Source organism: Laceyella sacchari (genome assembly GCF_004343255.1).
In the GTDB taxonomy this organism is placed as follows: domain Bacteria; phylum Bacillota; class Bacilli; order Thermoactinomycetales; family Thermoactinomycetaceae; genus Laceyella; species Laceyella sacchari.
On the sequence record NZ_SMDD01000001.1, the window covers coordinates 858,052 to 947,277 of the forward strand.

General features: G+C 48.0%; 98 protein-coding genes, 1 pseudogene and 1 riboswitch (1 of these 100 only partly in view). Of the genes and pseudogenes, 80 read left to right on the forward strand and 19 right to left on the reverse strand.

All coding sequences use genetic code 11. From position 1 onward, the window contains the following. From dxs to EDC32_RS04145, 8 genes are all read left to right on the forward strand, one after another. On the forward strand, positions 1–1,372 hold the 3' portion of the coding sequence (gene dxs / locus EDC32_RS04110; RefSeq protein WP_132220114.1) for a 1-deoxy-D-xylulose-5-phosphate synthase. It extends 515 nt beyond the left edge of the window; only the last 1,372 of its 1,887 coding nucleotides appear in the window; its start codon lies beyond the left edge, outside the window; the stop codon is at positions 1,370–1,372. A 3-nt stretch (positions 1,373–1,375) separates the two neighbouring features. Next, entirely contained in the window at positions 1,376–2,188 is an 813-nt protein-coding gene (locus EDC32_RS04115) for a TlyA family RNA methyltransferase (RefSeq protein WP_132220115.1), read from the forward strand. Positions 2,189–2,295: 107 nt separating this feature from the next. Continuing rightward, complete coding sequence (locus EDC32_RS04120) at positions 2,296–2,823, forward strand: hypothetical protein (RefSeq protein WP_132220116.1); 528 nt, start codon at positions 2,296–2,298, stop codon at positions 2,821–2,823. A 27-nt stretch (positions 2,824–2,850) separates the two neighbouring features. After that, positions 2,851–3,729 (forward strand): NAD(+)/NADH kinase, encoded by an 879-nt coding sequence (locus EDC32_RS04125; RefSeq protein ID WP_132220950.1) that lies wholly within the window; start codon positions 2,851–2,853, stop codon positions 3,727–3,729. Then, positions 3,726–4,178: a transcriptional regulator AhrC/ArgR gene (gene ahrC / locus EDC32_RS04130; RefSeq protein WP_029071792.1), complete on the forward strand. Its 453-nt coding sequence runs from the start codon at positions 3,726–3,728 to the stop codon at positions 4,176–4,178. Before EDC32_RS04125 ends, ahrC begins: the two co-directional genes overlap by 4 nt. A 16-nt stretch (positions 4,179–4,194) precedes the next feature. Next, positions 4,195–5,895, forward strand: coding sequence for a DNA repair protein RecN (gene recN, locus EDC32_RS04135; RefSeq protein ID WP_132220117.1), 1,701 nt, complete (start codon positions 4,195–4,197; stop codon positions 5,893–5,895). Between the two features lie 175 nt (positions 5,896–6,070). Then, positions 6,071–7,417: a SpoIVB peptidase gene (spoIVB, locus tag EDC32_RS04140; protein ID WP_425460164.1), complete on the forward strand. Its 1,347-nt coding sequence runs from the start codon at positions 6,071–6,073 to the stop codon at positions 7,415–7,417. Positions 7,418–7,447: 30 nt separating this feature from the next. Then, a complete protein-coding gene (locus EDC32_RS04145; protein WP_132220119.1) occupies positions 7,448–8,185 on the forward strand; it encodes an NAD-dependent deacylase in 738 nt (245 codons plus the stop codon). Between the two features lie 27 nt (positions 8,186–8,212). Here the strand turns inward: EDC32_RS04145 and gltP are convergent, their stop codons facing one another. Next, positions 8,213–9,478, reverse strand: coding sequence for a glutamate/aspartate:proton symporter GltP (gene gltP / locus EDC32_RS04150; protein WP_132220952.1), 1,266 nt, complete (start codon positions 9,476–9,478; stop codon positions 8,213–8,215). Between the two features lie 235 nt (positions 9,479–9,713). Then, the gene (locus tag EDC32_RS16235) at positions 9,714–9,857 is read right to left on the reverse strand and encodes a hypothetical protein (protein WP_022736180.1); all 144 of its coding nucleotides are present in this window, start codon (positions 9,855–9,857) and stop codon (positions 9,714–9,716) included. A 204-nt stretch (positions 9,858–10,061) separates the two neighbouring features. Here EDC32_RS16235 and spo0A point away from each other — a divergent pair, with 204 nt between their 5' ends. Beyond that, positions 10,062–10,847 (forward strand): sporulation transcription factor Spo0A, encoded by a 786-nt coding sequence (gene spo0A / locus EDC32_RS04155; protein ID WP_022736181.1) that lies wholly within the window; start codon positions 10,062–10,064, stop codon positions 10,845–10,847. Between the two features lie 271 nt (positions 10,848–11,118). Here the strand turns inward: spo0A and EDC32_RS04160 are convergent, their stop codons facing one another. From EDC32_RS04160 to EDC32_RS04170, 3 genes are all read right to left on the reverse strand, one after another. Then, the gene (locus EDC32_RS04160; protein WP_132220120.1) at positions 11,119–11,358 is read right to left on the reverse strand and encodes a hypothetical protein; all 240 of its coding nucleotides are present in this window, start codon (positions 11,356–11,358) and stop codon (positions 11,119–11,121) included. Positions 11,359–11,380: 22 nt separating this feature from the next. Further along, positions 11,381–12,346, reverse strand: a complete 966-nt coding sequence (locus EDC32_RS04165; RefSeq protein ID WP_132220121.1) for a superoxide dismutase — start codon at positions 12,344–12,346, stop codon at positions 11,381–11,383. Between the two features lie 134 nt (positions 12,347–12,480). Continuing rightward, the gene (locus EDC32_RS04170; protein ID WP_132220122.1) at positions 12,481–12,762 is read right to left on the reverse strand and encodes a DUF2627 domain-containing protein; all 282 of its coding nucleotides are present in this window, start codon (positions 12,760–12,762) and stop codon (positions 12,481–12,483) included. 150 nt (positions 12,763–12,912) lie between these two features. Between EDC32_RS04170 and EDC32_RS04175 the strand changes: the two genes are divergently transcribed. From EDC32_RS04175 to lipB, 9 genes are all read left to right on the forward strand, one after another. Then, complete coding sequence (locus tag EDC32_RS04175; protein ID WP_132220123.1) at positions 12,913–14,952, forward strand: sigma-54 interaction domain-containing protein; 2,040 nt, start codon at positions 12,913–12,915, stop codon at positions 14,950–14,952. A 227-nt stretch (positions 14,953–15,179) separates the two neighbouring features. Beyond that, the gene (gene ptb / locus EDC32_RS04180) at positions 15,180–16,094 is read left to right on the forward strand and encodes a phosphate butyryltransferase (RefSeq protein ID WP_022736187.1); all 915 of its coding nucleotides are present in this window, start codon (positions 15,180–15,182) and stop codon (positions 16,092–16,094) included. A 17-nt stretch (positions 16,095–16,111) separates the two neighbouring features. Then, positions 16,112–17,206, forward strand: a complete 1,095-nt coding sequence (locus EDC32_RS04185; RefSeq protein WP_054095392.1) for a Glu/Leu/Phe/Val family dehydrogenase — start codon at positions 16,112–16,114, stop codon at positions 17,204–17,206. 24 nt (positions 17,207–17,230) lie between these two features. Then, a complete protein-coding gene (gene buk / locus EDC32_RS04190; RefSeq protein WP_132220954.1) occupies positions 17,231–18,340 on the forward strand; it encodes a butyrate kinase in 1,110 nt (369 codons plus the stop codon). Continuing rightward, positions 18,333–19,757 (forward strand): dihydrolipoyl dehydrogenase, encoded by a 1,425-nt coding sequence (gene lpdA, locus EDC32_RS04195; RefSeq protein ID WP_132220124.1) that lies wholly within the window; start codon positions 18,333–18,335, stop codon positions 19,755–19,757. The genes buk and lpdA overlap by 8 nt, the downstream gene beginning before the upstream one ends. Before the next feature lie 17 nt (positions 19,758–19,774). After that, the gene (locus EDC32_RS04200; protein ID WP_022736191.1) at positions 19,775–20,764 is read left to right on the forward strand and encodes a thiamine pyrophosphate-dependent dehydrogenase E1 component subunit alpha; all 990 of its coding nucleotides are present in this window, start codon (positions 19,775–19,777) and stop codon (positions 20,762–20,764) included. A gap of 17 nt (positions 20,765–20,781) precedes the next feature. Beyond that, the gene (locus tag EDC32_RS04205; protein WP_132220125.1) at positions 20,782–21,765 is read left to right on the forward strand and encodes an alpha-ketoacid dehydrogenase subunit beta; all 984 of its coding nucleotides are present in this window, start codon (positions 20,782–20,784) and stop codon (positions 21,763–21,765) included. Between the two features lie 23 nt (positions 21,766–21,788). Further along, positions 21,789–23,111, forward strand: a complete 1,323-nt coding sequence (locus EDC32_RS04210; protein ID WP_132220126.1) for a dihydrolipoamide acetyltransferase family protein — start codon at positions 21,789–21,791, stop codon at positions 23,109–23,111. Between the two features lie 107 nt (positions 23,112–23,218). Next, the gene (lipB, locus tag EDC32_RS04215) at positions 23,219–23,896 is read left to right on the forward strand and encodes a lipoyl(octanoyl) transferase LipB (protein WP_246026843.1); all 678 of its coding nucleotides are present in this window, start codon (positions 23,219–23,221) and stop codon (positions 23,894–23,896) included. Positions 23,897–23,954: 58 nt separating this feature from the next. Here lipB and EDC32_RS04220 read toward each other — a convergent pair whose 3' ends face one another. From EDC32_RS04220 to prli42, 3 genes are all read right to left on the reverse strand, one after another. Next, positions 23,955–25,100 carry a hypothetical protein gene (locus EDC32_RS04220; protein ID WP_132220127.1) on the reverse strand — a complete coding sequence of 382 codons (1,146 nt, stop codon included), beginning with the start codon at positions 25,098–25,100 and terminating at the stop codon, positions 23,955–23,957. A 410-nt stretch (positions 25,101–25,510) separates the two neighbouring features. Then, on the reverse strand, positions 25,511–25,687 hold the full coding sequence (locus tag EDC32_RS16240) for a hypothetical protein (protein WP_022736197.1): 177 nt from the start codon (positions 25,685–25,687) through the stop codon (positions 25,511–25,513). 103 nt (positions 25,688–25,790) lie between these two features. Next, complete coding sequence (prli42, locus tag EDC32_RS16245; RefSeq protein WP_154987287.1) at positions 25,791–25,883, reverse strand: stressosome-associated protein Prli42; 93 nt, start codon at positions 25,881–25,883, stop codon at positions 25,791–25,793. Positions 25,884–26,035: 152 nt separating this feature from the next. Here prli42 and EDC32_RS04225 point away from each other — a divergent pair, with 152 nt between their 5' ends. From EDC32_RS04225 to EDC32_RS04245, 5 genes are all read left to right on the forward strand, one after another. Next, positions 26,036–27,661, forward strand: a complete 1,626-nt coding sequence (locus tag EDC32_RS04225; protein ID WP_132220128.1) for an acyl-CoA mutase large subunit family protein — start codon at positions 26,036–26,038, stop codon at positions 27,659–27,661. A 12-nt stretch (positions 27,662–27,673) separates the two neighbouring features. Next, positions 27,674–28,084, forward strand: coding sequence for a cobalamin B12-binding domain-containing protein (locus EDC32_RS04230; protein WP_029071794.1), 411 nt, complete (start codon positions 27,674–27,676; stop codon positions 28,082–28,084). Beyond that, positions 28,081–28,503, forward strand: a complete 423-nt coding sequence (gene mce / locus EDC32_RS04235; protein WP_132220129.1) for a methylmalonyl-CoA epimerase — start codon at positions 28,081–28,083, stop codon at positions 28,501–28,503. Before EDC32_RS04230 ends, mce begins: the two co-directional genes overlap by 4 nt. 19 nt (positions 28,504–28,522) lie before the next feature. After that, entirely contained in the window at positions 28,523–30,067 is a 1,545-nt protein-coding gene (locus tag EDC32_RS04240) for an acyl-CoA carboxylase subunit beta (RefSeq protein ID WP_211341901.1), read from the forward strand. Positions 30,068–30,468: 401 nt separating this feature from the next. Continuing rightward, positions 30,469–31,626 (forward strand): M20/M25/M40 family metallo-hydrolase, encoded by a 1,158-nt coding sequence (locus EDC32_RS04245; RefSeq protein WP_132220131.1) that lies wholly within the window; start codon positions 30,469–30,471, stop codon positions 31,624–31,626. A gap of 149 nt (positions 31,627–31,775) precedes the next feature. On the opposite strand, the gene EDC32_RS04250 is transcribed toward EDC32_RS04245, so the two are convergent. Continuing rightward, positions 31,776–32,606: an EcsC family protein gene (locus EDC32_RS04250; RefSeq protein WP_132220132.1), complete on the reverse strand. Its 831-nt coding sequence runs from the start codon at positions 32,604–32,606 to the stop codon at positions 31,776–31,778. Positions 32,607–32,637: 31 nt separating this feature from the next. Beyond that, a complete protein-coding gene (locus EDC32_RS04255) occupies positions 32,638–33,180 on the reverse strand; it encodes a hypothetical protein (RefSeq protein WP_132220133.1) in 543 nt (180 codons plus the stop codon). Between the two features lie 480 nt (positions 33,181–33,660). Here EDC32_RS04255 and EDC32_RS04260 point away from each other — a divergent pair, with 480 nt between their 5' ends. From EDC32_RS04260 to EDC32_RS04270, 3 genes are read left to right on the forward strand one after another with little or no spacing between them, the layout of a single operon-like run. Beyond that, positions 33,661–36,222, forward strand: a complete 2,562-nt coding sequence (locus EDC32_RS04260; RefSeq protein ID WP_132220134.1) for a hypothetical protein — start codon at positions 33,661–33,663, stop codon at positions 36,220–36,222. Positions 36,223–36,244: 22 nt separating this feature from the next. Then, on the forward strand, positions 36,245–37,879 hold the full coding sequence (locus EDC32_RS04265; protein WP_054095387.1) for an SWIM zinc finger family protein: 1,635 nt from the start codon (positions 36,245–36,247) through the stop codon (positions 37,877–37,879). A 21-nt stretch (positions 37,880–37,900) separates the two neighbouring features. Continuing rightward, the gene (locus tag EDC32_RS04270) at positions 37,901–39,355 is read left to right on the forward strand and encodes a reverse transcriptase family protein (RefSeq protein ID WP_022736206.1); all 1,455 of its coding nucleotides are present in this window, start codon (positions 37,901–37,903) and stop codon (positions 39,353–39,355) included. A gap of 20 nt (positions 39,356–39,375) precedes the next feature. Here EDC32_RS04270 and EDC32_RS04275 read toward each other — a convergent pair whose 3' ends face one another. Continuing rightward, entirely contained in the window at positions 39,376–39,576 is a 201-nt protein-coding gene (locus tag EDC32_RS04275) for a hypothetical protein (RefSeq protein ID WP_022736207.1), read from the reverse strand. A 151-nt stretch (positions 39,577–39,727) separates the two neighbouring features. Between EDC32_RS04275 and EDC32_RS04280 the strand changes: the two genes are divergently transcribed. Together EDC32_RS04280 and EDC32_RS04285 are read left to right on the forward strand one after the other, a co-directional pair. After that, positions 39,728–40,273, forward strand: coding sequence for an NUDIX domain-containing protein (locus EDC32_RS04280; protein WP_132220135.1), 546 nt, complete (start codon positions 39,728–39,730; stop codon positions 40,271–40,273). Next, positions 40,243–41,448 carry an endonuclease Q family protein gene (locus EDC32_RS04285; RefSeq protein ID WP_246026844.1) on the forward strand — a complete coding sequence of 402 codons (1,206 nt, stop codon included), beginning with the start codon at positions 40,243–40,245 and terminating at the stop codon, positions 41,446–41,448. Before EDC32_RS04280 ends, EDC32_RS04285 begins: the two co-directional genes overlap by 31 nt. A gap of 21 nt (positions 41,449–41,469) precedes the next feature. On the opposite strand, the gene EDC32_RS04290 is transcribed toward EDC32_RS04285, so the two are convergent. After that, positions 41,470–41,850 (reverse strand): hypothetical protein, encoded by a 381-nt coding sequence (locus EDC32_RS04290; protein WP_132220136.1) that lies wholly within the window; start codon positions 41,848–41,850, stop codon positions 41,470–41,472. A 437-nt stretch (positions 41,851–42,287) separates the two neighbouring features. Continuing rightward, a complete protein-coding gene (locus EDC32_RS04295) occupies positions 42,288–42,476 on the reverse strand; it encodes a hypothetical protein (protein ID WP_158283223.1) in 189 nt (62 codons plus the stop codon). Positions 42,477–42,617: 141 nt separating this feature from the next. Here EDC32_RS04295 and EDC32_RS04300 point away from each other — a divergent pair, with 141 nt between their 5' ends. The 8 genes from EDC32_RS04300 to EDC32_RS04335 all read left to right on the forward strand — a co-directional run bounded on the left by EDC32_RS04300 (position 42,618) and on the right by EDC32_RS04335 (position 49,215). Then, entirely contained in the window at positions 42,618–43,094 is a 477-nt protein-coding gene (locus EDC32_RS04300; protein ID WP_022736212.1) for a hypothetical protein, read from the forward strand. 89 nt (positions 43,095–43,183) lie between these two features. Beyond that, entirely contained in the window at positions 43,184–43,846 is a 663-nt protein-coding gene (gene spoIIM / locus EDC32_RS04305; RefSeq protein ID WP_022736213.1) for a stage II sporulation protein M, read from the forward strand. Between the two features lie 73 nt (positions 43,847–43,919). After that, on the forward strand, positions 43,920–44,429 hold the full coding sequence (gene fur, locus EDC32_RS04310) for a ferric iron uptake transcriptional regulator (RefSeq protein ID WP_022736214.1): 510 nt from the start codon (positions 43,920–43,922) through the stop codon (positions 44,427–44,429). 102 nt (positions 44,430–44,531) lie between these two features. Beyond that, positions 44,532–45,662 (forward strand): alanine dehydrogenase, encoded by a 1,131-nt coding sequence (gene ald, locus EDC32_RS04315; protein ID WP_132220138.1) that lies wholly within the window; start codon positions 44,532–44,534, stop codon positions 45,660–45,662. Between the two features lie 64 nt (positions 45,663–45,726). Beyond that, a complete protein-coding gene (locus EDC32_RS04320; protein ID WP_022736216.1) occupies positions 45,727–45,975 on the forward strand; it encodes a DUF4227 family protein in 249 nt (82 codons plus the stop codon). 384 nt (positions 45,976–46,359) lie between these two features. Continuing rightward, positions 46,360–47,541: a phosphopentomutase gene (deoB, locus tag EDC32_RS04325; RefSeq protein WP_132220139.1), complete on the forward strand. Its 1,182-nt coding sequence runs from the start codon at positions 46,360–46,362 to the stop codon at positions 47,539–47,541. A gap of 10 nt (positions 47,542–47,551) precedes the next feature. Continuing rightward, positions 47,552–48,376 carry a purine-nucleoside phosphorylase gene (locus EDC32_RS04330; RefSeq protein ID WP_022736218.1) on the forward strand — a complete coding sequence of 275 codons (825 nt, stop codon included), beginning with the start codon at positions 47,552–47,554 and terminating at the stop codon, positions 48,374–48,376. A 14-nt stretch (positions 48,377–48,390) separates the two neighbouring features. Further along, the gene (locus EDC32_RS04335) at positions 48,391–49,215 is read left to right on the forward strand and encodes a purine-nucleoside phosphorylase (protein WP_132220140.1); all 825 of its coding nucleotides are present in this window, start codon (positions 48,391–48,393) and stop codon (positions 49,213–49,215) included. An 86-nt stretch (positions 49,216–49,301) separates the two neighbouring features. Here EDC32_RS04335 and EDC32_RS04340 read toward each other — a convergent pair whose 3' ends face one another. Continuing rightward, positions 49,302–49,835, reverse strand: a complete 534-nt coding sequence (locus EDC32_RS04340; protein WP_158283224.1) for an NADPH-dependent FMN reductase — start codon at positions 49,833–49,835, stop codon at positions 49,302–49,304. Between the two features lie 265 nt (positions 49,836–50,100). On the opposite strand from EDC32_RS04340, the gene EDC32_RS04345 reads away from it, so the two are divergent. The 12 genes from EDC32_RS04345 (at position 50,101) to EDC32_RS04400 (ending at position 59,331) form a co-directional block, all read left to right on the forward strand. Next, a complete protein-coding gene (locus tag EDC32_RS04345; protein ID WP_132220142.1) occupies positions 50,101–52,386 on the forward strand; it encodes an immune inhibitor A domain-containing protein in 2,286 nt (761 codons plus the stop codon). A 118-nt stretch (positions 52,387–52,504) separates the two neighbouring features. Then, positions 52,505–53,695, forward strand: a complete 1,191-nt coding sequence (locus EDC32_RS04350) for a D-alanyl-D-alanine carboxypeptidase family protein (RefSeq protein WP_132220143.1) — start codon at positions 52,505–52,507, stop codon at positions 53,693–53,695. Positions 53,696–53,819: 124 nt separating this feature from the next. After that, a complete protein-coding gene (gene spoIIAA / locus EDC32_RS04355) occupies positions 53,820–54,173 on the forward strand; it encodes an anti-sigma F factor antagonist (protein WP_132220144.1) in 354 nt (117 codons plus the stop codon). After that, the gene (gene spoIIAB / locus EDC32_RS04360) at positions 54,170–54,625 is read left to right on the forward strand and encodes an anti-sigma F factor (protein WP_022736224.1); all 456 of its coding nucleotides are present in this window, start codon (positions 54,170–54,172) and stop codon (positions 54,623–54,625) included. The genes spoIIAA and spoIIAB overlap by 4 nt, the downstream gene beginning before the upstream one ends. A gap of 9 nt (positions 54,626–54,634) precedes the next feature. Continuing rightward, on the forward strand, positions 54,635–55,402 hold the full coding sequence (gene sigF / locus EDC32_RS04365; protein WP_102992185.1) for an RNA polymerase sporulation sigma factor SigF: 768 nt from the start codon (positions 54,635–54,637) through the stop codon (positions 55,400–55,402). 127 nt (positions 55,403–55,529) lie between these two features. After that, complete coding sequence (locus EDC32_RS04370) at positions 55,530–56,135, forward strand: stage V sporulation protein AA (protein ID WP_022736226.1); 606 nt, start codon at positions 55,530–55,532, stop codon at positions 56,133–56,135. Next, on the forward strand, positions 56,132–56,548 hold the full coding sequence (locus EDC32_RS04375; protein WP_022736227.1) for a stage V sporulation protein AB: 417 nt from the start codon (positions 56,132–56,134) through the stop codon (positions 56,546–56,548). Before EDC32_RS04370 ends, EDC32_RS04375 begins: the two co-directional genes overlap by 4 nt. Before the next feature lie 71 nt (positions 56,549–56,619). After that, positions 56,620–56,811 carry a hypothetical protein gene (locus EDC32_RS04380; RefSeq protein ID WP_102992186.1) on the forward strand — a complete coding sequence of 64 codons (192 nt, stop codon included), beginning with the start codon at positions 56,620–56,622 and terminating at the stop codon, positions 56,809–56,811. 5 nt (positions 56,812–56,816) lie between these two features. Next, positions 56,817–57,389: a stage V sporulation protein SpoVABEA gene (gene spoVAEA / locus EDC32_RS04385; protein WP_022736229.1), complete on the forward strand. Its 573-nt coding sequence runs from the start codon at positions 56,817–56,819 to the stop codon at positions 57,387–57,389. Positions 57,390–57,539: 150 nt separating this feature from the next. Next, a complete protein-coding gene (locus EDC32_RS04390) occupies positions 57,540–58,178 on the forward strand; it encodes a TetR/AcrR family transcriptional regulator (protein ID WP_054095380.1) in 639 nt (212 codons plus the stop codon). A 149-nt stretch (positions 58,179–58,327) separates the two neighbouring features. Next, positions 58,328–59,035: an AzlC family ABC transporter permease gene (locus EDC32_RS04395; protein WP_246026845.1), complete on the forward strand. Its 708-nt coding sequence runs from the start codon at positions 58,328–58,330 to the stop codon at positions 59,033–59,035. Next, a complete protein-coding gene (locus EDC32_RS04400; protein WP_083464793.1) occupies positions 59,032–59,331 on the forward strand; it encodes an AzlD domain-containing protein in 300 nt (99 codons plus the stop codon). The genes EDC32_RS04395 and EDC32_RS04400 overlap by 4 nt, the downstream gene beginning before the upstream one ends. 40 nt (positions 59,332–59,371) lie before the next feature. On the opposite strand, the gene EDC32_RS04405 is transcribed toward EDC32_RS04400, so the two are convergent. Next, positions 59,372–59,734, reverse strand: coding sequence for a VOC family protein (locus tag EDC32_RS04405; RefSeq protein WP_054095378.1), 363 nt, complete (start codon positions 59,732–59,734; stop codon positions 59,372–59,374). A gap of 163 nt (positions 59,735–59,897) precedes the next feature. On the opposite strand from EDC32_RS04405, the gene EDC32_RS04410 reads away from it, so the two are divergent. The 16 genes and pseudogenes from EDC32_RS04410 to EDC32_RS04485 all read left to right on the forward strand — a co-directional run bounded on the left by EDC32_RS04410 (position 59,898) and on the right by EDC32_RS04485 (position 74,558). After that, positions 59,898–60,749 (forward strand): macro domain-containing protein, encoded by an 852-nt coding sequence (locus EDC32_RS04410; protein ID WP_132220146.1) that lies wholly within the window; start codon positions 59,898–59,900, stop codon positions 60,747–60,749. A 219-nt stretch (positions 60,750–60,968) separates the two neighbouring features. Next, positions 60,969–61,886 (forward strand): class I SAM-dependent methyltransferase, encoded by a 918-nt coding sequence (locus tag EDC32_RS04415; protein WP_132220147.1) that lies wholly within the window; start codon positions 60,969–60,971, stop codon positions 61,884–61,886. Positions 61,887–62,075: 189 nt separating this feature from the next. Then, positions 62,076–63,038: a COX15/CtaA family protein gene (locus EDC32_RS04420; protein ID WP_158283225.1), complete on the forward strand. Its 963-nt coding sequence runs from the start codon at positions 62,076–62,078 to the stop codon at positions 63,036–63,038. Between the two features lie 214 nt (positions 63,039–63,252). Beyond that, a riboswitch (FMN riboswitch) is annotated at positions 63,253–63,391 on the forward strand. Between the two features lie 169 nt (positions 63,392–63,560). Then, a complete protein-coding gene (gene ribD / locus EDC32_RS04425) occupies positions 63,561–64,652 on the forward strand; it encodes a bifunctional diaminohydroxyphosphoribosylaminopyrimidine deaminase/5-amino-6-(5-phosphoribosylamino)uracil reductase RibD (protein WP_132220149.1) in 1,092 nt (363 codons plus the stop codon). Positions 64,653–64,670: 18 nt separating this feature from the next. Next, positions 64,671–65,324, forward strand: coding sequence for a riboflavin synthase (ribE, locus tag EDC32_RS04430; RefSeq protein ID WP_054095375.1), 654 nt, complete (start codon positions 64,671–64,673; stop codon positions 65,322–65,324). A gap of 17 nt (positions 65,325–65,341) precedes the next feature. Continuing rightward, positions 65,342–66,535, forward strand: coding sequence for a bifunctional 3,4-dihydroxy-2-butanone-4-phosphate synthase/GTP cyclohydrolase II (locus tag EDC32_RS04435; protein WP_054095374.1), 1,194 nt, complete (start codon positions 65,342–65,344; stop codon positions 66,533–66,535). A gap of 21 nt (positions 66,536–66,556) precedes the next feature. Then, positions 66,557–67,027 (forward strand): 6,7-dimethyl-8-ribityllumazine synthase, encoded by a 471-nt coding sequence (gene ribH, locus EDC32_RS04440; protein ID WP_022736240.1) that lies wholly within the window; start codon positions 66,557–66,559, stop codon positions 67,025–67,027. A gap of 17 nt (positions 67,028–67,044) precedes the next feature. Then, the gene (locus tag EDC32_RS04445; RefSeq protein WP_054095372.1) at positions 67,045–67,809 is read left to right on the forward strand and encodes a segregation and condensation protein A; all 765 of its coding nucleotides are present in this window, start codon (positions 67,045–67,047) and stop codon (positions 67,807–67,809) included. Positions 67,810–67,817: 8 nt separating this feature from the next. Beyond that, positions 67,818–68,450 (forward strand): SMC-Scp complex subunit ScpB, encoded by a 633-nt coding sequence (gene scpB, locus EDC32_RS04450; protein ID WP_054095492.1) that lies wholly within the window; start codon positions 67,818–67,820, stop codon positions 68,448–68,450. A gap of 423 nt (positions 68,451–68,873) precedes the next feature. Then, a complete protein-coding gene (locus EDC32_RS04455) occupies positions 68,874–69,359 on the forward strand; it encodes a PTS sugar transporter subunit IIA (RefSeq protein ID WP_022736243.1) in 486 nt (161 codons plus the stop codon). 99 nt (positions 69,360–69,458) lie between these two features. Then, on the forward strand, positions 69,459–70,115 hold the full coding sequence (locus tag EDC32_RS04460; RefSeq protein WP_022736244.1) for a DUF2953 domain-containing protein: 657 nt from the start codon (positions 69,459–69,461) through the stop codon (positions 70,113–70,115). Continuing rightward, a pseudogene (locus EDC32_RS04465) lies at positions 70,116–70,223 on the forward strand (sporulation protein YtfJ); the annotation flags it as partial. Positions 70,224–70,312: 89 nt separating this feature from the next. Further along, positions 70,313–71,011: a hypothetical protein gene (locus tag EDC32_RS04470; RefSeq protein WP_132220150.1), complete on the forward strand. Its 699-nt coding sequence runs from the start codon at positions 70,313–70,315 to the stop codon at positions 71,009–71,011. Positions 71,012–71,200: 189 nt separating this feature from the next. Then, the gene (locus tag EDC32_RS04475; protein WP_022736247.1) at positions 71,201–72,562 is read left to right on the forward strand and encodes a DUF3238 domain-containing protein; all 1,362 of its coding nucleotides are present in this window, start codon (positions 71,201–71,203) and stop codon (positions 72,560–72,562) included. Between the two features lie 16 nt (positions 72,563–72,578). Next, the gene (locus tag EDC32_RS04480) at positions 72,579–74,114 is read left to right on the forward strand and encodes a cell wall-binding repeat-containing protein (RefSeq protein WP_158283226.1); all 1,536 of its coding nucleotides are present in this window, start codon (positions 72,579–72,581) and stop codon (positions 74,112–74,114) included. A 45-nt stretch (positions 74,115–74,159) separates the two neighbouring features. Beyond that, positions 74,160–74,558, forward strand: coding sequence for a hypothetical protein (locus EDC32_RS04485; RefSeq protein WP_022736249.1), 399 nt, complete (start codon positions 74,160–74,162; stop codon positions 74,556–74,558). 325 nt (positions 74,559–74,883) lie between these two features. Here the strand turns inward: EDC32_RS04485 and EDC32_RS04490 are convergent, their stop codons facing one another. Beyond that, entirely contained in the window at positions 74,884–75,144 is a 261-nt protein-coding gene (locus EDC32_RS04490) for a hypothetical protein (RefSeq protein ID WP_054095368.1), read from the reverse strand. A 39-nt stretch (positions 75,145–75,183) separates the two neighbouring features. Here EDC32_RS04490 and EDC32_RS04495 point away from each other — a divergent pair, with 39 nt between their 5' ends. From EDC32_RS04495 to EDC32_RS04550, 12 genes are all read left to right on the forward strand, one after another. After that, positions 75,184–75,636 carry a hypothetical protein gene (locus EDC32_RS04495; protein ID WP_132220151.1) on the forward strand — a complete coding sequence of 151 codons (453 nt, stop codon included), beginning with the start codon at positions 75,184–75,186 and terminating at the stop codon, positions 75,634–75,636. Between the two features lie 235 nt (positions 75,637–75,871). Then, positions 75,872–76,159, forward strand: a complete 288-nt coding sequence (locus EDC32_RS04500) for a helix-turn-helix domain-containing protein (protein WP_106342816.1) — start codon at positions 75,872–75,874, stop codon at positions 76,157–76,159. Between the two features lie 143 nt (positions 76,160–76,302). Then, positions 76,303–77,571, forward strand: coding sequence for a ParM/StbA family protein (locus tag EDC32_RS04505; protein ID WP_054096050.1), 1,269 nt, complete (start codon positions 76,303–76,305; stop codon positions 77,569–77,571). Between the two features lie 74 nt (positions 77,572–77,645). After that, a complete protein-coding gene (locus tag EDC32_RS04510) occupies positions 77,646–78,116 on the forward strand; it encodes a hypothetical protein (RefSeq protein ID WP_022736254.1) in 471 nt (156 codons plus the stop codon). 272 nt (positions 78,117–78,388) lie between these two features. Then, positions 78,389–79,759 carry a CdiA family toxin C-terminal domain-containing protein gene (locus EDC32_RS04515; RefSeq protein WP_132220152.1) on the forward strand — a complete coding sequence of 457 codons (1,371 nt, stop codon included), beginning with the start codon at positions 78,389–78,391 and terminating at the stop codon, positions 79,757–79,759. 39 nt (positions 79,760–79,798) lie between these two features. Beyond that, positions 79,799–80,197: a ribonuclease toxin immunity protein CdiI gene (gene cdiI, locus EDC32_RS04520; protein ID WP_132220153.1), complete on the forward strand. Its 399-nt coding sequence runs from the start codon at positions 79,799–79,801 to the stop codon at positions 80,195–80,197. Between the two features lie 399 nt (positions 80,198–80,596). After that, positions 80,597–81,037, forward strand: coding sequence for an SMI1/KNR4 family protein (locus EDC32_RS04525; protein ID WP_132220154.1), 441 nt, complete (start codon positions 80,597–80,599; stop codon positions 81,035–81,037). Between the two features lie 289 nt (positions 81,038–81,326). Further along, positions 81,327–81,791 (forward strand): signal peptidase I, encoded by a 465-nt coding sequence (lepB, locus tag EDC32_RS04530; RefSeq protein ID WP_158283227.1) that lies wholly within the window; start codon positions 81,327–81,329, stop codon positions 81,789–81,791. 16 nt (positions 81,792–81,807) lie between these two features. Continuing rightward, positions 81,808–82,419 (forward strand): YIP1 family protein, encoded by a 612-nt coding sequence (locus EDC32_RS04535; RefSeq protein ID WP_158283228.1) that lies wholly within the window; start codon positions 81,808–81,810, stop codon positions 82,417–82,419. Between the two features lie 17 nt (positions 82,420–82,436). Continuing rightward, the gene (locus tag EDC32_RS04540) at positions 82,437–83,663 is read left to right on the forward strand and encodes a DUF4244 domain-containing protein (RefSeq protein WP_132220156.1); all 1,227 of its coding nucleotides are present in this window, start codon (positions 82,437–82,439) and stop codon (positions 83,661–83,663) included. Positions 83,664–83,680: 17 nt separating this feature from the next. Beyond that, positions 83,681–84,121 carry an SMI1/KNR4 family protein gene (locus EDC32_RS04545; RefSeq protein ID WP_132220157.1) on the forward strand — a complete coding sequence of 147 codons (441 nt, stop codon included), beginning with the start codon at positions 83,681–83,683 and terminating at the stop codon, positions 84,119–84,121. Between the two features lie 187 nt (positions 84,122–84,308). Next, positions 84,309–84,725, forward strand: coding sequence for an SMI1/KNR4 family protein (locus EDC32_RS04550; RefSeq protein ID WP_281275213.1), 417 nt, complete (start codon positions 84,309–84,311; stop codon positions 84,723–84,725). Here EDC32_RS04550 and EDC32_RS04555 read toward each other — a convergent pair. Genes EDC32_RS04555 through EDC32_RS04565 form a run of 3 tightly spaced genes read right to left on the reverse strand, consistent with a single transcriptional unit; the run spans position 84,693 to position 86,441 of the window. Continuing rightward, the gene (locus EDC32_RS04555; RefSeq protein WP_132220159.1) at positions 84,693–85,109 is read right to left on the reverse strand and encodes a hypothetical protein; all 417 of its coding nucleotides are present in this window, start codon (positions 85,107–85,109) and stop codon (positions 84,693–84,695) included. The genes EDC32_RS04550 and EDC32_RS04555 overlap by 33 nt on opposite strands. Before the next feature lie 58 nt (positions 85,110–85,167). After that, entirely contained in the window at positions 85,168–85,956 is a 789-nt protein-coding gene (locus EDC32_RS04560; protein ID WP_132220160.1) for a GntR family transcriptional regulator, read from the reverse strand. 14 nt (positions 85,957–85,970) lie between these two features. Beyond that, positions 85,971–86,441, reverse strand: a complete 471-nt coding sequence (locus tag EDC32_RS04565; RefSeq protein ID WP_132220161.1) for an NUDIX domain-containing protein — start codon at positions 86,439–86,441, stop codon at positions 85,971–85,973. Positions 86,442–86,585: 144 nt separating this feature from the next. Between EDC32_RS04565 and EDC32_RS04570 the strand changes: the two genes are divergently transcribed. From EDC32_RS04570 to EDC32_RS16250, 4 genes are all read left to right on the forward strand, one after another. Next, positions 86,586–86,960: a hypothetical protein gene (locus EDC32_RS04570; protein WP_106342494.1), complete on the forward strand. Its 375-nt coding sequence runs from the start codon at positions 86,586–86,588 to the stop codon at positions 86,958–86,960. A gap of 80 nt (positions 86,961–87,040) precedes the next feature. After that, entirely contained in the window at positions 87,041–87,862 is an 822-nt protein-coding gene (locus tag EDC32_RS04575; RefSeq protein WP_132220162.1) for a replication-relaxation family protein, read from the forward strand. A 188-nt stretch (positions 87,863–88,050) separates the two neighbouring features. Further along, positions 88,051–88,479: a hypothetical protein gene (locus EDC32_RS04580; RefSeq protein ID WP_132220163.1), complete on the forward strand. Its 429-nt coding sequence runs from the start codon at positions 88,051–88,053 to the stop codon at positions 88,477–88,479. 45 nt (positions 88,480–88,524) lie between these two features. Beyond that, positions 88,525–88,680, forward strand: a complete 156-nt coding sequence (locus tag EDC32_RS16250; protein WP_158283231.1) for a hypothetical protein — start codon at positions 88,525–88,527, stop codon at positions 88,678–88,680. Positions 88,681–89,226: the final 546 nt, after the last annotated feature.

An 89,226-nucleotide genomic window follows, 5' to 3' on the forward strand; every position in this document is an offset into this window, starting at 1 on the left:
CAACGAGATGTCGATCAGTCCTAACGTGGGCGCGTTGCACAACCATTTGGCGCGCTTGCGGACCAACAAAAGTTACAACAAAATCAAAGAAGAAGTAGAACAGCTGCTTATGAAGATCCCCACGGTAGGCGCACCTTTTGCCAAAACGGTGGAGCGGATCAAAGATAGCTTGAAATATCTAGTCGTCTCCGGTGTCCTGTTTGAAACTCTCGGATTTACTTATATCGGTCCTGTGAATGGCCACAAGCTGGACGAATTGATGGAGAGCTTGCGATTGGCCGGCAAAACAAAAGGGCCGGTGTTGGTTCACGTCGTGACCAAAAAAGGATATGGCTACAAACCCGCTGAAAATGATTCTGTTGTGTATCACGGCGTCGGCACATACAAAATCGAATCGGGCGCGTTCCAGAAAAAAGCGGGCGGGGCGCCTGCGTACCCAGCGGTGTTTGGAGACACTTTGGTTCGTTTGGCAGCGAACGATGAGCGAATTGTGGCTGTGACGCCCGCGATGTTGACGGGCTCCAAATTGGAGAAGTTTCAAGCGGCTTATCCTGATCGGTGTTTCGATGTGGGAATTGCTGAACAACATGCGGTCACTTTTGCCGCCGGTTTGGCAACACAAGGGATCAAGCCGGTGTTGGCCATTTATTCTACTTTCTTGCAGCGTGGCTACGACCAAGTGGTGCATGACGTGTGCCGCCAGAACTTACCTGTGGTCTTTGCCATTGACCGGGCCGGCTTTGTCGGCGAGGATGGTGAGACGCACCAAGGGATCTACGACATCAGCTTCTTGCGAAACCAACCGAACTTGGTCATCATGATGCCGAAAGACGAAAATGAATTGCAGCACATGTTGTATACGGCGTTAAACCATGATGGCCCCATTGCTGTCCGCTATTCCAAAGAAGCTGGGGTAGGCGTGCCTATGGATGAGGAATTCCGCACCATTCCGATCGGCAAGTCAGAATGTGTGCGGGAAGGGAATGATGTGGCGATTCTGGCGTTCGGCAACATGGTGCCCATCGCTTTGGCCGCAAGTGAGCGCTTGGCGGCTGACGGCATTGAAGCTCGCGTGATCAACGCTCGGTTTGCAAAACCGCTCGACACGGAGTGCCTGGATGAGTTGGCGCGGGAGCAGATTCCGGTGTTTACGGTGGAAGAGGCTTGCATCGCGGGTGGATTTGGTAGCGCCGTATTGGAATACTACGCCGCTCAGGAACAAGTTGGGATGGTTGTAAAAGTGTTGGGTGTGCCAGATTATTATGTAGAACACGGCAGCATTGCCGAGCAACGCGCCGAGGTGGGGCTTACACCTGACGCAATCGCCGAAGAAGTGCGGCGACACGTTGCGCAAAAAATCCAGAAAGCATGAGGGTTGCAAGTGGAAAAAGAACGTCTTGACATATTGCTTGTGAATAAAGGCCATTTTGCAAGTCGTGAACAAGCGAAACGCTCCATTATGGCCGGCCTTGTATTGGTGAATAATGAACGGGTGGACAAAGCGGGGATGAAAATCCCCGTTGATGCCGTGATTGAGGTGAAAGGCGAGCTTCATCCTTATGTTTCTCGCGGTGGGTTGAAGCTGGAAGAAGCCCTGCGGGTTTTTCCGATTCAAATGGAGCAACGCGTAGTGCTAGACATCGGGGCATCCACGGGTGGTTTCACTGATTGTGCGTTGCAAAATGGGGCGAAACAAGTGTACGCCATCGATGTCGGATATGGACAATTGGCTTGGAAATTGCGCCAAGACGAACGTGTGATCGTGATGGAGCGCACCAATTTCCGATACCTTGAACCAGAAGACCTCAAAGGAGCGACTCCTGACTTTGCGGTGATCGATGTGTCTTTCATTTCCCTTAAACACATCTTGCCGACACTGAAAAAGCTGTTGCAACCACAAGGGGAAGTGATTGCGCTGATCAAGCCGCAATTTGAAGCCGGCAAAGAACAAGTGGGCAAAAAGGGAATCGTCAAGGACCCAGCCGTTCACCGACAGGTATTAAGCCGTTTTGTGCAGATGGCCACTGAGCTTGGCTTTGATGTGCGGGGGTTGGCCCCTTCTCCGATCAAAGGAGGCGAAGGGAACATCGAGTTTCTCGGTTACTTGGTTTTGGAAGAGGCCATGACGCCAGGCGACTTGTCCGAAGATATCGCGCAAGTTGTAATGGCGGCCCATAACAGATTCTAAAGGAAGCACGAGGCGCCCATAAGCTGGGTGGCAGATCCCGCTAATCTCTCATTGGTGGCAGGGTTCTCCGCCCTTGATGCGAATAATTAGGAAAAGGGGGGAGGGGAATGGCCCAACAACCTGGAGATACCCTCGTTCTTTTTCTGATATTGGGCGCCATCTTGTATTTAATCGCCACCCAATTCATACCGCGCTTCAGGGGCAATCCTCCCTCGGAGCCAAAGGAGGAATTCCGGGGAGAAGTGCCTGATCTGTTGAGGGAAAACGGGTATGAAGTCATAGGCGGCAAAGAGAGAATCCCTCTTTCGATCGAGATGGATGACAAGGAATATGAGAGTCGCCTGTACATTGATTATATCGCCAGACAAGACGAGGAATGTTATATTGTAATCGTGGCGAGGCAACGAAAGCCTCTGCGGTTGTCAGGTGCTGGATTGCGCGACTTTTTCCTCGCGTATTATCTGTTGTGTCAACCTGATGGCTTGTTATACGTCGATCGTGAAAAAAGAACGGTCAAGCGCATTTTTTTTGATGTGCCAGAGTTGCCGTTTCACGCCAAACGGTCGCGAGCTGGGTTAGCGGTGTACGGCGGTATAGGTTTGGGTGCGCTTTTGTTGTGGTTGATACTATTCTGACGGATTTGAGAGATAGAGGTGGAACTGTTGAAAACCATCGGCATCACAGCGAACCAAAGCAAATCGAAGAGTGTGCAAGTAGCGGAGCGATTGGTTCACCTCTTGGAGGAACGCGGGGCTGAAGTCCTTGTGGACAACGCTTTGGCCATGCGATTAGAACGGCCGGATCTTGGGTTGGAATTGGAGCGATTTACCGAACGCGTGCAATTGGTTTTCGTGTTGGGAGGGGACGGGACGCTCCTCGGCGTGGCCCGGCGTTTTGCCGCGGCGGGATTGCCGATCTTGGGGTTCAACTTGGGACAGCTAGGTTTTCTGTCGGAAGCGGAGCCGGATGATCTGTCTATGACCGTCGACCGTGTGTTGAATGAGGATTATACCATTGAACAGCGGCTGATGCTTGAAGCTGAGGTGTTGCGTGGCAACGAGGTAGTCGAAACGGGGATTGCTCTGAATGACATCGGCATTTCCAAAGGTTCGTTCGGACGGATGATCCAATGTACGGCTTATATGGATGGGATGTTTCTGGGGACATATTCCGGTGATGGCTTGATCGTCTCCACGCCAACCGGGTCAACGGCGTATTCGCTTTCTTGCGGAGGGCCGATTGTTTATCCGGGCATACAGGTGCTTTTGCTGACACCGATTTGCCCTCACACCCTAACATCGAGGCCCATGGTTCTTCCTGCAGAAGCGGTGTTGGAAATCCATGTTTCCGCCGTCCATCGCGAAATGGCGATTACCATCGACGGGCAGATCGGATATTGTTTGAGGGAAGGGGACGTAGTGCGGGTGAAACGCTCCCGCACTCCCGCACACCTTATCAAATGGCAAGACCGTTCTTTTTTTGAAGTGGTTAGGAAAAAACTTCAAGGAGAAAGTGTGGACAGTAGGGTAGGAGGAAAGTGATGAAGGCTCAGCGTCATATTAAGATTCGTGAAATCATCAGCATGAAGGAGATAGAAACCCAAGACGAATTGGTGGAAGAGCTGAAGAAGGCGGGTTATAACGTAACGCAAGCCACTGTTTCCCGGGATATCAAGGAATTGCAGTTGGTGAAAGTGCCCACCTCCAAGGGAATCTATAAATATTCAGTGCCGTCTGAAGACAAGCGGATCAATCCGCTCAAAAAACTGAAGCGCACCTTGCAGGAATCGTTTGTCTCCATTGATGCGAGTGAAAATCTGATCGTATTGAAGACATTGCCGGGCAACGCTCATGCGATCGCTGCTTTGATGGATCATCTGGATTGGGATGAGTTATTGGGGACACTGGCGGGAGATGACACCATATTGATTATTTGCCGTTCGAAAGAAAAAGCACCAGAGCTAGTGCAACGCTTCTTGGATCTGGTATAAGGGGCGATAGGAAGAGATGCTCAAAGAACTCGTTATTCGCCAATTTGCGATCATTGAAGAGGTTCGGCTGCAATTGAGTGAAGGTTTTCATGTTTTGACGGGCGAAACGGGTGCCGGTAAGTCTATTTTGATTGACGCACTCGGATTGGTGATCGGTGGGCGCGCCTCTGCAGAATTTGTGCGGTACGGCGCGGACAAGGCGGAGATCGAAGCTGTGTTTGAAGTATCTGCTTCCCATCCTGCCTATGCGTTGCTCCAGGAGTGGGGTTTTGCCGCTGATGAGTTAGACACCTTAATCATCCGCCGGGAAATCACCGCAAACGGTAAAAGCGTCTGCCGAATCAATGGCCGTACGATCACGCTTGCCATGCTCAAACAGATGGGGCAGACGCTGTTGGACATTTCTGGACAGCATGAACACCAAGCCCTCTTGCGCGTAGAAGAGCATTTGTCCTGGCTGGATACGTTTGCGGGGAAAGAAGTGATCGCCTTCAGGGAGCAGTATCAGGCCCGGTTCCGAGAATATCAGGCGCTCAAGAAAGAATTGGCTCGCTATCGTATGGATCAGCAGGACTTGGCGTACCGTGTGGATATGTTGCAGTTTCAGGCACAAGAGATTGAAGCCGCGGCATTGGTGCCGGGCGAGGAGGAAGAACTTGAGCAAGAGCGCAGCCGCCTGGCTCACGCCGAAAAACTGATGATGCATACCACTCACGCTTACCAACACTTAAACGGCGAACAAGGCGGATTGGAGCAGGTGCAGGAAGCGTTGACGCATTTGGAAGGAATGGCGGAAGTGGATGAGTCGCTTAGCGGTTTGTTGGAAAGCGCTCAATCCGCTTATTATCAGCTGGAAGAGGCAGCGCGCGCCATTGGTCGTTACCGGGATGCGTTTGAATATGATCCAGGTCGCCTGAATGAGGTGGAAGAGCGCTTGCACTTGATTAAGCAGCTGAAGCGGAAGTACGGCGATTCGATCGAGGAAATTCTGGCTTACGGGGACAAGGTTCGTCAGGAATTGAGTCAACTGGAACATCGAGAAGAATCTGTGGCTGAATTGGAAGAGAAGATTGCTACCGCGGAAACCGACCTTTATGCGTTGGCTAAAACACTGACCCAATTGCGCAAAGAAGCTGCTGCCCAACTGGAAACCAAAGTGGAGCAAGAGCTGGCTGATCTGAATATGGCTTCAACCGTATTTCATGTGGCTTTTTATTCTGAAACATACCAAGCGAATGAACTGTTGCCACATGGGCAGGATATGGTGGAATTCCAAATCGCACCCAATCCGGGCGAACCGCTCAAGCCTCTCACCAAAATTGCCTCCGGCGGGGAATTGTCACGGATCATGCTGGCACTAAAATGCATTTTTACCGCCACCGACAGTGCGGACACCTTGGTCTTCGATGAAATCGACACTGGGGTGAGCGGACGAGCGGCCCAGGCGATTGCTGAGAAAATCGCGGTGGTCGCCAGACAAAATCAAGTCTTGTGCGTTACCCACCTGCCGCAAGTGGCCTGTATGGCAGATCATCATTTTTATATTTCCAAAGAGCTAAAAGAGGATAAAACGTGTACCAAAGTGGATCGCCTCGACCGTCGCGGCCGCACCATGGAGTTGGCCCGGTTGTTAGGTGGAGTGGAAGTGACCAACCGCACGATGCAACACGCGGAAGAGATGATCCGTTTGGCTGAAAAAGTGAAGCGTTATGGATAAATGCCGTTGATCGAATTCAAGGGGGATGCCTTTGGTCGGTCAAAGGCATTTTTTATGTTGGGGAGGAAGCATTTGTCGAACATAAAAGCCCAAGGGCGCGGTTAACTTAAAGTTAGTAAAGACCACGAATTAGGCGGAGGGGTAGGCGGGAAGCTTGAGGAGAGTGATGATGAAAATGAACAGGATTTCAGCAAAAAAGTTCTTTGGCTTTCTCCTCGTGCTTCTCATCATGTTGGGAAGTACCACCACGACATTTCGTCAATTTACCAACTTTCCCCGGGAAATTCGTCTCCTTCAGGGAGAATGGCGCAAGCTTCAGCTCTCCATGCCTGTAACAGCTACGGCTAATGTTTCCAATCCAGCTGTTCTTCATGTGAATGGTGCGGCAAACGCCCGCGTGCCGCTTGATCTCAAGCAGCCAATGACCTTGTCGCCGCAAGCGGTCGGCAAGACGCAACTGACTTTGAAGTTGTTTGGGAAGCTGCCGATTAAACAGGTGGATGTCCAAGTCTATCCCCAGTTGAAAGTGGTACCGGGAGGACAATCCATCGGCGTCAAATTGCGTTCAGATGGGGCATTGGTCGTGGGGCATCATGTGGTGCATACCAAAAATAAAGAAGTGAAATCTCCGGCCGAACAAGCCGATATTCGCGTCGGGGATTATTTGGTACGCATGAATGGCAAACCGGTGAAGGAAATCAGGGATGTGGCTGATGCCGTCAATCAGGCCGGCAAAGAGAAGCGGGTGCTAAACATGGTTGTCATGCGTGATGGGAAGAAGAGAACCGTGTCGATTCGACCTGTGTTTGACGAAAAAGAGCAGATGTATCGTTTGGGTCTTTACATCAGGGATTCCGCGGCGGGAGTAGGAACGCTCACTTTTTACGACCCGACTCATCAGGTATATGGCGCATTGGGACATGTTATCACCGACATGGACACCGGCCAGCCGATTCGGGTGGGTGATGGAAAAATCGTGCAATCGAGTGTGACATCGATTCAAAAAGGGGAATCAGGGGAGCCTGGAGAAAAACGGGCGATATTCTTCCAGGAGAATCAGGTCTTGGGCAATATCAAGAAAAACACGCCATTCGGGATATTCGGGCAATTGGGCGACATGCCCGGAGCAGGCGAAGCGAAACAGGCGATTCCTGTCGCCTTGGCCGATCAGGTGAAAGAAGGACCGGCCAAAATCTTAACAGTCGTTGAAGGGCAAAAGGTGGAAGCGTTTGATATACAAATCCTGCATGCGCTACGGCAAAAGTATCCGGCAACCAAAGGCTTGATCATCAAAGTAACTGACCCGCGTTTATTGAAAAAAACCGGGGGCATTGTACAAGGGATGAGCGGTAGCCCGATCCTTCAAAACGGTAAATTAGTCGGAGCTGTGACCCATGTGTTCGTCAATGATCCGACTTCTGGTTATGGAACGTTTATCGAATGGATGTTGCAGGATGCGGGCGTAATGCAAACTTCAGCGGGTACCCTTTCGGGTTCCGCTGTGTTTTTTGTGTTACAATAACGGAAAATTGGGAAAGGAAGGCGGAGGAAATTGATCAGCGAGTGGATCAGACAATCCAACAAAACGGTTGTTTTTACAGGTGCGGGAATGTCGACGGAAAGCGGGTTGCCGGATTTTCGCTCTGCTAAGCAAGGAATATGGCAGGATAAAGATCCGACCTATTATGCAAGTACCTATGCGCTGACTCATCATCGTGACGCATTTATCCAGTTTTATCGCCAGCGGATCAAAAGCTTGCTCAAGGTAAGACCTCACGAAGGGCATACGGTGTTGGCTGAATGGGAAAAGAAAGGTTGGATCGATGGCATTGTTACGCAGAATGTCGACGGGCTTCATCAAGCGGCGGGCAACAAGCGGGTAGCTGCGTTGCACGGTAGCTTGCGGGAGCTTTTTTGCATGGAGTGCCAGAAGACCTACCCTGCGCAACAGTATGAGACAGACACCGGAACAAAGTGTGATTGCGGCGGTTTTATCCGCCCGAAGGTGGTACTGTTTGGGGAAAATTTGCCGGAGCAGGAGGTAGCGCGGGCTGAAGCGCTGATTGACGGAGTGGAATTGTTGATTGTACTGGGTTCTTCCTTGCAAGTGAGTCCGGCCAACTTCTTTCCCGTTCGTGCAAAGGAACAAGGGGCCAAGCTGGTCATCATCAATTGGGAGCCCACTGATTTTGACGCTGAGGCCGATTTGGTGGTAAACGGGGAGAAGATTGGTGTTTGGCTACGGCATGTGCATGCCGAACTGTTAATAAAAAACAAGCCCGTTGGTTAAACTTAACGCAACGGGCTTGTACGTTTATCAGGCAGCTTGTTTTATTTCAGCCAGATAGGTTTGGCCTTGTTTCTCATCGTATTGTTTTTCCCATTTGGACATTACCACTGCTGCGAGGGAGTTACCAACGACGTTTACCACGGTCCGGGCCATGTCCATGATGCGGTCGACGCCGGCGATGAAGGCCAGACCTTCAGGCGGGATTCCCACTACATGGAGTGTGGCCAAGAGAACGACGAAAGAAACGCCAGGCACACCTGCGATCCCTTTGGAAGTAACCATCAGGGTGAGCAACAAGGTAACTTGTTGGGTCAAGGTGAGATCGATGCCATACATTTGCGCGATGAAAATGGCTGCGATCGCTTGATACAATGTAGAGCCGTCCAAGTTGAAGGAGTATCCGGTCGGAATCACAAAGGAAGTGATCGCTTTGGGGCAACCGAATTTCTCCATTTTTTCAATCAGTTTCGGCAACACGGTTTCCGAGCTGGATGTAGAGTACGCCAAGATCAGTTCGTCTTTCAGGATGCGAATCAATGAGAAGATATTAATGCCGAACAATTTGGCTGTCAGCCCAAGTACGACGAGCACGAAGAACAGCATTGCTGCATATACCAAAATGACCAGTTTGCTGAGCGGGATGAGCGACTGCAAACCAAACTTGGATACGGTTACACCAATCAGGGCGAATACGCCGAATGGTGCGAACTTCATAATGGTGTTGGTCACATAGAACATCGCGTCAGCTACACCTTGGAAGAATTGCAATACCGGTTGGCCCCGTTCGCCGATGGCGGCAACCCCGAGACCGAACATCACCGAGAAGAAGATGATGGCCAGCATGTCCCCTTCAGCCAGAGAAGTGAACAGGTTCGTTGGGACAATGTTGACGAAAGTGTCAACCATGCCATGGTTTTCCACTTCATGGGTGGTATCCACATATTTTTGGATATCTGTTTTTTGAATCGCTTTCATATCGACCCCGGCGCCGGGTTGGAAAATATTGGCTGCCAAAAGCCCGACCAAGAGGGCGATGGTGGTGATGATCTCGAAGTAGAGAATGGTTTTGCCGCCGATTTTGCCAAGTTTCTTAATATCCCCTACACCAGCGACGCCGACAATGATGCTTGCGACGACGATGGGAATGACGATCATCTTGATCAGCCGTAAGAAGATGTCGCCGATTGGTTGTAAGTATTGTTCAATACTGGGGTTACCATAAAAGACGGCACCAACCGCGATCCCCAGGATGAGTCCGATTAAAATTTGCCAAGCTAAGCCAATTTTTTTCATCTTCATATAATCACCTCACGCTATGACTGATATAAGGGATAGATCATCATTTGTTTATAAATTTAGGTGGCAAGGCAAAACATTTGACTAAGTCAATAATTGACATGCTTAATATGTTAAATTATTTTACGTTGTAATTCAACTGGAATAACAATTATAATATTAATCGGAAAATATATGGTATCATTGTTTCGGTAAAATAAAACCGAATGGAGATACCATTCGGCCGGTGAGATTATGTAGAGGGACGGTCAGGGCTTGTCAATTTCTTGTTGCCAGCATGGGTGGGTCCTACGGTGGGTTGCTCTGGCGAGCTTTGTCTGTTTTTCCGCTCTTTTTGCCGTTGTTCCAAGCTACGCTCGTCAGTTTGGTGTCTCATTGTTATCACCTCCTTTTTATATAGGGTTCTTCAATAGGGTGATGAATATTCTAGAATACATAAATGGAATCGTTTAAAAACCAAACGTTCATTTTCACGACATTTACAAATTTTCCGCAATTAGTACCGGGAATTGCAGGAAGATTTTTACGTTTGTCGAATGCAAAAAAGGAAACTGGTATGGATGATTAGGAGGGTCTTTCATTGAATCAGATCCGAGTCATATTAGCGGATGACAATCGGGAATTTGCCGAGCTTTTGAAGGAACATCTTATGAGCCAAGGAGACATTGAAGTGATCGGGGTCGCCCATCACGGTGGCGAAGTGATAGACATGATTAAACAGCGGGTGCCAGATGTGCTCGTGTTGGATATTATCATGCCACATTTGGACGGGTTGGGCGTGTTGGAGCAGATTCAGCAGATGAATTTGCAACCTGTGCCCAAAGTGATCATGCTGACCGCGTTTGGTCAGGAAAACATCACTCAGCGGGCGGTCGAGTTGGGTGCTTCTTATTACATACTCAAACCGTTTGATCTTGACGTTCTTACACATCGCATCCGGCAAATGAAAGGGATCAGCGGCAAGGCGTCGTTTGTGAAAACGTCGCAGGTAAGCATGCCTTCACCACGGGCAAACAACCTGGACGCCAACATCACCAATGTAATTCATGAAATCGGCGTGCCGGCACATATTAAAGGATACTTGTATTTGCGGGAAGCGATATCCATGGTCTACAATGAGGTCGATCTGTTGGGGGCGATCACCAAGTCTTTGTATCCGCGGATTGCTGAAAAATACAATACTACCCCAAGCCGGGTGGAGCGAGCGATTCGCCATGCGATTGAAGTGGCTTGGAGTCGGGGGAATATGGATTCCATCCGCAGTCTGTTCGGTTACACCATCAATGTGTCCAAAGCGAAGCCGACCAACAGTGAATTTATTGCGATGGTAGCCGACAAATTGCGGATCGAGCACAAGGTCGGATAGGGATGGTACTCGAAAACGTAACATTCTACCAATGTTCTAAAGCCGCTGATGTTGCCGGAGAGGATTCTTTGGCAACATCAGCGGCTTATTTTTTTTGGTGATGAAAAAGGAAGTAGATGTAGAGGGCTTCATTTGTGCAAGGTTTTATGATAAGGTCATAATACCTGGTACTAAGATCAGGATACCAACTGGATGCCTCCTGCATTATACGATTGATATGCCCGGAGTGTAATCATAGGAAAGGTGCAATGTCAGTAGGCGGTTTGCAAGTTCAATTGATTTTGACTCGTTCGTTGCGGTGAATCAAAATTCGATGTTCGCGGCGTGCTGTTTCCAGTTCTCGCAGGAGGGCGCGCGCGCTTTCATATTCCCGCGCTTGCAGACATTGGCGGTATCGCCTTTCCAGGGGGGCGATCACATCTCGATGGAAGAGATTGGCCTGATTGGTGTAACGGGGTTTTGGAGGATTGTTTGGTTTTTTCTCTTTGTTGTAAGCCTTATGTTTGGCCATGCGAACCACCTGCCTCAAACATTTAGTAGGGGTGCCAGCGGAGTTGGCGGGCTTTGCAATAGCGTTCATAGACTTGAGGCCAATTGACAACATGCCACCAAGCGTCGATATACTGCCTTCGCTTGTTGGGGTACTTAAGGTAATAGGCGTGTTCCCACACATCCAGCGGCAACAAGGGAACGATGTCCTGTTGTGACAAGTTTTGATGCTTTTCGGCTTGCAGGATTTCGAGTCGGTGGGCACGAGGGCTCCAGACGAGCATGGCCCAGCCTCCTCCTTCCACTTTTTCGGCTGCTTCAGAAAATTGTTTTTTAAAGGCTTCAACGCTACCAAAGTCGTGAATGATTTGCTTTTTAAGCGCTCCGCTGGGTTCGCCGCCGCCACGCGGACTCATTGATTCCCAAAAAAGCGTGTGGAGATAATGGCCGGCGCCGTTGAAAGCCAATTCTCTTTCCCAATGCTTGATCAATGAGAAATCACCGGTTTGTCTCGCGTGCGCCAATTGGGTTTCTGCTTTATTTAAGTCTTCTACATATTTCCTGTGATGTTCTTGATGATGGATGCGCATGGTGGTTTCATCGATGTAGGGTTCAAGGGCATCATATGGATAGGGAAGCGGTGGGAGTTGATGTTGACCAATTGGCACCGGCTGGTAAGCGGAGACAGCAGATGTTTCTTCCTTATACGGTGATTCTTCGGGTTGTCGAGCGGAAGTGGTTATCGTTTCGATCGGTTCCAACAAGCGAGCAAACGATCGCAACCAATGCCGCCATTGTTGTTCCCCCGCTGCCGCGAGATAAGGATCTGGGCTGAACAGCGTGTGTTCGATTTGCGTAAGTTGTTCTCGAAGCCGAACCGAGGTTTCCCGTTGCGCAGGATCTGTTGCTGCCTTTTCTATTTGATTGAGCAGTTTGCGAAAAAAGGAAAAAGATGAGGCCATCGGTTCGCGGGACAAGCCAGGAAGCCAGAATGATGGTGGGTAAGTCATGTGTTTTCCCTCCTCGCGTCTTCACTCTCAAGATATGTGCCCAGTTGGTAAAGGGTGAATGGCGGCACAAAAAAACATCCGCAGGTTGTGCGGATGACTAAGTTTGAGTTATGAGGCGAAAAGACGCCTGTGTGTCAATAACCCGGCTTGTTGCGGTAGGTGGGATCGTTTTGTTTGCCGATCAGGCGTGGCTGGATTCGTTTCCGTTTGCGGTCATGGTGGAAGAGGAAGCCGCCGATCAGTGCTAATCCTGCGATGAGCAAGACGAGTCCGCCAATGAAAGGAAGCCAAGCCATCCCTTGGCCACCAAAATAGTTGAACAAGACGTCCCGCATCAAGGTCCAACCGTAAATGGCCAAAGCGCCGGGCACGCACATGATAATGATGGCGATAATCCGTTGGTATACCGGTTTCATGTCGCATCCGTCCTTTCTGTGGTCAAGGCTAATAGTACCTTATTTTGACGCCGATGGCTAGCCTGCGTTCCAATTAGCCCCGAGCACAAGTTAATCGTCCCTACCTAGTGTGGTAAGATAAGGGGCGGATGGTTGAAAGGAGGGTGCAAGTTGCAAACTTTTTTGATCGTTGGAGGCGGAGAAGACGGCAAAACGGTGTTGGACATGTTGGCTTCAGTCGACTTTATTACTGTGGTCGGCATGGTGGATGCAGCGCCGGATGCCCCCGGTATGGTGGAGGCACGTAAGCGGGGGATTCCAACTTCCACGGATGTGCAAACGTTCCTTGCTCCCCCTCCGGATGTGATTTTGGACGTGACGGATACAGATGAGGTGGAGGGGCGGCTGAAAGAAATAGCATCACCTCAAACACATGTGATTTCCGGTGTTGTGGCCCGATTGATGGTTAAGCTGGTAGGAGAAGCGTGGAAGCGGCGGCAAAATGAACTGGAAGCGGTCGTCAATTCGACACATGACGGGATGATTGCCGTTAACCAACACGGAGAAGTGACGCTGTTCAATAAGGCGGCAGGGCGAATGACCGGCGTTGATCCGGCAAAGTCTTTGGGAAAACCAGTTACTGAAGTCATCCCCAACACGCGTTTGGGTGTGGTCATTAAGGAGGGGATCAGTGAATTGAATCGCCGGCAAACGCTGGAAAATGGATTGGAAATAATCACCAGCCGTGTGCCGGTCAAGGCGCCGGACGGCAAAGTGATCGGAGCCGTCGCCGTCTTTCGTGACATCAGCGAGATCAAACAGCTCACACAGCAAGTGCTTGATTTGGAGAGTATGAAAAGCATGTTACAGGCGATTATCAACTCTTCTGATGACGCTATTTCCGTCGTGGATCAAGATGGTATGGGCATACTGATTAATCCCGCCTACACCCGGCTGACGGGACTAACGCCTGAACAGGTGATCGGGAAACCGGCTGAAACGGACATTTCCGAAGGGGAGAGCCTGCACAAAAAAGTGTTGAAAACGCGTCAACCAGCTCGAGGGGTGCACATGAAAGTAGGTCCGCACCACAAAGAAGTGGTGGTAAATGCAGCTCCCATCATCATCGGTGATGAGTTGAAGGGAAGTGTGGGCATCATCCACGATGTTACCGAGTTGAAACAATTGAGTCGCGACTTGGAACGGGCGCGCCGCATTATTCGCACCTTGGAGGCGAAATACACATTTGAGGACATCATCGGCAACAGTGAGCCGATGTGCCACTCCCTGGCACAAGCGAAGCAAGCGGCACAGACGCGGGCGACGGTGCTGCTACGCGGGGAATCCGGCACAGGCAAGGAGTTGTTTGCCCATGCGATTCACAATGCGAGCGACCGTAAATACAACCAGTTTGTGCGTGTCAATTGTGCCACCTTGTCCGAGTCGCTATTAGAGAGTGAATTGTTCGGGTATGAAGAAGGGGCATTTACCGGAGCCAAACGGGGCGGAAAAAAAGGCTTGTTTGAAGAGGCGAGTGGAGGCACGATTTTCCTGGATGAGATCGGAGAATTGAGTTTAAGCACCCAAGCCAAGCTGTTGCGAGTGTTGCAAGAGAAAGAAGTGCTTCGGGTCGGAGGAACCAAATCAATTCCTGTCGATGTGCGCGTCATAGCGGCGACAAATGTGTATCTGGAAAAAGCAATTCAGGAAAAACGCTTCCGTGAAGATCTGTATTACCGGTTGAATGTATTGCCTATACATATCGCCCCGCTTCGCATGCGCAAAGAAGATTTGTATGATTTATCCCTGCATTTAATCAAAAAGTTTAATCAAGAGTACGGCCGGCAAGTTGAAGACATCGGAGAGGACGCTATTCATGTGCTATCCCAGTACGATTGGCCTGGAAATGTGCGTGAATTGGAGAATGTGCTGGGTCGGGCTATGATCAATATGGCGTTCAATGAAAGACGCATGCGGCGCGAACATATTCCACCACTGGACCTTTCCCGCATGATACAGCCGACGGCGACACCCTCTGTTCCCGATGCAATTGTCGGCAAACCGCTGAAAGAAGTTTTGGCACAAACGGAACGGGATTACATTTTGCAGGTGGTTGCGGCATGTGGCCAAAACAAAACGGAAGCGGCGCGGAGGTTGGGCATCTCCATCCGCAGCCTTTATTACAAATTGGAGCGGTATGGAGTGCTGTGACACTGCAATTTTTTGCATGAAGAGAATTGCAGACATTTTGCAATCCGTTGCAAATGGTTTTATTTACAATTTAAATAAAAAAACAGGAAGCATCTTGCTTTTACGGATTTGTCGATGAGTTGGCACTGCATTTGCATATATGGTATTGCGACCGACTAATCCGAGAAAACTATTTTTAATCTGATTTGATAACAGACAAATACAGTCGGAAAAAAGAGGTGTGTAGGATGATTAAAACATTTGAGGAAGTAGTAAAAAAAGCGGAAACCTTGCCATCTGTCACCGTAGCTGTGGCCCAAGCTGCCGATGAGGATGTGCTGGAGGCGGTACGCGAGGCAAAAGAGCGCAACATTGCAGATTTTCTTCTGTTTGGAGATAAAGATACCATCATCTCCTTAAGCCAAAAAGTTGGCTTGGAGATTGATGCGGCTGCAATCGGTCATGCCGATTCTGACGTTAAAGCCGCTCAAATGGCAGTATCCGCCGTGCGTGAAGGCAAAGCAGATGTTGTGATGAAAGGCATGATTCAAACATCTGATTTCTTGCGTGCGGTTCTCAACAAAGAGTATGGATTGCGTACGGGAAAAGTGTTAAGCCATGTGTCAACGCATGAAGTGGACGGTTATGATCGTCTCATCCACGTGACTGACCCAGCTTTGAATGTGGCGCCGACATTACCAGAGAAGGCCCAAATCGTCCAAAACGTGATCGGCTATTGCCATTCGCTGGGCAATCAAGAACCAAAAGTGGCTGTGCTGGGTGCAGTAGAAGTAGTTAATCCCAACATGCCTCCCACATTGGACGCGGCGGCATTGACACAGATGAACAGACGTGGGCAAATCAAAGGTGGCATCATCGACGGGCCGTTCGCTTTGGACAACGCAGTCTCTGTCCATGCGGCGGAACACAAAGGGATCCAAAGCCCGGTTGCCGGCCAAGCGGATGTCTTGCTTGTTCCTGATATTGAAGCAGGCAACATGTTGTACAAGTCACTTGTTTACTTTGGCAAAAGCAAGGTTGGGGCTTTGGTGCTGGGAGCTGCCGCTCCAGTCGTTTTAACCTCCCGTGCGGACTCTCCTGAAGCGAAACTGTACTCGATCGCTCTGGCGGTACTGCAAGCAGCCAATCAAAAACGCGCATAGTTTAGGGGGAACTACACATGAAAATCTTTGAATACATGGGGAAATACGATTATGAGCAGTTGGTGCTGTGCCATGATGAACAATCTGGTTTGAAAGCGATCATTTGCATCCATGATACCACTCTGGGGCCTGCGCTTGGCGGGACCCGGATGTGGACATATGACAGCGAAGATGCGGCGATTGAAGACGCATTGCGCCTGGCCCGTGGTATGACTTACAAAAACGCAGCAGCCGGACTCAACCTCGGCGGCGGAAAGACTGTTGTCATCGGCGATCCCAAAAAGGATAAAAGCGAAGCACTGTTTAGAGCGTTGGGACGTTACATTCAAGGGTTGAACGGTCGTTATATCACTGCAGAAGATGTGGGAACCACGGTGGAAGACATGGATATCATTCGTGAAGAGACGAAATACGTCACCGGTGTTTCCCCAGCATTCGGTTCCAGCGGAAATCCATCCCCTGTGACCGCCTATGGCGTATACAAAGGAATGAAAGCGGCTTCTAAAGTGGCCTTTGGTGAAGACTCTCTCAAAGGCAAGGTTGTGGCGGTGCAAGGAGTTGGCCATGTCGCTTACAACCTGTGTAAACACCTGCATGCCGAAGGCGCTAAGCTGATCGTGACCGACATCAACCAAGCAAACGTGGATCGTGCCGTGCAAGAATTCGGAGCGGAAGCGGTAAGCCCTGACAAAATCTACGACGTTGATTGCGACATCTTTTCCCCATGTGCACTTGGCGCCATCATTAACGATGAGACGATTGAGCGCCTGACTTGTAAAGTAGTAGCCGGTGCTGCCAATAACCAGCTCAAAGAAGAGAAGCACGGAGAGATGTTGGAACAGAAAGGAATCATCTACGCACCTGATTATGTTATCAATGCGGGCGGCGTGATTAACGTTGCTGATGAACTGTACGGATACAATCGTGACCGGGCGATGAAAAGAGTAGAAACCATTTATGACAACATGCTTAAAGTATTTGAAATTGCAAAGCGCGACGGCATCCCAAGCTATAAGGCAGCTGACCGGATGGCAGAAGAGCGGATCGCAGCTATGCGCAAAACGAGAAGCACATTCCTCGTTAACGGCCAAAGCATTTTGAGTCACAGATAAAAGCGTGGAAGAAACGGAGTGTTTATGGTGGAGCCGATTCGGGTTCTAGCGATTAACCCAGGGTCAACTTCAACCAAAATCGGTGTGTTTGATGATGAAAAAGCGATTTTGGTTGAAACGTTGCGTCATGACCCAGATGAAATCGCGAAGTTTAATGATTTGTTTGAGCAATATCCATTTCGAAAACAAGTGATCTTGGACACCCTTGATCGGGAAGGGATGAACTTGACACGGTTGGATGCAGTGGTGGCGCGCGGTGGGTTGTTGCGCCCCATTCCAGGAGGCACTTATGAAGTAAACGGGCCGATGCTGGACGATTTGCGTTCCGGTGAATACGGCATGCACGCTTCCAACCTCGGAGCGGTGATCGCACATGAGATTGCGTCCCAGTTAAACATCCCTTCGTTTATCGTCGACCCGGTGGTGGTCGATGAAATGGAACCGATTGCCAAGATCTCGGGCATGCCCGCCATCGAACGGCGCAGCATTTTTCATGCGCTAAACCAAAAGGCGGTTGCTCGCCGTGTCGCCAAACAGAACGGAACCAGCTATGAGCAAGTGAACTACATTGTCGCTCATATGGGAGGCGGCATCACCGTCGGCGTGCATGCAAAGGGCCGTGTGATTGATGTGAATAACGGATTGCACGGGGATGGCCCCTTTTCCCCTGAACGGGCGGGAAGCATTCCGGTTGGGGATTTGGTGTCCCTCTGCTTCTCGGGCAAATATTTCGCCAGCGAAATCATGCGCATGATCGTGGGCCGCGGTGGTCTTATGGGATATTTGGGCACGACGGATGCGCGCGAAGTGGAAGAGCGCATTGCACAGGGCGATGAGAAAGCCAAAAGCGTCTATGAAGCGATGGCTTACCAAGTGGCGAAGGAAATCGGGTCGTGCGCCGCAGTGTTGAAAGGAAAAGTGGACGGCATCATTTTGACCGGCGGGCTGGCTTATGGGAAAAGTTTCACCCAAATGATCCAAGAGCGGGTGGAATGGATCGCCCCTGTCCACCTTGTGCCGGGAGAAAATGAACTACAAGCGCTTGTGGAAGGGGCACTTCGCGTTGTGCGTGGCGAAGAGACGGCCAAAAACTATCCACCTGTCGCAGAAAAAGTGGGGGTAACGCATGGCTGAAAACGTAGATTTGGTAGTGTTGGGAGCGGGACCTGGAGGCTACGTAGCCGCAGTTCGCGCTGCTCAATTGGGAATGAAGGTAGCCGTAGTCGAGAAGGAAAAAGTAGGTGGGGTATGTCTTCATAAAGGATGCATTCCTTCCAAAACTCTGCTCAGAAGCGCGGAGATCTACCAGCATGCAAAACATGGAGAGGAATATGGTATCCGCGTGGGGGATGTCACCCTTGACTTTGCCGGCGTACAGGCCAGAAAAGAAAAAGTGGTCAGCCAACTCCACAAAGGTGTGGAAGGATTGCTCAAAAAAAACAAAGTAGATGTGTATAAAGGAGTCGGCCGTATTTTGGGCCCGTCGATTTTCTCGCCGCAACCGGGAACGATTTCGGTGGAGTCCGAAGATGGTGGCGATCCGGTGATGTTGGTTCCGCAATATGTGCTGATTGCAACGGGTTCCCGGCCGCGTACATTGCCAGGGTTGGATGTAGACGGCACGTATGTGATGAATTCGGATCACGCCCTACAGATGCAAGAATTGCCAAAATCGATCATCATCGTTGGCGGTGGCGTTATCGGAATTGAATGGGCATCTATGTTGAGCGACTTTGGTGTCGAAGTGACTGTAGTTGAATTCGCCAATCGGATCTTGCCGTTTGAAGATGAAGATGTCAGCAAAGAGATGGCACGTCTGATGAAAAAGCGCAAAGTGAGAGTGTTGACCAATACTAAGGTCTTGCCTGAAAGCGTATCCAAAGCGGACGGCGTAGTCACATTGCAGGCGGAATCGGGCTCTGAGGTTATTACTTTGACAGCGGAAAAAATGCTCGTTTCCGTGGGCCGGCAAGCCAATATTGAAGACATCGGTTTGCACAACACAGCGATTGAAACCGAAAAAGGCGTCATCAAGGTCAATGAGTTTATGCAAACCAAGGAGAAGCACATCTATGCTATCGGCGATGTGGTCGGCGGTTACCAATTGGCTCATGTGGCTTCCCATGAAGGAATTCTGGCTGTTGAGCATATGGCTGGATTGGACGTACATCCGTTGAATCCGCAAGAGGTTCCGCGTTGTACCTATAGCCGTCCGGAAGTGGGCAGCATCGGACTCACCGAAGCGGAAGCGAAGGAACAAGGATATGAAGTAAAAGTAGGCAAATTCCCATTCCGCGGTGCCGGAAAAGCATTGGTTTATGGTGAACCGGATGGTTTCATCAAAATCGTGTCCGATGCGAAGACGGACGACTTGCTGGGTGTGCACATCATCGGTCCGCACGCTACTGACATGATTTCAGAAGCTGGTTTGGCCAAAGTGCTTGATGCCACCGCTTGGGAAATCTCACAAGTGATTCACCCACATCCGACCTTGTCCGAAGCTTATCTGGAAGCGGCATTGGCCGTTGACGGCAAAGCAATCCATGGGTAATCAAAGGAGGAACCGCAATGAGCGAATTGAATCATAAAGAATTGGGGTTAAGCGATGAGCAAGTGCTGGAAATGTACCGCACGATGCTTTTGGCCCGCAAAATTGACGAACGCATGTGGAAGTTGAACCGTGCGGGTAAAATCCCGTTTGTGATCTCCTGCCAAGGGCAAGAAGCGATTCAGGTAGGCGCGGCCTTTGCGTTGGATCGTGAGAAAGACTGGCTTTGCCCGTACTACCGCGATTTGGGGATGGTGCTGACTTTCGGGCAGTCGGCTAAAGATCAAATGCTGTCCGCTTTTGCCAAGGCGGAAGATCCAAACAGCGGCGGGCGCCAAATGCCCGGGCATTACGGTGACAAACGTTTCCGCATTTTGACCGGCTCCAGCCCTGTGACAACCCAGGTATTGCACGCAGTGGGCATTGCGTACGCTGGAAAATTGGAAAAGAAAGACCATGTTGTGTTGACCACCTGCGGGGAAGGGTCCAGCAACCAAGGCGATTGGCATGAAGCTTGCAACTTTGCAGGCGTACACAATTTGCCGGTCATCTTCATGGTGGAGAACAATAAATACGCCATTTCTGTTCCGCTGGATAAGCAAGTGGCGGGCGGAGAAATCTGGAAACGCGCCGAAGGTTACGGATTCCCAGGAGTACGCGTTGACGGAAACAACCCGCTGGAAGTATACAAAGCGATGAAAGAGGCCGTCGAACGTGCACGGCGCGGGGATGGTCCAACCTTGATCGAAGCGGTGGCTTATCGGTTGGTGCCCCATTCCAGTGACGACGATGATCGCACCTACCGCAGCCGGGAAGAAGTGGAAGAAGCGAAAAAGAAAGATTCCTTGCTCCAATTCAAAGATTACTTGCTGCAACATGGTGTGTTGACGGAAGAGAAAGAGCAGGCGCTCTTGGCCGAAATCAATCGCGAAGTGGATGAGGCGACCGATTACGCGGAGCAGGCGCCGTATCCGGATCCGCAAGAAACGTATAAGCATGTTTATGCTTAAGGCAGGAGGAGAGAGATATGCCCGTTATTTCATATATTGATGCCGTAACGCAGGCTCTGATGGAAGAGATGAAGCGCGATTCACGCGTGTTTGTGCTGGGGGAAGACGTTGGGGTACGCGGCGGGGTGTTCCGCGCGACTGCTGGCTTGATTGAAGAGTTTGGCGCTGACCGGGTTTTGGATACGCCATTGACAGAATCGGCTATCGCCGGCGTGTCGATCGGTGCTGCCGCTTACGGCTTGCGCCCAGTTGCCGAAATGCAATTCGCTGATTTTATTATGCCTGCCGTGAACCAAATCATTAGTGAAGCGGCAAAAATCCGTTACCGTTCCAATGGGGACTGGCAATGTCCGCTCGTGATTCGGGCTCCATACGGTGGTGGTGTCCACGGTGCGCTTTATCATTCGCAAAGTGTGGAGAAGATTTTCACGGGTGTGCCGGGATTGAAGATCGTCATGCCTTCTACCCCTTACGATGTGAAAGGCTTGTTGAAAGCGGCTATTCGGGATGAAGATCCGGTGCTCTTCTTTGAACATAAGCGTTGTTACCGGCTGATTAAAGGGGAAGTGCCTGTAGAAGATTATACGGTTCCGATCGGCAAAGCCGACGTGAAACGGGAAGGAACGGATGTCACGGTCATCTCTTACGGCTTGACTTTGCACTTCGCCCTGCAAGCAGCAGAACAATTGGCCCAAGAAGGAATCAGCGTGCATGTGCTTGATTTGCGTACCTTGGTGCCGTTGGACAAGGAAGCCATTCTGGAAGCGGTGGCGAAAACCGGTAAAGTCTTGATCGTTCATGAAGACAACAAAACAGGGGGCTTTGGGGGAGAAGTTGCTTCCATTATCGCGGAAGAAGCTTTCTTTGAGTTGGACGCGCCGATTAAGCGTCTGTGTGGCCCTGATGTGCCTGCTATGCCATACAGCCCACCGCTTGAAAAAGAATTTATGCTGAATCCAGATAAAATCGCAACGGCGATTCGTGAACTGGCAGAATTCTAGGCTGGCTACAGAGGAGGACAATTATGGCAACTGATATCAAAATGCCGCAACTCGGCGAGAGTGTCGTGGAAGGCACCATTGCGAAGTGGCTGAAACAACCGGGGGACCGGGTAGAAAAATATGAACCGATCTGCGAAGTGTCCACGGACAAAGTGAATGCAGAAGTGCCATCGACGTTTGATGGCGTGATGGTGGAGATTATAGCCCAAGAAGGCGAAACGGTTGAAGTTGGCCAATTGATTTGTCGTATCGAAACAGAAGGCGAAGGTGCTGTGGAAAATAAGCCCGCCGCATCCGCTGATTCCGTTGCTCCGGCCGCTCAGGAGACGCCAAAAGCGAAAGCAGACACCGCCGGCGACAACTCCAACAAGCATCGTTATTCTCCGGCCGTTTTGCGCTTGTCCCAAGAGCATGGCATTGATTTGACTCAACTTCAGGGGACGGGCAAAGGAGGCCGCATTACCAGAAAAGATGTGCTTAAGGCCATTGAGCAAGGCGGTACACAACCAGCTGTTGCCACTGCTGCCCAAGTACCAGTGCCAGAGGCCCCTGTCGCACCGGCATCACCAGCGGCCGCTCCGGCACGTGAAGCTGTGACTGCTTCCACCACCCCGGCGGCTCCGGCAAAAACGGGCGTTGTCTTGGAAAATGGCGACCGTGAAATTCCGGTGACGGGAGTGCGGAAAACGATCGCACAACGCATGGTGCAGAGCAAACACGAGGCTCCGCATGCTTGGACGATGATGGAAGTGGATGTTACTGGTTTGGTTGCCCTGCGCAATCGGTTAAAACATGAGTTTAAACAACGTGAAGGTGTTAACCTCACCTTTATGCCATTCTTCATCAAAGCGGTGGTTGACTCCCTGAAAGAGTTTCCACAGCTGAACTCCGTTTGGGATGGAGACCGGATCATTCTGAAGAAAAATATCAACATTTCCATCGCCGTGGCCACGGACGACGCCTTGTATGTTCCGGTAATTCATAACGCGGATGAGAAAAGCATTTTGGGGCTGACCAAAGCAGTGAACCAATTGGCCGAAAAGACCCGCGCCGGCAAACTGGAGCTGAAAGACATGCAGGGCGGCACGTTTACGGTCAACAACACCGGCTCGTTTGGTTCGGTCTTGTCAGCACCGATCATCAACGCCCCACAAGCGGCTATTCTCTCGTTCGAGTCGATCGTGAAACGGCCAGTGGTGTTTGGGGACAACATGTTCGCAGTGCGGGATATGATGAACATCTGTATGTCGCTTGACCACCGGATCTTGGATGGCCTGATGGCCGGCCGCTTCCTGAAGCGTGTAAAAGAGCGTTTGGAAGCGTATGGGCCAGACAGCCAAATCTGACATTCCCACGTTTTCTTGTGATACAATAGCTGGAAGGAGCGGACGGTTGCGTCTGTCTCCTTGCAGCAAACGATAAACGGCATCCTGTAAGGGGATGCCTTTTCGACATGGAGAAGGTGACACAGATGGACTTTGCGGTGCAACGGTTAGGCATGTTTCCATACATGGAGGCCTGGGACAAACAGAAAGAACTCGTGCAAGCGATTGATCAGGGGCGACTAGGCAACCAATTGCTATTGTTGGAACACCCTCATACCATCACGCTGGGACGCGGTTCCCATCAGGAAAACATTATTTTTTCGCCTGATTATTATCAACAGCAAGGTGTTCAGTTGGTTGAAATTGACCGTGGCGGCGACGTTACTTACCACGGACCGGGCCAGTTGGTGGGTTATCCATTGTTCCACTTGGGGGAACGGGGAAACAACGCCCATGGATATTTGCGGGATCTAGAGGAAGTATTGATTCGTACCCTGAAGCGGTTCGGGATTGAAGCTGGACGGAAAGAAGCTTACACCGGTGCGTGGGTGGGGGATGTGAAAATCGCGGCGATCGGCGTCAAATTTAACCGAGGCCGCAACCGTCGCGGCTATATCACTAGCCATGGGTTTGCGTTAAACGTAAATACTGATTTGCGTTATTTCCAGATGATTGTCCCATGTGGAATTAAGGAGTATGGGGTCACTTCGATGCAGGAACAGTTGGGAAAACCCGTTGATATGAATGAAGTGATGGAGCAAGTCATCGCCTGCACGCACGAGGTGTTTGGCGATAAAATGGAATGATCGGAAGATGGTTGCACAGCAAGGAGCCTCCGGCGCGCCGGGTGGCTCCTTGTCGTTGTTAAAGGACGCGTTTATGCTGAGGTTCTGGGTACCGGTAACAGCGCAATTGCGCCTGGACTTTGCTCCAGTAGCTATGGAGTTGAGCCGGGAACGAGGCGTGAGTCAACTTGACGGAAGGCCCGGACAGTTTGGCGCAAGGGCAGGGCACATCGCCGTGGTATTTGTACACATACAGTTCGCTCCGCAAAGAAATCTCTTCCGCAGTCACGGTGACGCAAGTGGCCACAATCGCGACGGTTTGCGAGGTGAGCGGAAGAAGGTGCAATATGGCATCAGCAGGAGGGACAAAATCTTTCTCCAACCATGTTAGCTTGTTCAGCTCAATCCACTCCGCTTCTTTGTGTGCCAGCTGCTCTTTAAGTATCTCGATTTTCTCCTGAACAAAGCGTCGTTTCCGGGACAAGGACAAAATCTCGTGGGCGAAGGTGTGGAAAAAGGCTTGATCCCGCTCGTGGCATGCGTTTTTACGCATACAGGTCAGACCCAATTTGGACCATAGCGACAGAGGGGTCTGTGGGTTCCACTTTCCTTTGGACGCTTTGTATTTGGCTTGTTGCTTCCGCCATTCACGTTCGGTGGAGGCGCCTAATTTTTGCAATTGAGCCAATTTTCCTTTGAGAATGCGGATATCTTGGTTCAGGTCGGAAACGAGGGAACGCCAGCCGGTGGCATAGGTGTGCCGAACAAGTGAGTGGGTAAGCGGTTTATAAGGAGTGTGCCGCATCATTGCTTGCGTGATGGCATCCGGTTGGATGCACGGCAAGGGTAATGGGATAGAGGGATCGCCGCTGAGCAATGTCAGTTGGTGCGGCAGAGAGTGGATATTCATCTGGCGATGATTTTCTTTCGTGTGCAGGTATCCACAACAAGCGATCCATCGTCCTTGCAATTGACGTATCGTGGTTTCGGCATGGGTGAAGCGGGAAAGAATGAGCTCGCAGGATTGGTTGGCGTGGTTTCCGGAAAGGGTGAGACGGTGAGTGTTGCGAGTGTTGTGAATTCGGGTTACTTGTCCGATCAAGGTGATGAGCTGGCCGGAAGTGGCAGGAAGATTGGGGTTGTCCATCCTGTGGATGAAACGATGGAGGGGGATGCTAGTCCCGTCTGCGCACGTGATTTGATAAGCCGTTGTTTCTTTGAACATGTGGAGCTTCGTCCTGGTAAACACGGCTTGAAGCCAAGCCATCCATCGGATTTGTTCCTCCCTTTGCCAAGTATAACTTCCATCGGGTCTCCACTCGTTTTGCGATGCGGGCACAGTCAAAAGAAAGGAATGCTTACCGTTTGGTACGAAAAGCCGACGGTTAGCGTCTTTGATTGGATGCTTGCGATGAGCCCTTGCGGGGATCCGGGGACTGGGCGGCACGCTACGGCCTTTTTTTTGTTTCGGACTCCTCCGGCGGTAAAAGAAAGAATCCAAGCAGGATATCCCCCTTCCGCGAAATAGTCTGAATAAACCGTTCCCAAATATTATTATAAATGAAAATCAGAAAACCGTAGCCCCTTTTTGAAGAAAAAAGCCCCCAATAGATGGGAGCTTGGCATATGTAGGGATTACTGAATACCTACAAACAAGTCATACAGGGACAGCAGGGTGACACCAACCAAAGCGAGTGTGAAGACGCCCCCGATAATAACGCCTGGTTTGTTGCCGATCTTTTTATTGTCTATGACACCGCGGATCGACAGGATCGAAATGATGACAAGAAGAGGTACCATGAAGTATTCCATTGCATATTCACCTGCCTTCTGTTGTTTGCGCTTGGGCTTGCGCACTCATCATTACATAGTATAATCGATTCATTTCCTGATTAACATACGCACCCTTTATGAATTATAGAAAGAGATAGGCTCCGGTGGCAAGGGTTGAAACGAGAAGCGAGAGAACAAGCACATATACCGTCACTTTGATCCATTTTGGCTTCACGATTGATTCACCTCACAACATCCTATTGTATCCAACCTTTGGGATAAAGTCCATGAAATCACCTCTTTGCGAAAACTTCGTTCAAACAAACGTAATATTTGATATATTAAGAAGTGAAAGCGTTTTATTATGATGAGGGGGATAGCATTCATATGGAAAATAAAAGCGCAAAAAGTCGATGGGAAGAAAAAACTGTTCGTTGGTTAGAGAAAGCGCCAGAACGCAAGCAAACATTCACCACCCTCTCTGGCATTGAAGTGGAACGCTTATACACCGAACACGAAGCGCGGGAAGAGTGGCCCGGTGAATTCCCTTATACGCGCGGGATACACCCGACCATGTACCGCAGCCGCCTTTGGACGATGCGCCAGTACGCCGGGTTCGGTTCAGCCAAAGAAACAAATGAGCGGTTTCGATATTTGTTGCAACAGGGGCAATCGGGTTTGAGCGTTGCTTTTGATCTTCCGACCCAAATTGGCTATGACTCTGATGATCCCATGGCGATGGGAGAAGTGGGGAAAGTAGGGGTAGCGATCGATTCCCTCCGGGACATGGAACAATTGTTTGCGGGGATTCCTTTGGATCAAGTCAGCACGTCGATGACCATCAATGCCCCGGCAGCGATTTTGTTAGCGATGGTGATTGCCGTTGGCGAAAAGCAAGGTGTTAGGCCGGAGCAGTTGCGCGGCACCATTCAAAACGACATCCTCAAAGAGTACATTGCGCGGGGCACCTACATTTTTCCGCCCCAACCGTCGATGCGCCTGATCACTGACATTTTTCAGTATTGTGCGGAGCATGTACCCAAGTGGAACACAATCAGCATCAGCGGCTACCACATTCGCGAAGCTGGCTCCACCGCCGTGCAAGAAGTCGCTTTCACTTTGGCCAACGGCATTCAATATGTGGAAGCAGCACTGGATGCGGGCTTGGAAGTAGACCAATTTGCGCCGCGACTCTCATTTTTCTTCAACGCACACAATCACTTTTTTGAAGAAATCGCCAAATTCCGTGCTGCAAGAAGGTTATGGGCTAAAATCATGAAACATCGTTTCCATGCGTCGAACGAGCGCTCGTTACAGCTTCGCTTCCATACCCAGACGGGTGGGTCGACATTGACCGCGCAACAGCCGGACAACAACATTGTGCGGGTCACCTTGCAAGCGTTGGCGGCAGTGCTTGGGGGAACACAGAGTTTGCACACCAACGCGCGGGATGAAGCTTTGGCTTTGCCCACGGAAGAGTCGGCGCGGATCGCTCTGCGCACGCAACAGATTATCGCTTACGAAAGCGGCGTGGCTGACACAGTGGACCCGTTGGGCGGTTCCCACTACATCGAGACGCTGACAGACCAGATCGAGCAAGAGGCTGAAGCGCTAATCAAGCGGATTGATGAGTTGGGGGGAGCTGTGCATGCCGTGGAGCAAGGGTTTATGCAACGGGAAATTCGCCGGGTAGCGCTGGAAACACAGCGGAAAATCGAGCGCGGTGAAGAAGTGGTGGTGGGGGTGAACAAGTTCACCTTGGAGAATGAAACGCAACCGCCACTGTTGCGGGTCAACCCGGCCTTTGCCAAAGAACAGATTGCGGCGTTGAAAGAATTGCGGGCGACGCGAAATCAAGAAGCGGTGAATCAGGCGTTGGCGCGGCTCAAACAGGCTGCGGAGGGAACGGAAAATGTGATGCCTAGCATACTGGAGGCAGTCAAAGCGTATGCCACAGTGGGTGAAATCTGCAACACATTGAGAGCGGTGTTTGGTGAATATAAACCAGTCTAGGGGGAAACGGATATGAATCGACCAATTCGCGTACTTATAGCCAAGCCTGGCTTAGACGGGCATGATCGCGGGGCGCTGATTATTGCCCAAGCTTTGCGGGATGAAGGGATGGAAGTGATTTACACCGGTTTGCGACAGACACCGGCGCAAATCGTCGCCACCGCGATTCAAGAAGATGTAGATGTTATCGGATTATCCTGTTTGTCTGGAGCCCATAATGAACTGTTTCCTGAAGTGGTGCGGTTGCTCAGGGAACAACAGGCCGACGACATAGTGGTTGTCGGGGGTGGAGTCATTCCGCAAGAAGATATTGCGTACCTGAAAGAGCAAGGTGTGGCCGAAGTGTTCACATCCGGCACAACAACGACAGAAACCGCTGAATTCATCCGGCGAGTGGTCAAGGAAAAGGGGGTTCAGGCATGAAGTGCCCCCCAAAAAAAATCAGTCATATCGGCATTGCGGTTTGGGATTTGCAAAAGGCGTGCGCTTGGTATCAAGAAGTGTTGGGGTTAACTTTGGAAGGCATGGAGGAGGTGGAAAGTGAACAGGTGCGGGTCGGTTTCTTGCGCATCGGGGAAAGCCGAATTGAACTGCTTGAGCCGATGTCCGAAGAGAGTGCTATTCACAAATATCTGGTGCGGCACGGCGAGGGCATCCATCATATTGCCCTTGAAGTGAGTGACATCAAAACCAGGTTGCGGGAAGTGGCCGAGCAAGGGGTTCGACTGATCAATGAAGAGCCCAAACCCGGTGCGCACCAGATGAACATCGCATTTCTTCATCCAAAATCAACGGGCGGCGTATTGCTGGAATTGTGCGAAGCGCGGGAAAACGCAGAATGAGGATGTGACATAAATGGATATGTACAAGAAAATTGAAGAGATGGAAGCCAAACGGAGCAAAGTGGAGCTAGGCGGAGGAGAACTGCGGATTCGGTCGCAACACAAGCGCGGGAAACTGACGGCTCGAGAACGGCTCGATCTTTTGCTGGACGAGGGTTCATTTGTTGAATTAAATGCGTTTGTGGAACACCGCGCCACGCACTTTGGCATGGAGCACACGGAAGCTCCCGGCGAAGGGGTGGTGACGGGCTACGGAAAGATCCACGGACGGCTTGTGTATGTATTTGCCCAGGACTTCACTGTGTTTGGTGGGGCGCTGGGAGAAATGCATGCTTTGAAAATTGCCAAAGTGATGGATTTGGCGGCGAAAAACGGAGCGCCGATCATCGGCCTGAACGACTCGGGAGGAGCACGTATCCAAGAAGGAGTCGTATCGTTGGATGGCTATGGACATATCTTCTATCGGAATTCGATTTATTCTGGCGTGATTCCGCAGATATCGGTGATCTTGGGACCATGTGCGGGAGGTGCGGTCTATTCCCCCGCAATCACCGACTTCGTGTTTATGGTAGAGGATACGAGCCAGATGTTTATCACCGGTCCCAAGGTGATCGAGGCTGTCACCAAGGAGAAGATCACGGCGGAGGAATTGGGTGGAGCAAAAATGCACGCTACTACGAGCGGCAATGTCCATTTCACTGCGCCTACGGAAGCGGAAGTGCTTGAGGAGGTGCGGCGTCTGTGTACTTATCTGCCACAGAGCAACCGGGAGAATCCACCTCGTCGGGAGTGGGAGGAGCAAGGAGATGACTGGGTAGAAGAGCTGGCCGACAAGGTGCCAGTGGAAGGAACGCGTGTTTATGATGTGCGGGAAGTGATTCAAGCGGTGGTGGATCAAGGAGATTTTATGGAAGTGCATCGCCATTTCGCCCGTAACATCGTCGTCGGTTTCGGTCGGATCGCGGGACGTACCGTGGGCCTTGTTGCCAATCAGCCGAAAGTGATGGCAGGAAGTTTGGATATTGATTCGTCGGATAAGCTGAGCCGCTTTATCCGTTTTTGCGATTGCTTCAATATCCCGTTAATCACGTTTGTCGACGTTACCGGCTTTTTCCCGGGCGTAAACCAGGAGCACCATGGCATCATCCGGCATGGCGCCAAGATATTGTACGCATATTCGGAGGCGACTGTACCCAAGATTACAGTGATTCTGCGCAAAGCATTTGGCGGCGCTTATGTGGCGCTGAACAGCAAAGCGATTGGGGCTGATCTGGTATACGCTTGGCCCTGCGCCGAAATTGCGGTGATGGGTGCGGAAGGCGCGGCCAATATCATCTTCCAACGTGAGATTGCGGAAAGTGAACAGCCGGAGGAGACCAGACAGCGGCGGATAGCGGAATATCGCGAAAAGTTTTCCAACCCCTATGTGGCCGCGGCGCATGGAATGGTGGATGATGTGATCGATCCGCGCGCCACCAGGCAAAAACTGATCAGCGCTCTGGAAATGCTGGAACAGAAACAGGAAAGCCGTCCAGCTAAAAAGCATGGAAACATCCCTTTGTGATAGGGATGAGAAGCACTGGCGAGGCTGTCTCTGGCCCCGGTGCTTTTTCTATTGTATGTGAATAAAAAAAATTAAATTGGACATAATAGGGGCAAAGCCAGTTTTCCCATGATGTGGCAATCTTCTAACTACCGGTATGGAGGGACATAGCACTAGAAAACGGTTTCATTTAAATATAAAATGAGTGATGGGGAGTTGCTGAAAAATTTCGGATTACAAAGCGAACAACTGGCAAAAAAATGGCAAATTTTATAGCTTTGTACAGTCTTTTTTCGCCAAACCGCTGTCAATAACCAAAGATCCACGTTTTTTGCCTGATTTTAGGTCTTTGGCTACCAACAAGTTGAATTGAGTCATGGTAAAATAGGTAGTAATTTTATCGGGTGATTGGAGGAGTAACGGTGGTAGACCAACAGCGTTTAATCGATGAATTTATAGAATTAGTAAAAACGGATAGTGAGACAGGTGACGAAAGAGCCATTTGTGACCTTCTGACCCAAAAACTGACAGAATTGGGGTTGGATGTGGTTGAGGATGGCTCTGCTCAATTGACGGGACATGGCGCGGGCAATTTGGTGGCGACACTGAAAGGAACGGTTCCGGGGGCACCTAAGATCTATTTTACCTGCCATATGGACACCGTCGCTCCGGGCAAAGGGATCAAGCCGCAAATCAACGGCGATGTGATTGAGTCAGACGGCACCACCATCCTTGGTGCGGATGATAAAGCTGGCTTGGCCGCCCTTTTGGAGGGAATCCGCCTGTTGAAAGAAAAAGGGCTTCCTCACGGACAAATCCAATTGCTCATTACTGCCGGAGAAGAATCTGGTTTGATTGGGTCGCGCCATCTGGATATGTCTCTGGTAGACGCCGATTTCGGGTTTGCTATGGATTCCGATGGAGAGGTGGGTGAAATCATCACGTCGGCTCCGTCGCAAGTAAAAGTGCTGGCAACCATTTATGGCAAAGCAGCACATGCAGGTGTGAACCCTGAAGATGGGATTAGCGCCATCCAAGTAGCGAGTCGGGCTATCTCCAAAATGCGCTTGGGGCGGATTGACGAAGAGACGACGGCCAACATCGGTCGCTTCCAAGGGGGCACTGCTTCCAACGTGATTCCGGAGCGGGTCGAAATCTTGGCTGAAGCGCGCAGCCGCAATCCGGAGAAATTGCGCCGGCAAGTGGACAGCATGGTACAAGCATTTCATGAAGCGGCTGAGGAATTCAACGCCAAAGCCGAAGTGGAAACACGTACCTTGTACCCTTCCTTCCACTTCTCCGAAGAGGATCTGGTGGTGCAAAAAGCCAAAGAAGCAGTTATGCGCATTGGCCGCACGCCCCGCATTGGCGCCAGCGGTGGAGGAAGCGATGCTAACGTGATTGCCGGGCACGGTATTCCCACAGTGAATTTGGGCATCGGTTACCAGAACATCCACACCACCAGTGAACGGATGCCAATCAAAGAGTTGGTGAAAGCGGCGGAGTTGGTGGTGGCTTTGATCGAAGAATCGGCGAAGGTAGAAGTGGCTGCTACGGGTAGCGGTTCTTTGGGGAAATAGGTTGTTAGCCCGTTTTTGACGCAATCATTATTCTGGATGGTTGGGTTGAAAAATATTCCTTGTCTGTTGAAAAAATCGAAGTGGCCATTAAATGGCCAATCCCAGTCACGTGAACAAAAAACGGTCTCCCGTCGGAGGCCGTTTGCTTTTTATATATTGTATTTTGCCAATCCATCATCGCTGTCCATGCGGGCTAATTTTTCCAAGACCCGGCGTTTGCGGTAGAGCATTTGTCCTGCTTCCGACACTTCATCGATGGTGGAACGGTTGATATAGGCGCCGAAGATGATTCCTACGACAGGAACGAGCTGGAACAGTTTTTTCCATCCATAGTTGTCCCGGTAAGTATAGATTACTTCGCGCCACCCCTCCAATTTGGAGATGGATTCGCCAACTTGTGCTGTTTCGGCCGACGCTAGTTCTTTGATGATCGCTTGCTTACCGACGAAGTCACTGGAAGCGAATTGCAGGCATTTGACGATAAAAATGCGCTCATGTTTGTCCTTGGGATTGTAGCCGTAACTTAGCGCCATCTCTTGCAGAACCTTCAGTGAAAGGCCCAAAAGGGCGGGAATGTCAATCGCTAGGGTGAATACTCCGCCAAAGCCCGTTGTTGCTCCTTGCATGGTGGCGAATTGCTTGCGTGATTCTTTCAATTCCTCTGCCACTTTATCCATCGTGTGAAGCGGAAGAGCCGGCACTTTATCCAAAGTGAGGTAATCAGGACGAAGTTGGGCTTCTTTGGCCAGTTGAGTGAGGATTTCTTTTTCGCTGATCAAATACTGCCCGCCTGTTTGGATGTAGCCTCCCAATTCATCGAGAATTTTGCCTAGCCATTCATGCACGATGTTGGGAGTGATGCGGTCGAGCAGAGTGAAGGGAATTCTGCCTAACTTTTCCCAAAACCACAAATCCTTCTGATCTTGTTCCCATTTTTCTATTTCTTTTAATGCTTCCAATAGCATTTCCTGGTTTTCCATAATACTTCCATCCCTCATTCACTAATGCTTGTTACCGTTGAAAAGTCTCTTTGTTGCTGCCAACTACATTGAGCGCGGCTTGGTAGGCCGCGATGATTCGGTCCAATTGGGCCCGCTCCGTAAGTGTGAGGCGTGTCCGGTTCTGTGCCAGGTAAGTTTGCAAGCTGTCGAACCGTTGGGTGAGATGATCATATTCCAACTTGATTAGCCCTTCTACCAGGGAAGGCTCCTGCTCGCTTACCTCGGTGTGTGCCGGGAGCGGTTTATAATGTTTGATTTTCACCATGGAGCGATAGTGTACTCCGTCTTTTCCTTTGAGTTGCCCCAAATGGGTCAATTCGATGAAATCGCGGTCTGCCAACCGAACCAAGGCACGCCGGATGGTCGATCGCGTCAGGTCGAGGTATTTTTCCAATTGCCGGTAGGAAATGATGCAGGCCCCTTTGGGAATGAGAACTTGGTACTCTGGATGGATCATTTCCTCCGGAGCCGCCAACCGGACCAATTCAAAATAGGTTTGCCTCTCACGTGGAGTGAGTTGGTCCAGCTTGGCCTGATAAGGCTGAACTTTCATGTTGTCACTCCCTTGATGTTATAAGCCGAATGGGTCGTAGGTGTGTCGATTTGGCGCAATCTGGGTTGCATCATCATTTTAACCCAGCGTGGGCGCTGGAGGAAGTGCCGGGATAGATGAAGGATTGTAAGGATTTGCATCGCTTAAATAATTTTTCATTGACATTTCAATTCTATTAATTCATAATACTATTTGTACATATAAGAAGGCTTTGTCTAGCCAATTGCACGGTGATACGCTGTGCGGGACATGATGGCAAACAATCATCACCCGGCTCCGCGTTACTTAGTCAGCCCTAGTGCACCCCTTAGTGCGTTAGGTTCTGCCTAAGCAGGCGTAGCCGGACCTAACGACTAAGGGGTGCACTAGGGCTTTTTCAGTGCGAACCCAGATCCGAAGACTGTTAGTAGACAAAGTGATTCATGCCTGACTCGGGTAGTGTCCGAGTCGGGCATTCTTTTTACTTAAGGAGGATGGGGAATGGCTGACCAGGAGAAAAAGAATTTGATGTTAGCCCAAGCAGAGCGAGAATTTGCAACCCATGACACTTGGTGGGAAAAAGAAGAACCCAAGGCCCCGCTACCCGCAAGAATCCAAGCGATGCTGAACCGGAATGATCCGGCGGTGATTGATGAACTGCTTAAGTTCGCTTTTCTGTTGAATGGAGAGGTGCAAGTTTGGGATTACAACAAAGGAGGTTGGCAAAAGCTCAGTTTGCCAGAAGAAGATATGGCACAGCTTGATCCGCAAGACGGCTCTTGGTTGTGGACGTTGTACGTATCGGGGCATCCCCTGGCACGGAAAGCAGTGCGCAAACTATTGAGTTATCAGTCCGATATCTATGATCTGAAACGTCGATTTTTTAAATATCAGAGACATATGATCTCCAGGAAACTGCAGGTGAAATGGCACGGGGGCAGACGGAATGCGCTGATACCATTTGATGCAGTGTATTTCCGCTATGTAAAAGCAATCTTCAAGCTGGCAGAAAAAAAGGGAGACGCCGAAACGTGGGCGATCCTCGCGCATCGCTTTGACCTGGAGCGAAAAGGGAATAACCGGCTTCAAACCGCCGCTGGACAAGAAGTGGAGGTTTACTCCGATAAAACGCATTATTACTTGCGTCGCCGCTGTTGGCGTTATTTGCGAGAACTTGGGAAAAAGGGGAATCCGGCGTACATTCGCTTTGCCGTGGAAGCGTTGTTGCAATATGAAGACCAAGATGCCCGGTACGTGTCAAAGTACGAAAACGGTGAGTGGTTGGTCGGCAAAAAGTACAATCATCTTTGGCTGTTCAACCATCTGCTGTTTCACCGCAGCCAAACGTTTAAGCCTAAGCGTTTGCAGTGGGAGGATGTGTTTGTGCCGTATGACGGGCTTGACCGCAGGGAAGAAGCGTTCCCCGATCTCTGGGATCAACATGCGGACGAATTGTGGCGGTTATTCAACAAAGCTTCGTCAGGCACAGTGATCAGCTTTGCTTGGAATGCGCTCCTGCATGGAAATCGGGATTATCTGAATAGGGTGCCGCGTGAAAAATGGATGAAACTTTTGGATGATGAGCATAATCAACGCAACAGAGCCGCACTGGCATGGCTATTGGAGAACGAAATCTTGGCGGACAACGGCGAGGCGGATCTTGTCTTGCTGGAGGAACTGCTGTTCCATATAGATCAAACGGTGCGTGAAAAAGCGGCCGATTGGTTCGGGGAAAATGCACAGAAACTGCCTCGCGAGTTTAACCTGAAAATCACCCGGCGGATCATCGACATCATTAAAGATGGAAGTGATTATTGGCGGGCTACGGGTTGTATCGATTTGTTGCGGAGCCATTGCCGGCCCTATGTGAGTGAATTTGCGACTATGGCATTGATCAAGCAATTGCAAGACAGCGGTAGCCGTTGGTCTTACATGTATAGAATGAAGGAAGATTTGTTGGCGTTGCTGTTGGAAGAGTTGGATGTGGAACAACAGGAGGTCACAGGTGTCGAGTTGCTCCCGCTCCTCTCTTCAGCCAATAATGAAGTGCAGCAGCAGACAGAGGCGCTGTTTGAGAAGCATTTCGAAAAACTGAAGCTGGATTTGGACTTTTTGCTCGCTCTGATCAAAACACCGAACAGCCGAGTGCAAGCGTTTACTACTCGCTTTATGTCAGATCGTTTACTTTGGGTCGTACCTTTTTATCCCGCTCTTTTGCCCCGCTTGTGGGAAATGATGCTGGATGAAAATGAAAGTGCGCTGGTACGTAATTATATCCGTGACGTGTTGTTGGGGAAATTGTTCTTTGAGGAATTACGGAAGACCCCAATCAGTCAAGTGCTTGCTTTGTTACAGCATCAAGAGCATGCCATGCAGGCTTTCGGTGCGCAACTGCTGGCTCTGATCGAACCGAAACCGCACGATTTCACATTGCAACAACTGGTCGATCTCGCACATCGCCCCTTGGCGGAGGTTCGTGCGGCAGCGCGGAAGATGCTTGAAAAATTGCGGTTGATTTGGTCCCCCGATTTGTTGGTCAATGTAATGGAGACCGATTGGGATGACACGCGGGAGTGGGCAATGTGCATCGTGACCGCTCTTCCCACTGACGAACAGACCCCGGAATTGATCTACGGCTTGTTGGACACCGCCCGCCGGGATATCCGTGCTTTGGCCATGGAGTTGATTGACAGCCATCTGACACGGCTCGACTTGACGGAACTCATGATGCGAGCCAGTGAAAGTCCATATTTGGAGGTTCAGGAGTTCGCTTTAGCTATTGGCGACCGGCTGACCTGGACGGCTCAACGCATGACTGAGTTAGAGTTGTTTTTTCGGACTGTGTTTTTCCGCGTGCATCGGGGACGGCGTGCCAAAAACATGGCTTTCGCACTGTTGGAGAGACTGGCATTGGAGAAACAGGAATGCGCAGAAGCGATGGTGCCTCTGTTGAATGATATGGTACGCAATTTCGGGCGGCAGGATTTTGAACGGATCGTCCATCTGCTCACACAGATCAAAATGCGCTATCCACACATTCAGACACCGTTGGCGTTGGAATAATTCACAGCAAGGAGGAGAACGCATGCAATTTCAACAGACCTATGCCAAAGCAAGCAACATCAGTCATGTAGGCGGTCGTACACTGGTTGACTTTGCCCCGGATCTGGGTCGGGAGCCTACGTTTTTCCAAGGCCGAATCAAAGACTCCATCCGCTACCGCGACGCCATGATTGCGCTGCGCGATGTCGTTGTTTCAGATTTGAATGTTAAACCGAAGGATCATCGAGCTTATCAAGAGTGGGTGCAACAACAGTATGTGCTTGACCTGATCGACACGATGGGTAAAGAGTCGGGTGAAGCGGCGAGGATGCTACTTATCCGTGAACGCATACAAGAATTGGATCGCCTCCGCACTAAACGCATGGGACCTTATTACAAAGCGCGGGCCCGGTATTTCAATTGGTTGTATCATAACGATCCTGACGCTTGGTTTGTTCTCGATCCTGTGATTACCGTGGCGCCTGATCAAGTTTTTTTTGAAGCCTTTTCGTTGGACGAGTCCTCCTACGGACGGTTGGCGGTTCATTCCGAACTGTTTGACGATGTGAAGGATTTCGCCTATGGTACGACCAACATCGATTTTTCGGATGCGTTGCTCAATGAAATCCAACGCATCCGCTCGTACCGTCCCACTGAATTTCAAGTGGACCCATCGGGCTTTGAAGTGGCGACGGAAGGACGGGAAGTGTACAAAGAGAAGAAAATCGATGTGCCTGTCAGCTGGATTCGCGGTTTTCTCCAAGTTCAATCAGCAATGACGATGCCAGCGGTCACCTTCGATGTGAAGCCGATCGATCTGTATAATCTCTGCACCTTTTTGCGACGGCACAAAGAACGGCACAGCCCTCGTTCGCTCAAGTTTTTGCTCAAGCCGGGTCAACCGGTGCAAGTGGTCATCGAGCCGTGGAACGAAGTGATGACCTTTAGCGATTCCGTTTATCTGGGAGATACCGAGCAAGAGATTCGCACTTGGGGGCGCCGCCGCCTCTTCTTATTGGAAAGGTTGTTGCCGCTGTCCCGCAAGATCACCGTCAACCTGTTGGGCACGGGATTGCCTAGTTTTTATGTGGCTGACTTGGGCAATCTCAGTTTCACGTTGGGCTTGTCTGGTTGGACTCGCAATGACTGGGCTGGTGCCGGTAACTTCGATTTGCTGATCGGCAGTTCGGCGCAGGTGACGCCCGAAGAGAGCAAACAAGTTTTTTCCAAGATGAAATGGAAAAAGACGGCGACAGCAGAATCATTGGCAGAGTGGACTGGCTTGCCAGTGCCTACGGTGCAAGCGGCATTACGCCAGCTGTGTAGTGCCGGCAGGGTGATGTTCGATTTGGAGATCGGCCGCTACCGCCTGCGTGAATTGACGCGCGACCCCTTGCCAGTGGATCAGTTGCGGTACGCTAATCCGCGTGAGGAAAAAGCGAAAAAATTGGTGCAACAGGGACATGTGAGCCTCTCACGAAAAGAAGCGTCGGCTAGCGGCGTAACGCTCTATGGCAGTGTCCGGACGAGCAACCGGTCGGTGGAACCCCAAGTGGTTCTTGATCATGACGGGCGGATTGAGCAAGGTGAATGCACGTGTTATTTCTACAAACAGAACAAGCTGATGCAAGGACCGTGCGAGCACATGATGGCGCTTGTGGCCATAGCCCGCGACTGAGCAAGGAGGAGGGAGATCAGGATGTCGGAGGAAAAACGTCCCTTAACCAGGGAAGAGTGGATTCAAAAAGTGAGTGCAAATGGGCGGGAAGCGACCATTCGTGAAGAGATGATCCGCTTGGGCTTCTGGAGCAACGATTCATTGACAGAGGAAGAGAAGAAGCAGCAACAAGCAGAGGATGAGGAGCGCGCCCGCTTGGCAGCGGAATTGCGGCGGTTGCAGTCCAAAGGCATGAGCATGCCCAAGGTGCAGCAACTGTTAAAAGAAGTGCGCCAAAAACGGATTGAAGCCAGCAGAAAAAGGCGAGAGGTACAAAAGGCAGAGCGAGAACAGAAGCGCCGCGAGGCCAAAGAAGCGTGGGAACAGCACCGCGCTCGCCATGTTGTGTATGCAGGAGAAGGGGTTTCAGGCGGATTGGAAAACAAGGAAACCCAGACGGAGATGTTGCGCCAAGCTGGCTTGCCCATCGTAACCACCGCGGAAGAGTTAGCAGAGGCGATAGGAATCTCCGTAAGCAAGCTCAAATGGCTTACATATCATCGCAACACGGCGACACTGTCCCATTATTTCCGATTCACCATCCCCAAACAAAATGGGGAAGAAAGGGAAATTTCCGCTCCCAAACAAACGCTCAGGCAAGCACAGGCTTGGATTAAGACTCATCTTCTCGACCGCCTGCCGGTACACCCTGCGGCGCAAGGGTTTGTGCCGGGGAAAAGTATCGTGGACAACGCGAAACGGCATGTTGGCCAAGCGGCAGTCATTAAGATGGATTTGCGAGATTTTTTTCCGAGCATTCATTTCTACCGGGTTCGAGGCTTGTTTCAATCATTTGGGTACAGTGAGATGATCAGTACGCTGTTGGCGCTGTTGTGTACCGAACCGCCGCGCCGCGCTGTTACGCTTGGAGGCCGTGTGTATCATGTGGCGATCGGGGAACGCCAGCTTCCACAAGGGGCCTGCACCAGTCCGTCCATAACGAATCTTTTGTGTCGTCGCTTGGATGAGCGGTTGTCAGGGTTAGCGCAAAAGTATGGCTTTCAATATTCTCGCTATGCTGATGACATGACGTTCTCCTGTTCAGAGGATGGAATCGGCCAAATCGGCACCGTCATAAACCAAGTACGTCGGATTGTGGCATTTGAAGGATTCACCGTCAATGAAGATAAAACGAGAGTGTTGAAGCGGACCAATCGACAGACAGTGACGGGCATTGTAGTTAACGAGAAAATCAATGTCAACCGCCGAGAATGGAAACAGTTTCGGGCGTTGTTGCACAACGTTGAAAAAAACGGACTAGAAGCGGAAAATCGTACAGGTCACCCACATTATTGGGATTACATCAAAGGGTACGCCAACTTTGTGCGCATGGTGCGGCCCGATTTAGAAGAGAAGCTGATTCGGCAGTTGCAAGCTATTGCGGTGAAACATCGCTTATCTCTGCCTGGATGGGCTGGAAAAACGGTTCAATCATAAAGGTATCGGGGTCGAGCCGATCAAGGCTCGGCCTTTGTGCGTTGATTGGGAAAGAGTCGATGGAGGGGCTTCTCTTTCCGCAGTGGACGGAACAAACGCTGTTTTCGTTCGATGAGCTGTTTTACGGTTAGCGGATGGTTGGTCAATTGGCGCAGATAGGCACGCACTTGCCAGCCTTTGCCGCTCACGCAGAAACTTGATTGTCGCCAGGTGCATTTCATCTGGATCACCACCGGAGATTATTTGTCTTAACCAGCATTGACACATCATCTTATCCATATGCGTAAAGCTGTCTCCATTTGTACGAGAATGGTCGGTTTGGAGATGGATGTGAGTTATAATAAGGAATAGATTGAGACAGGAGTGACAACAATGCGAAATTTTGAAGAAAAAACGATTGCGAGTCGAACGATATATACGGGCAAAGTGGTTCAGTTGCAAGTAGATGACGTTCAATTGCCCGATGGCCGCGCTGCCAAACGCGAAATTGTGAAACACCCAGGTGCCGTCGCCGTTCTGGCTATTACGGATGAGGGGAAAATGGTGCTGGTGCGGCAATTCAGGAAGCCGTTGGAAAAGACGATCCTGGAAATCCCGGCGGGCAAATTGGAAGCGGGAGAAGACCCCGGGGATTGCGCGGCACGAGAGTTGGAAGAAGAAACGGGTTACCGGGCTACGGGCTTGACGCATGTGGTTTCCTTTTACACCTCACCCGGATTTTCAGACGAATGTTTGCACATTTATCAAGCTGAGGGTTTAACAAAAGGGGAAGTGAACCCCGATGAGGATGAATTTGTGGAATTGGTTGAATGCACGCTGGATGAGTGCTTGGAGCGAATTCAAAGTGGCGATATCATGGACGCCAAAACGGTGGCCGCAGTCTACTTATGGCAAGCCCGGGTGTCGAGCGGGAGATGAAGTTGCAAGAGATTTTCGCCGACTTGCATATCCATATTGGCAGAACCCAGGGAAATCTCCCTGTAAAAATCACAGCGGCGAAAAACATGACGTTTGAAGCGATTATAAAGGAAGCGTTTCACCGCAAAGGCATCCAGCTGATCGGAATCATCGACGCTCAGTCCCCTCCAGTACAGGAAGAGATTCAGGCAGGATTGGACAAAGGGCTTTACCGCGAACATCCGGACGGTGGCATTACGTATGGGGATACGACTTGCGTGTTGGGGGCAGAGATCGAGCTTAGGGAGGGAGCCGGTGCGTTTCACGTCCTGGTGTACCTGCCCGGTTTGGAACAGATGCGAGAACTTACCGCCTGGTTAAAGAGATATATGAAAAATGTCCAGTTAAGCACCCAGCGGTTGCGGCAATCGGCATTGGCCCTGCAAGAAAAAGTATGGGAGTGGGGTGGTTTGTTTATTCCCGCCCATGTATTCACCCCGTTTAAAAGTGTTTACGGCAATGCCGCACCTCGCATGGAGCAATTGTTTGACATGAAGAAGGTATCGGCAGTGGAACTCGGGTTGAGCTCCGATTCGGATTTGGCCGATCAACTATCTGAGTTGGCACCTTTTACATTTGTCACCAATTCGGACGCTCACTCTCTACCCAAAATCGGTCGCGAATACAATCAATTGTTGGTGCGAGATGCTAGTTTTCAAGAATTGAAACGGGCACTCGCCAGAGAGGGGGGCAGGCGCGTCCTGGCTAATTACGGCTTAAACCCCAAGCTGGGAAAATACTATCGAACCCGTTGCTTGAATTGTGATGAATTGTGGCCGTCAAGCCAAGTTGCTTGTTGCCCACACTGCGGCAGCTTGAAAAAGGTGAAAGGCGTGAAGGACCGGATCGAGGAGATCGCCGATCAACCAAGTCGCCACCCGGCACACCGTCCCCCTTATGTTTATCAAGTGCCGCTTGAATTCATTCCCAAACTGGGCCCCAAAACCCTGGATAAATTATTGCAGGCATTTGGAACAGAGATGAATGTTCTTCATCATGCGGAGGTGGAAGAAATCCGCCAAGTAGCTGGCGCGGCTATCGCCCATTATATTCAATTGGCGCGCGAGCAACGATTGGCATTGTCCGAAGGGGGCGGCGGCGTTTATGGCAAAGTCGATCCACTACAAAAAAGCTAACCGATGTGGTTAGCTTTTTCCTTACTCTCTGGCTCCGTGTTTGCGCAAGATGGATTCCGCTTCTTGCACCCGGTCTTCCGAAGTTGCAAACACAGTGACTGACACATCCTCAAGTGAAGACAGGGGGTGGCCACCAGACAGTCCGCTGGCGTCGGGATGGGCGGCTTGCATAACGCTCTTGTCGGGATCGAGCCGGGGACTGCCCAGCGTGCTCTCAGCCAATGACATCCGCGGGTTTTCATACGGATTACTATACGTGGCGTCTCCGTCAGCGTCTTTTCCGCCGCCCAAGGGTGAAAAACGGCTCACATCCACTTCAAAGCCGGCCTGTCGTAGCTCTGCGGCGGCTTTCTGTGCGGCATCAATCGTTTGGAAATATCCGAATATCGCTCTTTCTGCCATGGTCATCCTCCTTTCCCCCTTAATGTCGGCCAGTTGGAAAGGAGTTATTCTGAAAGGAAGAGGGGCAGAATTGCTTCCGTTATCTATGCTAGGCCGCTGTGATATGATAAATTGATGGTAATGCGACATTGGAAAGAGAACGGATAATGGAACAACCATCAACGAATCGCACCGTGGATGTAAACCTTTCGTTTGTGTAGGATCATTCATCGGTGTAGCTATCCTGTCACTACACAGGTGATGAGAATGGGAAACGCTTTGTCGTGGCGAGGCATCGCAAATGGAGGCGACCAGTGATACGCCTGTGGATCAACGTTTTAGCAAAGCGTTTTTTGTGTGCTAAGCACAAGTGTGATGATATGAAGTGTGAGTTTGGGATAATTGGGGTGGCGCCTGCATCGGGCTTATCTGTTAGTCCGTGAAAGGTTATAATAATTTCAGATAAATATAATATTTGGAGATGGATGGATTTTATAGGCAAGAGTGGGTTGCTCCGACTTTTTGCCAGCGCGTGTCGATGAATAGGTCAGCGGCTCCAAAACCATTTTCTCATTTGCTTCACCTGTGGCGAGGCGCTCATCGAGGAAAGATTTTTCCGCTGCCGCTTCTCTATCAACTTGATTCACCAGACATGCCCTGGATGGACAAGGATTAAAATGTGTGGGTGCGCTTTGAGAAGCCATCCCTGCCAAATGGGACACCGGGCGGCACCCACCATTCCTCCCCCGGTCAAAGGGGGCCGAGGCATCTTGGAGGAGGCGTTTGGGATGAATGTGAGTCCACTCATCTGGTCAGGGAAAGTGTTGACGAATCTCATGACCTTATTAATTGTGTTCATCATTGGCTTGATTGCGATCAAATCGTTAATCTTCCTGCTCAGACGCAAGCGAATCGGTTATCTATTGGCTGGGTTCAAAGCGATTTGGGTATTGTTTGGTTTCAGTTATTTTTTGTTTATCGGTTTTTATGTGTTTCAAAACATGCTTACCTCGGAGACATCTGAAGATTGGTTGCGCAATGCGGTAATCACCTTTGTGATTTTGTTGGTCGGAATCATGTGCTGGCTGGGGCCCGTGCGGGGAATTTTGGGATTGAGCGTGCAAAAAGCGCATGTGCGAACCGAGCAAAGCAATGCTTCGGCCGATGGTTGGGTGGTGGAAAGTTGGCTAGGCGAGGGTTCAGGCTTCCACTTGTATGCGGTCGGAGAGAAAAAAAGTGAATCGAACAAAGAGTGGGGCGGTTGAATTCTTTTCTCAAACTCTAGCTTCATGCGGCATACCTCTTCCATTTTAGTCATAGAGTAGTGTGACGGGACTGAAGGAGGCGAAGTCGGATGAAGCAGAAGAACAAGTGGAGACGGTCGATTCAATCGCACATTCAGCAACAACGGTCACCCTATTTGTTTGTCACCGTCTTGTTTATGATGGGGGTGATCTTCGGGGCGGTGATTGTCAATACGCTCGATCCTGCGCAAAAGGACGGGCTGTTAACTTACTTGGGCCATTTTTTTAGGGGATTGGAGCAACACACGATTGCCGAGCCCGAAGTAGCGTTTCAACACGCGTTGGGGGATCATTTGAAAACAATTGGCCTCATGTGGATTTTGGGTCTGTCGGTTATCGGCATTCCCCTTTTGCTGGTGTTTATCTTCATAAAAGGCCTGGTGATCGGTTTTACGGTCGGTTTCCTGGTTAACCAACTGGCGTGGGAAGGATTGTGGTTCGCCTTTGTATCCGTAGTGCCGCAAAACTTGCTGATGATTCCGGCGCTCATTATTGTGACAGTGGCAGGGATTCACTTTTCCACCTTACTCGTCAAGAATCGGTTGATTCACTATCGGGGAACCATATACCCGCAGTTCGTCTCCTTTTCTCTCTTGGTGACGGCCATGGCTGTCGTGATGTTGGTTTCAGCCGCATTAGAAGCTTATCTTTCACCAGTCATGATGAAAGAAGCGATTCCAACAGAACAATTGATGGATCAATCATGGAATTAACACCGGTTTTAAAATAATTATTATCTAATAGTGTCTTTCATGTGGTTTGACTCTTCTGCGACTCTCCAATATAATGGTGTCAGATAAACAGGGGGGTGTTTTTGTGGAAGACCGGGTGAAACAAATTAAACAGCAATTATCCGCCCATAATTATAAATTAACCCCCCAACGGGAAGCGACGGTCCGTGTGCTACTGGAAAATGAAGAGGATCACTTAAGCGCAGAGGATGTCTACCTGTTGGTGAAGGATAAAGCTCCCGAGATCGGTTTGGCCACGGTTTATCGGACATTGGAGCTATTAAGTGATTTGCAGATCATCCACAAACTCAATTTCGGAGACGGCGTTACACGGTATGAATTCAGAGCAGAAGGGGCGGAGCATCATCACCATCACCTCATCTGCCTCAATTGTGGCACGGTGGATGAAATTATGGAAGACTTGTTAGGCCCGATCGAGGTGCAAGTTGAGAGAGAATATGATTTTCAGATCATTGATCATCGCTTAACCTTTCACGGGATATGCCACCGATGCAAAGGAAAAGTGACCGACCCCAAAAAATTAGTAGGTTCTAAAGTGACGTGAGATCTTTTTCTTAAAAAGGTCTCATTTTTTTTGTATTGGCATCAATAATTCCTCGATGAATGGCGCATGAATATGATAGGAGACTTAAGGAGGGATTCGCGAATGAAAGTAGGAGTGCCAACAGAAATCAAAAACAATGAGAACCGTGTCGCCATTACTCCAGCGGGGGTGGATGCGCTGGTGCAGTCTGGCCATGAGGTGCTGATCCAAAGCGGGGCCGGAAATGGGAGCGGTTTCACAGATGATCAGTATGCAACGCATGGAGCCAAAATCTTGGGCAGTGCCAAAGAAGTATGGGAAAACGCTGACATGATCATGAAAGTGAAAGAACCGCAACCGGAGGAGGTTGCTTATTTTCGGGAAAACCTAATTCTTTTCACTTACCTGCATCTCGCACCAGAACCGGAGCTCACCCGGGCGTTAATGGATAAAAAAGTGGCTGCCATCGCTTATGAAACGATTCAATTGGATAACGGTGCGTTGCCGTTGTTGACCCCGATGAGCGAAGTAGCCGGACGGATGTCGGTGCAGATCGGGGCGCAATTTTTGGAGAAGCCCAAAGGGGGCAAAGGGGTTTTGCTCGGCGGCGTCCCCGGGGTACTGCCTGGAGAAGTGGTGATTATCGGTGGTGGCGTCGTAGGTACGAATGCGGCCAAAATCGCTTTGGGGATGGGAGCCAACGTAACCATTCTCGATATTAATGCGGATCGGTTAAGACAACTGGATGACCAATTCCAAGGCCAGTTGCGGACGTTGATGTCCAACCGTTACAACTTGGCGGAAGCCGTTGCCAAAGCTGATTTGTTGGTAGGCGCGGTATTGATACCAGGTCGCCGCGCACCGCGGTTGGTGACGGAAGAAATGGTTCGCACTATGCAACCCGGTTCAGTGATTGTGGATGTGGCGATCGACCAAGGAGGGTCCATTGAAACGATCGACCGGGTGACAACTCACAGTGAACCGACATATGTGAAGCACGGAGTAGTTCATTATGCAGTGGCCAATATGCCGGGAGCGGTGCCGAGGACATCGACCATCGCGTTGACCAATGTCACGATTCCGTACGCAGTTCAGATCGCCAACAAAGGATTGACACAAGCACTTGCCGACAACCGTTTTCTGGCACGTGGGGTGAATGTCATCAATGGGCAGGTCACCTACTCTGCCGTCGCCGAAAGCTTGGGTCTGCCGTATGTGCCGCTGGAAGAGGCGATTGGTCAACGCTTTGCTTAACTCGCATAACTTGTCTCCTTTTCCCATACCCTTATAGCAATACGGGGTAAAGGAAAGATGGATCATGGTTATTTCACTTCGCCGTTTGAAACGATGGAGCCAATTTTTTTTGTTGTTTGTGCTGTTCACGTTGCTTTTGTACCAGCTGTTCTCTTTCTTGGTGCCTCTGTTCAAACCGGATTACATGTATAAGGAGCCGAACGGAGGCGCCATCAAGGTGTTTGGGCATCAGCAGGAAACGGCGCGAGTGGCCGAGGCGCCTGCACAAAAAATAAAGGAACGGTTACTTATGTTTTATTGGTTGGGAGAATGATGTGAAACGGCACCACCTGTCCGTTTCTTTTTTTTTCTCCAAATGTAATGAATTTCTTCTTTATGATTTGAGTTAGGGGTATATAATGTAAGATGGGGGGCGACATCACATCAACGGCTTACCGCATGCGTTGCGTTGCCACAGTAACTTCTCTACCATTCATTCGTCAAAGCACAAGGAGGGCCCGTGCCGCCATAATGGGGCAATGGTGATCTCCTTTCTTTTGTCGTTTTGTGCATATCGTGTGCATCATCAGGGTGTATCGTTATAAGGTGTTGGCTTATCCATTTGATAGGCCAGCCACGGCAAAGTTAACCGATTGATGTTTGTTGCTCTTTTACCCCCTCATTACGGGGGAAGAGGTTGTTATTTGGAGGCGATTTCATGAAACGATTTCCGCGTGTGTCCCTGATCGTATTGGACAGCGTTGGCATCGGCGAATTGCCGGATGCGGCAGAATACAATGATGCTGGGGCACATACTTTGGGCCATATAGCCGAATTTAAAAATGGGTTACATATGCCGAACATGCAGAACATGGGGTTGGGAAACATTGAACCCATCCGCGGCATTGAAGCGGTGGCTGAGCCGCTGGCTTATTTCGGTAAAATGAGTGAACTGTCCAAAGGCAAAGACACCACCACCGGACACTGGGAGTTCATGGGGGTGTATACGGATAAACCTTTTAAAACATATCCCGACGGTTTTCCCCGGGAGTTGATTCAAGCGTTTGAAGAGCGGACAGGCCGCAAAGTGCTGGGCAACAAGCCTGCTTCCGGCACTGTAATTATCGATGAATTGGGCGAAGAGCATATGCGCACAGGCGGCTTGATTGTATACACATCGGCAGACAGCGTGTTTCAGATTGCCGCGCACGAAGAGGTTGTGCCGTTGGAAGAGTTGTATCGCTGTTGCGAGATTGCCCGCGAGTTGACTTTGGATGAAAGATTTTCCGTCGTCCGCGTGATTGCCCGTCCGTTTATCGGTTCACCTGGCCAATTTACCCGCACAGCCAACCGTCGCGATTATTCGGTCAAACCGCCACATCCAACGGTGTTGAATGCTTTGAAAGAGGCTGGCCGGGATGTGATCGCCATTGGCAAAATTTCCGACATTTACGCTGGAGAAGGGGTTACCCGCGCCATTCACACCAAATCCAACATGGACGGCGTTGATCAGTTGCTGAATGTCATGAAGGAACCGTTCAATGGTTTGGCTTTCGTCAATCTGGTCGACTTTGACGCCAAATTCGGCCATCGTCGCGATCCGGCTGGATATGCTCAAGCGTTGGAAGAGTTTGACGCCCGTTTGCCAGAGGTGCTTGATGCATTGGGTGAAGAGGATCTCCTCATCATCACCGCCGACCATGGAAACGATCCAACGCACCATGGTACAGATCATACCCGGGAGTACACGCCGCTGTTAGTTTACAGCAAATCATTGCCGCAAGTCGGCAAATCATTGGGTGTGCGTGGCACTTTCGCGGACATCGGTGCCACGTTGGCTGAAAACTTTGAAGTACAACTGCCCACCATCGGCAAAAGCTTTTTAAATGAACTCACATGAGGTGATCCATATGACAACAACCCGTGCACACATCAGAGAAGCGGCGAAGTACATTCGTGAAAAATGCAAGGCCACTCCCCAGATCGGACTGATTTTGGGATCAGGCTTGGGCGTCTTGGCCGATGAGATTACTGACGCTGCCCACATCCCATACCAAGAGATTCCTCATTTTCCTGTGTCTACGGTTGAAGGGCATGCCGGTGAGTTGATCATCGGCGAGCTGGAAGGGAAATCCGTTTTGGTTATGGCGGGGCGTTTTCATCTGTATGAAGGGCATGCGGTGGAAAAAGTTTCGTTCCCTATTCGCGTCATGAAAGAGTTGGGGATTGAGACCCTGGTAGTGACCAACGCGGCAGGCGGCATCAATGAAAGCTATGAGCCCGGCGACCTCATGCTGATCAAAGACCATATTAACATGATGTTCCGCAATCCGTTGATTGGCCCCAATGATCCGGAATTGGGCGTCCGCTTCCCGGATATGTCCAATGCGTATGACGGCGAATTGCGCGAGCTGGCGCACCGTGTTGCGGGAGAGCAAGGTGTCCAGTTGAAAGAAGGGGTATATGCCGCAGTGCTGGGGCCGTCTTATGAAACGCCGGCGGAGATTCGCATGCTCCGTGTGTTGGGCGGGGACGCTGTGGGCATGTCTACAGTGCCAGAAGTGATCGCGGCGCGTCATGCCGGCATTCGCGTATTGGGGATTTCTTGCATCACCAACATGGCAGCGGGCATCTTGCCGCAACCGCTCAGCCACGATGAAGTGATGGAAACGGCGAATCGCGTAAAAGAAATGTTTATACGCCTGGTCAAAGGCTTGGTTCGGGAAATCGCATAAGGAGGCGCAAACAGATGAAGCTGAGAGAAAAGATCGAGGCCGCCCAAAAGAAAATTACCAGTTTGACAACGGTTAAACCGGAGATCGGATTAATTCTTGGATCGGGCTTGGGTGACTTGGCCAATGAAATCGAAGAGGCGGTGGTTGTGCCGTACAAAGAGATTCCGCACTTTCCGGAATCCACGGTCGAAGGGCATGCCGGCCAATTGGTCATCGGCACATTGGCTGGCAAATCGGTGGTGGCTATGCAAGGGCGCTTCCATTTTTATGAAGGGTATAGCCAACAGGAGGTTGTGTTTCCGGTTTATGTACTCAAAGCGCTTGGGGTGAAATGCTTGATCGCCACCAATGCGGCTGGGGGGATGAATCCCGCTTTTCAACCTGGGGATCTGATGGTGATTACCGACCATCTCAATTTCACCGGCGCTAATCCATTGATTGGGCCAAATGATGACGAATTAGGGCCGCGTTTCCCTGACATGTCCCAAGCGTACACCCCTGCGCTTCGCGAATTGGCACACCGGGTGGCTGAAAAGCTGGGCACCCGTTTACAACAAGGCGTCTATGCGGGAGTGAGTGGGCCGACCTATATGACGGCAGCGGAATTGATCATGTTGCGCCGTGTTGGCGGAGATGCAATTGGGATGTCCACCGTTCCCGAAGTGATCGCCGCGCGGCATGCGGGTTTGGATGTATTGGGCATTTCTTGCATCACGGACATGGCTGTCGGCGAGGACTTGGGATCAGATCCGCTCACCCATGAACAAGTAGTGGAAGTGGCCAATCGAACCAAACCGGTGTTTATGAACCTGATTAAAGGCATTGTGCAAGAAATCTGAGGCAAGTGAGATCGCTATCGACGAAGAGATTAGGCATCGCCATCTCGTACGCGCTGGATGGAGCGTGTACGAGACTGGCGTTGTCTTTATTTTTTGGCTAAAAGGCGCGACATTGATGCCCATTCAGTCAAAAGTTGCTCCAACCGAGGAAGAACTTTCGGGCTGATGCGCCCGTGTTCATCAAAATCAGTTAGATCGACAATGCATTGTTCGGCGAGGACGAGGCCACCCACACCGCGGATGACGAGACGCAAATTGTTCAGCGCGTTGATTCCCCCTTTTCCACCTCCTGCAGCACAAGCGAGTGCGACGGGTTTCTTTTGGAAATGGCTTCCCCCCAAAAAGTCAAGTGCGTTTTTTAGGGCGCCGCTCATACCGTTATGGTATTCGGGCGTCACGATAAAAAAGCCATCTGCTTGGCTTGCCGATTTTAGCCATGTAGCCACTTCGGGCTGTTGGTATGTTGATTCATCCCCGTCATAAATAGGCAAGGGGCGTTGTTGGAGATCCCATAGTTCTGTACTGGTTCCGGATTGATTTAAGAAAGAGACTGCCGCCTGTGCAACACGGAGGGAATTGGACTGTTTGCGGGGACTACCGCTGATGATTAAAAGATGCATGATTGATCGCTCCTTTTCTATTTGGTGTCTGAAACTAATATTGCGAATCATTAGAAAATGATATTATTATGTTTTGTTGAAGTCAATTTGTTTTATTTTGAAATGACATTTTATTTTTGTTTTTAAAAAACTCATTCATTTATCAGTTAAGATCATTTTTACGAACGCGACAATAAAGCATTAAATCGCGGAAAAATATTGAAAATAATTAGACTTTATTTATAATGGAATTGAGTTTCCATTTATTTGGAGAAGGGGGTTCGGTATGAGGCGAAACAAGCCGATCATCGCCTTGATAACATCCTTTTGTGTGGCGGCGGCGGTTGCGGGTACACCGCCCAATAGCAGCTTCGCTTCATCATCAGCAAACCAAAAGGATCTCGCCCGCGCGATTGATTGGTCGACTGTCAATGAGCAAGCTTTGATCGAAGCCCTAAAAAAACGGGGCAAACTGAGGCCGAATGCCACTGCGGTGGAAATAGAAGAAGCGATCAAGGCGTATGTGAGGCGGGGAAGCAACCCGCACAGTGCAACGGATGGGATTGATACATCCAAGCCGTTCGGCAAGCGGGCTTATAAGAACAAAAAAGCTGTGCAAGCCAAAGCGTCTCGCAATATCGCTAAGGCGAAAGAAGGGGATGCGGCAAGCAAGACAAGCAAACGCAAGCATGTCGACCAAGCAGTGGTAGCGTTGATCGAATTCCCGGATTATTCCCATAATCAACTGCCCAATCCAGGTGATCGCTCTTTTTGGGTAAAGGATTTCAGCTCTGCCCATTATGGAAATTTGCTATTTAATCGTAATGGTTTCAAGATGGATAATGGTAAAAAATATGTGTCTGCTACACAATATTATTTGCAGCAATCGGCAGGCTTCTGGGCTCTGGATGGCAAGGTGACGCCTTGGGTCAAAGCAAAGCATGATGCGGCCTATTATGGCGCGCACTATGTTGGCGACGGTTATGAGCTCAATGACGTACGGGTACAAGAATTGGCTAGAGAAACGTTACCGGCCGTGGCCCGGCAAATAGCAGGGAATGAAGACAAATTTGATCAGCGAGACCCCTATGACATCGATGGTGATGGTGACGTAATGGAACCTGACGGTTTGTTGGATAATTTGTTCATCGTCCATTCAGGCATGGGGGAGGAAGCCGGAGGCGGAGAGTTGGGAGATGACGCGATTTGGTCCCACCGTTCTGTGATCGGGCCGGAGCCAGTGCCCATCCCTGGCACCAAACTGAAGGCGTTTGATTATATCATCCAGCCGGAAGACGGTGCGACGGGGGTATTTGTCCATGAATACGGCCATAACATCGGCTTGCCTGACGAGTATGATACGGGCTACACCGGTACCGGCTCTCCGGTGGAAGCGTGGTCGCTGATGTCTTACGGGAGCTGGACGGGCAAAATTCCCGGAACAGAGCCGACTGGGCTCAGTGCATGGTGCAAACTTTTTTTTCATGAATTGTATGGCGGCAATTGGCCGCAACCAACAGTTATTGACTTCAACCGCTTAAATCACAAGCGAACGTTTCTTCTCTGGGAAGCGGTTGCCAATAAAAAGCATGGAAAACTACTCAAAATCAACCTCCCTGACCGGCTGGTAGATCCGCCGACGCAACCGCTCGGTTCCAAAGCCTATTTCTCAACAAAAGGCGATATGTTGGATACCCGCATGGTTTCACAAGAAATCGATCTGACCCAAGCGAAGTCGGCGAAGCTTCGTTTCGCTTCCTGGCGCAAACTTGAGGTGGGATATGATTATCTATATGTCAATGTGTACACAGATGGCGCCGCTAATCCCGTGAGAGTGAAGGCTTATTCTGACACAACCAATGGAGTTTGGGTCAACGATGAAGTCGACCTGAGCCAATTCGTCGGCAACAGGGTGAAGGTGGAGTTCCGTTATGTCACCGACATCGCAGTGACAGAAGAAGGTTTTTATGTGGATAATATCATTGTAGAAGCGGACGGCAAAGCAGTGTTCAGTGATGATGCCGAAGGTGCCCCTCTCTTTGCGCTGGAGGGATTTGCATTGTTTGATGGTGCCAAGATCCCTTATGCCCAATATTATTTGGTGGAGTGGCGCACCCATCGGGGAGTGGATCAAGGCCTGGCTCATGTGCGTAGAAACAACAGTCTCCTTTCTTATGATCCGGGGATGTTGGTCTGGTATTATGACGCTCGCTTCGGCACAGATAACATGACGGGGAAACATCCGGGTGAAGGGTTTGTCGGGGTGGTTGATGCCCACCAGCGCGGCCATTATTGGAGCAATGGGCAAGTGGGTAGCACCCGATATCAAGTGAATGACGCCGCTTTTCATGTTAAGCCCACCTCCCCGATTCATGTGATTTACCCTGATTATTATATGAAATACGATTCTTTGCCGGGCGTATCCGTGTTCTATGACGGCAATGATTATTCCAGCCCTTTCAATCCGGCAGGAGGCAAAATTTTGCCATACCACGGATTGCAAATCAACCTTGACGCGGTGAGTCCCGATGAAAAAACGGCGGTCATCACCGTGTCCAAGCAACCGAAATGACAAATACATCTGATTTTTCAAGGCTTTCCTGTCCGATTGAGGCGGGAAAGTCTTTTTGCATATTTTTCCATGAAGGAGGCAGACTAAAAAACACCGGAAGATATAGGAGGGAAATCCGATGCTGAAAAAGTTCAGCCGAATCGTGTTGGCCGGCCTTCTCTTAGGTGCGGGCTTATTTACACGCACCGGGCAGACTCACGCGGCGGAAGAACAAGATCTGGCTCCGCAAGCAGTGTCTGCCGTTTTGATGGATGCGGGATCGGGGAAAGTGCTGTTTGCGAAAAATCCCCACCAACCTCTTCCTCCCGCCAGTATCACCAAACTGATGACTATGCTTTTGGTGGTGGAGGCGATTGATCAGGGGAAAATTTCATTGAAGGACCCCGTTCGGGTGAGCGAACACGCTGCGTCGATGGGGGGAACGCAAATCTTTCTCGAACCGGGCGAACAGATGAGTGTGCATGATATGCTAAAAGGCGTCGCAATTGCTTCTGCCAATGATGCGTCCGTCGCTTTGGCAGAGTTTCTGGGTGGAACCGAAACCAATTTTGTGCGCATGATGAATCAGCGTGCCCTTCAATTGGGGATGAAAAACACCCAATTCCAAAATGCCAACGGACTGCCGGCGAACAATCATTACTCTTCCGCTTACGATATCGCCCTGCTTTCACGTGAGATTTTAAAATATCCGCTCATCACCAAGTTCACTGGAATCTATCAAGATTATTTGCGCCAAGGTTCCAAAAAGCCTTTTTGGTTGGTGAATACCAACAAGCTTGTGCGTTATTACCAAGGGGTTGACGGTTTGAAGACCGGCTACACGTCCGAAGCGAAGTTCTGTCTGGCGGCGACAGCCAAGCGGAACGGCATGCGCCTCATCTCGGTGGTCATGGGCGAACCCGACGCCAAAACTCGCAATGCGGAAGTAGCGGGCATGTTTGATTACGCCTTCAACCAGTATGTATCCCACCCCCTTTACAAACAAGGGGATGTTATTGCAGTGAAAAAAATTGATAAAGGAGATCCGCGGACATTGGTGATCAAAGCCAAACGCCCAATCTCCATTTTGATGAAAAAAGGAGAAGATCCAAACAGCTATCAGAAAAAGTGGATGTGGTATTCGTTGCAAGCCCCAATCAAAAAGGGGCAAGTGTTGGGTAAGATGCAACTGGTGAAAGATGGTCGCCCAGTACAAGAGTTGGAGTTGGCAAGCTCAGTGGAGATTCGGCGGGCTAGCTGGTGGACTTCGGTCAAGCAAGTGCTTGGAGAAGTGTTGCATTTGCCTGAGCAACTGCAAGAAACAGAGTGAAAGATATCGGGAATTTTTGGCGTGTTTGTCGGGAATTCCCGATTTTTTTGTTATTATGGGCGGGGGAAGGAACAAAAAGGAAATTCGTAGAACAATAGGGTTAAAAAAGGGAGGAGCATAACTGATGGGTTTACATATTCAAGTAAAACATGATCGTGATATTTTGATTGTCCGGTTGCGGGGAGAATTGGATCATCATGCGTCAGAGCAGGTGCGGCGCTCGATTGAGGATGAATTGGCTCAAGGGGGATTCTCTCATCTGGTGTTGAATTTGGCTGATCTTGAATTTATGGACAGTTCCGGTTTGGGTGTGATTCTGGGAAGGTATAAAAAGGTGACACAGTTGGGGGGCAAAATGATGCTTTGCGCCATCCGCCCTTCGGTGCACCGTTTGATGGAGATGTCGGGTTTGTTCAAGATTTTGCCTACGCATGAAGATGAGCGCAGCGCGATTAAGGCTTGTGGGGTGGCGTCATGAAAGAAGTGGGAAAAAACTTTATGGAGCTCCGTTTTGCCAGCAAGTCGGAGAATGAGGCATTTGCTCGCATTGCGGTGGCTTCGTTCGTGTCGCAGCTCGATCCGACGGTGGAAGAGTTGACAGACATTAAAACGGTGGTGTCTGAGGCCGTCACCAATGCGGTGATCCATGGCTATGAGGAAAAGGGAGATGGCACGATTTATGTCCGTTCCGAGATAGAGGGAAAGCGGATCAGCATCACGATTTCCGATCAGGGGGTGGGGATTGCCGATGTCAACATGGCTCGTCAACCCCTGTACACGTCGAAGCCGGAGCTGGAGCGTTCTGGTATGGGCTTCACCATCATGGAGAATTTCATGGACGAAGTGTTGATCCATTCGAAACCGGGCCATGGCACAACGGTGCACATGGTGAAACATCTAAAAAGTCGTCATCAGACGATGGCCAATTGAGGGATGCCGATGGAAGCGGATGTGCGTAACAGCAGGCACCCCCACCTCTCCGATGAAGAAGTAAAACAGCTGATCCAGGCGAGCCAGGAAGGGGATATGGAGTCCCGCAACAAACTGATTCGCCACAACATTCGGCTGGTGTGGTCGGTTGTCCAACGTTTTTTGAACCGTGGTTATGAGGCGGAAGATTTGTTTCAAATCGGTTGCATCGGCCTGTTGAAAGCAATCGACAAGTTCGATCTCAATTATGAAGTGAAGTTCTCCACTTATGCCGTACCGATGATCATCGGAGAAATTCAGCGCTTTTTGCGCGATGATGGCATGGTGAAAGTAAGCCGGTCGCTAAAAGAGATGGCCAACAAGATCCGCAAAACGAAAGACGAACTTTCCAAACGCTTCAATCGTGTGCCTACTATTCAAGAAATCGCCAAGGCGATGGATGTCGAGCCGGAAGAAATCGTCTTTGCACAAGAGGCGAATCGCGCACCGGCCTCTATTCATGAAACGGTGTATGAAAATGACGGGGATCCGATCACCTTGATGGATCAAATCGCGGATGAGCCGGTGACGACCTGGTTTGACAAGTTGACATTAAAAGATGCGATCCATCGTTTGTCAGAGAGGGAGAAGTTGATCGTTTACCTTCGTTATTATAAGGATCAAACCCAGTCCGAGGTTGCCGAGCGGCTGGGCATATCCCAAGTACAAGTTTCCCGATTGGAAAAAAAGATTATTGCTCGTATGCGTGAAGAACTCGATTTGAAACACGAAAAATAAACGTGGAACGTGGGCTAGGAACTCCCTTCGCCACTGCCAGCACCTGTCATATTCAGGTGCTTTTTTATATTCGGCCGCCAATTGAAGCATACTAGGGATAATTACCACAGCGGAAAGGAACTTGCCCATGAAGCCCGTGCTTTATCTTCGTTTGAAGAAAAAGGTGATGGCCACTCCAGGGCAACCGCTCACCATCAAGGATCTGTGCCGGCTGACAGGGGAAGGGATTCCGCCGGAAGTGGGGAGCATGCCTGTGTGCGTCCCCCAGTTAGGCCACGGCAATTACCTTGTCATCGATGTGATTGACATCATTCAGTTGGTGCAAAAAAAGTTTCCTATGATAGAAGTGCAACAAGTGGGGCCTCATCAGATGTTGGTCGAGGTGAAATTGTCTGACAAACGGCCGCGTTTTTTATATGTGATGCTTGTCTCCCTCGTATTATTTGCAGGTTCAGGCTTGGCCATCATGAACTTCCATACGGATGTGAGTATGGCAGCTGTACATGAACGGATTGTATTTTTGTTGACAGGGCAGCATGTGAAAAAGCCTCTGCTTCTACAAATTCCCTATTCGATTGGCATTGGTGTGGGAATGATGCTTTTTTTCAATCGCTTATTTCAGAGGAAGTTTAACGAAGAGCCAAGCCCGCTGGAATTGGAGACGTTTCAGTATCAGGAAACGATTGACCAGTACATGATCAATGATGAGAAGCAAGAAGTGGATTTTTCATGACCGGCTTGGCAGACGCGTTGTTCATTTTTTTCGGCTTTGCCGGTGGAATTGCTGTGGGCGGCGGCTTTGCGGCCTTTATCACTGTGTTGGATATCGTCCCTCGTTTGGCTCAGTTAACCAGGACATATGCCTATGTTCCTGTCTATGAATGGTCGATCATCAGCGGTGTCCTTTTCTTTACGGGGATTGATCTTTTGAACATCGGTTTTCGTTTGCCTGATTGGTGTATCAGTGTGCTCGGGGTGTTGATGGGCGCGTTTGTGGGTTTGTTGGCGGCGGCGTTGACGGAAGTCGTCAATGTGATCCCAATTCTAGCCAAACGGTTGCGGGTGCAAGATCAATTGACCTTTCTGCTAATCGCCATGGTTTTAGGCAAAATGGCCGGATCACTTTTGCAGTGGCTAGTTTTTTGATGAAGTGAAAGGGCTGGGATAGGACATCTATCGCTTCAATAGGAGTTGTGTAAGAGGAGGGAGCGAGGTAAATGGGTTCGTATTGGGTCGCTTTTTTAGCGGGGGGATTGATCTGTGTCAACGGGTGTTTGCCTATGGATCTGTCTTGCGCCTATGGGCTGAGTCTGATAGATGGAGCGGGAGTGGCTCCGCTCGCTGGGTTCTTTGGCAATGCGCCGATTCGTGAAGCGTTGCAAGAGGCCGCAACCGGGCTCGTAGGTTGAAGCGCATGTCCAAGAGACAGGTGATTCTGGTTACCGACGGGGATCATGTCGCCAGGCGAGCGCTGGAAGTTGCGGCGCAACGGTTGGGCGGACGTTGCATTTCTCGCTCGGCGGGAAACCCCACCCCCCTCACCGGTTCTGAATTGGTTAGCTTGATTAAACAAGCGCCACATGATCCCGTGCTAGTCATGTTCGACGACTGCGGCAACGGCTCAGAGGGCCAAGGAGAGCAGGCCCTGCGCGATGTCGCGACGCATCCTGACATTGAAGTGTTGGGGGCGATTGCCGTCGCTTCCAATTGCCATCACTCCAAGGGAACGCCTGTTCACTTTGCGTTGGATCGGTATGGTAATTTGGTCGGGCATGGAGTCGACAAGTACGGGAAGGCGAAGCGTGATCAACCGCTACGGATTTTTGGAGATACGGTAGAGATACTGAACAAAATTCCCGTTCCGCTTATCATCGGGATGGGTGATGTGGGTAAAATGAAGGAGTTTGATGATGTGGAACGGGGTGCGCCCATCACCTGCAAAGCGATCCGGCTCATTTTGGAGCAATACGGCAAACGAAGGTCTTGACAGGACGGAAATGTCTTGCCAAGGCCTTTAGTTGTTACGAAGGGAAACGCCTTTTTCGATGGATTGTTGCCCATGCGTTTTGCCCAAGGTAGAATAGAAAAATGAAATCAATCGGTTGACCATATGGTCTATCAATTTTGGAGGAACGCAGTGGAAGCATATCAGAAGATCCCAGACGACAAACGGGAAAAGATATTTGAAGTAACAGTGAGGGAATTTGCCGACAAAGGGTACGAGCGGGCATCGACTAATCAGATTGTGCAGGAAGCGAATATTTCCAAAGGGCTCTTGTTTCATTATTTTGGTAATAAGAAAGGGCTCTTTTTGTCTACTTTCCATTATTGCGTGACTCGGGTGACGGCCGCGAGTGTTCCGCCCAAAGAAGATTTGAGCGCCGATATTTTTGAGCGCTTGTTGCAAATCGGACGCATGAAATGGCGGCTGTTGCAAAACCATCCGTTGGAATACCGCTTTCTGCTCACCGCGTACGCGCCCGTGCCGGAAGAGGTGGCCATTGAGATCCGACAATGGCAGGAAAAGACTTGGAAGGTGTATCAGCAACTGTTATGGGAAGGGATTGACTTCTCTCGTTTTCGCCAAGACATGCCGCGCGAGCGGGTGAAAGAGTTGTTGGTGTTTTGTCTAGAAGCAGTAACCGACAAATGGCGCCAGCGGTTGTTGGCTGAGCCGGATTTGGGCATGTCCATGATTGAGAACATGTTGGCGGAGATCGAGGACCTCTTTGAAATCTGGAAACATGGGATTTATCAAGCACCCAATGAGGCGTGACGCTGGGGAGGGAATGACATAGGATTCTTGCGTTTTGTCCGCAAGGATTTTTTATTTATGAAAATGATTGACGTCATTTTTGGAACAGCCTATAGTTAATGAAAACCAAAAAAATTTCGCTTGTCGAATGATTTGAAGAAGGTGATCGAGTGAGAGCGTCGGAAGGGCGAGAAACAAGGCCACATGCAGCGCAGTTTTGGACAGGGATTCAAGTTGCTTTGCCGATTGCCGTCGGCTACATACCCATTGCTATCGCTTTTGGCGTGATGGCGCGACAGGTGGAACTCAGTCTGTGGGATACGGCATTGATGTCGATATTGGTGTATGCCGGCGCCAGCCAATTCATGGCCGTCAATATGTTGGCGACGGGGGCAGGGGGATTGGAAATCATTCTAGCCACGCTGGTCATCAATTTGCGCCATGTGGTGATGGGACTTTCTCTGATGAATTTATTGAAGGGTGTTCGCCCAGCCTGGAAAGGGGCGTTGTCGCTTGGGGTGACGGATGAATCCTTTGCCGTGGCCACCCTGTCGGGAAGAAACCACCCCGTTTTTTTGGCCGGAATCATGTTATCTGCTTATTTGGCTTGGGTGGGAGGTACTCTGTTGGGCGGCATGTTGTACCAGTTTATCCCCCCCGACATCGGTAATAGCATGTCCATCGCCTTGTATGCGATGTTCATCAGCTTGTTAATCCCGGAGATGAGACGGGAGCGCAAGGTGGTCATGATCGCTGGCACTGCCATGCTAATAAATGCGTTGGGCACGGAGCTACTTGGGTTGGCGTCCGGTTGGTCGATCATTTTGGCGACGTTGGCAGCCAGTGCCTTGTTTGCGGGAAAGGGGGAGAAAGCGTGAGTGCATGGTGGATCATTCTCGGAATGTCTTTAGTGACGATGGTCCCGCGTTTGTTGCCAGCATGGGTCATGGACAGGATGGTGATCCCCGGCTTTGTGGACCGATTGCTAAAGAACATCCCTTATGCAGCATTGGGAGCATTGATCTTCCCAGGGGTGTTATTGATTGATAAAAACCCGGTTATCGGGTTGATCGGTGGCGGTGTGGCTGTGGTTTTGGCCTATTTCCGAATGCATACGATGCTGGTGATCATCGGGGCGATCGCGGCGGTGATAGTGGCGAAAATGGTTGTTTAAAACAAGGCAATGCGGTGCCGCATTGCCTTGTTTTAATGGATTATCCTTTTAACACATATTCATAGCCATCCAGGTCTTTGAAGACGGCGAATGTACCATACGGCATTTTGTTGGGCTCACCTTGGAATACCACCCCGTTTTCCTTCATGCGTTGATAGGTGGACTCGATGTCGTCGCAGAGAAAGACAAGGGAAGGTTTTAACTCGGCCCAATGAGTCATCAGTGCGCGGGGATAAAGCACCAACTTGGTTTCGGCACCGGCTGGCCCCACTTCGATCCAACGCCCGCTCGGCCCCATCGGATGGTCGGCGTGTACCGTGAAGCCAACCTGCTCGGTCCAGAAGCGCAATGCTTGATCCTGGTCTTCAACGTATATGGTGACAGTGGCGATTCGCTTAATCATGCCCAACTCTCCTCTCATGGCTATAATGGTTCGTTGGTTCATAGCTTGTTCCGTTTCCCGGAAAATAACGCGGATGGTATTAAAACGAAATCCGGATGTGAAGATTGTGAGCGTTTGCCATTTGCGATATAGTGAGAATTGGATAGGAGAGATTTATTTTGGGGTGACTAAACTGAATTCTTCGGTAAAAAAGAAGCTCCGGCCAGTATCGATCAAATTGAGTGTCGTATGGCACGACATCATACACAATCCGGGCCGGTTTTTAGCGTCGGTGTTCGTTCCATTGGCAACGATGTGGACATTGATTGAAATCTCTTCGTATTTTTTGCCGATTTCGCAACTGTTGCAAGGCATCGGGCCGTTTCTGCTCCTGTTGCTAATCAGCCTGTGCATCGGTGTGGTTCAGATGATTCGCCCAGAGGAAATTAACATCAGAGTGGGAACGAGCCAAGTAGTCATCAAGTTTGGCGACTTATTGGCCCAAGAGGGGTTTAATGTGATTCCAAGCAATAACTATTTTTATTTTGCAGCCAGCCCCCTTGCCAACTCTTTGGATGTGCAATTGGCGCGGCAGATTTTCCAAGCCGATTTCGACAGATATAAAGAAGTGGGATGGTTGGTTGATGAGCTACTTGAAGCCAAAGGGCGCAGTTATCCCATCGGCACCACTTTGCCCGTCGTATTTGGCGAAGGAAAGTATCTGATTGTCGCCTCCAGCATGATGGATGACCCCAGCGGGCTTCCCTACATGGACATGCACATCTTGTGGGATGCGTTAAAAGGCTTATGGGCCAAGGCGCGAGAACTTTGCGAGGGGCACCCAGTCAATGTGCCGTTGCTTGGTACGGGGAGAGCGGGGATCGGCATTCGCGAAGTGGATTTGATTCGCATCATTATCATTTCACTTCAGCATGAGCAGCAACGCGTTTCCCCTACGGTGCGGATTGTGATTCATCCAGATAAATACTCCGATATTGACTTGGGTCAACTGAAAAAAGAGTATCGTTGGCTATGACGACTTTTGATAATCGCCGTCTGTCGTAAGATAGGTTGAGCAGACGGCGATTACCAAAGTCTGAGGCGAGTGGTGTCGAAAAATAACACTTGACAAATATAATAAAATGTGATATAATAAAAAATTTATTGACTATTTATCCTCTTGCGTAATATGATGATAATGAAAGCTGATCTCTCATTATTTATCAGCAACCGTGCAAGAGGAGGATAAACATTGATGGAAAAAGAACCTCGCGTTAGTTTGACCGCACTCATTTCCGCCTATGGCCGCGCATACCACGCCATGTATGATTCCCCTAAGATATTTGATGATTTTCTAGCTCGTCAGTGGTTTACCGATGAAGCGTTTTCCGAATTGGGAGCCCATCTGGCTCAGTCCCTTCCGCACTTCGCCCCGGAGAAGGTCGCTGATTGCCAGGATCAAGCCAGTGCCTTACGATGGGTGATGCAAAGTCATAACGCCATCAGCCTCAGTCGCTCAAAACATGCCGAGGACAGCTTGGAGTTAGCCGTCCGCCAGGGAGCACGGCAGTATGTCATCCTCGGGGCGGGCCTCGACACGTTTGCGTTTCGGCGGCCGGACATGTTGGAGCAGATCCACGTGTTTGAAGTTGATCATCCCGCCACACAAGCATTTAAGCGGCGTCGCCTGGCCGAATTGGACTGGGAGCAACCGCCGCAATTACATTTCGTTCCAGTAGATTTCACTGCTGAAAAACTGGCGGATGCGCTTTGTCGTACAGCGTTTGATCCCCAGTTACGAAGTTTTTTTAGTTGGCTAGGTGTGACTTATTATCTTGACAGAGAGACCGTGTTTGACACCTTGCGCTCATTTGCCGATATTGCCGCAACAGGTAGTTGGATCGTTTTTGATTATTTGGATCTAAACGCCTTTGACACTAAACGGGCTTCCGTTCGCGTGAAGCGAATGCAAGAGGCAGTGAGTCGAGTAGGAGAGCCGATGAAAACAGGGTTTGACCCGGCTACGCTTGCCAAGGAGCTAGCCCACATCGGCTTGCGCCTCGAAGAGAACTTGCCCCCAACTGACATTGAAGAACGTTATTTCCAGGGGCGGACAGATGGTTACCGCGCATTTGAACATATCCATTTTGCGCGAGCGGTGGTTGACTGCTGATTAATCAGTTCGGTGATACTTCGTGTTTCTGAAATTACGGGTTGCGAGGATATACCGTATTGAAGATCGCTCCTCTACCACTTGACAAGATCATCCTATATTGTGAGCGGATTGTGCCGATTCGTTGACAAGATTTTCACGGATGGAACAGAGTGTGTTATGATGTGGAGTGGATGGAGGAGGATGCGCATGAAACAGCTTCGAATTTTACGGGCGCTGGCGGTGGTCACCTCGGTCGGCGCTTATATCATGCTATTAATGGGCGCTATCGTCAGCAAGACAGAATCGGGTAAAGGTTGCGGAAACTCTTGGCCTTTCTGCCATGGACAATTGATTCCCGAATCGATGCCGATCAGCACCCTGATTGAATTAAGCCACCGTGTTGTTTCGGGCATCGACGGGTTGCTGATTTTGATCTTGACCGTATGGTCTTGGATGATGTTCAAAGACAATCTGCGCGTCAAAACGTTGGGCTTTATGAGTCTCTTTTTTGTGGTGTTACAAGGCGGACTGGGGGCGTTGACGGTTGTGTTTGAAGGCGAATTCGCCAAGAAATTTGCCCTTGCTCTGCACTTCGGCTTTTCGCTGATCTCATTTGCCAGTGTAATTTTGTTGACAGTGACGTTGTTCCAGTTGCCAAAACAATTAAGTGTGAAAGACGATCAACCCATCAGCAAAGGGATGAAGATTGCCACATGGGGATTGGCTGCTTGGACGTATGTCATTGTTTACACTGGGGCGCTGGTACGCCATGCTGATGCCACAATGGGATGCGGGTATTCGTTCCCCGGTTGCGGAACGACCTTGTTACCTGATTTTACTTCGTTAGCGGGAATTCACATGTTGCACCGGTATGGGGCATATTCTATGTGGCTTTTCAGTTTGCTTTTCTTGATAGGGATTTTGAAGGCGTTTCGCGATCGACAGGATTTTGTGCGAGGCGGTTGGATGGCGTTTGTCTTGATTACGTTGCAGGCGCTGACCGGGATCATCACGATTAAGACCGGTGGGCAGCTGGTGGCGGCGTTGGTACACACCACGATCATTTCCGTTTATTTCTCGGTAATCAGTTACCTCTGCATGCAAGGCGGTTGGCCTTGGAAACGGAGTTTGAAGGAAGCGGAGTTGCCTGCAAATCCGATGGTGAATTAGGTTAGGGTTGGCGAACAAACCGGTATTCATGAACGGGGTTCATGAGCACCGGTTTTTTTGTATTTGTCCGTATGAAATTAGTGCAATTGGAAGATGCCAGAATCAAAGAAGTGGAAAAATTTATTTCCGCATCTCGCCAGTCGCCGTTCTTTTTGATACAATCACTTATGAACGATTTTTCTCGTTCAAAATGGAAAATTAAATCTGTTTTATTTGCATCCTTCGGGGCAGGGTGAAAATCCCGACCGGCGGTGATGGGGCAAATTGGCCCCTTAGCCCGTGACCCGCACGCGTGCGGTGGATTCGGTGAAATTCCGGAGCCGACAGTATAGTCTGGATGGGAGAAGGATGAACAGGTGTCGTGTACCCTTTGGGGAGGTTTTTTAAAAAAGCTCTTCTAAAGGTTTATTTTGCTATGCTAAATTTTGTATACGTACATGAACCTGCTTCTTTCTGACAATTGCCCCGATTCCTTGTGCAAACTGGGAAGCGGGGTTTTTTATTCAAAGGGGGGGTGAAAAGGTGAAAGTGCATGAAGATTGGATGAGATTGGCGTTGGATTTGGCAGGAGCTGCAACCGGCCAGACTTCCCCCAATCCCATGGTGGGCGCGGTCGTTGTGAAAAACGGCAAAATGGTTGGAATGGGCTCTCATCTGAAAGCAGGAACGGAACATGCAGAGGTGCACGCAATCAACATGGCTGGCCGTGAAGCAGAAGGGAGCACCATTTATGTCACATTGGAACCCTGCAATCATACTGGTCGAACACCGCCATGTACGGACAAGTTGATCGCTGCGGGAGTTCGGCGCGTGGTGATTGGGACGACCGATCCGGATGAAAATGTGCAGGGACGGGGGATCGCCCGGCTTCGCGAGGCCGGAATCGAGGTGATCGAAGGGGTGTTGGCGGCAGAATGCCAAGCGCTGAATGAAGCATATTTTTTCCACCGCCGAACGGGCAAGCCGTTTGTCACTTTGAAGACGGCGATGACCTTGGATGGCAAAATCGCCACCGTGACGGGAGACAGCCGCTGGATTACGGGCGAAGCTGCTCGTGAACATGTGCACGTGATGCGTCACCGGCATGATGCCATTTTGGTGGGAATCCGGACTGTGCTATGCGATGATCCCCGATTGACAGCTCGGCTGGTTCCAGGCGGAAATCATCCTGTGCGCGTGGTATTGGATAGTCACCTACAAACCCCGTTGGATGCAGCCATTACAAAGGTTGACGAAGCACCAACTTGGATTTTTACAACCGATGCACGGGATCGGGAGCGTGAACAGCTCCTTCTCGCCAAGGGGGTGCGCGTCATTTCGACAGGTGCGGCGCCGCAAGTTGATTTGGAAAAGATGCTTGATATTTTGGGGAAGGAAGGGATCTTGTCGCTGATGATCGAAGGTGGCGGCACGGTCAACGCCGCATTTTTACGGCAAGGATTGGTGCAAAAAGTGGTTGCGTTTATCGCGCCAAAATTGTTGGGCGGCCAGGATAGCCCCACTTCCTTTGAGGGGGAAAATCCTTCCCTTATGCAATCATCTCTTTCGCTTCGGGATGTGCGTGTCGCGCAATTTGACCAAGACATCTGCGTCACAGGTTATCTTCATGCATGATGTCGGAGGAGGATGGCTGTGTTTACAGGAATCATTGAAGAAGTGGGCCGAGTGATACATGTGAAGAAGCAACCGGCGGCGATGGAGTTGACCATTCAGGCCGACCGCGTGCTCCAAGGGACTGAGTTGGGGGACAGCATCGCCGTGAACGGCGTTTGTTTAACAGTGACCCGTATGAGCGCGGACACCTTCTGCGCTGATGTGATGCCGGAAACTGTCAAACGAACCAACCTGAGTCAGTTGCAGACTGGAACCCCGGTCAATCTGGAACGGGCGCTGGCAGTAGGAGACCGATTGGGAGGCCACTTCGTGCAAGGGCACGTTGACGGGGTGGGCGTGATTCAATCGATTACGCCCATGGCCAATGCAGTGGTCTTTCGCATTCAAGTGGACCCCGCTCTCACCGATTACATGATTCCCAAAGGCTCGATTGCGGTCAATGGGATCAGCCTGACGTTGGTCGATGTGGAAGCGAATGCGTTTACTGTTTCGATCATCCCGCACACATTGCACCACACCCAGTTGCAACAAGGGAAACCGGGCGATCAGGTCAACATCGAGTGCGACATGATCGGCAAGTATTTGGCTAAATGGGTGAAAGGCAAACCTGCTGTTGCCGCGCCGGATGGCTTGTCGTTGGACAGACTAAAGGAAGCCGGGTTTCTCGGTTGACAAAGGGGGAAGCGAACATGTTTCACACGATTGAAGAAGCGTTGGATGAATTGAAACAAGGCCGGGTCATTATCGTGGTTGATGACGAAGATAGGGAAAATGAAGGGGATTTTGTGGCGTTAGCCGATCGGATCAAGCCGGAGACGGTCAATTTCATGATCACGCATGGTCGCGGCTTGGTGTGCGTTCCGTTGTTGGAAGAGCGGGCGCAAGCGCTGGATTTGCCTCCTATGGTTGCGCACAACACCGACCGGCATGGTACAGCGTTTACGGTTTCGGTGGATGCACACAATACGACGACGGGCATCTCCGCTTTTGAACGGGCAGACACGATCCGCCAACTGATTGATCCTGCCGCTAAACCGCAACATTTTCGTAGGCCGGGCCACATTTTTCCGCTGGTCGCTCGTCCAGGAGGCGTGTTGAGACGGGCGGGGCACACGGAAGCGGCGGTGGACTTGGCTAAATTGTGCGGCGCCTATCCTGCGGGAGTGATTTGTGAAGTTATCAACGAAGACGGCACCATGGCTCGTGTGCCCGAGTTGTCGGAAATCGCCCAGCGGTTTGGGCTGAAGATGATCACCATCCAAGAGTTGATCAAATATCGCCGTCGCACAGAGACGCTGATCAAACGAGAAGTGTCGATCCACTTGCCGACGGAGTTTGGCGAGTTTACGGTGGTTGGGTACACCAACGAGGTGGATGGCAAGGAGCATGTTGCTTTTGTCAAGGGAGAGCTTGATCCGGAAGAGCCGACCTTGGTGCGGGTGCACTCTGAATGTTTGACCGGGGATGTGTTCGGTTCGCATCGATGCGATTGCGGGCCACAGCTTCACGCCGCACTCCAACGAATCGCCGAAGAAGGCAAAGGCGTTCTGCTGTACATGCGCCAAGAAGGACGCGGCATTGGTCTCATCAACAAACTTAAAGCGTATAAGTTGCAGGAAGAAGGGTTGGACACCGTAGAAGCCAATGTAAAGCTTGGATTCCAACCGGATCTGCGGGAATATGGCATTGGGGCACAAATCTTGCGCGATTTGGGCGTTCGGCGTATGCGTCTGATGACCAATAATCCCCGCAAAATCACAGGTTTGAAAGGTTATGGCCTGGAAGTGTCCGAAGTGGTGCCAATTGTTTTTCCACCTCGGAAGGAAAACCGCAATTACATGATGACCAAAAAAGAGAAAATGGGACACTTGTTGCCCTTGTGAATGCTGAGGAGGAATGGTAAGATGCCACACGTATATGAAGGAAAGTTGGTTGCCCAAGGGTTAAGATTTGGCATTGTTGTCAGCCGCTTCAATGACTTTATCACTGCTAAACTGTTGGAAGGTGCCATCGACACATTGAAGCGCCACGGGGCGGAGGATGAACAGATCTCCGTGGCCTGGGTGCCGGGCGCATTTGAAATCCCGTTGATCGCTGACCAAATGGCGGCCACCCATCGGTATGACGCCATCATCACGCTGGGCTGTGTCATCCGGGGGGCGACCAGCCATTATGACTATGTGTGCAACGAAGTCTCCAAAGGTGTGGCACAAGTAAGCCAGCGCCACCAACTTCCGGTCGTGTTTGGGGTAGTGACGACGGAGACGATTGAACAAGCCATTGAGCGGGCCGGAACCAAAGCGGGGAACAAAGGAGCGGAAGCGGCGGTCAGCGCGATCGAAATGGCCAATCTGATGCGGCAAATCAACGGCTAACAGAAAGAGGAAAAGGCATGGCGCATGATGTAAAAATCAAGCTGGACCTATTTGAAGGGCCATTGGATTTGTTGCTACATCTCATTGAAAAAGCGGAAGTCGATATTTATCAAGTTCCCATCGCGCAGATTACAGAACAGTACATGCAGGTCTTGTATGAAGCGCAAGAGCTTGAATTGGAGGTAGCCAGTGAGTTTTTAGTGATGGCGGCCACGTTGCTGGCGATCAAAAGCCGGATGCTCTTGCCGCGGCAAGAAGAAGTGTTGGAAGATGATTTCACTTACGATGAAGAGGAATGGTTGGTAGACCCGCGGACGGAATTGGTGGAGCGTTTATTGGAGTATAAGCGGTACAAGCGGTTGGGTGAAGTGTTGCGCGAACGGGAAGAGGAGCGTAGCAAAGTGTATTCCCGACCGGCGATGGACCTCTCCTCTTACACGCAGGAAGCCAACCCAGTCGAAGGCCTTACACCGGATGATCTGTTGCAAGCGTTTGTCGATGCCCTCAAAAATCGCAAACCTCCCGAGCCGATGGCCAAAGTAGCTCGGGAAGAGATTTCCGTCAGTGCCCGCATGGATGAAATATATAATGAACTGTTGGAACAGGGGCAACTTTTCTTTACGAAGATGTTAAAGTGGGACACGTTGACGAAAGAGCGGGTGATCACTACCTTTTTGGCTTTACTAGAATTGATGAAAATGAAAAAAATCATCTGCCGGCAACATGCGCTGTTTGGGGAAATCTTGATTGAGCGGTTAGAAGTGGGGGGAAGCCAAACGTGAGCCAAGAGATGAAAGCCGTCATTGAAGGACTTCTCTTTGCTGCGGGGGAAGACGGTCTGAGCTTGAAGGAAATCGCGGATGTGACCGGAATGTCCAAAAAGGATGTGGAATTGCTCATCCACGACATGCGAGTGGATTGGAAAGAGCAACAGCGAGGCGTGCAAATCATGAAAGTGGCACAAGTTTACCAAATGACTACATTGCCCGAACACGCCGCTTATTTCGAAAAGTTGGCGCAAGCCCCCAACCGGTCACAATTGTCGCGGGCGGCGTTGGAAACGCTGGCCATCATCGCCTACCGCCAGCCGATCATGCGTGCGGAGATTGAAGAGATTCGCGGGGTGAAAAGTGATCGAGTGGTTCAGGTGTTGCAAAGAAAAGGGTTGATTCGCGAAGTGGGCCGAGCGGAAGGAGCGGGCAGGCCCATTCTGTACGGGACTTCCCGTGAATTCCTGGATTATTTTGGACTCAACCATATTGATGAGCTTCCTCCCGCTGATTCCATTTTTGATTGGCAAGAATGGGAGCAAGAGCGGCAAGACCTGTTTGAGCGGTTGGGCGTGGACACCGACGTCATTCAACCGGACGCTGAGATGGAAGCAGAAGAGCAACCTATGTTAGAATCAGTTCATGAAAGTTGAATAGCAACGTTCAACGTTTGTTTAAAAAAGTGCCTTCGGGCACTTTTTTTTGTTTTAAATGAGAAGGATGGCGGGAACACAGATTTGTTCTTTTTTTGTAAGATTGGCAAATGACATGGTTGATTTATAATAAAAAGCGAGTGATATTATAGATCTTCATTTATAAAGAAATGGATTGGCGGAATAAAAAATGATAAAAAAAGAAAGGAATGATCGTTGGAAAAGCAAGCAGGGAAAACGACCAATTGATAGAATATTTAAGTAAATTGATGTACGGAGATCAATGGTGTAAATATATACTTTAGCAACATATTTAGTTGATATTTATTGCATTAACATAAAATAATTCTTTTGATAAATAAAAATATACAGCAAAATATTTTTTAATTCTTTTTGAGAATGTAGCGGAAAGGAGCTTTTAATTTGTTACATCAATTGATCACCAGAGAAACCATCGTGCTCAAAGATTTCGTATCCCATTGGAAAGAGGCGGTGCGGATCGCGTCTCTTCCGTTACTCCAGTTGAAATATATTGAAGAACACTATATCCAAGCAATGATTAAAATCATAGAGCAATGGGGCCCCTATGTCGTGTTGACACCACATGTGGCGATCACGCATGCCAGGCCTGGATCAGGGGTTAACCAGTTGTCGATGAGTTTGTTGCGCCTGAAAGAGAGTGTTTCTTTTGACAGGGGCAAAGAGGTGCATTTGATCATCGTATTGGCTGCAGTCGATAATCATTCCCATTTAAAAGCATTGGCAGAGTTGTCTAACTTGTTGTCACGGGAAGAAAACATCCAAAAAATCATTCAAGCCGATGAAGCGGATGAGATCTTAGAAATCATTCGGCAATATTCCAATGATGTGGAAATCAGCGGTTATCCGCGTTTTCCGGGTTCCGCTTGATCTGGATTTCGCGGCCGGGTCCGTGGAAATTGCGCGATGCAGTGTATACATCCCCACTTTCCTGCAAAAAATACCGAATAATGGCAGGTGGTGGGGTTGTTGTTTCTTGGGCTGCTTGTTTTGGGCTTGTTGATTGCATTATTGGTCATCATCTGGTTTACCGCACTCCGTGTTGAATTGGTGTATAAACGCGAACAAGGAAATGATCGGGGCGAAATCATCCTTACCGCATGGCGGGGCTTGATTCGGTATCGCATTGCCATTCCGCAAATACAGTGGAAAGGCTTGGATCAAGGGGTAAAAGTAAATACCCGATCCAGCATGTACAAGATGATCGGAAATGGGAGTGCGGAGCAACAAAATTCCGAAGTGAAGGTAAACAAACGCCTTTTGAAGAGATTAAACAGCGCGTACAAAGAGATGGTGCGAAATGTATCAGGTTTTCACCAAATTCTTCGTTGGTTTTTGACCAAAATTACCTGCGAAAAACTGGTTTGGAAGTCGCGTATCGGTACGGGGGATGCGGCAGAAGCAGGCATTTTGACCGGGATGGCGTGGGCCATCAAATCGACCCTCATCGGGTGGTTCTGTTCAAGGGTCAAGTGTCGGCATCAGCCGCAGATCACAGTCGACCCCGAATTCCATGCGAAGGTGTGGGATACGCATGTCAATGGCATAATCCGTTTTAGGATCGGGCATGCTATCATTGCCATTAAAAGATTACTAGTTCATATGCGGAAAGGAAGAGTACGCTAAATGTCTGAGCATCCAATTCAAAACTTAATGAAAACCGCTATGGAAAACATTCGCGACATGGTCGATGTCAATACAATTATTGGCGATCCAGTAGAAACGAATGAAGGATAGGTAGTTCACAAACGATACCAAGAAGCAAAGCTGTACTAGGCCCCTTAAATCCTGTATTTTAAAGACAGCACGAGGGGAGAAACAACATGCCAAAGAAAACAGGGAAATATGATCAGGCGTTTCGTGAACGGAAGTTAGAAGAGATTAAATCGCTATTGGCGCAAGAAGGATATATTGTAAAATCGCCGGAGTATGTCAACAATCGCACGAAGTTGGAGATGCAATGCCCCCATGGGCATGAGTGGCGAGCCACTTGGGACAACATCCGACAGGGTAAAAGATGTCGGCAGTGCTATGAAATGGGCATACAAAAAGCCGCTAAAACCAAAAAGCCAACTCGCAAAAACAAACCCCGCGAAGAACACCGCGCGGAAATGTTTGCGAAGTTCAAAAAGGCACTGGAAGCGGAAGGTTACACGATTCAAACTGACCACTACATCAACAACCAAACCAAAGTGCCTGTCATTTGTCCAAGAGGTCATGAGTGGTCAACATCATGGAATCAGTTTGATTCAGGAAAAAGGTGCAAACAGTGCTGGATCGAAGATTCAAGATTGACACAAGAACAAGTAGAGATGGAATTAAATAAGGAAGGCTGCAAGCTCTTAAGCCAGTATGAGGGAATGCTCAAACCGTTTAAGTACCAATGTTCTTGTGGAAGAGTCTCTTATATTCGCTTGCCTGATTTCAGAAGAGGTGTTCGATGTCAAGCGTGCGGTGGGAACAAACGCAGAGAGACACTGCGTATGCAACGATTGAAGAAACTGATGGGATATACTGAGTGATGCTTTACTATTTACTAAGTTGATTTCATTAGAAGAAAAGGGGTAACCAATTGCAGGGTCACCTCTTTTCTATAGGGTATATACTTTATAAAGTTCCCCTCTATTTTCAAAAAATAATGGTAAATAAACATCTTTTATGATATTTTATAATAAGAGTTTTAAAAAATAGTATTTTAGGAGGTAAATTGGTTGAAGAAAAACACTAAGAAATTATTGTTATTATCTATTATGCCTATTACAATTACTGGTGTTTTACTGTCAACACAATTAGGATCAGCAAATGAAAAGTTGGATATTAGGGTTGAATCAACTAATAATAGTGTTGATGTGAGTTTTAATTCGGTGGGGAATACAATTAAAGTGTTTAAAGACGAAAAAATTTATAAGCAGTTAAATGTACAAACCGGTTTGTTCAAAGCTTCGAAAAAAAATGATGTTCAACTATCTAATTTGGGAAGTGATACTCCTCAAAGATTAAAAATTAAAGCTTATGATGGGGATAAGATTGTCGATGAAGCAGTGATTGAAACCTCAACATTACGTTCAGAAGAAGATAAAAAACAATATAAAGATAATCCTCTAAAAGATTCCAATCTGATTACAATTATTAGGAAAAATGAAGTGAAATTAAGCTGGTCTGGAGTTCCTGATGATGATCAAACTTATGAAGTATATAGGGATAAAAAAATAATTGGTGAAGTTAAAGGCACTGAATATGTAGATAATAGTGTAACGGCTAATAAAAAGTACATTTATGAAATTATCGGGAAAACAAAGATTAGTGAGCAAGAGAAAAAAAGAAAAAAAGCTAAACTAAAACAAATGAAAGTACCTATAACTAAAAAAGATGAAGAGAACTTATATTATGTATCAAATACTCTGACTAAAGAGGTTACTACTAATGGAGACTATACAGTTAAATCTAATAAACAGAAAACCATTAGTACTAGTTCTGCTTCTAATACAATTTTAGGATACGGTCATTTGTTAAGATACCAAATTTTCATTCCAGCTGTAAAAGTACTTAATCCTTCGCTGTCGGCTTATAAATGGCCAAAATTCACAGGTGATACAAGAACTGGTTATGATTGGTTTAGTAATCGATATAGAACACGTGCCGATGTGTATATTTTATTTGATAAGTCAAAGATTATTATTAAAAAAGATGCTAATTATACTGTTGCATATGATTGGTTTGGGAATGTAGCTTATAAAAAGAAAGCTAATTTATCGAATGTAAGGTTAACAGCTAGATCTTTTGGTTCTGATTCTGGTGGAAGATATGCAAAAGTAGGATTGACACATTCAGTCTTTGATCCTTTAGTAGAACCAATTAGTGGGGCGCCTGCTGTAGATTATTATTATAATGCTAAAGTTTACGAAAACGGGGCTGTAACTGCTTTAGGACAACATGACCAGGCGCCTTCGCATGAATTATGGATGATCGCGTATCCTGGGGATGCAGATACTAAAATTCATACCTATCCAAATCAAGGTCTTCATAAGTTAATATCTGTATATCCATCAGTTAATTGGAGTTATGCTCCATAATGAAAGGATGAATAATTTGAATAACAGAACCGTTAGATTTATATTGTTGTGTTTAATGCTGATAGCCCTTATTTTTCCGAATACAAAAGTTTCTGCGGAAACTTCGTTCATAACTTACTCAGGCTCTATTGACGGTAAAAAATTACATGTATACAAATTTGCTACCTCTTCAGAAGGGATGGTTAACATTGAAGATCTTGGGACATCAAGCTCATTAATAACATATCAGTTAGTCTCAGAGGATTCGAAAACTGAATATGTGAGTGGTGATGTTTTACCTGCAGGTACATATTTGTTCAAGGTTAACTCAGATGACACTAACACAGGTAAATATAGTTTTAAATTAAGTGGTATCCAATTTTTAGGAACTCCAGATAATTCATTACCTACATTAAATGTAACAAACCCAACAGGTAGCTTAGTAAGATTAAGTAAGGGTACTTCAACTATAAATTTAACAGGTAGTACAAACGGAACCCAAGCAAGTGTCTCTGTCAATAAGGTTAACTATAGTTTAGCAGGGAATTTTACAAAAACAGTTAATCTAAAGTATGGTTTAAGTACAATCAATTTTAAAGCAGTAAACTCTAACGGTAATATGGTGTTTGAATCACATCAAGTTATAGCGCCAGGATATAAAAGGTTAGATGGTACTAATCGTTATGCTGTGTCTGCAAATATAAGTAAGGAAATTGATGAATTTAGAGGTTTAGAAGAAGTAGATAAGACAATAATTTTAAGTAATGATAGTGCATTTGCTGACGCATTATCAGGAGTGACTATAGCTGCTAAAGAAAAAGCTCCCATTTTACTTACTTCAGCTACAAATGGTATTCCTAGTGAAGTGAAGACTGAAATTGAAAGACTTAAATCAAACAAAGCTATAATCTTGGGGGGGGAAGGTTCTGTAGCAGTTTCAACTGAGGATGAGTTAAGAGCTTTAGGAGTAACTTCTATTGAGAGAATAACTGGAACCAATAGATATGAGGTAGCAACTAATATTGCTAAAAAAATTATAACACAAGATACTGATACTGCTTTTATTGCTTCAGGTGAAAGTTTTCCTGACGCTTTGTCTGTTGCATCAATTGCTGGTCAATTACAAATACCACTACTTACTACTAATTCTAGTAATTTGTCAGCAGAAGTAAAAACATTTTTAGCCAATAATCCGCAAATTAATCATTTTGTTATATCTGGTGGTTCTGTAAGTTCAACTGTCGAGAATCAATTGAAAACATATGGTACTGTATCTAGAATTAGTGGATCAAATAGGTTTGAAGTTGCTGAAAATGCAGCCAATGCATTTAATATAATCCCAAATACAATTACAGTGGCAAACGGAATGGATTTTCCTGATGCATTGACTGGCGGGGTTCTTTCAGCCTTATCTAAGGGACCTCTACTTCTAGCAACTCCAACTTCCACTCCTATTGAAACACTGCGTTACTTTGAAAAGTACAGTCTAGATATTAATAATTTTTATATTTTAGGAGGTACAGGTTCAGTTTCAAATGATACAATTAATAAGCTTTATCCATATATACAATAAAAAAGCCTGGCATAGCCAGGCTTTATAAGAAAAGAGCGGGTTAAAATGAAGTTATCATTAACAAATAATAAAATATACCGAAAGTTATTAAGTGCATTGTTCACTTGGATTTTGTTTTTATTAGGTTATTCTTATGTAATTATTGAATCTACGACGAGTGAATTTATGTTTTTTTTAGCCATTGCAAGTTTTTTTTCTTTTATTGGTATTTTTGGTTATGGATTAATGGTATCAATATTTTTTGATTTTATAACTAAAAAAATAAAAGGTGTTACAAGGTATATTGTTAAGTTTATTCTCTATGTTATTTCTGGTTTGATTGGAAGTGCTATTATTTCAATTGGTCAAAATGATCTGGAACAATTTTATATTTTCACTACAATAATTGCGATTGTATATTTTTTAATTGATGAGTTGAATGCAATGTTTATAAATAAAAATTAGTGTACTTTTTTGTGGGAAGATTAATCAAAGTTGATAGCCTAGCAATTTGCTGGGCTTTTTTATATTAATGGTCCGTGAACCTCCTGGCATTTTTGCACCATTACGGTTCACAGATCGTTTTGTTTTTTTTGTTTTAATGAAAATACTTAAAATGGCTGAAGTTCACATACAGTTTTTAGCTGAATCCATAAAGGATTGAAAATCAGTAGGTAACCTTTAGAGAAAATAAAAAAGGACGATTTCGCTCGTCCTACCTTAATCATGACCAATTGAAGCTCCTTCCCTCCAACCAGGAAGGGGTCTTTTCGTTTGCCGTTGAAGATGATTAGGTATACATCTTCTCATAAAATTTCATCTTGTTATGGCACACTTCGCAATCGGGAGCGTGGCCGTCGTTGTTCGTGTCTTTGTATTCTTCCCAGCAAAATCTGCACTTCCAGCGGTAGATGACTCGACCGCCGTCTTCGTCTTGGTCGTCATTGCTTGATCCCCAGAAGAATGAAAAGCCTTCACCCAAACCACCATTCAACGCGACCACCGAGAATGGATTAAATACGAAACGGCGATGTAGCCATGGTTTAAACATGTAACTCCCTCCAATTAAAAAATGAATGGTTGTGATCATGTGACGGACATCGATGCCTTTATAGCAGGCTTGAAACCGGCATTAATTGTTTCCAGAACACATCCGGAAATTTTTTGGCTAAAGCGGTACCCTCACGTAGAACTCCCAAAAGCCATCGTTTTTTTTCGTTCGATCGCGATGTGCAGAGAGTTTTCTGCTAAGATCAATGGTGTTAATATTCCCTCACGCGAGTATCATTACCAGCTTGGTCTAGTCTCCGGCTTTCCTCCCATTGCGGTCGAATTTTTTTGTGATTTTTGCGAAGATAACAGCCTTGAAGTACAAGGAGCCATGTTTGAGTATGCAGGGCGGTATTTCTTTGGGCGATACAATGACGCAAAAGCGATTGCTGCATGGTTATGGTCCCAAGTGCCTATCTCTCCATCAGAAGTAAAAATTGACTATCATGGGCGCAAATTGAGCCTGTATCCGCCCAACGACACAAGAGCATAAGGTTGTGGCCATGATGTTGGACGCCTTACCAAACCCGGTAAGGCGCTATTTGTTTAGCTCCAAGGTGGATCGGCGATAAAGCGCATGTGATCACCTCCATTCACTATGATAACTTTATATTATCATGTTAATTTTAGATATACAACATCATTTTCAGAAAAGGGGCACAATCCTGGCATTGGCTCCCTTTTATGTGTTAATTTAAGAATGACATGTTATGAAGAGGAGCTAGACAATGGAATATCGATACACTAAAGAAGTTGCGGGAAAAATTTATCCTGAGCCATACAAAGATCACACTTTTCTTTTTCGTCTGGCTGATCTGTTAGAGAAAAAAGGGTACAGCCAACGCCAAATCGCACGCATCATTGATGTGAACCATCCCTTCATCAATAAGATGGCAAATGGGAAAATAGAAGAATTGCCGTTAGGACATGCCCTGAAACTGTGCATAGAACTGGAGTGCACGCTGAATGATTTGCTACCAATTGTGAAATTGAATCAACAAGAAGAGAAGGCTTGAGGTGGGTTGCTTCCACTTCAAGCCTGTTCTTATTTCGCACAAAAAATCGAAGCGTAATACAAAAAGTCATACAAAATGATTGAAAAGTAATACTTTTAGTAATACAATATGGATGTCAGAAAAAACAGAAAGGAGCATATGCATTGGAAACCGCACAACACTTAACAGAAAGCCATTCAGCCATTGAAAAGCAGTTTATCGGCCAAGATGGTCGTCCGGTCATCACCCTTCGTGGACGATCGGCCGCCATTGATATTGGAAATACCGAAGTCAACTGCATCTTTGGCAGTGAAAAGTCCCGCTTTGTCTTTCCCAATGTTATTGCCGAAATGTCATTCGATGATGTGCTGGAGCAAGAGAATGACATTCTAGAAGGTCTGCGCGTAAAAATTGATTCACCGGCTCTGAACCGGAAATGGGGAACTCTCGCCGTTGGCCAGTTAGCCGCGAGGCAACAGGATGAACGGAGAGAAATCTCCCCCGGCTCAATAAAGGCTAACGAAGATCAGTCATTCATCGTGTTTCTGACGGCATTGGCAGTTGATGCAGTGAAGCATTTTGCGGTGAAAGATGGCGTTTGCTTCGCCACATATTGCTTAAGTGGCGGATTACCGATCAGTGAGTTCAAAAACAAAGAGCTGCGCAAGCAATTTAAACAGAAGATCACCAATGGTGTGCATAAGGTGACGTTTTTGGAAACGGCTTCCCCCTATCGCCACGTTGAAGTGCATCTTGAAGTGTTTGATGTGAAGTTAAGCTCAGAGGGGCAGGCAGCGAATCTGGAACTGACGACCGATGCCTTTGGCGGCTACAAACCGCTACCGGGGACGGAAGGGAACTACATGATTTTGGACAACGGAGGCGGAACCCTGGATTGTGCGGTGATTTTGGCTGGTGGGAAGACGGACAACGAACGGTCCAAAGGGGAGCAGAAACTGGGCATTAACAAGACGCTGGATTCCATTCTGGACAGCATATATTCCAAGTACAATGTCACCTTTGAATCGAGAAAGCAGTTGGCTGATCATATCCTGGCTTCAAGGAAAGGTTCGCCGCTATCAACCCAAGTTAAAGATATTCTGGTGCAAGGGAAACCAAAGCCGATTCAAGATATCGTGGATGGCCATTTGCGCAGGTATGCGCAGACCATTTATGAGTACATGAAGCGGAAGTGGAATGAGGTATCCAACTGCCAGTCCGCTTACTTTATCGGGGGTGCGAGCAACCTGATTCGGCCGTATTTGTCGGAGTTGAATCAAGGGGAAGGGATGGCTGGCGAATACGTGATCTATTTTCTTGATCCCAATCAGTCGTTCTGGATCCTGGCGGAGGCGTATCACAAAATCGGTGTCTACCATCGTGAACACGGGAAAAAACGCAAGATTGTGCTTATTCCTCCTCAAGCGCCATAGTGAAAAGGAATGATATAACGGGTTATAATAGAGACCTCTGAAGGGGTCTTTTGTTGTAGGGAGGGAGAAGTCCATTGGTTGAGAAGAAATACGGTCCGGGTACGCAATTACCCAACACCCGATTAAATAAAAAAACGCCGCAATACGTGTTTGACTATTTGGAGAAGCATCAGCCCAAAAGTGCCGATTTGATGCGTTTGATTCAGCTGGGAATCGAAGTGGAGCTCAATCGGGAGCAATACGGGTTGTTTATTCCCTATGCCCCATTGTCTAAGGAGCAGATCCGCGAATTGGAAACCAACGAAATGTTGAAGACCAAGTTCATGCAATTTGCCAAATGGTTCTTTTTTACGGAGGGCAATGAGCCGCCGCCATTTGTTTCTGCTACGGTGAAATCGACAGAATCGATGGCAGCTAATCCCGCTGATTCGAAGAATACGCCTGGTGTCGCGAAAGAGAAACAGATGGACGAAGAGCAATGGCTTTTAACCAATGAATACATGCATCTTGCTATGCAACATCTGGATGATGACGATGATGACTGATGAAGTCAGTTAGACATAGCTACTCATTATTTATAAGGAAGAGGGGATTAGTATGAAAATGATCGTAATCTTCAGTAATAAAGGGGGGTAAATATGATGAATCAATGGAAGTTTTGCATTTTTAAAATAGGAGGATATAGTAGATAAGGTTTAATAATGAGGGTATATATCATTGTAATTGCCTGTGGATTGGCTTGTGTCATCTTGTTGAACCTATAATAGTTTTTCCAGAAGTGAAGGTTGTTTAAGATGAAGGAGGAATATTATTGACTATGGGAAAGTGGAAGATACCTACTATTCTATTAATACTATTAATCATACATATAAATATCCCCCATCTAGCATTAGCGCAGCCTCATACATGGTTGGACACAAAAACAGAGAAGATATTGCTTGCAGAAGGCATTGAAATACCAACGATTCCGAGTAATGACCCGATAGAGATACCGAAAGTGGAGATACCGAGTGACCCGATTGAAATACCGAAAGTGAAGATACCGGAAAATAAGATTGAGGTACCGAAGGCGGAGATTCCCAAAGCCCCGGTGCAAGAATCGACCGGCTTTATTGATCAGTTGCTAAAATGGCTGCAACAGCAGTTATCCTTGATTTTGGCGCTGTTGTGTATGGGACTGGGTCTGTTTTTTCTAAGTACCAACCCCCCTGTGGGTATTTCGATCGTGATGGGAATGGCGGTTGGCGGATTTGGAGCTTGGATGGCTGATAAGGATGTTTCCGGTATTGCGCAAGAGGCGATAATTGGTGCAATAGCTGGTTTGGTCGGATTGGGGGCCGGAGCGCTCGCATTTCGATTGATCGGGGGGAGAATTGCAACACTGGCTCCTCCGTGGCTAGGAAAATGGCTTCCGTCCGTTGGCTCAGGTGGTGTAGCAGGAGTGGCGGACAGTGCCTCTTTTGATTATATGCGTGATGGGAAGGTGGATTGGAAAAAAGCAGGGCTTGTTGGGTTATTAGGTGTCGCGATCGGTTTTGCTTGTATGGGGGTTGCTCAATATGGAGGCAAACTCGTTGCTCCTACCATTGTGTCCAAAATCAATGATATTCCATTAACGGCCGTTTCAGTTTTTAAGGACGGGACGACTTTTCCAAAGACTGTTGGGGATACACCGTTTGGTGTTTGGTTACAGAAGTTTGCTTCGAATGGTAACCATAATACAGTAAAATTCAAAAGTGGATTTGATACTCACTTTACCGTTGGAGAAGGAATAGGGAAAGGGAAAAAAGGGGTTGTCGGAGGACATAATATGCATGACTTCTATAAAACATTGGAAACAACAGGTATGGATCCGAGCAATTTAATAATTAGTAAACAGCAACATCCTACTTTTCCCGGCTTGTATGAAGTACGATACAAGATTCCATCCTTAACTTATGGTCCGGATGGAAAACTAATTCCCTCTGGTCAATTTAAGACAATACGATTTCCTAAAACTGTATATGACCCTAATGTTTATACAGATGCTCAAATGATTCAATGGGGAAAAGAGGCGATGGAAGAAGGTATCAAAGCGAAAAGGATTACTGGGAGAGAAGTAGAGGGCTATAGTTCCAATGGGATGAAATTTAGAGGATATATAAATGATCAAGGGGAAATTACAAATTTTTTCCCTACGTTTAAATAATAACTTGGTTATTATCGGGAAATAGGGAGGTTTTAATGTATGTACAATCATGAGGAGCAAACATATAAAATCTTTTATGATGATAAAGAGAAAAAGGATTTTATGAAATATTATTTTTGGCATATTGGAGATTGTTATTTCATTGATGCATTAAATAATTTTAAAGATAAATCGGGTTTCGGAATAGAATGTGTTGGCATTCTATTTCGTGATGATTTTGATGAATGGGAGGAATATCGTTGTAAAGAAGATGAAGTATCTTTAATTAAAGATTATCCTGCGGCGGAAGAAGATACAATGGGCTATTTGAGTTTTAAGGATTTTTATAATTGCCTTATTGATCACAGTAAAGAATATATCAAAAAATATCCAGAGCATGAGGAAGAGGTTTGCAAACTGTTAAGAGAAATTAAGGAGAGTTTGGATATAAACACATAACGTAGCGGTGCCAATAGTGCGTTTCTCGGAATTTCATCCGAATATTATCCATAACAAAAATCCTCTGACTGAATCAGAGGATTTTTGTTGCTTAATTCCAAAGTGGGCTCAATATGGTCAAATAGAATGTAAGACTTGTACGGGTATGTTGCTATTCTAATTCGAAATTGGATTCAATTTTAGGGAGGTCACCAAACCCTTTGGATACCAAAGGGTTAATTGAGGCTTAAAACTGAAAAAGTATTTATCTTGAAAATTATCTGTCGTTTTAATACAGATGGCGATGTATGTACAGAGTTATTTATATTCCATCGGGTATAACAGGTTATGCAGGCGGAAGAGATGTTTGGTGCGGTAATGGCATTTAGGTAAAAAGTTAGTATTGGAGGTGGATTAACATTGGAATGGGAGTATAAAAAGCCCATTGATGAAAAGCGGATTCGGGAAGTTGAAATGGAATTAGGAGTTCATTTTCCAAAGTCTTTTTTTGATTGTGTATTAAAAAATCATGCGGGACGTCCCAAAACAAAAATTTTATTTGATTTGGGGAGTGAAAAAGAGAAAGTCTTTGGAAATCTGTTTAACTTCAACGAGGACGAAGATAATTTTTCAATCTTGGAGGCACATGAAGTATTGATTGGAGAACACGAAGCTCCAATAGAACTTGTTCCTTTCGCTGATCATCCGGCAGGAAACTTCATTTGTTTTGATTATCGTACACTTGTAGCCGGGGAGCCGATTGTTGTTTTCTTCTATCATGAGCGTGATGAAGACAATATTAAAAAGATTGCCGACTCCTTCTCTCAGTTTCTAGATATGCTATATGAGCCGAGAGACTAGCAACCGAAATATTTTATAGAAGAGCCTACTTGAGCGGGCTCTCTTTTATTTTGTAATTGACTAAACAGGAGGGATTTAAAATGGCTAAGTGGGAAGCAGTAAAGCAGCCGGCTACAGATGAAGACATCCAGCGGATTGAGTAGTTTGTTGGTCAGCGTTTGCGAAGGTTTATTGCTTTTTGGTTTAGTTCAAACTTGGTTTTGTAGATAAAAATCTTTTAATTGGCTATAATCAAAAGGGATAAATATATAAATTTAACGGAAAATTGTTAGTAGAAAGGAGGAGCTATGTGGCTTGGTTTAAGACCAAAAGTGGGATAGGGAGCCTATTAGGTCTCTTTTTTTTGTTGATTGTTTTCTGGAACTCACTCTTCGGATTTTATCAAGGAGTTGGCAAAAGCATGGAGCCAGCCTTAATGGAAGGGGAAGTGTATCTGGTTAAAAAGAATCCCGATACCATTAAGCGAGGGGATATAATCGTTTTTCGAGCTCCAGGAGTCAATCAGGTGCATACGAAACGAGTTGTTGCTTTTGGAAATGAGACAGTCGAGATAAAGGAAGGCCAGCTATATATCAACGGGCAAATCTTGATGGAACCGTATCGTCCACGCTTGGACAAAAGGGTTAATCAAGAAACCGTGGTGGTGCCTGCAGACCATTTCTTTGTTCTCGGAGATAACCGTTTGACGAGCTATGATAGCCGCCAGTTTGGTGCCATTAAGAAAGATGACATCATTGGAGTAGTTGTGAAATAGAAAGGGTGTAATGCTTGTGTTAGATGTTTTGCGAGCTTATTGGGTTCCGCTCATAAAGCAACCAAAAAACACCATTCGACAAGCAATGGAGGAAACATCATCGAAGTTGTTATTTGTGTTAATTCCACTGTTTGGGATTACCTTGTGTCTAGAACAAGCCATGAATAGAGACGCAGGGGATACCACCTCTATACCGGTAATTCTGCTTTTATCCATGGTGATTGGTCCCATCCTGGGAGCGGTCGCCTGGTTTTTAGGAAGCCTTTGTACATTCGGTGTGGCCAGGTTATTCGGAGGTGTAGCAACATTCAGGGAGACGAGTGAAGCAAGTGCATGGGCGACGGTGGCATATACGACAAAGCTGGCCTTGTTCATACCCATGTTGCTGATCTTTCGGCAAGAGAACTTCACTTCTAACACTCCTGATATTGATTCTTCCATGTTCCTTGCCTTATTGTTTTTTCTTTGCCTGACAGCAAACTTTGTCATGACGATTTATTACATCATTGTCCATTCCAAAATCATTGGAGAAATTCATGAGATAGGCTCTTGGAAAGGTTTTGCTTCGATCATTCTTGTTCCTTTAGTACTTATTTTACTTCTATTTCTTCTGGCTTTGTCACAGTAACTAAGGAAGGGGAAGGAATGATGAAGCATTGGCTTAAAAGAGTTAAACAGCATTTACATTCAAAGCGAGGGGCTTCAACGGTAGAGTATATCATCATCATTGTAGCTGGTGCTCTTTTAGCTGGGTTGCTTTTGACTGCAGTAAATAGTTCAGAAATCCAACAATCTCTGCAAGAGAAAGTGGAAGAGGTACTAAGTGACACACCCAACCAGGACGTAAATAAGCCAACCGAACCAACATCACCCCAGATTGTAACGAGTGATCATTCCAAGCCCCCCAGTCTTTCTGATGTGCAGCCAATGAAGTCTCCAGGCGAAAAAGAACCAAGCCTTCTTGACCGGTTAAAACAGAAGACTTTGGATGGTATTGATTGGGCGGGAAATAAAATTGATCAAGGCATCAATTGGTTAGGTAAACAGAAGGATCAGATTTTAAATGAGGATATTAAACGTGCTATCAATGAGCCAGGAGCTTATTTTTCTGAAGTATTTGGATTTGAGGACTATAAGGCTGCTTGGGATAAGTTAACTTCTGATCCTTTAGGCTATGCCAAGGATTCATGGGATAATTTGAAGGCTAGTGTAAACGACATTATTGAGAATCCAGAGAAACTTATTTTCGATAAAGAAATGTTCATGGAAGCGTGGAATGGGAAGGACAAGAATGGAAAGTCTATTCCGCTTCCAAATCGCCTATGGAACATGGTCGAGAGCCTACCGACACCTGTTAAGTTGGTTAAAGTCGGTCGGATAGCTAAGGATACGCTGGTGCCTGACAGTTGTCATTGTGCCATGAAAAATCCAAAAAAAGATAAAGTTAATAATAAACGAGTTAAGCAATTTACCAAAAATGGTGAAGAGAAATTTACCAAGGAAATACTTGCAACAAAGCCGAAGAATTCACCTAACCCTGAAAAGTGGTTAAATAAAGGTGGAAGTATCACTATAGATGAAAAGGGGGTTTGGACTTACCATGATTGGGAAGGGAATTCAGTTTCTTATCCTGGAGGCTATCCAGATTTTAAATCCGCAAAAATGGTAATACAAGAAGTGAAGATTGGTAAGTTTGAAAGTTACTCAAAAGACTTTTCTGAGGCTGATAAACGTGCTCCTAAAGGTCCAAAAGCAGAAACAAGTACTTGGCATCATCATCAGGATGGAACTACGATGCAAGAAGTTAACAAAGTATTGCATGATAGATTTAGGCATAGAGGCGGAATGTCAATTGCCAGAAAGAAAAAATAAAGTGAGGGTTGTTTACTATGAATATTAAGGGATTTGGTAAAGCAACTAAGGAAATGATTCAAAGTCTTGAGCAAGAAATTAGGTTTTCGCTTCCGGAAGATTATAAAGACTTTTTGCGTAAGTATAATGGAGGTACAGCATTAGTAAGGTACAGCACTTTTTATGTAAAAGAACTAAATGAGTGCATTCCGTTGGATGTAATGTATGGACTAGGAGTGGAAAAGTCTTTTGATTTGTTAATGTGGCATAATGAGTATAGAGATGATTTGCTACCTAACAGCTTAATAATAGGCGATGATCCAGGGGCAGGAAAAATTGTTTTAGTTGCTGATCCTGGAAATGAAGGAATTTATTATTGGGATCATGTATTCAATTTCGAACAGTCAGATGAAGATGCAAATACTTATAAGATTGCCGATAATTTCCAAGATTTTATTCGTGGTTTGAAAAATCCATAAGTTAAAAAAAAGTCCCAGATGAGTTTTTAACTTGTCTGGGTTTTGTGTTATAAATGTGAATTAATTCACTATGCTGAACAGTTGGTAGCAGGCTCGGATTATATATGGTTTTTACTGCATAGGTAAAGTAGCCTTACTAGTTTCTGTAAGTTATAGTAAATAAGCAAAAATACATGGAATCCAGCGGATTGAGGAGTTTGTTGGTCAGCGTTTGTCCAGAGATTATGTAGAATGGGTGAAGGTTTATCATGGAAGCAATCCCGGATGTTACATTGATGTAGATGGTGAACCCTATCCTTTCGATCGGTGGTTATCTATTTCAGAAGAAGTAGGGGATGATGACTTTTGCCATGTGATGGGGGAATATAGACAGATGTATCTCACTGATGATTCCGATCCATCCCTTCCTAAAGGGTTTGTCCTCTTTGCATGGGATGGACAGAACAAATGGTATTGTTTCGATAATCGAGGATCAGCTGAATCTCCCTCAATCGTGCTGATTAATTGGGAGGCTCATTATGAGGATGATCCAGACTATGTCGTTACTAAAATAAAAGGATCGTTTAGCGAATTAATGAATAGCTTGTTCTATCCATCTACTTAGACTTGTGTCAACTTTGCTATATTGAAGGATATAATTGATGCAGTAAACCTCAAGATTACTTAAGAAATATTTGATTAACCAATAACGCCCATACACAACCAAGCCAATAGCCATGGCTTTAATCCATGTCAATTCTCCAAAGAGGCTATAGAGTAAGAATCCCCAAACAAGTGGGTAGATAATGGTTCTTGCACTTGATACGAATCGAATGGCAAGGAATGTTGCCAATATGGCGATGGATAGGATTCCAACCAACTTTACCGAGTGTAAGGAAGTGATGATGTACCATAGCGCAAACGGCTCAATGAAATTGATCACAGACAGCCAAAACTCGATTTCCCTTTGCTTACCTTCTGGATCAGTTACATTGATTATCACTTTCATCCCACTCACCCCTCCTTTAAACGAATACCCACTTGCAGAAAAAGCAAGTGGGTGATGGTTATTTGCTCGCATCATCAGCAATCTCATAGGTATAAGCAAATTCATGTAATGAAGCATTGGCGATAATGCGGCTGTATTCAAACAAGATTTCTTCATCGTGATCGCCACTTTCAGGTTTGGCCCAGATCCAGCGGTCCATTTCCACGATCGGTTGGTTTCTTCCGATATGGAGGAGGGTGGCCTCATCGGATGATGGCATGCGGCAGGTGAGTTGTTCGTGAGTGCGGATGGGCAGCAGTTGTTTATGCTCACGCAGCCATTTGAACAACGGAAGTTGGTGATCTTCTTGCCCAACCAATTCGCCAGCTACAGAGGCGAGCAGATAGGTGTCCAAGATCCGGTAAGGAACGCGGTCGACTAGTTGCACGCGATAGCGGCGCAATATGTTCTTATGCTCCGGTATGTTGAGCTTAGCGCCAATCTCTTCGCCGGCGGGGCGGATAGAGGAAGGTTCCAGATAGCGGATGAGGACATCCCGACCAGACGCACGCATGGAATGGATGAAAGAACCGACTTGTTGCAATTCAGGCCCTTTGTTTTTGGGAGTTCCGCCACCCAATTTCACTTTTGGCGCATGGGAACGGACAAAAATGCCGCCGCGAGGAACAATATCGATGAGATTGTCTGATTGAAGGCGAAGGAGCGCTGTCCGGATGGTGGTGCGGCTTACCCCCAATTCTTCGGCTAATACGCGTTCTGCTGGCAATCGCTGCCCAGCTACATATTTCCCTTCTATGATCCGTTTATGGATGATTTTTACGATCTCATCTATTTTGGAGTTGCTCATCGGGTTCACCTCATTCACCGGATAAAGGCTTTTTCCTGATGTTGCAGATAGTCTTGGATGCGAACGCGTTGGGCGGGATGCATCGCAAGCTGTTTCGTTTCTTCTACGGTGAAAAATTGGACTTCATGCGACTCCGAACTAATGGATAATTCACCACCAATAATCCGACATTCAAAACAGATGGAAAACTGTTGGCGCACTTCCCCATCTGAGTAGGCGATGATGTGCTCAGGATCAGTGTAAATCCCGATACATTTTAACACTTCCACCTCAAACCCCGTCTCTTCTTTCACTTCCCGGATGATCGCTTGTTCGATGGATTCGCCTAGTTCCAATGCTCCACCTGGCAAAGACCATAGCGCGTTGTCTCTACGTTTATGGAGCAAGATTTTTCCGTTTGAATCCGTTACCACTGCAGAGGCAGCCGGAACAATGGAGTTGGGTTGGGGGGCGTTTGGTTGATGATAGTAATCTTTTCGTGCCACAGTATATCCTCCAGAATGATTTTTCAAGATGATATTGGTTATTACCAAAGGTTATGTCAATATCGTAGCATAAATATTTAGAATACACAATCGAGATGATCTATTTGGAATTGACAACTGGTAATAACCAAAAAGGAGCAGGAATTGGGATTAACGTTCCTGAGTCTTCCTGACAACATGAAGGCCAATGAAGGCGTTTATTTCTTTAGTGAGTGCCAAGGATGTTGGTCATGGTGGGTCTTGCTAAATGGCACCGAAGACCCACCCGTGATCGTAGAATCTCTTTATGATGAAGCACAAATCCTTGCATGCGAGAAACTGAGCGACTTCATCTTTGCTAATGCCTGGGATTTATCGTTGATGGATAGTCCGTCATTTCAAACCGGGGAATTTTCATGTGAGGAAGCATTTCTGCAAACCTTACGCGATCAGTGTGTGGAAAAACCAACCACCCGCCTTGCTTCCACTGTTCACCGGGACCCGGTGAGTTGGTTCAAAAACGCATTTATAAAGAGTTGAAACAGATGTATCAATGGTCGGCGAAAAAGGAAAAGAAGGCTACCAAAACAGTCGAGATTGACTTTTAAGGGGTTGGTGCGATGGTGATCGATGTTTTGCGCAATGATGAACTGGAGACACAGGAGAAAATGATGTTGCTCCTTTTTTACTTGGGCATGGCCGATCGTTACCAACTCGCCAAGTTGTTGGTAAGATCCGTTCATACTGTGGATCAAACCATCAAACGGTTAAATAAAAAAAGCAAAGAGGAAAAGCACATCCAGTCATGCACTGCCCCATTTAATAAAGGGCCGCGCATGTACCAATTGGGGCCGGCCGGTTGGAAATGGGTGATGGGCTGGTTGGAGGAAGATCGTCGGTATTATGAACGAAGCGAGTCGCAGAAACGGCATTATCGCAGGATGACGGAGATCTTGATCCGGCTTATGCACGCCATGGGTAGAGATGAAGCGCTAGATCGGCTCCGTTTTTACAACACTTATGAGGCTACGGAGATGTTTCGATATCCGTGGGAAGTGGTGAGATGGCAAGAGTGGCAAGATGTGAAGCTAAAGCAGGAAGAAGAAAAGGAATTGCCCCGTCCTGATCTATGCTTGGAGATCGATGATAGCTCTTTCTGGATTGAATACGATACGGCCAACGAAAGCCCAACCAAGATCAAGGCCAAATACCGACGCTACTACCGAGCTTTTAATCAATTGGCTGCACGAGCCAGCTCGCGCAAGCCCGTTGTCTGGGTGACCACATCACGAAGCCGGGTGGAGTTGATGAAAAGCTGGTTGGAAGTGGTGCAGCGAGAATGGGAGTTTCGCGACATGAAAAACCCACCGCCGGAGATGCTTTTTTTCAAAGAAGGGGAGGAAACATCCTACTTTTTGGAGTCACTGGCAGTGCGTACTTAAACGTATACAAGTTGCTTTACTTAAAGCATATCCCTATGCAGGGCTAGAATGTGTACCTGTCACACAAATGCGCTGGCACCGATGAAAAAAGGGTTGATGTGTGATTTTTGATGCCGACTAATTATATCTATTTCTTTTGTTTTCGTTTGAAGTTAATTGATTGCTGTCACTTGGCGAGGCGGGAAAAAGTGAGTGAACAGTGGAGAGGTGGCTTGATACCGAACCGATGGGATCAGGAACACCTTTTTTATTATGCAAAAGAAAGGGCGATGGTGTTGTTTGATGAGTTTGTTGCGCACACATCAGTAGTCTCAATCATGCTTTTGGTAGGGACGACCAGCGTGGTGATCCTTTATTTACTCTTGCAAATCGCATCACTGATGGAGCGGATTCTGACTGGGCAAGGTAAGGAAATGATTGCAGATATGAAAGCCAGATTCATGCCTATGAGTCAGGCGGGTGCGAATATACCACCCTTGAGAAAAGATCATAAGGCGTTTTGGATTTCAGTCGGCATCGGGTATGGATTGGGAGGCTTGTTTTTGTTTTTGCCAGTGATCTTGGTGTTGTTCATTGTTTATTTAGTTTTTCGCTATACCATTTTCAGGTTTGTATAAGTGCCACGGGAGTGTGTACCAAATCTCAAGGAGTTGACGGATGGGATGAGCAAACAACGTTCAAAACAAAAAGTGATTGAGCTGGAAGATGTCATTTTGATTATCAATGGCAGTCCCACACCGGCTGCCTGTGAAAACTTTGTCAGGATGGTAAACCAGATGAAAATATCTCAAAAGAATGCTGCTATACGTTGCAAATGACTTTCTCTTCACTTGGATTGTCTACCGGAACGAGATGAGAATGGTAAGCTATGGGCTTGTATGTCCAGTTGATGTTGGAAGCAAAGATATGCTAAAAAGTAGTGAGGGCGAAAAGGATATTGGAGATGTACCATATCCTTTAGTGAGCTAAAAAGTCTGTGAACCTCCCGGGTTTTTTGCATCATTAACGGTTCACAGATTATTTTGGTTTTTGTTATAATGAAAGTGCTTGAAATGACTGATGTTCACATACGGGTTTAGTTGTAACCATAGTGGTATTGAAATGGGAGCCAAGCGGGTGTTTGTGGTGCAGGAGGCCGGTTTAGTTGTAACCATAGTGGTATTGAAATGCGTACTCCCAACGAGTAAACAGACGGCATCCCCGTTTAGTTGTAACCATAGTGGTATTGAAATAAAGGAGTGGAAAAATGGAATTCTAAGGAGCATGCGTTTAGTTGTAACCATAGTGGTATTGAAATAAAGGAGTGGAAAAATGGAATTCTAAGGAGCATGCGTTTAGTTGTAACCATAGTGGTATTGAAATTT

Excerpts from the sequence above, each read along its gene's own strand:
- EDC32_RS04285 (WP_246026844.1), top strand. The coding sequence starts at position 40,243 with ATGGCAAGCCCGGGTGTCGAGCGGGAGATGAAGTTGCAAGAGATTTTC.
- EDC32_RS04485 (WP_022736249.1), top strand. The coding sequence starts at position 74,160 with ATGAAGTTATCATTAACAAATAATAAAATATACCGAAAGTTATTAAGT.
- EDC32_RS04320 (WP_022736216.1), top strand. The coding sequence starts at position 45,727 with ATGGTTATTTCACTTCGCCGTTTGAAACGATGGAGCCAATTTTTTTTG.
- fur (WP_022736214.1), top strand. The coding sequence starts at position 43,920 with ATGGTGTCAGATAAACAGGGGGGTGTTTTTGTGGAAGACCGGGTGAAA.
- EDC32_RS04255 (WP_132220133.1), bottom strand. The coding sequence starts at position 33,180 with ATGAAAGTTCAGCCTTATCAGGCCAAGCTGGACCAACTCACTCCACGT.
- lipB (WP_246026843.1), top strand. The coding sequence starts at position 23,219 with ATGGAGAAGGTGACACAGATGGACTTTGCGGTGCAACGGTTAGGCATG.
- EDC32_RS04370 (WP_022736226.1), top strand. The coding sequence starts at position 55,530 with ATGAAGCCCGTGCTTTATCTTCGTTTGAAGAAAAAGGTGATGGCCACT.
- EDC32_RS04160 (WP_132220120.1), bottom strand. The coding sequence starts at position 11,358 with ATGGCCAAACATAAGGCTTACAACAAAGAGAAAAAACCAAACAATCCT.
- deoB (WP_132220139.1), top strand. The coding sequence starts at position 46,360 with ATGAAACGATTTCCGCGTGTGTCCCTGATCGTATTGGACAGCGTTGGC.
- ald (WP_132220138.1), top strand. The coding sequence starts at position 44,532 with ATGAAAGTAGGAGTGCCAACAGAAATCAAAAACAATGAGAACCGTGTC.
- EDC32_RS04375 (WP_022736227.1), top strand. The coding sequence starts at position 56,132 with ATGACCGGCTTGGCAGACGCGTTGTTCATTTTTTTCGGCTTTGCCGGT.
- EDC32_RS04330 (WP_022736218.1), top strand. The coding sequence starts at position 47,552 with ATGACAACAACCCGTGCACACATCAGAGAAGCGGCGAAGTACATTCGT.
- EDC32_RS04540 (WP_132220156.1), top strand. The coding sequence starts at position 82,437 with ATGATGAAGCATTGGCTTAAAAGAGTTAAACAGCATTTACATTCAAAG.
- EDC32_RS04275 (WP_022736207.1), bottom strand. The coding sequence starts at position 39,576 with ATGAAATGCACCTGGCGACAATCAAGTTTCTGCGTGAGCGGCAAAGGC.
- ptb (WP_022736187.1), top strand. The coding sequence starts at position 15,180 with ATGATTAAAACATTTGAGGAAGTAGTAAAAAAAGCGGAAACCTTGCCA.
- EDC32_RS04405 (WP_054095378.1), bottom strand. The coding sequence starts at position 59,734 with ATGATTAAGCGAATCGCCACTGTCACCATATACGTTGAAGACCAGGAT.
- EDC32_RS16250 (WP_158283231.1), top strand. The coding sequence starts at position 88,525 with ATGAGCAAACAACGTTCAAAACAAAAAGTGATTGAGCTGGAAGATGTC.
- EDC32_RS04415 (WP_132220147.1), top strand. The coding sequence starts at position 60,969 with ATGGAAAAAGAACCTCGCGTTAGTTTGACCGCACTCATTTCCGCCTAT.
- gltP (WP_132220952.1), bottom strand. The coding sequence starts at position 9,478 with ATGAAAAAAATTGGCTTAGCTTGGCAAATTTTAATCGGACTCATCCTG.
- EDC32_RS04260 (WP_132220134.1), top strand. The coding sequence starts at position 33,661 with ATGGCTGACCAGGAGAAAAAGAATTTGATGTTAGCCCAAGCAGAGCGA.
- EDC32_RS04345 (WP_132220142.1), top strand. The coding sequence starts at position 50,101 with ATGAGGCGAAACAAGCCGATCATCGCCTTGATAACATCCTTTTGTGTG.
- EDC32_RS04280 (WP_132220135.1), top strand. The coding sequence starts at position 39,728 with ATGCGAAATTTTGAAGAAAAAACGATTGCGAGTCGAACGATATATACG.
- spoIIAA (WP_132220144.1), top strand. The coding sequence starts at position 53,820 with ATGGGTTTACATATTCAAGTAAAACATGATCGTGATATTTTGATTGTC.
- spoVAEA (WP_022736229.1), top strand. The coding sequence starts at position 56,817 with ATGTCCAAGAGACAGGTGATTCTGGTTACCGACGGGGATCATGTCGCC.
- EDC32_RS04290 (WP_132220136.1), bottom strand. The coding sequence starts at position 41,850 with ATGGCAGAAAGAGCGATATTCGGATATTTCCAAACGATTGATGCCGCA.
- buk (WP_132220954.1), top strand. The coding sequence starts at position 17,231 with ATGGTGGAGCCGATTCGGGTTCTAGCGATTAACCCAGGGTCAACTTCA.
- EDC32_RS04240 (WP_211341901.1), top strand. The coding sequence starts at position 28,523 with ATGTACAAGAAAATTGAAGAGATGGAAGCCAAACGGAGCAAAGTGGAG.
- EDC32_RS04250 (WP_132220132.1), bottom strand. The coding sequence starts at position 32,606 with ATGGAAAACCAGGAAATGCTATTGGAAGCATTAAAAGAAATAGAAAAA.
- EDC32_RS04225 (WP_132220128.1), top strand. The coding sequence starts at position 26,036 with ATGGAAAATAAAAGCGCAAAAAGTCGATGGGAAGAAAAAACTGTTCGT.
- EDC32_RS04200 (WP_022736191.1), top strand. The coding sequence starts at position 19,775 with ATGAGCGAATTGAATCATAAAGAATTGGGGTTAAGCGATGAGCAAGTG.
- EDC32_RS04555 (WP_132220159.1), bottom strand. The coding sequence starts at position 85,109 with ATGAAAGTGATAATCAATGTAACTGATCCAGAAGGTAAGCAAAGGGAA.
- EDC32_RS04265 (WP_054095387.1), top strand. The coding sequence starts at position 36,245 with ATGCAATTTCAACAGACCTATGCCAAAGCAAGCAACATCAGTCATGTA.
- EDC32_RS04560 (WP_132220160.1), bottom strand. The coding sequence starts at position 85,956 with ATGAGCAACTCCAAAATAGATGAGATCGTAAAAATCATCCATAAACGG.
- EDC32_RS04545 (WP_132220157.1), top strand. The coding sequence starts at position 83,681 with ATGAATATTAAGGGATTTGGTAAAGCAACTAAGGAAATGATTCAAAGT.
- EDC32_RS04515 (WP_132220152.1), top strand. The coding sequence starts at position 78,389 with ATGGGAAAGTGGAAGATACCTACTATTCTATTAATACTATTAATCATA.
- EDC32_RS04270 (WP_022736206.1), top strand. The coding sequence starts at position 37,901 with ATGTCGGAGGAAAAACGTCCCTTAACCAGGGAAGAGTGGATTCAAAAA.
- EDC32_RS04340 (WP_158283224.1), bottom strand. The coding sequence starts at position 49,835 with ATGCATCTTTTAATCATCAGCGGTAGTCCCCGCAAACAGTCCAATTCC.
- EDC32_RS04165 (WP_132220121.1), bottom strand. The coding sequence starts at position 12,346 with ATGACTTACCCACCATCATTCTGGCTTCCTGGCTTGTCCCGCGAACCG.
- EDC32_RS04350 (WP_132220143.1), top strand. The coding sequence starts at position 52,505 with ATGCTGAAAAAGTTCAGCCGAATCGTGTTGGCCGGCCTTCTCTTAGGT.
- spoIIM (WP_022736213.1), top strand. The coding sequence starts at position 43,184 with ATGAAGCAGAAGAACAAGTGGAGACGGTCGATTCAATCGCACATTCAG.
- EDC32_RS04500 (WP_106342816.1), top strand. The coding sequence starts at position 75,872 with ATGGAATATCGATACACTAAAGAAGTTGCGGGAAAAATTTATCCTGAG.
- EDC32_RS04380 (WP_102992186.1), top strand. The coding sequence starts at position 56,620 with ATGGGTTCGTATTGGGTCGCTTTTTTAGCGGGGGGATTGATCTGTGTC.
- spoIVB (WP_425460164.1), top strand. The coding sequence starts at position 6,071 with ATGAACAGGATTTCAGCAAAAAAGTTCTTTGGCTTTCTCCTCGTGCTT.
- EDC32_RS04335 (WP_132220140.1), top strand. The coding sequence starts at position 48,391 with ATGAAGCTGAGAGAAAAGATCGAGGCCGCCCAAAAGAAAATTACCAGT.
- EDC32_RS04205 (WP_132220125.1), top strand. The coding sequence starts at position 20,782 with ATGCCCGTTATTTCATATATTGATGCCGTAACGCAGGCTCTGATGGAA.
- EDC32_RS04220 (WP_132220127.1), bottom strand. The coding sequence starts at position 25,100 with ATGTTCAAAGAAACAACGGCTTATCAAATCACGTGCGCAGACGGGACT.
- sigF (WP_102992185.1), top strand. The coding sequence starts at position 54,635 with ATGGAAGCGGATGTGCGTAACAGCAGGCACCCCCACCTCTCCGATGAA.
- EDC32_RS04185 (WP_054095392.1), top strand. The coding sequence starts at position 16,112 with ATGAAAATCTTTGAATACATGGGGAAATACGATTATGAGCAGTTGGTG.
- recN (WP_132220117.1), top strand. The coding sequence starts at position 4,195 with ATGCTCAAAGAACTCGTTATTCGCCAATTTGCGATCATTGAAGAGGTT.
- cdiI (WP_132220153.1), top strand. The coding sequence starts at position 79,799 with ATGTACAATCATGAGGAGCAAACATATAAAATCTTTTATGATGATAAA.
- lpdA (WP_132220124.1), top strand. The coding sequence starts at position 18,333 with ATGGCTGAAAACGTAGATTTGGTAGTGTTGGGAGCGGGACCTGGAGGC.
- EDC32_RS04445 (WP_054095372.1), top strand. The coding sequence starts at position 67,045 with ATGGCGCATGATGTAAAAATCAAGCTGGACCTATTTGAAGGGCCATTG.
- EDC32_RS04420 (WP_158283225.1), top strand. The coding sequence starts at position 62,076 with ATGAAACAGCTTCGAATTTTACGGGCGCTGGCGGTGGTCACCTCGGTC.
- EDC32_RS04470 (WP_132220150.1), top strand. The coding sequence starts at position 70,313 with ATGCCAAAGAAAACAGGGAAATATGATCAGGCGTTTCGTGAACGGAAG.
- mce (WP_132220129.1), top strand. The coding sequence starts at position 28,081 with ATGAAGTGCCCCCCAAAAAAAATCAGTCATATCGGCATTGCGGTTTGG.
- EDC32_RS04490 (WP_054095368.1), bottom strand. The coding sequence starts at position 75,144 with ATGTTTAAACCATGGCTACATCGCCGTTTCGTATTTAATCCATTCTCG.
- EDC32_RS04170 (WP_132220122.1), bottom strand. The coding sequence starts at position 12,762 with ATGAAACCGGTATACCAACGGATTATCGCCATCATTATCATGTGCGTG.
- EDC32_RS04210 (WP_132220126.1), top strand. The coding sequence starts at position 21,789 with ATGGCAACTGATATCAAAATGCCGCAACTCGGCGAGAGTGTCGTGGAA.
- EDC32_RS16240 (WP_022736197.1), bottom strand. The coding sequence starts at position 25,687 with ATGGAATACTTCATGGTACCTCTTCTTGTCATCATTTCGATCCTGTCG.
- EDC32_RS04300 (WP_022736212.1), top strand. The coding sequence starts at position 42,618 with ATGAATGTGAGTCCACTCATCTGGTCAGGGAAAGTGTTGACGAATCTC.
- EDC32_RS16235 (WP_022736180.1), bottom strand. The coding sequence starts at position 9,857 with ATGAGACACCAAACTGACGAGCGTAGCTTGGAACAACGGCAAAAAGAG.
- EDC32_RS04435 (WP_054095374.1), top strand. The coding sequence starts at position 65,342 with ATGTTTCACACGATTGAAGAAGCGTTGGATGAATTGAAACAAGGCCGG.
- ribH (WP_022736240.1), top strand. The coding sequence starts at position 66,557 with ATGCCACACGTATATGAAGGAAAGTTGGTTGCCCAAGGGTTAAGATTT.
- spoIIAB (WP_022736224.1), top strand. The coding sequence starts at position 54,170 with ATGAAAGAAGTGGGAAAAAACTTTATGGAGCTCCGTTTTGCCAGCAAG.
- EDC32_RS04120 (WP_132220116.1), top strand. The coding sequence starts at position 2,296 with ATGGCCCAACAACCTGGAGATACCCTCGTTCTTTTTCTGATATTGGGC.
- EDC32_RS04575 (WP_132220162.1), top strand. The coding sequence starts at position 87,041 with ATGGTGATCGATGTTTTGCGCAATGATGAACTGGAGACACAGGAGAAA.
- EDC32_RS04230 (WP_029071794.1), top strand. The coding sequence starts at position 27,674 with ATGAATCGACCAATTCGCGTACTTATAGCCAAGCCTGGCTTAGACGGG.
- scpB (WP_054095492.1), top strand. The coding sequence starts at position 67,818 with ATGAAAGCCGTCATTGAAGGACTTCTCTTTGCTGCGGGGGAAGACGGT.